64 protein-coding genes (2 of these 64 running past the window's edge) are annotated in these 115,343 nt (G+C 49.2%); 14 read left to right on the top strand and 50 right to left on the bottom strand.

Going from position 1 to position 115,343, the window contains the following annotated elements:
* Both CXL14_RS11895 and CXL14_RS11890 read left to right on the top strand, forming a co-directional pair.
* On the top strand, positions 1-432 hold the 3' end of the coding sequence (locus CXL14_RS11895) for an AI-2E family transporter (protein WP_014418301.1). 639 nt of this gene lie to the left of the window's left edge; only the last 432 of its 1,071 coding nucleotides appear in the window; the start codon falls outside the window, past its left edge; it ends in the stop codon at positions 430-432.
* Positions 433-518: 86 nt separating this feature from the next.
* A complete protein-coding gene (locus tag CXL14_RS11890; protein ID WP_007409388.1) occupies positions 519-686 on the top strand; it encodes a DUF4083 family protein in 168 nt (55 codons plus the stop codon).
* Position 687: 1 nt separating this feature from the next.
* Here CXL14_RS11890 and CXL14_RS11885 read toward each other — a convergent pair whose 3' ends face one another.
* The 5 genes from CXL14_RS11885 to CXL14_RS11865 all read right to left on the bottom strand — a co-directional run bounded on the left by CXL14_RS11885 (position 688) and on the right by CXL14_RS11865 (position 5,244).
* Positions 688-1,077 (bottom strand): VOC family protein, encoded by a 390-nt coding sequence (locus CXL14_RS11885; RefSeq protein WP_029973629.1) that lies wholly within the window; start codon positions 1,075-1,077, stop codon positions 688-690.
* 24 nt (positions 1,078-1,101) lie between these two features.
* The gene (gene coaA / locus CXL14_RS11880; protein ID WP_003153290.1) at positions 1,102-2,061 is read right to left on the bottom strand and encodes a type I pantothenate kinase; all 960 of its coding nucleotides are present in this window, start codon (positions 2,059-2,061) and stop codon (positions 1,102-1,104) included.
* 75 nt (positions 2,062-2,136) lie between these two features.
* Positions 2,137-3,486, bottom strand: coding sequence for a D-serine ammonia-lyase (gene dsdA / locus CXL14_RS11875; RefSeq protein ID WP_014418302.1), 1,350 nt, complete (start codon positions 3,484-3,486; stop codon positions 2,137-2,139).
* A gap of 16 nt (positions 3,487-3,502) precedes the next feature.
* Positions 3,503-4,279 (bottom strand): SDR family NAD(P)-dependent oxidoreductase, encoded by a 777-nt coding sequence (locus tag CXL14_RS11870; protein ID WP_014418303.1) that lies wholly within the window; start codon positions 4,277-4,279, stop codon positions 3,503-3,505.
* A 5-nt stretch (positions 4,280-4,284) separates the two neighbouring features.
* Entirely contained in the window at positions 4,285-5,244 is a 960-nt protein-coding gene (locus CXL14_RS11865) for an MBL fold metallo-hydrolase (RefSeq protein ID WP_021494271.1), read from the bottom strand.
* Positions 5,245-5,630: 386 nt separating this feature from the next.
* Between CXL14_RS11865 and proC the strand changes: the two genes are divergently transcribed.
* Positions 5,631-6,470, top strand: a complete 840-nt coding sequence (gene proC, locus CXL14_RS11860; protein ID WP_021494272.1) for a pyrroline-5-carboxylate reductase — start codon at positions 5,631-5,633, stop codon at positions 6,468-6,470.
* Between the two features lie 36 nt (positions 6,471-6,506).
* Here proC and CXL14_RS11855 read toward each other — a convergent pair whose 3' ends face one another.
* The 15 genes from CXL14_RS11855 to fabD all read right to left on the bottom strand — a co-directional run bounded on the left by CXL14_RS11855 (position 6,507) and on the right by fabD (position 76,033).
* Positions 6,507-7,253: a polyketide synthase gene (locus CXL14_RS11855; RefSeq protein ID WP_014305356.1), complete on the bottom strand. Its 747-nt coding sequence runs from the start codon at positions 7,251-7,253 to the stop codon at positions 6,507-6,509.
* A 59-nt stretch (positions 7,254-7,312) separates the two neighbouring features.
* On the bottom strand, positions 7,313-8,560 hold the full coding sequence (locus CXL14_RS11850; RefSeq protein WP_101287811.1) for a hydroxymethylglutaryl-CoA synthase family protein: 1,248 nt from the start codon (positions 8,558-8,560) through the stop codon (positions 7,313-7,315).
* 57 nt (positions 8,561-8,617) lie between these two features.
* Positions 8,618-9,772, bottom strand: a complete 1,155-nt coding sequence (locus tag CXL14_RS11845) for a cytochrome P450 (RefSeq protein ID WP_101287809.1) — start codon at positions 9,770-9,772, stop codon at positions 8,618-8,620.
* An 81-nt stretch (positions 9,773-9,853) separates the two neighbouring features.
* Positions 9,854-16,069 carry a beta-ketoacyl synthase N-terminal-like domain-containing protein gene (locus tag CXL14_RS11840; protein ID WP_101287807.1) on the bottom strand — a complete coding sequence of 2,072 codons (6,216 nt, stop codon included), beginning with the start codon at positions 16,067-16,069 and terminating at the stop codon, positions 9,854-9,856.
* Positions 16,066-22,218 (bottom strand): type I polyketide synthase, encoded by a 6,153-nt coding sequence (locus CXL14_RS11835; RefSeq protein WP_014418309.1) that lies wholly within the window; start codon positions 22,216-22,218, stop codon positions 16,066-16,068. Before CXL14_RS11835 ends, CXL14_RS11840 begins: the two co-directional genes overlap by 4 nt.
* 22 nt (positions 22,219-22,240) lie before the next feature.
* Complete coding sequence (locus CXL14_RS11830; protein WP_088056465.1) at positions 22,241-29,959, bottom strand: type I polyketide synthase; 7,719 nt, start codon at positions 29,957-29,959, stop codon at positions 22,241-22,243.
* A gap of 4 nt (positions 29,960-29,963) precedes the next feature.
* A complete protein-coding gene (locus CXL14_RS11825; protein ID WP_101287805.1) occupies positions 29,964-45,578 on the bottom strand; it encodes an SDR family NAD(P)-dependent oxidoreductase in 15,615 nt (5,204 codons plus the stop codon).
* Between the two features lie 51 nt (positions 45,579-45,629).
* On the bottom strand, positions 45,630-51,356 hold the full coding sequence (locus tag CXL14_RS11820) for a type I polyketide synthase (RefSeq protein ID WP_053284910.1): 5,727 nt from the start codon (positions 51,354-51,356) through the stop codon (positions 45,630-45,632).
* A 39-nt stretch (positions 51,357-51,395) separates the two neighbouring features.
* Entirely contained in the window at positions 51,396-57,692 is a 6,297-nt protein-coding gene (locus CXL14_RS11815) for a type I polyketide synthase (protein ID WP_053284911.1), read from the bottom strand.
* A gap of 18 nt (positions 57,693-57,710) precedes the next feature.
* Positions 57,711-70,304 carry a type I polyketide synthase gene (locus CXL14_RS11810; protein WP_101287803.1) on the bottom strand — a complete coding sequence of 4,198 codons (12,594 nt, stop codon included), beginning with the start codon at positions 70,302-70,304 and terminating at the stop codon, positions 57,711-57,713.
* Between the two features lie 39 nt (positions 70,305-70,343).
* Positions 70,344-71,081, bottom strand: a complete 738-nt coding sequence (locus CXL14_RS11805; RefSeq protein ID WP_014418315.1) for an SDR family oxidoreductase — start codon at positions 71,079-71,081, stop codon at positions 70,344-70,346.
* 14 nt (positions 71,082-71,095) lie between these two features.
* Positions 71,096-72,460: a long-chain fatty acid--CoA ligase gene (locus CXL14_RS11800; protein WP_021494281.1), complete on the bottom strand. Its 1,365-nt coding sequence runs from the start codon at positions 72,458-72,460 to the stop codon at positions 71,096-71,098.
* On the bottom strand, positions 72,457-72,729 hold the full coding sequence (locus tag CXL14_RS11795; protein WP_003153264.1) for an acyl carrier protein: 273 nt from the start codon (positions 72,727-72,729) through the stop codon (positions 72,457-72,459). Before CXL14_RS11795 ends, CXL14_RS11800 begins: the two co-directional genes overlap by 4 nt.
* Before the next feature lie 24 nt (positions 72,730-72,753).
* Positions 72,754-73,734 carry an LnmK family bifunctional acyltransferase/decarboxylase gene (locus tag CXL14_RS11790; RefSeq protein WP_014418317.1) on the bottom strand — a complete coding sequence of 327 codons (981 nt, stop codon included), beginning with the start codon at positions 73,732-73,734 and terminating at the stop codon, positions 72,754-72,756.
* Between the two features lie 40 nt (positions 73,735-73,774).
* Positions 73,775-76,033 (bottom strand): ACP S-malonyltransferase, encoded by a 2,259-nt coding sequence (gene fabD, locus CXL14_RS11785; RefSeq protein WP_101287801.1) that lies wholly within the window; start codon positions 76,031-76,033, stop codon positions 73,775-73,777.
* A gap of 734 nt (positions 76,034-76,767) precedes the next feature.
* On the opposite strand from fabD, the gene loaP reads away from it, so the two are divergent.
* Both loaP and CXL14_RS11775 read left to right on the top strand, forming a co-directional pair.
* Positions 76,768-77,298, top strand: a complete 531-nt coding sequence (gene loaP, locus CXL14_RS11780; protein ID WP_014418319.1) for an antiterminator LoaP — start codon at positions 76,768-76,770, stop codon at positions 77,296-77,298.
* A 35-nt stretch (positions 77,299-77,333) separates the two neighbouring features.
* Complete coding sequence (locus tag CXL14_RS11775) at positions 77,334-77,567, top strand: cupin domain-containing protein (protein ID WP_014721476.1); 234 nt, start codon at positions 77,334-77,336, stop codon at positions 77,565-77,567.
* 75 nt (positions 77,568-77,642) lie between these two features.
* On the opposite strand, the gene CXL14_RS11770 is transcribed toward CXL14_RS11775, so the two are convergent.
* Positions 77,643-78,521, bottom strand: coding sequence for a LysR family transcriptional regulator (locus tag CXL14_RS11770; protein ID WP_012117931.1), 879 nt, complete (start codon positions 78,519-78,521; stop codon positions 77,643-77,645).
* A 138-nt stretch (positions 78,522-78,659) separates the two neighbouring features.
* Between CXL14_RS11770 and CXL14_RS11765 the strand changes: the two genes are divergently transcribed.
* The 3 genes from CXL14_RS11765 (at position 78,660) to CXL14_RS11755 (ending at position 81,025) form a co-directional block, all read left to right on the top strand.
* Positions 78,660-78,983 (top strand): GlpM family protein, encoded by a 324-nt coding sequence (locus tag CXL14_RS11765; RefSeq protein ID WP_101287799.1) that lies wholly within the window; start codon positions 78,660-78,662, stop codon positions 78,981-78,983.
* 138 nt (positions 78,984-79,121) lie between these two features.
* Positions 79,122-80,138 (top strand): NADPH dehydrogenase NamA, encoded by a 1,017-nt coding sequence (gene namA / locus CXL14_RS11760; RefSeq protein ID WP_003153250.1) that lies wholly within the window; start codon positions 79,122-79,124, stop codon positions 80,136-80,138.
* A gap of 113 nt (positions 80,139-80,251) precedes the next feature.
* Positions 80,252-81,025, top strand: a complete 774-nt coding sequence (locus CXL14_RS11755) for an alpha/beta fold hydrolase (RefSeq protein WP_014418323.1) — start codon at positions 80,252-80,254, stop codon at positions 81,023-81,025.
* 49 nt (positions 81,026-81,074) lie between these two features.
* Here the strand turns inward: CXL14_RS11755 and rpmG are convergent, their stop codons facing one another.
* Both rpmG and rnz read right to left on the bottom strand, forming a co-directional pair.
* The gene (rpmG, locus tag CXL14_RS11750) at positions 81,075-81,224 is read right to left on the bottom strand and encodes a 50S ribosomal protein L33 (protein ID WP_003153246.1); all 150 of its coding nucleotides are present in this window, start codon (positions 81,222-81,224) and stop codon (positions 81,075-81,077) included.
* Between the two features lie 78 nt (positions 81,225-81,302).
* Positions 81,303-82,229, bottom strand: coding sequence for a ribonuclease Z (gene rnz / locus CXL14_RS11745; RefSeq protein ID WP_022552992.1), 927 nt, complete (start codon positions 82,227-82,229; stop codon positions 81,303-81,305).
* 208 nt (positions 82,230-82,437) lie between these two features.
* On the opposite strand from rnz, the gene zwf reads away from it, so the two are divergent.
* On the top strand, positions 82,438-83,907 hold the full coding sequence (zwf, locus tag CXL14_RS11740; RefSeq protein WP_012117935.1) for a glucose-6-phosphate dehydrogenase: 1,470 nt from the start codon (positions 82,438-82,440) through the stop codon (positions 83,905-83,907).
* Positions 83,908-83,997: 90 nt separating this feature from the next.
* Here the strand turns inward: zwf and gndA are convergent, their stop codons facing one another.
* Both gndA and CXL14_RS11730 read right to left on the bottom strand, forming a co-directional pair.
* Positions 83,998-85,407, bottom strand: a complete 1,410-nt coding sequence (gene gndA / locus CXL14_RS11735) for an NADP-dependent phosphogluconate dehydrogenase (protein WP_003153241.1) — start codon at positions 85,405-85,407, stop codon at positions 83,998-84,000.
* 108 nt (positions 85,408-85,515) lie between these two features.
* Complete coding sequence (locus CXL14_RS11730; RefSeq protein WP_032863572.1) at positions 85,516-86,760, bottom strand: DNA polymerase IV; 1,245 nt, start codon at positions 86,758-86,760, stop codon at positions 85,516-85,518.
* A gap of 75 nt (positions 86,761-86,835) precedes the next feature.
* Between CXL14_RS11730 and CXL14_RS11725 the strand changes: the two genes are divergently transcribed.
* Together CXL14_RS11725 and CXL14_RS11720 are read left to right on the top strand one after the other, a co-directional pair.
* Entirely contained in the window at positions 86,836-87,117 is a 282-nt protein-coding gene (locus CXL14_RS11725) for a hypothetical protein (protein WP_014418326.1), read from the top strand.
* A gap of 32 nt (positions 87,118-87,149) precedes the next feature.
* Positions 87,150-87,986 carry a membrane protein insertase YidC gene (locus CXL14_RS11720; protein WP_007408393.1) on the top strand — a complete coding sequence of 279 codons (837 nt, stop codon included), beginning with the start codon at positions 87,150-87,152 and terminating at the stop codon, positions 87,984-87,986.
* 114 nt (positions 87,987-88,100) lie between these two features.
* Here CXL14_RS11720 and CXL14_RS11715 read toward each other — a convergent pair whose 3' ends face one another.
* Genes CXL14_RS11715 through mce form a run of 3 tightly spaced genes read right to left on the bottom strand, consistent with a single transcriptional unit; the run spans position 88,101 to position 91,171 of the window.
* Positions 88,101-89,216, bottom strand: a complete 1,116-nt coding sequence (locus tag CXL14_RS11715) for a tripeptidase T (protein WP_003153237.1) — start codon at positions 89,214-89,216, stop codon at positions 88,101-88,103.
* A 16-nt stretch (positions 89,217-89,232) separates the two neighbouring features.
* Positions 89,233-90,756: an acyl-CoA carboxylase subunit beta gene (locus CXL14_RS11710; RefSeq protein ID WP_032863570.1), complete on the bottom strand. Its 1,524-nt coding sequence runs from the start codon at positions 90,754-90,756 to the stop codon at positions 89,233-89,235.
* Positions 90,743-91,171: a methylmalonyl-CoA epimerase gene (mce, locus tag CXL14_RS11705; protein ID WP_014418328.1), complete on the bottom strand. Its 429-nt coding sequence runs from the start codon at positions 91,169-91,171 to the stop codon at positions 90,743-90,745. Before mce ends, CXL14_RS11710 begins: the two co-directional genes overlap by 14 nt.
* A 93-nt stretch (positions 91,172-91,264) precedes the next feature.
* On the opposite strand from mce, the gene prli42 reads away from it, so the two are divergent.
* Positions 91,265-91,360, top strand: a complete 96-nt coding sequence (gene prli42 / locus CXL14_RS20080) for a stressosome-associated protein Prli42 (RefSeq protein ID WP_007408390.1) — start codon at positions 91,265-91,267, stop codon at positions 91,358-91,360.
* A 13-nt stretch (positions 91,361-91,373) separates the two neighbouring features.
* Here prli42 and CXL14_RS11700 read toward each other — a convergent pair whose 3' ends face one another.
* The 6 genes from CXL14_RS11700 to brxB all read right to left on the bottom strand — a co-directional run bounded on the left by CXL14_RS11700 (position 91,374) and on the right by brxB (position 95,890).
* A complete protein-coding gene (locus CXL14_RS11700) occupies positions 91,374-91,904 on the bottom strand; it encodes a L,D-transpeptidase (protein WP_014418329.1) in 531 nt (176 codons plus the stop codon).
* Positions 91,905-91,973: 69 nt separating this feature from the next.
* Positions 91,974-92,927 carry an aromatic acid exporter family protein gene (locus CXL14_RS11695; RefSeq protein ID WP_007408388.1) on the bottom strand — a complete coding sequence of 318 codons (954 nt, stop codon included), beginning with the start codon at positions 92,925-92,927 and terminating at the stop codon, positions 91,974-91,976.
* Positions 92,928-93,003: 76 nt separating this feature from the next.
* A complete protein-coding gene (locus tag CXL14_RS11690) occupies positions 93,004-93,726 on the bottom strand; it encodes an arginine ABC transporter ATP-binding protein ArtM (protein WP_014418330.1) in 723 nt (240 codons plus the stop codon).
* On the bottom strand, positions 93,719-94,378 hold the full coding sequence (locus CXL14_RS11685; protein WP_003153227.1) for an arginine ABC transporter permease ArtQ: 660 nt from the start codon (positions 94,376-94,378) through the stop codon (positions 93,719-93,721). Before CXL14_RS11685 ends, CXL14_RS11690 begins: the two co-directional genes overlap by 8 nt.
* A gap of 61 nt (positions 94,379-94,439) precedes the next feature.
* The gene (locus CXL14_RS11680; protein ID WP_014418331.1) at positions 94,440-95,207 is read right to left on the bottom strand and encodes an arginine ABC transporter substrate-binding protein ArtP; all 768 of its coding nucleotides are present in this window, start codon (positions 95,205-95,207) and stop codon (positions 94,440-94,442) included.
* Positions 95,208-95,452: 245 nt separating this feature from the next.
* Positions 95,453-95,890, bottom strand: a complete 438-nt coding sequence (gene brxB, locus CXL14_RS11675; RefSeq protein ID WP_015417784.1) for a bacilliredoxin BrxB — start codon at positions 95,888-95,890, stop codon at positions 95,453-95,455.
* A 178-nt stretch (positions 95,891-96,068) separates the two neighbouring features.
* Here brxB and CXL14_RS11670 point away from each other — a divergent pair, with 178 nt between their 5' ends.
* Positions 96,069-96,965: a YegS/Rv2252/BmrU family lipid kinase gene (locus CXL14_RS11670; protein ID WP_014418333.1), complete on the top strand. Its 897-nt coding sequence runs from the start codon at positions 96,069-96,071 to the stop codon at positions 96,963-96,965.
* 44 nt (positions 96,966-97,009) lie between these two features.
* Here the strand turns inward: CXL14_RS11670 and CXL14_RS11665 are convergent, their stop codons facing one another.
* From CXL14_RS11665 to CXL14_RS11630, 8 genes are all read right to left on the bottom strand, one after another.
* Positions 97,010-98,272 (bottom strand): dihydrolipoamide acetyltransferase family protein, encoded by a 1,263-nt coding sequence (locus CXL14_RS11665; RefSeq protein WP_014418334.1) that lies wholly within the window; start codon positions 98,270-98,272, stop codon positions 97,010-97,012.
* 21 nt (positions 98,273-98,293) lie between these two features.
* Positions 98,294-99,277: a 3-methyl-2-oxobutanoate dehydrogenase subunit beta gene (bfmBAB, locus tag CXL14_RS11660; RefSeq protein WP_014418335.1), complete on the bottom strand. Its 984-nt coding sequence runs from the start codon at positions 99,275-99,277 to the stop codon at positions 98,294-98,296.
* A 12-nt stretch (positions 99,278-99,289) separates the two neighbouring features.
* Positions 99,290-100,282: a thiamine pyrophosphate-dependent dehydrogenase E1 component subunit alpha gene (locus tag CXL14_RS11655; RefSeq protein WP_101287797.1), complete on the bottom strand. Its 993-nt coding sequence runs from the start codon at positions 100,280-100,282 to the stop codon at positions 99,290-99,292.
* 22 nt (positions 100,283-100,304) lie between these two features.
* On the bottom strand, positions 100,305-101,726 hold the full coding sequence (gene lpdA, locus CXL14_RS11650) for a dihydrolipoyl dehydrogenase (RefSeq protein ID WP_014418337.1): 1,422 nt from the start codon (positions 101,724-101,726) through the stop codon (positions 100,305-100,307).
* Complete coding sequence (gene buk, locus CXL14_RS11645; RefSeq protein WP_014721483.1) at positions 101,716-102,831, bottom strand: butyrate kinase; 1,116 nt, start codon at positions 102,829-102,831, stop codon at positions 101,716-101,718. The genes lpdA and buk overlap by 11 nt, the downstream gene beginning before the upstream one ends.
* Before the next feature lie 17 nt (positions 102,832-102,848).
* Positions 102,849-103,943 carry a branched-chain amino acid dehydrogenase gene (bcd, locus tag CXL14_RS11640; RefSeq protein ID WP_007612452.1) on the bottom strand — a complete coding sequence of 365 codons (1,095 nt, stop codon included), beginning with the start codon at positions 103,941-103,943 and terminating at the stop codon, positions 102,849-102,851.
* Between the two features lie 13 nt (positions 103,944-103,956).
* Complete coding sequence (gene yqiS, locus CXL14_RS11635; RefSeq protein ID WP_014418338.1) at positions 103,957-104,850, bottom strand: phosphate butyryltransferase; 894 nt, start codon at positions 104,848-104,850, stop codon at positions 103,957-103,959.
* A 122-nt stretch (positions 104,851-104,972) separates the two neighbouring features.
* A complete protein-coding gene (locus CXL14_RS11630) occupies positions 104,973-107,042 on the bottom strand; it encodes a sigma-54 interaction domain-containing protein (protein WP_014418339.1) in 2,070 nt (689 codons plus the stop codon).
* 153 nt (positions 107,043-107,195) lie between these two features.
* Here CXL14_RS11630 and CXL14_RS11625 point away from each other — a divergent pair, with 153 nt between their 5' ends.
* Complete coding sequence (locus CXL14_RS11625; protein ID WP_014418340.1) at positions 107,196-107,438, top strand: DUF2627 domain-containing protein; 243 nt, start codon at positions 107,196-107,198, stop codon at positions 107,436-107,438.
* A gap of 29 nt (positions 107,439-107,467) precedes the next feature.
* Here CXL14_RS11625 and prpB read toward each other — a convergent pair whose 3' ends face one another.
* The 8 genes from prpB to CXL14_RS11585 form a co-directional block, all read right to left on the bottom strand.
* Positions 107,468-108,373 carry a methylisocitrate lyase gene (gene prpB, locus CXL14_RS11620; RefSeq protein ID WP_014418341.1) on the bottom strand — a complete coding sequence of 302 codons (906 nt, stop codon included), beginning with the start codon at positions 108,371-108,373 and terminating at the stop codon, positions 107,468-107,470.
* 18 nt (positions 108,374-108,391) lie between these two features.
* Positions 108,392-109,819, bottom strand: a complete 1,428-nt coding sequence (locus CXL14_RS11615) for a bifunctional 2-methylcitrate dehydratase/aconitate hydratase (RefSeq protein ID WP_014418342.1) — start codon at positions 109,817-109,819, stop codon at positions 108,392-108,394.
* A gap of 25 nt (positions 109,820-109,844) precedes the next feature.
* A complete protein-coding gene (mmgD, locus tag CXL14_RS11610) occupies positions 109,845-110,942 on the bottom strand; it encodes a citrate synthase (RefSeq protein WP_007612474.1) in 1,098 nt (365 codons plus the stop codon).
* A 23-nt stretch (positions 110,943-110,965) separates the two neighbouring features.
* The gene (locus CXL14_RS11605; protein WP_014418343.1) at positions 110,966-112,099 is read right to left on the bottom strand and encodes an acyl-CoA dehydrogenase; all 1,134 of its coding nucleotides are present in this window, start codon (positions 112,097-112,099) and stop codon (positions 110,966-110,968) included.
* Positions 112,100-112,128: 29 nt separating this feature from the next.
* Positions 112,129-112,980 (bottom strand): 3-hydroxybutyryl-CoA dehydrogenase, encoded by an 852-nt coding sequence (locus CXL14_RS11600; RefSeq protein WP_014721486.1) that lies wholly within the window; start codon positions 112,978-112,980, stop codon positions 112,129-112,131.
* Between the two features lie 19 nt (positions 112,981-112,999).
* Positions 113,000-114,181, bottom strand: a complete 1,182-nt coding sequence (locus CXL14_RS11595) for an acetyl-CoA C-acetyltransferase (RefSeq protein WP_101287795.1) — start codon at positions 114,179-114,181, stop codon at positions 113,000-113,002.
* 141 nt (positions 114,182-114,322) lie between these two features.
* Positions 114,323-115,060: a glycerophosphodiester phosphodiesterase gene (locus CXL14_RS11590; RefSeq protein ID WP_015240188.1), complete on the bottom strand. Its 738-nt coding sequence runs from the start codon at positions 115,058-115,060 to the stop codon at positions 114,323-114,325.
* An 87-nt stretch (positions 115,061-115,147) separates the two neighbouring features.
* Positions 115,148-115,343, bottom strand: partial view of an N-acetylmuramoyl-L-alanine amidase family protein gene (locus CXL14_RS11585; protein WP_017418119.1) — the end only. 431 nt of this gene lie beyond the right edge of the window; only the last 196 of its 627 coding nucleotides appear in the window; the start codon falls outside the window, past its right edge; the stop codon is at positions 115,148-115,150.

Below are 115,343 nucleotides of genomic sequence, written 5' to 3'. Positions count from 1 at the left end.
TACATACAAGGACAGCTGCTCGTCAGTTTTTGTGTCGGCGTTCTCGTCACAATCGGCTATTTTATAATCGGGCTCGATTATCCGCTCGTTCTGGGCGCGTTCGCCATGGTGACAAACCTGATTCCGTTTATCGGGCCTTGGATCGGCACATTTCCCGGAGTCATTGTCGGATTGTTCGATTCACCGACCGAGGCGGTGCTGGTGATTACGGTCGTCGTCATTGTCCAGCAGCTTGAAAGCCAGCTGATTTCCCCGCAAATTATGGGACGGAAGCTGGACATTCACCCGCTGACCATTATTTTTCTTCTGCTTGCCGCCGGCAAATTCTCAGGAATTGCCGGGATGCTGCTGGCCATTCCGGGATATGCGGCCGCAAAAGTGGTCATAAGCCACATGCAGAAACTATTCATTCTCAGAAAAACACAAAGCTAGGACTGATTCATCCCCCATGTCTTCACATCGGTCAAAATGAAAAAACGGCGGGCTTCTTCAGCCCGCCGCACACGGAGGTAAAAAAGATGAACATCGGTGATGTCATTTTTCAATTGATTTCATTTATTGCAGCCGCGTTTTTCCTGTTTGCCGTGATATACGTATTCAGAAGCTTGAACAAGCGCCGCATACAATTGGACAGAATCGAAAAGAAACTCGACGCGCTGCGCGAAGAAAAAAACGAAAAGTTATAGTTCATTCAGAAGCAGGAGCAACGAGCTCCACTTTTATCCGATCCGGGTCCTCCGTGTATACGGCGTAATGCGTGCTTCCGCCTGCATATGGATGGCGGTCCCTGTAAAGCACGGGGCATCCTCTGGCAAGCAGCTTTTCTGTCATCTCGTCAACCTGCTCTCTTGATGCAGCATGAAAAGCCAGATGGTTCAGCCCGACCCGGCATCTGTGGTACTCCGGTGTTAAAAAACGCTCCTCTGTCTGTACAAGCACAACATAAAATCCTGCGTTTTTCCAGCTGATGCCGGAGTCCCAATTTTGAAATTCCCTATAACCGAGCTCACCTAAAAACCATCCCCAAAACCGGGCGGAGGCTTTCAAGTCAGATACATACAATTCAATATGATGCATCATAATATTCGCTTCCTCCTCACATCACACCCGCCTTACCAGCACCTCTTCAACTTTATGGCCGTCACCTTTTCTCAAAATCAAATCCGATCTGAATTTTGTCGGCAGGATATTTTCATACAGATTCGGACGGTTGACGCTCTCCCAAATGGAGGCGGCCATGGTATCCGCTTCTGCATCAGACAAATCCTTAAATTTATGAAAATAAGAAGCCGGATCCTGAAAAGCGGTTTCTCTTAAGAGGCGGAAACGCTCCAAATACCACGTGAAAATCCGGCTTTCTTCGGCATCCACATAGATCGAAAAATCAAAGAAATCCGATACAAAAATCCGCGGATCTTCCCTGTCGTCCTCTAATGTCGGCGACTGCAGGACATTGATTCCTTCGATAATAACGATATCCGCACCTTCGACAACCTCGACGGCGCCCTCTTCCCTGTCATACGTAAGATGGGAGTATACGGGCGCCTCCACTCTCTCTTTCCCTGACTTTATATCGTTCAGAAATTCAAGCAGCGCTTTCACGTCGTAGCTTTCCGGGAATCCCTTTCTGGACAGAAGGTTTTTCCTTTTTAATTCCGCCGTCGGATACAAGAAACCGTCAGTTGTCACCAGGCTCACCTTCGGCCTGTCCGGCAGACGGGAAAGAAGCTTTTGCAAAATTCTCGCCGTCGTGCTTTTGCCGACGGCGACGCTGCCCGCGATTCCGATGATAAACGGGATTTTGGCTGAATGCGGATGCTTCAGAAACACGTTGACATGCTGATTCCGTCTTGCGGCAGACGTGACATGAAGATGGAGCAGGCGCACAAGCGGAATGTAAATCGTTTCTACTTCTTCCACCGACAGGTAGTCATTCAGCCCCTCTACGGCCTTGGCTTCTTCCTCTGAAACGGCAATGGAAAGGTGGCCGCCGAATCCGGCCCACGACTCGCGGCTGTGCTGCGTATACAATGTATGTAAGTTCAATTCTTTACTTTTCACAATTCACACCAATCTCTCTGTATGGCTTTCCGATAAAAAAACAAACGCTTACAAAGATTGTAACGGAAAACCGCTTCACTGTCTGCCCATTTTTTTCACAAATGAGGAACCGATCCGGCTGTACTCTTCCATTTCCTCCTCCGGAACCATGCTTCCGCCGGTGCTCCACACAAGGTGCACGGCATTTTCCATCTCAAGCCCCCGTTCTTTTATATAACGGTTTCCGGCTTCGGTCTGAACGACCTTGACGGCTCCGGCCAGTCCGGCGAGTGCAGAGGGTTCAAGGCTCTTATTCTCGGCCGCCCTTAATTGAAAAAGCAGCGAAAAAAGCGTGCCGTCATCGGCGGTATAACAGCCGCTTAGTATAGGCTCCATCAGAGGGCCGGCCAGTCCGGACGGCCTTCCCACCGCGAGTCCGTCGGCGGCCGTTTGATTATCAAGACCGATATCCTGCACGCTGATTCCGTCATGCAAGCCGGAAAACAGTCCTAACAGCATACACGGTGAATGCGTCGGCTCACCGAAAAAAATATGGACATGCTCGCCATAGATCAGCTTTAGCGCAAGCGCGACGCCGCCCGGGCCTCCTCCGACCCCGCACGGCAAATAAACGAAAAGCGGTTCATCTGCATCAGGCTTTATGTTCAATTGATCGAGCTGCTTTTTCACACGGCTTCCCGCAACGGCATACCCCAAGAACAGATCCCGGGAATGCTCATCATCAATAAAATAACAATAAGAGTCCTGCTTCGCCTGCATGCGCCCCTCTTTGACAGCCAGACTGTAGTCTGCTTCATATTCCATGACGCGAACCCCCTTTTCCCGGAGCAGCTCCTTTTTCCACTGCTTTGCGTCACTGGACATATGAACGGTCACACAAAAGCCGAGCTTCGCGCCGATTATGCCGATACTCAGACCTAAATTGCCCGTAGAGCCGACGGCTATAGAGTATTTTGAGAAAAAAGCGGTAAACCGTTCTTCAGTCAATATGCTGTAATCGTCGTCTGCTGAGAGCATTCCCGCTTTTACCGCGAGATCTTCGGCATGCTTCAGCACTTCGTAAATCCCGCCGCGCGCTTTAATGGAACCGGAAATCGGAAGTTCGTCGTCGCATTTCAAAAGCAGACGCCCGGGGAAAGCCTGAGCGGCGCTGTGTTCCAGACGCTTTTTCATTTCATTGATTAAGACAAGCGGAGACTCAATGAGGCCTCCCTCCGCTTCCGTCTCCGGAAAAGCCGATGCGATATAAGGCGCAAACCGGCGCAGCCTTTCTTCCGCTTCGGCAATCTCCTGTTTCCATTCAGCACCATGCTTTACTGGATCATCGGTTTTATGCGGGTTGATCCAAAATACTTCACGCGCCTCCGCCATTTGCCTGACGAAAGGCTCTGCCATCAATGTCTTGTGTATATCCCGGTCGGACATTCCTTTTTCCCCCTTGTTACTTTTTCTTTAATGCGCGGCCGGCCAGTTTTTCTGTAAACGATGGAAAAAGCTGATACAGCTTCGTCCCGAGGCTCATCCATCGCGGAAGATTCATTTCCCGTTTATCCGTCAGAATCACGGATGTAATGCGCTCTGCCACATGGTCGGCATCAAGCATCCATCTGCCGACGCTTTTCACATAACCGCCCTCTTTATCTGCAATTGTAAAGAAGTCTGTTTTGATCGGACCGGGATTAACCGTTGTCACAGCTACACCCGTACCGGCCAGCTCAAGCCGCAGCGCATTGGAATACCCTAAAACGGCGTGTTTCGTAGCGGAATAAAGGCTTGATTTCGGCGTCGCCAATTTGCCGGCCTGTGAGGCGATATTGATAATATGGCCGCTTTTCGCATGAAGCATCACAGGAAGACAGGCCTTCGTACAGGCGATTAATCCGAAGACGTTGACTTCAAACATTGACTTCATATCATCCAAAGATGAATCAGCGGCCGTTTCAAAAATGCCGAAGCCGGCGTTGTTGATTAATACGTCAACATGACCGATCAAACGCCTTACGTTTTCAGCCTCTTCTGCATGCCGGACGTCAAACGGAATGACATCACACTGTCCGCCGCGCGCGGTAATCGTCTTTTTCACTTCCTGCAAGCGGTCCTCCCGCCTCGCGGATAAAAAAACATGAGCCCCTTCTGCCGCGCAGGAATATGCAAGCCGTTCTCCGAGTCCGCCGGATGCTCCGGTGATCCAAATCCGCTTATCCGTTAATCTGCCCATTTCCTTCACCCCTTCACAGCTTTAAACATCAGAGTGTTCCCCGACTGAAAGGATACAGCCTTCCCTTCGGCGGCCAGCACGTCAAGATGGCCGATCGTTTCTGACATCGTTAAAAACATTTCATTTTCATAAACAGCCGGAAACAGCCGCCGGCATACCTGGAAAGCCGTCAGCGTATCCTCTGACAACAGGCGCAGCACATATTCCGACCGGTTTCTCTGTTTTTCAAGCCGCCTGTCAAAAGCAGGCTTTACGTCTGTCAACAGATCGCCGTGTCCCGGATATAATAAGGACGGGTTTAAGTCATACAGCCGCTTCATTGAGTTCAAGTAGTCGAGCATCGGGGCCGCGCGCACGCCCCCCTTTTCCGGAGCTTCCAGAATCGGATTGGTGGAGCTGTTGGACAAAAGCAGATCGCCGCTGAACATTTCACCGCTTTTTTCATGGTAGAGCGCAATGTGAGAAGCGGCATGGCCCGGGATTTCGAGCACCGTCCAGCCGTTAAGCCCGTCAATTTTTCCGCCTTCTCCCACTGTTTTCGTTAACGGACGGTTTGCAGAAAATAAGTATGACAGCTTAACTGTTTTATGTATGTCTTCAGGCGTCAGGGGAACGTCCATTTCAGTCATAAGCGACAGGAAAAAGTCCTCCTGCCGGGCGATATACGACTGATCCTGAGTAATGTACCTGTCATTCAGCGGATGCCCTATTACTTCCGTATCCTCAGAAAAAAGGTGCAGCAGACCTGAATGATCTGCGTGATGATGAGTGAGCACCACCTGTTCTATATCCGCCGCAGAAACCCCGTGTTCCTTAAGCTGCAATGAGAGCGATTCAGCCGCTTCCTTTGTATTCGGGCCGCAATCAATAAGGGTTAAGGCTTCATCTTTTATTAAATAAACGATAACGTCGCCGACTGCAAACGGAGTCGGCACACGTATCGGAATGATCTTTCTCGCTGCCATGTTTACGCTCCTTCGTTCTTTTCATTCCTGAATAATCATATTTTAGCGTTTTCTTTTCACTGTGTCATTATCAGAAAAAAAGATTGACATCCCGCTCTTGCGCATAGCATAATGAACAACAAACTAGAAAACACGGAACGCGATGACGAGGAACTAGTATATAAACAACGGCAGCAGAGAGCAATGTCCCCGGCTGAAAGACATTGCGGCCCTCTTGTTTACAGAACCTGCCCTCAGAGCGGTTAGGAAAACCTAAACGTATCCCCTCGTTACGGGATTTGAGCTGAGCACGGCTGATTCGTGCTAATGTAAGGTGGTACCGCGAAACCTTTTCGTCCTTTTTGACGGGAAGGTTTTTTTGTGTTTTGAGAAGAAGGAGGATTTACATGAAGAAAATCGGTTTTATCGGGGCCGGATCAATGGCGGAAGCAATGGTGAACGGACTGCTGCAAAGCGGAATGACAGCCCCCGGACATATATATATGACAAACCGCTCAAATGACAGCCGGCTTGAAGAGCTCCAAAAAACGTACGGAGTGAAACCGTGCCGGGATAAAGAAGAGTTTTTCAGCAATACCGACATTATCGTTCTCGCCTTTAAACCGAAAGATGCGGCAGAAAGCATTGAGAACATTCGCGAATACGTGAAAGATCAGCTTGTGATTTCTGTCATCGCAGGGCTGACGATTCACACGATTCAGCAATATTTCGGCAGAAAGCTCACCATCATCCGGGCGATGCCGAATACATCCGCGGCCATTCAGCAATCGGCGACCGGTTTTTCCGCAAGCTCCGAGGCGAGTGAAGCTGAAATCCGGACGGCAAAAGAGCTTCTGGAAACAATCGGAGAAGCGACGCGCTTTGAAGAAAAACACCTTGATGCCGTCACAGCCATTGCCGGAAGCGGTCCCGCCTATGTGTATCGGTATGTCGAAGCAATGGAAAAGGCCGCCCTTCAAGCCGGCCTGCCGGAAGAAACGGCAAAAGAGCTGATTTTACAAACCATGGCCGGGGCGACGGAAATGCTCAGAACAAGCAGCAAACGGCCTGAACGCCTGCGCAAGGAAATCACAAGCCCGGGCGGCACGACTGAAGCAGGCCTTCGCGCATTAGACGAGCGCCGCTTTGAAGAAGCCATCATGCACTGCATCGCAGAAACCGCAGCCCGGAGCGCCGAAATTAAAGAACAATTCGCAGGCTCCGTTCTGCAAAAGACGGACCAGTGATAAAGCATGGGGCTTCCCATGCTTTTTTCATTCTGTTTAACTGCCGTATAAGCGGCTGATTCTCTCTTTTACTTCTGGAAGATGGAATGTGGCTTCGTGCATGTTCACCTCTTCCTCAACCGCTTTTGTCAGCTCTCTTTTGATCCGTGCGGTCACATTGGTTTTCAGCGCAACCAGTGAGGCTCTCGGTTTATCCGCCAGCAGCCGGGCTAATTCGCGGCCTCTTTGAAGGGCGTCTTTTTTCGGCAGCACTTCAAACGGAACTCCCCGTTTTTCCAGAGCGGCGCCGCTGAAGTTCGCAGCCGTAAACAGCATTTCTTCCCCGAGGACAATTCCCAGTTTTTCAGGCACAATATACGTCGCGCCCATTCCCGGTGTAAATCCGTACTTCATATAATTACAAGAATAAAAACTCTCCCTGCTTAAAATCACGAAATCCGAGCTCAGACCGATCGTAAAACCGGCTCCGATCGCATGCCCCTGCATGACGGAAATCACGGGAATCCTGCAATCCAATAAAAGACTGTGAAGCTTTAAATCTGTAAATTGGAGCTTTCCGCTCTGAATGGTCAAAAGCCCCTCCTGCGTTCCTCCCGTGCAGAAATAATTTCCGTAACCCGTCAGAAGGACGGTTTTATAGGACGGATGGGCATTGATGTCTTGGAATACCCGGTGCAGCTCTCTGACAAACTCTTCTGACAGCCCGTTTTTCCCGGCCGTATCCTGCATTGTGACCTGCACAATGCCCGGTTCTGTTTCCTGTACATCAATCATTGGATTCATGTTTATTCTCCGTTTCTTTAAAAATACTCAAGCCTTTCCGGCTCTGAGTGTTTCTGATACTAGGTCGTCCATTCATACTTTCTGTGAAACTCTTTTATTTCAGCCAGCACCAATCGCGTTTTTCCTTGATGCGCATTCGGGATGTCTGCTGCGGGCGCGGCATTTCTTGTGCCGAATTTTACGATGCCGCTGTCTTGGAGCAGCCGGTCGTAATCAGCCATCGATAAACGGACGCGTTCATCCAAATGCCGGCTGATCTGAAATTGATTCTGCCGCGTCCGGCTTTGCGGCATAACGACACCGCTGTAAAATTCAGAGCAGCAGCCCGAACCGTATGAAAAACAGCCGACGCGTTTCGGCGTTTCAAAAGAGCCGTTATCAATCGTGCTGGCAAGAGATAAAAATACGGTGGCCCCCATGATGTTGCCGACGCGCTGGCAGTATTGAATCCCAGGCAGCACGCGTTGCTGAAAATCCGCTTCAATGTCTTGCGGCTTAGCCTTTGCCAATTTTCTCATCATCGTCCGATGCGCTCCTTTTACCATTCCGCCAAACGGAGTATGAAAAGAAAGGTATTGAAATGTATTCTTATAATCCGCCTCGCTCACACGCTTTCGGTATTCCTGAAATGATTTTTCACAGCAGTCCAAATAAGACATGAGCGACAGATCAGCATCCCCCGCTTCACTATCCGGAATCGGGCGGCAGGTATCCATGACTTCATACCCGTAATACCCGCTTGCGCCTTGATCAAGCAAAAAGACATGAGGGGTGCTGCTGACTAAAAGCGCCACAGCTCCCGCCCCCGCACTCGGTTCGGCATAGGACCATTCCTCCGTCAACGCGTCACCGCCTTCAGCCACTAAAAAGCGGGAAATATCCGTTCCGATGATGAGCGCTTTCGCTCCCGGCGATGTTTGCGATAAGATGAAATTCACGCCCATTTGAAACCCGGCCGTTAAAGAATAGCAAGCCTGTTTCACCTCAAATAACCGGCAATTCCGCTTCAGCTGCAAATAATCATGGACGTATGTACTGATGGATTTGCCAAAATCAATCCCGGATTCCGTACAGGTGATGACCATTTCAATCTGATTCCGTTCCTCTTCTGACAGAGAGTCGATAATCGGTTTTGCGGCATTTACGGCGAACGTAATCGGATCTTCAAACGGAAGCGCCACCACTTTTTCTTTCATCAGCAGGTTCTCAAACCTTTTTTTATCCAAGTTCCGATGTTCCGCAAGCTCCATGACGTCTACATACGCGGTTCCGCCAAACACGTTCATTGCTTCGATTCCTACATTCATTTCTCCAAGCCCCCAGAGTAAAGAGGCTTCCTGCGGAAGCCTCTTTTATTTTTTCGTTCAAAACTCAACAAGCAGCCTGTCAACGCCGTGAAATACAGGGCTCGGAACCAGATTCGGCTCTTGATCCTCAGTAAAACGCCATGCGGGCATCTGTTCAAAAAAGTGGGAAAGCGCGATTTTCGCTTCAAGCCGGGCCAGCGGCGCTCCTAAACAATAATGGCTGCCCTGACCGAATGACAGATGCTGATTCGGCTTTCGTCCCAAGTCAATCTGATCGGCATTTTCAAACTTCTTTTCATCTCTGTTCGCCGATCCAATCCACGCATACACTTTTTCTCCGGCCGGAATCGTTTTTCCGCCAATCTCGCTCTCAACCGCAGTGTAGCGGGTTACCCGCTGAATGGAAGGTCTGAGGCGGATGACTTCCTCAATAAAGTCAGGAAGGAGCGCCTTATTTTCAAGCAGCCGGGGCAGAATGTGCGGGAACTCCTTGAGACTGAGAAATGAATTTCCGATCACATTTTCCGTCGTTACGTGCCCCGCGACGATCAACAAGCCGCAAAAACCGATTAATTGCTTGTCTGACAGCGGCTCTCCGTCTAAATCAGCTGAAATTAAATGGCTGATTAAATCATTTTGCGGCTGTTTTCTCCGCTGAAAAATAAACTGCATGAAGTATCCGATCATCTGCTTTTGCACTTCATTCATTTTCTTTTCATCTTTTACATTCTGGCTTTGGTCGACCCAGCTTTTAAAGATATCCCTGTCTTTCGGAGGGAATCCTAAAAGCTCTGCGATCACGATAATCGGAAGCGGAAATGCGTAATCTTCAATAATGTCCATCCTGCCTTTTGAACGGACGGCCTGAAGCAGGTCATCAGCGATAGCGGCTATACGCGGTGCAAGAGACTCAACCGATTTCGGCATGAACGGCTGATTGACCAATTTTCTGAAGACGGTGTGTTCAGGCGGGTCCATTTTCAAAAGGCTGTCTTTGTTAATATGCCGGATCATTTTTTCCTGCTTGTCCGCACTTAAGTATTTATGATCGGAAGAAAAATGACTGTAGTCAGAAATCACCCGCTTCACTTCATCATAGGTGAAGATTTCCCAGCAATCTTCCTTTTCATTGTAATGAACGGGAGAGGTTTCTCTCATCGTTTGGTACCACTTGTACGGCTGCTGCTGTCTGATTTTTGTTAAACTGGTCATTTTCATTCCTCCAAGATGTGATCAAGATTTGAAATGACCCGCCGAAGCTTACGAGTAAACCCGGCGGGCGGATATGTGAATTTACGGTCTTGTTTTGGCGGGCTGCTTCAGCATCTCACCATGCACGTTCAGTATCTTTTCCTGCAGCTGCAGGAAGCTGTGTTCTGTCATTCCGTCTGCCGAATATAAAACGCCGCAAAATTCAGAAATCGTTTCGGCTGCGCTGTCTTCAGCCAATAACGTCATATGGTTGGATACCGCCACATCCATGATGGCGATGTTTGTCATATGCTCTTCCCACTGGCTCCAATAGTTGACGAAATCAGCGGATAAAATATCAGCCCTGATCGTAAAATACGGATCAAGCTCACCCAAGAAAATACCGTTTTTATTTCGGAAATAATAGCATGTCACCCCGTTCGGATCTGGAAGCGGCAGGAGTTCGTAATCAGTGATTTCGTAAGCGTCCTGAACATTTATATTCTGCCTGATCAGATTTTTCACCAACGCGTCCGTCTTCGTTAACCCCCGCTGTTTGGCTTTTGCGATTAATTGCTCTAAAAATATGTCTTCATGAAGATCGGCATCTAGTTCATCACGATGAATCAAGGTTTCAGAAATGCGTTCCGGATATTGATAGATTGGTGCAAATAAAGCCATGTTCACCGTCTGCAGCATCATATTTTTATCAAATAATTCATCAGGAATGTTTATTTCCCGCGCACCCGCCGAGTCAAAGGAGTCGAGCATGACGATTGACTCAACGGTTTCTCCAGCCAGCTGCAATTGCCGGGTGACTTCATAAGCGAGCATGCCCCCTAATGAATAGCCGCCTACATCGTAAGGACCCCGGGGCTGCACGGTACGTATGAGCTTAACGTAATATTCGGCCATGTTTTTAATGCCGCGGATCGGTTCCCGGTCTGTCATCCATCCTCTTGCCTGAATTCCGTAAAAAGGACGCCCGGTCCGTTCGGCAACAGGCTGGTACAGCTCCACTGCCCCCAGCGCGGAATGAAACCAGAAAATCGGTCTTCCCTTTCCACCCGGGTTAAGACAGATCAGCTCGGGCGGTTCTTGATCATCTGTCTCTTCTGATATATCGTTTTGTTTCGTATGTTCCTCATGTACTTCCTCGGTGTCTTTTTGGACAGAACCGGTCAGATACCCGGCTAATGTTGCGATTGTCGGATATTCATAGACCAGATTTGCCGTAATAGACGCTTGATAGGCTTTATTAATGGACTGAACCCATTCCACACCGATAATAGAATCCAGCCCCATATCAATGAATGCCTCATGCTCATCAATATCTTCCGGCTTCAGAAACAGGATGTCTGCAAGGCTTTCTTTGAGCTCTTTGCGCAAAGTGCCGTCAGCGATGCCGGCAAGGGGAGTTTCTGCTTCCGGGATTTGCGGACGTACCGCTGTTTCCTCCGCTTCAGCATACTCGGGTTTCTTTATTTGCCCCGCTATATATTCCGCAAGCTCCTTAAGCGTCGGGTGTTCATACACCTTATTGGCAGTAATCTCAGTGTGGTGCGTTTTATTTACTGTTTGTATCCATTCAACCCCGATAATGGAGTCAAGCCCCATGTCGATGAAAGTCTCATCAGCATCAATATCTTCCGGTGACAAAAATAAAATATCTGCCAGGCTTATCCTCAATTCTTCAAGCAATGTTCTATTGTCTTCGAAAACGGCTTTTTCTGGCTGCCGGACAGAAAAAGTACCATCCAAAGGCTGTAACACGATCGGTTTTTGCAATGTCTCCGGTTCAAACGCTGTCATTTCAATCTCAGTTAAAGGACTCAGAGAAATCAGCCCTTCATGTTCAGGCTGCGGCGAAGACGGGAGAACGGTTTGCGTTTCAGACTTTTTCATGGCCTGGCCTGGTAAAGAACTGTTTACATCAGCCGCCCAATACCTTTCTTTTAAAAACGGGTAGGCAGGCAGCGGCGTTTTATAATATTGCCCTCCGTCAAAAAGCCGTGTAAAAGGAAGATCATACCCTCTGCAAAAAAGGTCAGCGATATGTGCCAGGCTTTCTCTGTACTGTGCTGGCGAAGCCGCTGAGCGGCACTGTTCAATGCATTCCATTCCGAATGTTTTCATTCCGGCTTCTTCTGCCGGCTTCTGGTCCTTCAAATTGGACACAAACACACCCGGAAGCTCTCTTTTTACAAGCCACTCCGATAATACCCGCTTCAGTTCGTCCGCACTGCTTACGATACAGGCAAACCGGTGATGTAAATGCTTTCTGCCGAGCAGGAGCGTATAACCTATATTTCCCAGATCGCTGTCTTTGTTCTTGCTGAGTGAATCCAGCAGGCGTTCTGCCTGAATTTCCAGCTGACGCTCCGTCCGCGCAGATAAAGGAATGAGGCAGGCCGGTTTTGTCGGTGACCGGCGCACGGTTTGCGGCGCCTCTTCAATCACAAGATGGGCATTTGTTCCGCTGAATCCGAATGAACTGATGGCGGCTCTGCGCGGTGCATCCGGGTTCCGTTCCCACGGTATCAGCTTGTCATTCACAAAAAACGGGCTGTCCGCAAATTGAATATGCTGATTGGCTTGGTGAAAATGCAGGGAAGCCGGAATCTGCCGATGCTTCAGCGACAGCAGGATTTTAAACAGTCCGGCCATCCCCGCGGCCGCAGCGGCATGCCCGAGATTGGTTTTCACAGAGCCGATGGCGCAATATCCTTTTTTATCCGTATAGCGGCGGAAAGCGCGCGTTAAGGCGCCGAATTCGATCGGGTCGCCCAGTGCAGTGCCCGTTCCGTGAGCTTCCACCATTTGAATGGTTTCCGGATCAATGTGAAAAGTGTCATAGACATGCCGTTCCAATCGTTCTTGAGATAGCGCGCTTGGAGCGGTGATTCCGTTTGTAGCGCCGTCCTGATTCATTGCAGAGCCTTTTATGACGCCGTACACATGATCTCCGTCACTAACGGCGTCGCTAAGACGTTTCAGCACCACCGCTCCCACGCCTTCACCCGGCACGAACCCGTCCGCGCTTTGATCAAACGTATGGCAGCGTCCGGTCGGTGACAGCATATTCGCCTTATTTGACGACTGATAAAAAGCGGGAGTGGATTGAATGAAAACCCCGCCCGCCACCGCCATTTCCGTTTCTTTCGTCCAAAGCCCCTGACATGCCAAATGAATGGCTGTCAGCGAACTGGAACATGCTGTATCAACAGTGATCGCCGGACCTTGTAAATTAAGGTGATAGGCGATCCTTGCCGGAGTGACGGAATTGTGATTGCCCCAAAACGCCTGCGCGGGCCCCTGCTGTTTAAAAATGGCCTGGTAATCTCCGCCGCAGGAGCCGGCATACACGCCGCATTCCCGGCCTCTTACCGAGTCTCCCGCATATCCCGCATCTTCAAGCGCTTTCCATGATTCTTCCAAAAACAGCCGCTGCTGCGGGTCCATATAGGTCGCTTCACGTCCAGATATATGAAAGAAAACGGGGTCAAAACATTCAATGTCCTCTATAAAACTGCCATACTGGCATTGGCTGTCAGAGACATCCCATCTGTCTGCTTTTTTAATCAGATCCCGTCCGGCAGCTAAGTGTTCCCAAAACTCATGGAGATTCTCCGATTCAGCAAACCGCCCGCTCATCCCGATAATCGCGATCGGTTCTTTTTCAGGTAACACAGCTGCTGATTTTACTGTATCGGCCGGATCCTTTTGTTCGGGGCGGTACGTCATTTGATACGGCTCAGAAACGCTGATGACGATTTTCCCGATATTTCCGCGGTCATCCAGACAGTGATACGCTTCTTTTATGTCTTCAAAGGAAAAGATTTTTGAGATGACAGGCTGAATGACTCCCTCTTCCGCCAGCCGCTGCAGTTCCAATTGATAGTCTTTGACCCGATCCGGATTTTGAAGGGACAGCTTCCGCAAATCCACGCTGTGAAACGATTGATTGTTATGAAGGACGGACAAGTCGACTGATTTAGCGGATTTCAGCGCAGTCATGGCAATTTCGATATATCTTCCGCCCGGCGCCAGGCAATTCATTCCTTTTTGCATGGCATCACCGGCCAGGGTATTAATGACAACATCCACCCCCCGGCTGCCGGTCATTCGCATGATTTCCGTTTCAAAATCTTCTTCTAAATAGCAAATGGTATTGTGGACCCCGAGCGAATGCAAATACTCAATTTTTTTCTGTGATCCGGCCGTGGCATATATTTCCGCGCCGATATGCCGGGCCATTTGCACCGCGATCAGCCCCGTTCCTCCCGTCGCGGTCTGAATTAATATTTTTTCGCCTTTTTTAAGTCCGGCTTTCCGGAAGGCGTCTATCATTGTCACCGCCACGGTGGGAAGAGCGCATGCTTCTTCAAAGGTCAGCCGGGCCGGTTTATGATAGACTTGATGTTCTTTACATGTGATGAGATTCGCCTGAGATCCAAATTCCTCTCCCATGCCGACAATCACTTCATCACCCGGAATGACGGATGTTACATGCCTCCCTGTCTTGATCACGACGCCGCTTGCTTCAAATCCCGGAGTGAACGGATAAGGCGGCATCGTCGGATACAGCCCTCTGACACAAAGCAAGTCTCCGAAGTTTAAAGAAAAGGCGCGGACGGCTATTTGAACTTCGTCATCTTTTGTCTCAGGCACTTCACTGCGGACAATCGTCAGATCTTCAATGCCGCCCGGACGGTCAATCACAACCCGGAACATTCCCGAGTCATCGGACTTTGCAAAAGAAGGCGGCATACGTTCTTGTTTCGGTTTCTGATAACCGGTTTCCTTTCTTTCCGTCTGCAGAGGTTTTTCAGCAGGCCGTTCTTCCTGAAGCGCCGGGCGGATTTTCGCTCTTTCGGTCTCCAGAGACGAGGCTATGATGGTTTCATATTCTGCCGAGATATAACCGGTCAGCAGTTTCACATGATAGTAATCAAATAAAATCGTTGTCTGCAGTGTAAGATTCAAACGCTTATTAATCTCGTTAATCACATTGACGGCCAAAATGGAATCAATGCCGTATTCAGAGAAATTCAGTTCTTCCTGAATATCCTCTTCTTTCATTTTTAATACATCGGCAATACTTGTTTTGATGACAGAGCGGACATGGGAAGCGACCGATTCCCCATCAGCCTTAACAGCTTGATGCTCCTCTGGCGCGCGGCTGCGGGAAACAGGCTGCGCGGGCTTTCGGAAAACTTCGGCCGGGGCGGCGTATGGCTTTCTGCCGTCTCTGATCCCTTGCATCCGGACGAGTCCGTCACTCTCAGCTGCGATAATCTGCTGACCTAAATCATGAGCCGTTTCAGCAGGGAAACAAACCGCTCTGTATCCTTCCGAATGCAGCACACACTCCCACGATTTTGGATATAAGCCGGGACTTCCTGGAATCCGAAGCTCAGCATCCTCATAGGACCACCACCCGTCAAGCAGCCCGAAGGTTAAATGGGTAAAAACAGAACGATCGCTGATTTCGTTTATCAGAATCATCCCGTTGTATTTCAGGAGCGCTTTCAGACGGCGAAGTGTCAAACCGATATTTTTTGTGGCGTGAAGCACATTGGCGGCGATGATAATATCGTAAACACCCGTTTTGATATTTTGTGATTCGCAAGGCTCCTCCGCATTAAACAAGGCTGTTGTCAAATACGGCACATCAGGTCCGTATTCCTGTTCGGCATGCATTAAAAAAGCTTTAGAAACGTCCGTATAACAATATTCCGCAATCTGTTTTGCGAATGGTTTCAGTTTTGTAAACAGCATGGCGCTCGTTCCGCCCGTCCCGGCCCCTACTTCTATCAGCCTGATGCGGGCATCGGGGTGTTCTGTAAGATAAGCTTTCAAGTAAGCGGCCGCGGAATCTGCTAACACTTCATTAAAATAATCCGCAACGGGATTATGCTTATAAACACCTTCAACGAGCCGCATTGATGAATCGGGAAATACGATATCCGTAGCCGGACGTTCCCCTTTTAAAATGGAAGGCATCGCTTTTATCGTCGCCTCAGCCAATTCAGCTTGCGCCTGCTCCCCATTGGGAAGCAGGCGTTTATGGGCATTCCACTCATTCCAGACTGTGCGGCCGTCCGGGCGCTGATCCCTGAGGAGAGTGATCGTGTATCCGTCATACGTGATATACCCGTTTTCTTTTAATAGATTCAGGCTTTCTTCCAGCCATCTGCCGTATGTGCCGATCACGCCGGCGCTCCGCATGGATGCTGAAGCTGTGGTGACAGGCTCGCTGAAAAACCCGATTGACTGTAATTGGTAAAAGAGCAGTTTGCAAAGAAGGCTGTTCATATGCGCAACTCCATTTCTCGTTTTAAAGTCTCAAGCCGTTCATTCCGATCCGGATTTTGCCGCTTGACGCTTTCCATAAATGAAGGCTTCGGGCCGGATACAACCGATATTGCATCTTGATCCGTCAGCGCGGCTAAGCCGTGCGGAGCAGCTTTAATGAATGCCGCTTGGCTGAACGGTTCTGATAGTAAGACTTCCAGAGCCTCCATTGCTTCATCGGGTTCAATAGAACCGATCCCTGACGCCTCCATCCGTTTTCTGTAAGACGGGTCTGATACAACGCCCAGACTGCCCCAATATCCCCAATTCATGACTTTCACTTCACAATCAAGCAAAGAAGCGATATGGCGGGCAAAGGCGTCTTGAAATGTACACCCTGCCGCATAGTTGCTTTGCCCGGCATTTTTTGTGAAAGAATTAACGGATGAGAAAAACAGCACAAAATCAAGCGGTTCTCCCTTAAAAGCTTCGATCATTCGGACGCTCGTATTCACCTTAGCTGAAAAAGCGTTTCTGAAAGAAGCTTCATCCATATTCGCCATACTTTTGTCGGCAAGCGTTATCGCGGAATGGATGACTCCCGTTATATTGCCGTATTGCTCTCTTACGGAACGGACGGCAGCCTTAAGCGCTGCGGCATCTTGAGCATCAGCCTGTATATAATGCGGCGCGGGGCCTGCTAGCGCCAGCCTGTCTATTTTGCTCTGAATCTCCTGATCCTTCGGCCGCCTGCCGATCCATATCATTCGTGCCTTGTAACGGGTGATCATGTATTTGCTCCATGCTTCTCCGATGCCGCCCGCTCCGCCGATGACAGCATAAACGCCGCCTTCTCTGTACGACATACGCGGAGCGGAACTTGTCAGCACCCGGACTGTTTTTTGCTTGTGCCAAGCTCCGTTACGGTACGCGGCAGCATTTCCGTCCGGATCTGGAGGAAGGCGCCAGATGTTTTTCATCTCAGACGAATCACTGCCTTCTTCTGTATCAATCAGCCTGATGTCCCAGTTCGGATATTCTTTTGCCAATGAACCGATCAAACCGTGTACACCTGCATGCTCAGGCTGCGGCAGATCACCCGGATACACGGACTGTGTCTGCCGGGTGACCGCCGTAAAGCTGATGTTTCGGTTTCCATACCCGAGTGACAGCAGCGCTTTGATGAAACGGAAACATTGAATCACCCCATTCTCCTGCTCATCAAGCATTTCCTGACTGACGGATGCGGGTGCGAAACGATCCGGCGCAATCCATAAGAAATGGCGGATATCCTGATACCCGGCTGTCAATTCACGTAATGTTTGCTCGCTTGAATGATCCGGCGTCTCCGCCAGATGGGCGCGGGGCCACATTTTTGCCGCAGCCTTTATGGTATGTCCCGGCTTTCCGATGATCAGCAATTGTTCCTGATCAACCGCTCGATTTTCTTCCAGAGAAAAGAAAGTTTTGTCCCAAACAGGGGCAAGCATCGCCGTCTGAACTTCCTGCCGCTTGCTTTCGGTTTGGTTTGTCTGCCGGACAGCCCGGCAGGAGAAGCCTGTCAATCTCATACAAACAGCGCCGTTTGCATCACATAAATCAATATCCAGCGTCAGCGCTCCGTTATCTGACCGATCGCTCTGTTTGCGGACAAGCGCCCACATCGTTTTCTGAGTCGGCTGAAATATTTCTGCCTGCCTCAGGGAAAACGGCAGCATCGGAGTGTCTCCGGCAGTATCTGAACCGGCACCCAGTGACGCCTGAAACGCGGCATCTAGAAGACTCGGGTGGATGACAAACTGATCGGCGGTACTGTCTGCCGTTTCCGGCAGCGACAGCCGGGCTGCAGCGCCCCTCTCTCCGATCATCAGCTGATCAATTCCTTGATGGCTCGGCCCGTATATCATACCCGCATGCCGGAAAGCCTGATAAACCTCATCAGACGTCATAACCGATTGGCTGCAGCCGGACAGCCAGCCCTCTAAGTGAACTGACGGAACCGCTGCTATCTCTCCTGATACCGCGGTGCCTTTACTGTATATAATCCGTTCTCCCCCGGGTTCTTCCGATAGGCTGTAAATCGTAAATTCAATGTCTTCATTTTCCTTAAGGATAAGGCTGATATGGACTTTTACATCCGTCCCCTTATGAACAACAGGCCTCATCCATATGAGATCTTTCAAATACAGTCCTTTACGTCCGTCCGGCACAGCATATGCGGCACGCTCAACGGCCGCCCTGGCCATTTCGATCACGGCGGCTCCCGGGAGCACTTTCTCCCCATTGACTGTGTGATCAGTGAAAAAGAATTCCCGTCCGGTAAAAACGGATGTGAATTTCAGCTCCCACAGATCGGATGTGTTTTCATGAAGCAGCGGATGGATCACCGTTTTGCCGTCATCCCTTTTTGAAACCGCCTCGGCTTCATCTTGAATCCAGCATCTGACCTTTGCAAACGGATAGGCGGGAAGGCTGATTCTCCGGGGTTTTTGTCCCGAATATAACAAGTTCCAGTCCACATCGACTCCCTGCACCCACATGTTCAGCAAATGACCGTACTTTCTCTTTTTCAGCCATTTGCCCATGGCTTCCTGCAAATCTTCATCAGATTCAAAAACAGCCACGGTCTTATGATTTCGCTTCGCCCGCCCCCTGTAAAGATGCGGTGCGTTTTCATTTTCCAAGTACGATCTGAGCTTGTCCTCCAGCTCCTTAAGGGAGTCCGCAATGAAAGCCAGCCGCTCATCCATCGCTTCCCGCCCCGCTTGTAAAGTATAAGCGACATCAAATAAGTCCGGCTTATCCGTATGCTTCTTTTGAAGAAAAGCAAGAAGGCGCTCCGCATATTCTGTCAGACGCTCCCCATTTTTCGCAGACAGCAGAATGACAGCCGGCTCTTGGCTGCTGATTGCTTGTTTTACAGGAGCCTCATATTCTTCAATAATGATATGCGCGTTAGAACCGCCCGCACCAAAGCTGCTGATCCCCGCCCTGAGCGGCTGTTCTGCTCCGTCTGCTGCAATCCGTTTCCAATCTGTTAATTCCCGGCAGACGGAAAACGGCCCTTCGTCAAATTGGATATTCGGATTTAAAACATCCGCATGCAAAGATGGGGCGATTTGTTTGTGCTTCATCTGCAGCAGCACTTTTGTGACAGCGGCGATGCCTGCTGCCGATTCCCCATGTCCGATATTTGATTTGACAGACCCGATGAGACATGTTTCAGGAACATCACCGAATGCATCGGTTAAAGCCCGGATTTCAATCGGATCGCCTAATTTCGTCCCTGTCCCGTGCGCTTCCACATAGCTGATCTGGCCCGGAGATACCCCCGCTTCCTGTAAAGCTTGAGAAATGACTTCGCTCTGCGCCTTGGGGTTCGGTACGGTGTAACCGCTCGCTCTCCCGCCGTGATTAATGGCAGCTCCTTTAATGACGCCGTAAATCCGATCTCCGTCTTGTACGGCGTCTTCTAAACGTTTAAGAAGCAGCACCCCGACACCTTCTGCCGGAATATAGCCGTCACCCCCGGCGCCGAAACTCCCGCAGTGTCCTTTAGATGAGATGAACTGCCCCTGGCTCAGCATGAAGTACTTGTTAGGATGAACGGTGAGATTCACTCCGCCGGCAAGCGCCGCGCGAATCCGATGATCCCGCAGATCCCGGCACGCCATGTACAATGAAGTCAGCGAACCCGAACACATCGTATCGATCGAAATGCTCGGCCCTTGAAAATCGCAAAAATAGGAGACACGGTTAGCAATGGATGAAATCCCGCCGGGGAGCCCGATATGCCGTCCTTTCACTCCCGCTTCAGCCGCGAATAGCGGGTATTCCTGATACATGACACCGGCATACACACCTACCTGACGGCCCAGTTCAGGCGATGTCCTCGTATATCCCGCATCCTCCATGGCCATCCACGCATGCATCAAAAACAGCCGTTCCTGAGGATCAAGGTGTTCCGCTTCACGGGGGGAAATCTTAAAGAACTCAGGATCAAAATCGGCGATCCCGTCAATGAATCCGCCCCATTTGCTGTAGATCGCTCCCGGCGCCGTCCGGTCCTCGGAAAAGTAATGTTCCCATTTCCAGCGGTCTTTCGGAATTTCGGTAATACAATCCTTTCCTTGTTTGAGATTATCCCAAAACGCATTGATATCATCGGCCTGCGGATACTTGCCGGAAATTCCGACAATGGCAATATCCAGCGGGTTTCCTTTCGTTTTCTGACGGCTTTGATTCCCGGACGGGGCAAAAGACGCATTTTCAAGCCGATTTGGCTGAAGCACTTCTTTCACAGACGCGTTTTTCAATTCCGCCAGCTGTTCCCCGGTATGACTGAGGACTGCGGCATCAAATGAGAGAAACCCGTCTTTTTTATGTTTGATTGTATTCACCACATAGACGGTATCAGACATGACAGGCCCGTAAAGCGTCAGCCTCTCAATCATGAGCGGAATGTGAATCCGCTTTTTCAGCTGCAATTCTTCTTCACCGAGCGACATATAACATGAATTCAATATAAGCGGGTCAAATGCAAAGTGATGCAGATCGCCTTTCTCTTTTTTCCCTGATAAGTCCAGCTGCAATAAAAAGGAGCTCTCACTCATTTTGTATCCCGCCGTTACCGTTTTCAGCATCGGGCCTATCGTGAAGTCGGCAACCGAATCGTACAGACGGGAAATAACATCCGGCGCCACCTTTTGTGCATGCGCCTTCATTTGTTCAACGTCATATGATTTTTTTACGGGTGCCTCTATACCTCTGCTTATTTCTCCTTCGGCACACGTCTTCCGGCTTTCTTTACCGGAGACAGTGCAGCTTGCGGTAAAGCGTTCGGCACTCTTTTCTGCCGCAAATGAAATGTCAACATGTGCGGCCTCTCCCGGCTCCAGTGTGACGGGCCCGCCCGTAAAACGGATATCTTTCAGCCCGGCGGGATACGTGCCGGAATGAGACGTTCCGGATGCTTCAAGCACCAGACACGGATACACTACACCCATCAGTGCCGGTTTGCCGAAAACCAGATGATCCTGAAGGAATGCTTCATGTTCATAGAAAGTAAATGTCTGACTGCCTGATTGCGTTTCAGAGACCGGTGCTGCATCCGCGACAAGGCCGGATGATTCATCTGTTCCTTTTGTTTTTATGTCTTCAAGCAGTTCGGATATGCTGCTGCATTCAAATAAAAGAGTCGGATTCAGCCGCAGATCAAACGCCTCTTCGATGTCTTTAATAATGGCCAGAAGCTGTGACGATTCAAGGCCTAATTCAAAAAACACGGTGTGCGCATCATTTCTTGTGACAGGACGGCCTACGTATGTTGAGAAAATGCGGTATAAGGTTTCCTCCATCTGCTGAACGCCTGGTATCAGCTGCCGGTCTGTCCGCACCTTTTTGGCTGTCAGGCCGAGCAGTGAAGCAATATGCGCACCGCTGAGGTTGTAAAAGTCAATATCCATTTTCACCATTTCAGAAGGCGTGCCGGACTTTTTCGAAATCACCGCGTAACAGCGCTCCGTAACGGTTTCAGCGGCAATAAACGAATCATAATAAATCGGTAAAAACAAACCGGTGCCTGCAGCTGTCTGCAATACGCCGGAGGCCATGGCGGCACCGTCCATCAGCGCGGGATGAAAGAGAGCGCCGGGGAGATTTTCCTGGCATGAATCAGACTGCCGAATATCAAGGAAACATTCCTCTTCATTTGCATAGATCTCTCCCTCCGGCTTCATCAGCCCGTCATGCGACAGTCCGCGGCTTCTCGCGTCTTCGTAAACCGTATGCAAGGAGACTGATGGAAGCGCAACTTGTTTTTTCTCTTCCGCGTCAAGGCGCTTATCTGATGAGAAGACTCCTTCATGCACCTCCGCTGATAAGAAAACCGTCCCGGAATCCGCCCCGCAAATCGAGGCTGTCCAGAACTCCTTTTCTTTACTGAATATGACACTCACATCAAGCCGCTCTGACCGTTTCACTGATAAAGGATGATAAATGGTCACCCGTTTCAGACAGATGGAACGGAATGAAAGATCAAGGCTTTGCTTTGCCAGCTGATACAGCATATCAATATAGGCCAGACCGGGCATGACAGATTCTCCGTGAACAAGATGGTTTTTCATAATGGGATGTTCTGCCGTCAGGCGCAGATTCACTGTTTTTTTCATGGTTAGTCCCCTTTTAAAAACGTCACGTTGTCACCTGCCAAAACGAGTCTGCAGGTGCAGTGCTTGTCTCTGCTTTTTTCTCATATTTCTTTAAAAGATCCGCAATGTCTGTTTTTTCATTATTTGTTTTTTCCGTTTCACTCTCCGTGCTGTTCCAGCCGCCCAAAAGCGGGTAGTGTTTTTTTCTGAATTCCGGCGGCTGAGGCGCCCGGTGATGTTCCCGCTGCCTTTCACCTCTGTATTCTTCAACGAGGATATGAGCATTTGTCCCGCCGTCAGGAAATGAACTCTGAGCTGCGACGCGGGGTTTCTTCTCTGAATGCCAATCAACGGGTTCACGATTAAAATGAATACGCGACGCTTCAAAGTCATAATGTTCAAATGGCTCACGCGCTGATAAGAAAGGCGGAATCCGCTTATGATAGACGCTCAGCACACATCGGATGAAGCCCGCAAGACCTGAAGACAGAAGCAAATGCCCTACATTCGGTTTCACCGATCCGATCCGGCAGGGCAGAAGCGTTTTCCGGTTCAGCTGATAGACATCTGAGAGCGCCTTGATTTCCACCGAATCAACGATTGGGGAACCGCCTCCGTTCACTTCTATATATCCAATGTCTTCGGGCGACTTTTCCGCCATGTCAAGCGCAGTTTGAATGGCGTCTCTCTGCGCTCTTATATTCGGTGAACCGGGACCGAGCGTCCGGCCGTCATTGTTTACCGAGACGGCTTTTATGACGCCGTAAATACGGTCTCCGTCCCGCACCGCATCGCTCAATCGCTTGATAAAAACCGCCCCCGCTCCTTCTCCGAGCACTTCTCCCGCTGATTCACGGTCGAATATATGAAACACGCCGTTCTCATTTAAAATATGGCGTGCTCCGAATAACCGGTGCGCGGACGGAGATAAGAGCAGACTCACCGAACCGACTAAGGCCGCGTCAATCCTTCCGGCCAAAAGGGCGTCTTTTGCAAAGGACAGCCCGATCAGCCCCGAGGAACATGCTGTATCCACGACAAGGCTCGGCCCTGTGACATTCAAAAATCGTGAAATGTTGGCCGCCAAATAGTTTTGTCCCGCCCCCAAAATCGGGTTAGGCGCCTGCAGGATATGTTCCATACCGGCTGAAGGCTGCGCCCTGCCGCCGATGTACACGCCGACTTTCCGGCCCGATAAATCCTTTTGGCCGTACCCGGCATCATAAACGGAATGAACCGCTTCTTCTAATATGATCCGCGCCTGCGGGTCCATAATTGCCGCGTCTTTTTCAGAGATGCCGAAAAAGCCCGCATCAAACATGTCGATATCATCAATCCACCCCGCATAATCCTTTGCATGTGCTGTTGCATGCCAGCGCGTTGCGGGGACAGGCCGGATGGCGGTGTTTCCTTTCATCAGCAGCTCCCAAAAAGCATCCGTTCCGCCCGCCCCCGGAAAACGGCAGGACATGCCGACGACGGCAATATCGTCTTCGGTATCCGCTTTCGGCTTCATGGATGTTCTCTCTTCAGCAGCGGCGGTTAAATCAAGCTGTACGTCCCTGTCTTGAACGAAACCATTTTCTTTTGTCACAAAATCGGCTTCATGATGCGCTGCGAAATAGTCAACCATTTCTGTAATCGTTTGATATTGAAGCATTAAGGACGGTGTTAACTTTATGCTGATCCGTTTTTGCAGTGATTGAACCAATTCCGCAAAGAGTATTGAGTCAATCCCGTATTCATCAAACGGCATATCATCTTTTATCTGCTCATCCGTCATTTTCAGTTCTTCACTAAAGACGGTGCGCACCCATTGACGAATCGTATCCTTCACCTTTTGGTCACCTGCAGTGCTTTTTTTCACGGGAGCTTCAGATTTCTTCACCCTTAGAAGATCACCAAAATCAGCCTCACTGTCTTCTGGAACACAAGGAATTCCGCAGCTTTGTCCGTTTAAAATGATGTAATCTAAAAACTTCAGTCCGTCTTCGGCAGACAGCCTGGAAAGTCCTGATTTTTGATAAGCAGGTGTTTCCGGCAGGCCTTCAGCCATGCCGGTTTCTTTCCAGACGGGCCATTGAACGGCTTTAACAAACACGTTTCCTTTACCTGCTTGATGATTTGCAAAAGAGTCCATGAATGAATTAGCCATCGCGTAGTCACTTTGCCCCGCAGCAAGCGAAGGGATCAGACCCGAAACGGATGAGAACAAAATAAAAAACGACAGCGGCTCATTCTGAACGGCTTCATAGAGACCGCGAAGCCCTGTTACTTTCGGCGCGCAAACGCTTTCGATTTCAGTTTCGGTTTTGTTATAAAAAGCGGGGTGTTCTCCCATTGCACCCGCGCAATGAAAAACGCCGGTAATCGGTCCCATCGTGCCGCGGATGCTGTCCGTCATGTTCCGGAGCCCCTTTTGATCCGTAAGAGAAACGCTGTAATAACGGATCTCCGCGCCCCGCTCGGCTAACCTCTGCATCCGCTCGGCTTTTTCCGGGAGAATGCCGTTCTTTTTCATGTCTGCCCACTCTGAGGAATCGGGAAGCGGCTCCCGCCCCATGATGACCAGTTTCCTGCATCCGCGTGAAACGGCATGCTCCGCCGCAATTGCGCCGATCCCGCGCGATCCGCCCGTTATTAACAGCACATCATCAGACGAATAGGAAAGCTCAGGCGCCGCCGAAACATTCATACCCTGCTTCAGAAACGGCACATAACGGCGATTCAGCCTGTAGCAGCATTCACTGCCGCTTTTGGCCCGCGGCTGTAAAAATTCAGTCTCAATCTGTCTGCTTAATTCTTCTGTATGCTCAATCGCATAATCGCTATCTATCGTAAAAGAATGAATGTTGGCATACTCAGCGCCCAGCATCCGGTACAGCCCCGCCGTTTTCGCCCCTTGCATCAGAGGTTTACTTTCCTTGAAAGGCTGGAGGCGGTGTGTCACTTGGCTGAACACAGCGCCGCTATGACGGAATGATTCAAGAGCCTGCTGTAAAAAGGCAAGCTTTCCGTGTTCTATCTCTTCCTTCCGTTCATATTCCGCATCATATGCGGTTATGTCGACGACCCCGAGTATCTGTTTGTTTTGAAGAGACTCCCGCACTCTGCCGTAAAGGTTTCGCCCCGATGCGGCGGCGTAATAATCGGCGCCGTCTTTTGCCTGATGGATGAAGCAGACCGTTTCAATATGGCCGTTTCCTTTAAAAAGAGCATCGGCCAATCGGCGCGTCTTATCCGTTGCAAGTATCATTACTGTTCCTGATAACGCTTCAGATTCCGCCGGATCTTGCTGCTTCCAGTCTTTTTGAAGAATGATCTTTTGGTTTTCCGCCAGTTCGTCTGTCTGTTTCCGGATATCCGCAGGCACAGGCACCCAATACCGCTCCTTCGCGAACGGATATACAGGAAGGCTGACCCGTTTCGGCTTCTCTCCTTCGTATAACAGGCTCCAGTCAACGGCGGCTCCTTTTGCCCACTCAGTGAGCAATCTGGAATATTGCTTGTTTTTCAACAGCTCGGCCATTCCACTTGATGAAATATCACCTTGAGCACGTCCGCGGAAACATCCTTCAATTTCTGTTTTCCGTTCAAGCACATCCTTCAGTTTCGCTTGCAGACCGCAAACGGAAGTAACGATAAATGCCAGCCGTTCAGGCATCGCTTCTCTGCCAGATTGAAGCGTGTAGGCCAGGTCTTTAAGGTTGACTTCTTTTTCCCGTAAAAAGCGGACATACCGTTTTACATATTCTAATAGGCGTTCTTCATTTTTTGCCGAAAGCAGAAACAGAACCGGCTCGTCTTCCCGTATATTTACCGATTTCTTTTCAGTCTGCGGCGGCAGATATTCTTCTATGACAAAATGGGCGTTGCTCCCGCTGGCGCCAAAAGAACTTAAACCCGCTCTTCTCGGCTGCTCAGAATGTGACGGCCGTTCCCATTCTTCCAGCCGGTCCGCCACATAAAACGGCGTGTCCGGAAACGGAATATGGGGATTCAGCGTGTCCGCGTGCAATGACGGAAAGATTTCTCCATGCTTCAGCTGCAAAAGCACCTTTGTTAATCCGGCGACCCCGGCGGCTCCTTCTAAATGGCCGATATTTGATTTGGCAGAGCCGATGGCGCAAAACCGCTTCTTGTTTGTCCATTTGCGGAAAGCGCGGCTCAGCCCTTCAATTTCAATCGGATCACCCAAAGACGTGCCTGTTCCGTGGGCTTCAATATAGCTCAATGTCTCCGGATCAACGCCGGCACTCTGAAAAGAATCTGTAATGACTTCTGCCTGTGATGCCGGATCAGGCACTGTCAAACCGGATGTTTTTCCGACATGGTTTAAAGCGGAGCCTTTTATGACGCCATATATCGGAAAGCCCATCTTTTCCGCTTCTTGAACGGTTGTCAGTAACACCGCGCCGACGCCTTCTCCCGGCACATAACCGTCACCGCCGGCGGCGAAGCTTTTGCAGACGCCTTCTGAAGACAGAAATCCGGCATTCGCCAAAAACGCATATTTATGCGGGTGTGTGACCGCATTCACACCGCCGGCAATGGCGAATTCGCACTCCCCCCTTTTAATGCTTTCACATGCCAAATGTATGGATGTGAGCGAAGAAGAGCACATCGTATCAACAGCCATTGACGGCCCTGTAAAGTTCAGGCAGTGAGACACGATATTCGGAACAGAGGCAGGCGTCACGCCCATAGACAGCGGTGTGCCCCGCTGTGTGATTTCAGCCCCGAACAGCTCATAATGGCTCCAAAACACACCTGCGAATACCCCGACGCGTTTTCTCTTTTGTGAAGATGGCCCGCGCGCCGTTCTGTCCTGATAAAAACCGGCATCTTCACAAGCTTCCCAAGCCGTCTCTAAAAACAGCCGCGCCTGCGGGTCCATCATTTCAGCCTGGCGCGGAGTCAGATTGAAAAACAGCGGGTCAAAGCTGTCTATGCGATCTAAAAATCCTCCGTAACGGTAGAACTGATCTGCTTCATATGAGAAAGAATAACCTTTCCATCTGTCTTTCGGCATTGTTGTAATGCAGTCTTTACCTGAGCGCAGATTTTGGTAAAATTCATCAATGCTTCCCGCCTGCGGGTATCTTCCCGCCAATCCGATTACGGCAATATCGTGCTCTTCTGTATGTCTCTCTTGTTTTCGGCTTCTTCTCTTGACAGCTGCGTTGGATAATGAAGATCCGTTCTTGTCTCCCTTTGGACCCAATCGGCTCATGCTTTCAGTTACAGCCGGCTCTTTCCCGTATAAAATAACGGATTGCAGCTTGCCGAGTCGCAGCATATATTCAAGTGCAGCCATCCCTTCCCCGGCCGGTAGCGGGCTGGTGCCTGTTGCATCATTCATGATCTCTTTCGTCAAGCTGTCAACCTGCATGCCGCCATCTTCCCAAAGCGGCCAGTTGATCGTCATAGAAGCCCCGTTCCGTTCGCCTTTTTCCGCTTTGCAATCGCGATATTTCATATATTCATCCATAAAAGCGTTCGCTGCGGCATAATCTGTCTGGCCCGCATTTCCGGCCAACGCCGAGAATGAGGAAAATACGGCGAAAAATTCAAGCGGTTCATGCCGTGAAGCTTCGTCCGCATGAATCAGGCCGCTGATTTTCGGCAGGAACACCTGCTTCAAGTCAGAACTGTCTTTTTGGATGATAAATTGATCTTTTAAAACACCGGCGCAATGAAAAATACCCGTCAGCCGGCCGAAGGTTTCTGTAATCTGAGCAAATGCCCGCTCTGTTTCGGCTTTGCTGCCGATGTCCGCTTGAACGTAAAGAACTTCTGCTCCCAATGCTTTCAGTCTGCTGATCTTCTCAGACTGTTGCGGCGAACGGCCGATGAGTGCGAGCTTCACCTTTTCTTTTTCTGCAAGGTGACGGGCAAGCAGAAATCCAAGACCGCCGAGGCCTCCTGTAATGACATATACGCCGTTTTGTTTCCAAGGAGACTGTGTCTGCCCGTCCAGTTTCTCAATACGTTCGAACAATCTGATCTGCCGCATATTGTCTTTATACCGAATGTCTGTGCAGCCTGCATAAGAGCAGTCTGCTTCTGTTCTAATGATTGCGGCCGTCTCACTTGGCAATCTCTCATTCTTGTCACAGAAGGTGATCACCTGAGTGCGAAGAGCCGGATTTTCCAGATGTGCCGTTTTCAGCATAGCCCCGAGAGCGGAAGACAATGCCGCTCCATTCTCAACGGCGCATACAAGCTGAATCAATGTATGTTCTTTCGGATGGTCTGTCAGTTCCCGTTTGAGCATACGAAATATACGCTCGGCATCTGCTCCAAACTGCTCATCTGCAGCCTCATGCTCCCTTTTCAGTTCTATCACTTCCGCTTCCGGGCAATGTATGCCGAGTTCACCGGTGAGACGGGGTTCTGCATCGGCAGCGATAATGAGATGACGGGTGTGTTTTTGCCCGTTCTGCACCGCCGTTTCCAGCGGATGATCTTTCCAGGCGGGTTCAAAAAACAGAACCTCATCAGCGATGTCAGCATCTGATGTATGCCGTTCTTCGGCCGAATCTTTCAGCACACAGCCCGCTTCATTGATAAGGTAATCCGCAAGGCGGCGGACAGATGAATATTCAAAAAGCAGTGTCGGATAAAACTGCTGCTGAAAAGTCTGCTCTAATATCTTTACAAGCTTCAGCAAATGCGCCGAGTCAAGCCCCATATCATAAAAGCCTTTCCGCACATCAATATCCTGTGCCGGACGATTGATCAGCCTGGCGATTTCCGACTTTATGTAAGTCACCATGTTTTGTTCCGGCGTTTGCTGTTCAGACACGTCTTCTGCGGCCACAGGACTTTCGGGCTCTCCACGGCCGCTTCTGTTCTGCTGAGGCGGCTTCTCTTTGTCTATCAGATGGGTAATCATATTCGCTTGTCTGACCCTTTTTACAGTCAGTTTCTCACATTCGGCCAATACATTCCCTGCCCTGTCGTAAATCGTGAAGTCGGCCGAATAAACATCAGGTTCGCTATCTGATACGCCGCTTTCAGTGCGGCTGTTTTTCATAGAATAAGTGTAAATCGTTTTCGGAAACGGCTGATACATGCAAAAACGATTGATCATAAAAGGAATATAAGGTGTGTCATTTTGCTTTTGGGCCGACAATGCAAAGGAAGAGCCGGCAAGGGTGGACGCATCTAAAAAAGCCGGATGCGCCTTAAATTTCTCCCGGAATCCTTCAGCCAAATCACTCAGAGTGAGCTCCATTAATTCTTCTTTATCCTGAAGCTGATAAACGGCCCCTTCATTTTTCATAAACTCGCCATGCTCAATATGGCTTCTTCTTGCAATTCCGTAAATGTCATGCATGTCCCATTTTCGGCTTGCGTTTTTCATGAACGCTTCAATATTCAGTTCTTTTGCCCGGGGCGTGTCTTCTTGCAAATAAAGCTGGCATTCCATATTCTCATCCCGGTTTCCGCCAAGCGGTGTGCCGTTTTTTGCTTTTTCGCTAGTGATCTCAACTTTCCAGCTGTCACGTGCCGGCGTAAAGGTGACATACAGGTGTTTATCAAACTCTTCAGATGTTACAACAGGCTGCTTAAAAATAATCTGTCTTAATTCTATAGGCCTTTCACCGAGATACCCGGCGGCGAGCCGATACAGCATATCTATTAAAGTCACGCCCGGGAGGACGCGGATTTGATGAACGCGATGATCCCGGACGATATAATTCGTATGGCTGATTTTCTGCAGGAACGTTTTGACTTGATCGGTGGCAACTGCCAATCTATCACACCTCGCTTATTTCAAACATTGCTTCTGTGCCCGCCTTATTTTCTTCCGCTTCGGACGACAACTGTGCTTTTTCAGGCCAATACCGCTGTTTCCGGTATACTGTCTGGCCGCCTTTCGGTTCCATGGCCGCTTTTCGCTCTTTCGGAATTCCTTCGTTGCTGACAATGATATGGGCGTTATTCCCGCCCAAACCGAACGCGCTGACCCCGGCCCTGAGTATCTCTTTTTTTCCGTTCCACCGCTTCAGCTCAAGCACAGGATAAAGCGGAGAATCATTAAATTGAAAGCGGGGGTTCGGTTTATGGCAATGCAAAGTCGGCGGCAGTTCTTCATTGGCAATCGCCAGCAAAACTTTGATGATTCCCGCCGCGCCCGCCGCACTCAGCAAGTGGCCGATATTGCTTTTGACGCTTCCTACACCGCAAAATTGTTTTTCATCGGAATAAGCAGACAAGACATTGGTTAATCCTTTTAATTCAATCGGGTCGCCGATCAATGTACCGGTTCCGTGCGTCTCTACGTATGTCATGGTGTCCGGCTCGATTTCCGCTGATTGAACCGCCTGCTCAATCAAGTCCTGCTGCGCCCGGGGATTCGGCGTCGTCACGCCCATTGTGCTGCCGTCATTATTTATCGCAGAGCCGTCAATAACGCCGTATATTTTATCTTCGTCTTCTATCGCTTTTTCGAGCGGCTTCAGCATCAGCACACCGCAGCCCTCTCCGATTCCTGTTCCGTCCGCATCGGCATCGAAAGATTTTGAACGGCCGTTTGGCGATAAGATTCTCGCCGCGCTCATTGTGAGAAAAGGTTTTTCATCAAGCAAAATGTCAACCCCGCCCGCAAAGGCCGCTTCCGCTTCTCCATTTTGAATAGCCTGCACGGCCAAATGAATTGCCGTAAGCGAACTGGAGCAAGCTGTATCTACGACCAGGTTGGGCCCTGTAAAGTTATAAATGTGCGCCATGTGTGCGGTAATAAAATTTTGCCCCGCGCCAATAATCGCGTCTTTTTGCAAATATTGAAATTTCTGATGAAACGCACCTGCCCTTGCACCGGCAAAAACGCCGATACGGCGGCCCCAGAGATCCTCTTTTTGATAACCGGCATCGGCTAAAGCTTCCGCGCTCACCTCGAGCCACTGCCTTTGCAGCGGGTCTATCATCGGTGCCAGCGTTTCTGAAATATTAAAATACTCCGGGTCAAATTGATCAATATCGTGAATAAAACCGCCCCATTTACTGATGCTTTTTCCTTCTTGATATTCACCCGGCTGATAGTGTTCCCCGGTGTCCCATCTGTCCGGCGGAACTTCAGTGACGGCATCCGTTCCGCTGCGGAGATTCTTCCAAAATTCTTTTATATCCCCCGCTTTCGGAAAATGGCAGGCCATGCCGATGATCGCAACCTTTCCCCGTTTCCCGGGCTTATCTGCCGTTTTTTTGCTCCGTTTCGGCATCTTCTGCAAAGGGACCTTCTCCGCGGAAACTGCTGTATCTGCCGAAAAAGCTTCCGGACAATGTGCAGCTAAATAATCCGCGAGCTGTTCAATGGTAGGATGCTCCAGAAGGACAGTCGGATCAATTGAAACGGATGGCAGTTTTTGATCGATCTTTGTCAGCACTTGCGCCAGAAAGATAGAATCCATTCCGTATTCCTGAAAAGGCACATCGATATCCATATGCGTTTCATCGATACTCAGCTCTTTTGCCAAAAGCGACCTCAGCCAAGATTGAATATCAGTCCGGTTATGTCCCCGTTTTTTGGTTTCAGGGGGTTTGGAAGCTGCTTTCATTCCTTTATGAGCGGCTGGCTTAGCGTTTTCCAGCGCTTTGATGTCCCAATCATGTTTCACTTGTGCCGGCAGCACGACAGCTCCGGGTTTTTCTCTTAAAATGTAATCAAGCATCTTGAGACCTTCTGCGTCAGAGTGCCGCAGCAATCCCGTTTGCTGATACATCCCGCTTTTTATATCCCTGCTCATGCCCGTCTCATCCCATGCCGGCCATTGTATGCTGATGATGCCGCTCTTATTGTTTTCTGCAAAATAGTCCATGTAAGAATTAGCCATCGCATAATCGCTCTGACCCGCCGCAAGAATCGGGACGGCTGCCGAGACAGATGAAAACAGGACGAAAAATGCCGGCGCATCATCCTTTACACTCTCATACAGACTGTGAAGACCGTCTGCTTTCGGGGCGAGCACCCGCGCGATACTGTCTTTGGATTTGCGGAGAAAAGCAGGGTTTTCACGGTCCGCAATTCCCGCGCAATGCAGAATACCTCCGACAGGTCCGAGCGTTGAGGTTACCTCTTTTATAAGCCGTCCGACGGCCTGCTTATCCGTCAGATCAACTGCTGAGACGCACACTTTTACGCCTTGTGATTCCAGCTGCCGGATAAGCTGTATTTTTTCCGAAACGACAGGGTCTGTTTGCTCAAGATCCCACTCGGTTTTCGGCGGCAGCTCCTTTCTGCCTGTCAAAAGCAGTTTCTTCACACCATACGCTGAAACGAAATGCTTGGCGCATAAAGCGCCGAGACCGCGCGTTCCTCCGGTTATCATCAGGACGGCGTCTTTTGGAAACACAGTCCGGTCTGTTTGCACGGCTTCAGGTTCAATCTGATCAGTCTGCCGAAGAACATAACTGAAGCGCATACCCTCCCTATAGCAAACAGCAGACTCCGTTAAGTCTGATTCAATTTCTTGTTTAATAAAAGCGGCTGTCTGCTCCAGCGGCTCTTCAGGATCAGTATCGGCGTGACAGGTGAGAATATGGCTGTATTCATGCCGCAGCATGCGATAAAGCCCCGCTTTTTCAATACCATGCATAGCGGCCGCCTTATTTTTGAAGGATTCAAGCCCTTTTGTAAGATAAAGCATTTTCATGTTTTCTTGTCCGCGGCCGTATTCAATCAGCTGCTGCAGCGATGCCACCCAGCTGATGTCCTGACGCTTTTGTCCGGAGCCGCAGCCGGTGAAGTCAATAAACCCGGAATAGACGGCCGCATTCGGACCCTGTAAGAAAGAGATGAGCTGATTTTCCTGCACAATGTCAGCATCATTCAGCTGTTTTTTCACCTCGGCGGCAAGGTCTTTTGTATCCTCGGAAACGATGAGCGCTATTTTGCTGAATGGCTCGGATGAAGACACTGCCTCGCAAGGCTCCCATGTTTTCTGCAATAATACTGTTTTTTGATTCGAAAGCGGCAGCTGCTCCCGTTTCGGCACCCAATAGCGGTCTGCTCTGAACGGATAGGAGGGCAGGCTGATGCGGCGCGGCTTACTGTCCGTATACAGCTGCTCCCAATCTGTGTCAAATCCGTTTGCCCAGAGCCGCAGCACTTTCTTGTATTTCTTTTTCTCAAGCCAGGCGCTGACGAGGTCAGCGGCGTCTTCATCGTCTGAGAACATGGAAATCGTGTTATTCTCGCGTTTTTTACGGCCGCTGATGATATCTTCGCTGTTTTTTCCCAACAGAAACGCGTTCAGTTTTTCAGTCAGTTCCTCTGCGGAGCCTGCAATGATTCCCAGCCTCGCTTCCATCGCATCCCGTCCGGTCTGCAGTGTGTATGCGGCATCTGCAAGATCGATATGGCGGAATGATCCGTTTTGGATAAAATCGCGAAGGAGACGCGCTCTTTCTTTCAGCCGCTCTTCATTTTTAGCCGACAAAACAAAAAGAGATGACGCTTTCTCACGGGTTTCCTGCTGTTCCGTCTCACTTCTGCCCATGTATTCTTCAATAACGATATGCGCATTGACGCCTCCGAAACCGAATGAGCTTACACCCGCCCGGCGGGGCAGGACCCGGCCGTTTTCATCACGCAGCGCTTCCCACTCCTTTGTTTCTGTCACAATGTAAAACGGGCTGTCCTTCAATTTGATATGGGGATTGATGTTCTCGCAATGCAGACTTTTGGCGAGCGTCCGATGTTTCAGCTGCATCAATACTTTGATAACGCCCGCAATGCCTGCCGCGAGCTCCAAATGTCCGATATTTGTCTTCACTGAGCCTATCCCGCAATATCCGCCCGGAGCCCCGTCTGTTTGGAAAGCTTTTTTCAATGCATTGATTTCAATCGGGTCTCCGAGTGCCGTTCCTGTTCCGTGCGCTTCTATATAAGTGATCGTTGACGGGTGAATACCGGCTTTTTGATAAGCGCTTTTCAGCACATCCGTCTGAGCCTGCGGGTTCGGCGCGGTAAGTGACGCTGAGCGTCCGCCGTGATTTTCCGCTGTTCCGCGGATGAGGCCGTAGATGTGATCCCTGTCATGCTCTGCCTCTGAAAGCTTTTTCAAGACAATCATGCCGGCACCTTCTCCTCTGACATAACCGTCAGCCTGATCAGAAAATGTTTTGCAGCGCCCGTCTTCACTGAGCATGCCTGCTTTTTGAAAACCGATATGCCCTTCAGGCGTGACGATCGTGTTGACGCCCCCTGCGACCGCCATATCACAATCTCCCGTTTCAATGGCTTTTACCGCGCGGTGAATGGCGACTAAAGAGCTTGAACAAGCGGTTTCTACCGGCTCGCTCGGCCCGTGGATATCAAGAAAATAACTCATCCGGTTCGGCCCGACGGACGGCACGATTCCGGTCATCGTATACCCCTCGAGAGGAAGACCCGCCTTATTGATTAAGGTTTGATATCCGCTTCCCAATGTGCCGGTGAAAATGCCGGTTTTTGTTCCGGCAATCCGTTTTGCTGAGTACCCCGCGTCTTCAATGGCTTTCCACACATACATCATTAATAGACGCTGCTGAGGATCCATCATTTCAGCTTCTTTCGGAGATATCCCGAAAAACAGCGGGTCAAACCCGGCGATTCCATCTATAAAACCGCCCCATTTAATTGACGTTTTATTTGCATCCGCTGCCGGATCGCCGTAATATTCGCGCCAATCCCAGCGATCTCGGGGAATTTCTGTGATGCAATGCTCCCCTTTTGATAAACGTGTCCAGAATTCATCTATGTCTTTCGCCTGCGGAAAAATACCGCTGATTCCGATAATGGCTATCGGTTCGGTTTTTTCTTCTGATTTTCCTTTTACGGACACGGGCGTTTCCCGCTTGACATGAACGGCCGCCGGAGCTTCAGCTTTTCTTATTCCGGCTTTTGGAGCGGTTTTTAAACTCTCTCTTTCTAAGCCGCTGAATGCTTCTTTCCATTCAGATATCAAATGGCCGCTCAGTTTGCGCAATGTCGGAAATTCAAAGAAGATAGTCGGGCTGAGCTCAAGCTGATAAGACCGATTTAATAGATTTGTAAATTCAGTGAAAATGATCGAATCAAATCCGTATTCCGTCAGTTCGCTGTCAGCCTCAATATCTTTCATGCTTACCTTTAAAAGATCTGATACATGCCGCTTTAGTTTCTCTTGAACCTGATCTTTCAGATCTCTTGCATCTGCCACTGCGGGAGCTTTTCCGGCGGCGCTTTGTTCTTCGCCCAGATCGAAAATATGGCTGCGAATCCGTTTTTCGTCGCCTTCTGCCACCATGACCTGGTGTTCTCCGGAGGCAAAAGCGGCGTAAAGCGCTTGGATGCCTGATGCCGATCGCATGGCTTTCATTCCGGTCTGTTCGTACATCAGCCGTTCGGTCTCTTTGTCCACACGCATACCGCCCTCTTCCCAAAGCGGCCAGTTGACGGACAGAGTCTGCCCGCTCCGCTCGTTGTCCCGCACGAGATGGTTCCGGCGGGCTGCATAAACATCCATAAATGCGTTGGCTGCCGCATAACCGGCCTGCCCCGGATTTCCGATGCCTCCCGCCAAGGAAGAAAACAGGATGAAAAAGTCCAGCCGCACATCTTTCGCTGCTTCATCAAGATTGATAAGCCCTTTCACTTTCGGCGCCATGACGGCCTTCCGTTCGTTTTCTGTCTGGTTCAGAATGTAATTGTCAGCGATCACGCCGGCGCCGTGAATAATCCCGTCGAGTGTTCCATGCTCCTCCTGTATGCCGCGGACGAGGGCGATGACCGCCGCCTTGTCTGTCACGTCAACCGGTTGATAAAATACGCGGGCACCCGACGCTTCCAAGCGCCGTAAGCGGGCGGAGCGGTCTTCATCAAGCGCTTCCGCCCTCCCCGTTAATACGAGGACGGCGTTTTTGACGCGGGAGGCTATTTCTTCAGCGAAAATCAGGCCGATGCCGCCCGCTCCCCCGGTGAGGAGGTAGACCCCTTCGTCTTTCCACGGAACGGTGCCGCTTTGAGGGGCCGGCAGATGACGCCAGTTTCTGACGAGACGTTTGCCGGCTTCATAACGGATTTCCGCTTGTTCAGGGTGCGCCCGATTTTCTTTCAGCTTGGCAAGAAGCGATGATGCTGACTCGTCCGGATCGGCTTGGATGACTTGGCCGTACAGCTTCGGATGTTCAAGGTGAGCTGTTTTCAGGAAAGCGGCCAGCCCTGCCAATACATTGTCTTCCCCCCTGTCGGGGACAAGAAGCTGGATCAGCGTTTTTTTCTTCTGTTTTTCTTTGATAAGACGCTTGACGATCGCTGACAGCTCCGCCGCGCAGGCGTCATAACGGTCTTCAATCGGACCTTCGCCGTCAGCCGCACATACGGCGCCGCTTATGTCCTCAGCGTTCATTCCGCCATACAGCGTCACGTATCTGAAAGACGCTTCTTGTCCGCCGCCTTCATCCGGCGGTGATTCCCGCCACTCCGGCTGAAGCAAGAGCGGTTTTTCCTCCGTTTCCTCTTCCAGAAAACGGGCGGTGAGCCCCGTCAATCGGACACATACCGCACCGTTTTCATTACACAGCTCAATATGATAGGCGCCGTCCTCTGAGGAAAGCACCGCCCACATCGTCTCACGGCACGCAGAAAACACCTGCATATCCCGGAGGGCAAACGGCAGGAACGGCCGTCCGGACGCAGAACCGTCTGAGAGCACGAGACCGATAGAAGCCTGAAGGGCGGCGTCCAGCATGCTTGGATGCAGGATGAACGGCTCCTTTTCTTCGCGGGCGGACGGCGGAAGAGTGAGCTTTGCGAGCACTTCTCCGCTTCCGGCATAGACGGCGTCAAGCGCCTGATGAGACGGTCCGTAGGTGATGCCGAGGCTGTCGAATGCTTCATAGCACTCAGCCTTTGTCAAGTGACGGCCGCCGCAGCGCGCCTGAACCGCTTCCACATCGAGAACAGGAGCACGCTCCGTCTCTTCGAGCACGGCCTTTCCCTGGAAAAAGACAAGCGGCTCTTCTCCTTCGGCATACGCTTCAAAAGCAATGTCTCCGTTTTCTTCCGGCTGAAGCTTCACATGAAGCGTCACTCCTTCAGAAAGCGCCGTCACCGGCCGGAGCCAAACGATCTGTTTGAGCCGGACACCCGTTTTCCCGCCCGGCAGGTCTTCAGCAGCCAGCGTAACGGCGGCCCGGGCCATTTCTAAAGCAGCCGCGCCCGGAAGCACCGGTTTTCCATTGACGATATGATCGGCAAAAAACGGTTCATGCCCTGAAAAAACAGAAGTAAAGCGCTGGGCGGTAAAGGTCGATGTATTCGCATGGAGCAGCGGGTGGAGCTTTTCACGTTCAGCTGAATTCCGGCTTTCAAGCTCTCTCTGAAGACGATCGGACGCCCAATACGTCTGTCTGGCAAACGGGTAGCCCGGCAAATTGCCGATTCGCGGCAAAGGTCCGCCATAAAGCAAGTCCCCTTCGATTTCATAACCTTGACAATAAAAATCTGCCAGCACGCATAACAGCTCCTGATACTTTCTATGGTCAGAATATGAGGCGCTGCACTTGCCGAGCACTTCTATTATGTGCTCCTGAATATGCTGACGGCCTGCAAAGTGCTGCGGTACTTTTCCCGAAAACACATAAGGATGATGTTCATTAAGCTTTGCCTGCTTCCATACATACACTGCGTCATCAGCATCTTGCACTACGATGGCGGCGCGATGGTTAAAGTGATGCCGTCCTTTTAACAACGTATAGCTGAGCTGGGCCAGATCATTTTCTTTCAGTCCGCCATTTTCCGCCCAAGTGATCATATCTTCGATTTTTTCCTGAAGGGCCTCCTCTGTTTTTGCAGACAAAGTAAGTAAATATGCAGGGGCATCACGATGAGGTGAAGCATTGCGCTTATAGCTTTCCATAACGATATGGGCATTTGTTCCGCTCATCCCGAATGCGCTGACTGCCCCCATTCGGTTTTTACCCGGCAGAGAAGGCCACGGTTTACCCGTTTTATTCACATAAAAAGGACTCTTCTCCCAGTTGATATAGCGGTTTTCCCCGCTGCAATGCAGACTGGCGGGAATCATTTCACGGGAAAACGCCTGTAAAAGACTGATCAAACTGACAATGCCTGACGCGGCAAACGTGTGGCCGATATTGGTTTTAATTGATGTGAGCGCGCAAAAAGCTTCTTCGTTTGTATAGGCAGAAAATGCGTCATAAAGCGCGTTAATTTCCACCGGATCACCGAGTTTTGTACCTGTACCGTGTGTGACGATATATTCGATATCTTCAGGGTTGATACGCCCCCGGTCATAAACGGAAGTAAGCAGCCGGGTCTGCGCGACGCCGCTCGGAGCGGTAATTCCGTTTGTTTTCCCATCATAATTGATGCCGCTCCCCCGAATCACCCCGTAAATCGGATCACCATCTTTTTCCGCCTCTCTCAGCGGCTTAAGAACAACCGCCGCGGCCGCTTCCCCCGGAACCATGCCGTCAGCCCTTTTATCAAACGCGAAGCATTTCCCGTTTTCCGACAGCATTCCGGCTTTATCTATCGTTTCAAAAAAGTCCGGGGTATTCATGATATTCACCCCGGCCGCAACAGCTGTTGTGCACTCTTTATTCTGCAGGCTTAATACCGCCTGATGGACAGAAACGAGCCCCGAAGAACATGCTGTATTTATCGCCATCACAGGACCGGATAAATTCAAGTGATAAGCCAGCCGCGCCGCCAAAATACCGTTATGATGAGACGTGACATTGCCTTTGTCCCGTGTTAAAAGGTGATAATCTCCTTCTTCCGCCCCCACAAACATACCGATCGTCTGCTGCCTGATGTGACTGGCGCCGTAGCCGGCGTCCTCAAGGGCCCTCCACGCTTCCTGAAGAAGCAGCCGCTGCTTCGGATCCATCGTTTCAGCTTCCCTCGGCGATATTTCAAAAAATAAAGGGTCGAATTCGTCCGCCCCCGGGACAGCGCCGAGTTTCCATTTTGAACTTGTGAAGCCTTTTTTTGCGACCGGTGCGACAACATCCTTTTCCTGAAACAGAATGTCCCACAGCTCGTCCGCCGTGCGCGCCTGAGGAAATCGGCCGCTTATGCCGATAATGGCAATGGAATCAGCTGCCTGACTGCCCTCGGTTCCGGCATTCAGCTTATTTCTTCCCCACTGCTTCTTTCGCTTTTCCGTTCCTGCCTTTTCAAAGACAGATTGATCTGCGGATTCAGGTTTCTTTTCTTCATAGACATGCTCCATGACGGACTTGTGTTCCGTCAGAAAATAGCAGACGACCTTCTCCAGTGTGGAATGTCCGAAAAACAGGGCCGGTGTCACTTCAATTCCGTAGTGAGCGGACAAAGAAGAGGCGAATTCCGCCAAACTGATAGAATCAAAGCCGAAATCAGCCAGATTGTCAGCGTCCGTCAGTCTGTTCTTGTCTATTTTCAAAAGCCCCGCCGCCAGTTCTTTCACATCCCAGCTTACGCATTCTTCCAGCGTGAAGCCTTTCATTTCACTCCGCCTTCCTGAAAACGGGACATTCCTGTTTACAGAACCCGAAATCGGCCGTTCGCCTTGATCTATCTGCAGGAAGCGTTTGGCCCTCGACGGAAAACCGGCCAGGACGAGATACTGGCTGGACGGCTGGACCAACAATGTTTCAAAAGCTTCGAGTCCTTCCTCTGTGTATAAATAACGCTGTCCGCTTGATTTTAAATACATATCGGTGCTTTCCGCCGTGCCGACATGCATCCCCCCTTCTTTCCAAAGCGGCCAATTGATTGCAAGTGACTTGCCGCTTCTGAGTCCGAGGCTCACAAGTTTATCCCGATGACGGACAAAAGCCATTTGGAAGCGGTTCCCCATCGCGTAGTCACAAGAACCGAAGTCTCCTAAAATCGCTGAAGAAGAAGAGAAACAACAGAAGAAGTCAAGCGGCTCCCGTGACAGAACCTGATCTAACACCGCGGTGCCGTCCGCTTTTGGCGATAAGACTTGCTGAAAGGTTTGCAGATCTTTCTCCAGAATGCTTTCAGTGCCTTGAAGACCTGCAGCGTGAATGACACCGTGAATCGGCCCGCATCCTTTCTCTTTCGCTTCTTGCAAACCTTTCTCCATCTGAGCCTGATCTGCGGCATCCGCCTGCACGTAAAACACCTTGGCGCCTGATTCTTCCAATCTCTTTATCTTGTTCAGCACCGGGCCGCCTGCCGCTGATCTCCCCGTCAAAATGAGCGTAACCGGTCCTTTTTCAGCAAAATATCCGGCAAATAACAAGCCTAATCCCCCGCATCCGCCGGTAATCAAGTACGTTTTCCCGCTTTTTATCACACGCTTCTCAACAGGGGCAATATCCGTCTGCTTCATTTCCATGACGTGACGAATTTCCCCACTGTACATGACACTGCGGAACGACTCGCTGTGAAGCTCTTCACATACGTTATGGATCAGTTTTTCAAACGGTCCTTTTTGTTCAAAATAAACCGCGGCCGTATCCGACTCCGGCAGGATCAGTTTCAGCGACCGTTCCAGCCCGATCCATGACTCGGCGTAACTGATATCGGTATCGGTCCCGCACTGAGCGGAAAGAAGGATTCGCCTCGGTTTAGAACGCAAAGAAGCAGCTGCGCGGATCACATGATACAGAATGAAATAGTCTTTCACGGCCTTTGCATCTTCAAGCGGCCATCCATATAAAACGGCATCCGCTTTGCCTGCAGCCGTTTCAATATGCCGAAACGTTTCTTGATATGCTTGTCCGTCAGTGATTTTAATTTGATAATGCGTGTTTGAAAGCTTTTGAGTTTCCTCACCCTGTGAAATAAAAAACACGCCGGCTCCCGGATAAAGGGATTGTAAAGACTGATAAGCATGCTTTCTGGCAGCTTCTCCCGTAAGAAAACAGATGACCGTTTTCAGCTCTTCATGAATGGATTTCTTCAGAGGCTGCTGCGTCCATATTTCTTCAAATATCATCATCTCGGATTGTTCCTCTTGCCCGTGACCCTGCTGAGACGGCTGTCTCATGCTCACCCCTTTGATTTCTGCGCAGACAGTGCCGGTTTCGTCACAAAATTGAATGTTACAGCCGGTTTGATTCTTTTTATTAATATACATCCACATGCCGGATGAGCACGGACGCATGACGCGCAGCTCTTCAACCGCTTCAGGCACGATATGGAATGACGGCTCCGTTTTTGCCAGGACATGAAAAGCTGCGTCCAGAAATTCCGGCGGCAGATGATATCCCGGATTACGACCGCTTTCATCTGTGAGAGCAAGCTTCGCCCAAACCGCATTTTCTCCCGCATAAAGCTTTTCAACGGTGCGGAACTCCTTACTGATCGTTACACCTGATGTGCCTGGTGTTTCATAATCAAATGACAGCGGGCGGCAGTCTTTTTGTAAGGAGGCAATATCAAGCACGCGGGATGGCTGTATGTTCCCTTGCCCGATGATTCCATAATGATGCAGCTTCTCTTCGCCACTGTATATTTCATAACGGATGCCTTCCTCGTCTTCGGACAGAAGGGAGAGATTGACGCCCGCACCGTGATGTCCGCTGGTAATCGGGTCAGTCCATGCCGCTGTTCGGATCCATATCTCTTTTTCTTCAGAGCTGTCTGCCGCATGATGATAAGCCGCAAGCGCCATTTCTAAATAAACGGCTGCCGACAGAACCCGCTCCCCTCTCACATCGTGGAAAACGTGTTCCCGGCCTGTAAAAGAAGTATGATAGCTTTGCTCCGCCAAGGTTGACGTATTTTCATGCAGGAGAGGATGCACATAATCAGTTGTTCCTGTTTTTTGTTCTGCCCGCTTCATCCAGTAGCTTTCTTTTGCAAATGGATAAGACGGCAGACTGATACGATGCGGCAGCGCGCCTTTATATAAAGATGCCCAATCGACGGGCGTCCCGTGAACCCAGGCATTCAAAAGACTGTCAAATTGATGTTTTTCCGTCCAATCACTGACTGTGCCTTCCGTCTCCGTGACAGCACTATCACTCCGGCCCGTAAACACCCCGCTTACGGAACCAGCATGATTCAGAAAAGCAGTCAGCTTCTGTTCCAATTCAGAAACAGAGTCCGCTCTCATCGCCAGCCGTTCTTCCATCGGGACCCTGCCGACTTGAAGGGTAAATGCCGCGTCAAGCAGGTTCGCATCTGTAATTGTTCCGTTTCCGGCGGCATCCGACAGCAACAGAGCCCGCTCGCGCAAGCGGTCTTTATCTTTTGCCGATAAAACAAAAAGCGCCGGACGGCCGGTGTCTGTCGAAGTCATTTCAGCCGGTTCATACTCTTCTATCAGCAGGTGGGCATTTGCTCCGCCCGCTCCGAAAGAAGATGTACCCGCGATTCTCGGATATTCCCGTGTTACTCCTTCAGATTCTATGACCGGCCGTCTCCATTCCGCCGTTTCCTGCTGCACGATAAAAGGAGAAGTTTCAAAATCAATTTCCGGGTTCAGCTGCTTTGAATGCAGCGACGGCACCAGATATCCGTGTTTCATCTGAAGAAGAATTTTGGTGACCGCAGCAATGCCCGCCGCACTTTCCAGGTGTCCGATATTGGATTTAACAGAACCGATGGAACAAAATTGCTTTGCATCCGTATAGCGTCGGAAAGCCTTGGTTAACCCTGCGATTTCAATCGGATCTCCCAAGGAAGTGCCGGTGCCGTGGGCTTCCAGATAGCTGATCGCTCTCGGATCAATCCCTGCCCGCTCCATCGCCTCTGCGATCACTTCTCCTTGTGCATTCGGATTCGGAACGGTGAACCCGTTCGTTTTGCCGCCGGCGTTCAGAGCGCTTCCTTTAATGACACCGTATATATGATCATGATCTTCAACAGCCTTTTTCAACGGCTTTAACACGATACAGCCGACGCCCTCTCCGTCAACAAACCCGTCAGCCTTATCACCGAACGCTTTGCACGCGTTTGACGGTGACAGCATTCTCATAGAAGAAAGTCCGATATAATGAACCGGATCTGTAATCAGGTTTATGCCGCCGGCAATCGCGCATTCAGATGCACCTGTTCTGATGCTTTCTGCGGCGAGATGAATGGCGGTTAAGGATGAGGAGCATGCGGTATCGACCGCGATGCTCGGACCGTGAAAATCAAACACATAGGATACGCGGTTCGGGATAAAGTGGTAGTGGGCCCCTGTCGGATAGTTGCCGTTCATGACACCCGCAAAGACACCAACCTTTTTACCGGCGCATAGTGAATCAGGGGTATATCCGGCATCCTCAAGGGCCGCATAAGCGGTTTCCAGAAACAGTCTCTCCTGCGGGTCCATGCGCTCCGCTTCTTTCGGGGAGATTTTAAAAAACAGCGGATCAAATTTATCAATATCTGTTAAAAAGCCGCCCCACTTTGTATACATCCGGCCTTCCTTACCTTTTGTCTCATCATAGTAGTCCCGCCAATCCCAACGGTCTTTCGGAATTTCGGTGATTCCGTGTTCACCGGTCTTTAACCGTTCCCAGAACTCATTAACATTTTCAGCTCCGGGATACCGTCCGGCAAGACCGACAATGGCCACTTCAAGGTGTTTTGACGGCGGTTCGGAAGCGGGCGGCGCTTTTTCAGAAAAAGATGCCGCTTGGCGCTTCGCCAATCCGGCGCTTTTTTTGCGGCTTTGCTTTTTCTGTAATGTGTGCGGCGCCTTTTCGGCTTCTTTATTTGTCTTGAAAATCCCAGCCATATCATCCTGTCTTGAGCTGACGAGATATTCCGCTAATCCGCCGATTGTCGGATACTCGAAGAACAAAGTGCTGCTGATATCAGGTATGTCTTCCCGCACGCGGTTGGTCAGCTGTACAATTAAGATGGAATCGATTCCGTATTCTTCAAGGGGCGTATGGGCTTGAACGTCCTCAATCGGCATCTTTAAGATGGCGCTGACGATCTGTTTCAGATACTCTGTGCTTTTTTCAAGCAAAGAGCCGGATGATACCGCTTCAATATGACGGACTTCTTCAGAAAATCGCGCATGCAGTTCGCGCTCCTTCGTTTCAGCCAAGAATGCGGCAAGCTCTTCTATCGTCCGGTATTCAAAAAACAGCGTGCTGCTGATATCAGGGACGAGATCCCGCAGCTCATTCGTCAGCTGAACGATCAGAATAGAGTCAATGCCGTATTCATCCAGAGGAGCCAGCGGATTTATCTCTTCTGCCGGCATTTTTAATACGTTTGCCGCAGCCTTTATCAGAAAAGCCGCTGTCTTTTCCGAAAGCCCCTCTCCCGCTTGTTTGATGGGGAGCTGACGATCAGAGGATGTTTGCGGTACGTTTGATTGGCGCTTTTGCGCGGTGTAAGCTTCCCTGCTCTGCCTGATGACTCCGTTGCTTTTCGCCGTGATAATCTGCTGGGTGTGCAGACGTTCGTTTTCAGCCGGAAATTGAATGGAATGAAAACCTTCAGCCATTAAAACGGATTTCCATGTTTCCGGATAAAGGCCGGGGCACCCCGGAATCCGCAGCGCCTCGTCTTCGTACAGCCACCAGCCCTCTAATAAGCCGAATGTAACATGTGTAAACGGCGTATGCCCGCCCAGTTCATTAACAAGCAGCAAACCCTCCTTTTTCAATACGGCTTTTGCCGTCCGTAATGTTTTCCGGATATTTTTGGTGGCATGCAGCACGTTTGCGGCAATAGCGATATCGTAGGTTCTCAGATGGAATCCCTGGCCCGCCGCAGGCTGCTCCACATTAAACAGCTGATACGTCAAATACGGATTGTCCGCGCCGTATTCCTTTTCGGCATGCATTAAAAAAGCTTTTGACAAGTCGGTATAACAGTATTCCTGAATATGGTTTTGATAGGGGCGGAGCTTTTTAAACAGTGTGCTGCTCGTTCCGCCGGTGCCCGCTCCGATCTCCAGCAGACGGATGTTTGCCTCAGGATTGTTTTTAATTACATTTTCCACGTAAATACACGCTTCATTTGCCAGCACATCGTTGTAATAATCAGCGAGAATATTATGCTTATAGATTCCTTCAACAAGCTCCATTGAGGAATCGGGAAACATCACGTCAGTGGCTTTTATTTTGCCTGTTAAAATGTCAGGCAAAGCTTGAATGACGGTATCCGCCAGCAGTGCCTGCGCTTTCATATCCGGATCTTTCAGCCATTCGTTTTTCTTCTTATGCCACTCTTCCCAAACCGCGGCCGTTTCACCGCTTTTAAAATCGCTGTCTAAAAGACGGATACTTTCTTCCAGCCAGCGCTCATATAAAGGCAGACAGGAAGCCGCCGGCGCTTCGCCGGTCAGACCCATTGAACGCAGCGTCACCCGCAATACTTGCAGCAAAAGCCGATTCAATTCTTTCATTTGATTGCTTATTTCTGTTCTTAAGGATAACTGTGTACGGTCTTTTTGTTTGTCTCCCTTACCCAAAACCTTATCCTCCTAAGAAAATTAAATTTGCTCCGTCATTTTGACAGGCAATCAGATAGTCACAAATTCATGAGGGTTCATTCCCTCGATCGGAATCGGCTTGGTCAGCTTCATCAGCCCCATGCGGGAGATCGGCTGCGTCAGCAGAGTTTCCAGCGCCTGCATCCCTTCCGCCCGGCTGATCAGCCCGAGACCGATTGCACTCAGTCTGTCAAACTCTTCAGAAATGTGATTGTCAGCCCGCTCCCAATAACCCCAGTTCATCACTTTGACCGGGCATGACAGCCGTCCGGAAAGCTCATGGGCAAATGCGTCTTTAAATGCGCACCCCGCCGCATAATGACTTTGATTCGGATTCTTAATATATGAAATAACCGAAGAGAAAAAGAGAATAAAGTCCAAAGACTCTTTCGCAAATACTTCGGCAATGTTGACGGAAATATCCACTTTCGCCGCAAGACCGGCGTGAAACTGTGATTCTTCCATATCTTTTACGCTTTCATTCGCAAATACCATCGCTGAATGAACGACGCCGCTGATGGTGCCGTATGTGTTTTTAATCTGTTCATAGGCGCGCTGAAGCGATGGAAGATCAGAAGCATCTGCGGCTATATATTCGGGAGCCGGGCCTGATGGCCGGTACCGGTCTATTTTTTGGCGTATCCGGCTGTCCAGCGGCCGCCTCCCGATCCAGACGACTCGGGCTTTATACGTCGTCACTATATAATCTGTCCAAACCTCGCCGATGCCTCCCGCACCGCCGATGATGACATATACGCCTCCATAGCGGTAAGGAACACTTTCAGACGGCCCGCTTTGGACCGGAAGCAATTGAGGCCTGTACCATTCCTGATGTCTGCGCACCCATGCTTTACCCGTACGGTCGCGGGGCAGGCTGAATATGTCTTCTGCGGGGAAAACCCCCCCGTCTTCAAGATCGACCAGACGGATGTGCCAGCTCGGATGTTCTTTTGCGAGAGACCCGACGAAACCGTGCACACTGGAATGAGCGGGACGCACCTCATCATATTGGGTGATAGGCTGTGCTTGGTGCGTAATCACCGTCATCCCGAGCTGCTCTTTTCCATACCCGAGACCGATAAGAGCTTTGGCCGCTCTGAAAATTTGCAGCACCCCGCTTTTTTGATCATGGCTGTCAGAATCAGCCGGCTGAGGGGCAAACCAGATCATATGCTGAATCTCACCGAGACGGCGGAGCCGATCAGATATCACTTCAACGGAAGCACTTTGGCCGATATCAAATCGCACAGCTTTAGGAAACAATCGTAAAACCGCGTCCGCCTGCCCATCTGTACCGCCTATGATGACAGCTTTTGCTTCAGAAATGGGGAAGCCGGTTTGGTTGTCTATCGGTTCCGCGTCCCATACCTGCATCAGTTTGACGGCTCCGGTAAGGTTACCCGGCAGATCGTATTGCTTATTATCGGTTACGGCCGGCGCACTTTCGGCCATCCGGGCAGAAAATCCTTTTATCCTTACACACACATTGCCGCGTTCATCACATATATCAATGTCCATTCTTCGCACGGCCGGTGTTTCATGCGTCACAAACACGGCCGCCCACATGTTTGGACTGCACGGATGAAAAACGGTCAGTTCATGTAATTCAAAAGGCATTAACGGCTGCTCCGGATAACCCGCTTGATCTTCATTCATAACGCCGATGGCCGCCTGAAAAGCGGAATCAATCAGACTCGGATGGAGCACAAACTGTTCGGCTTCATCAGAAACGGAAGCAGGGAGCACCAATTTAGCCAAGGCTTCTTTTTCCCCGCAATAAATGTGATCAATTCCTTGATGTGAAGGTCCGTATACAATTTCCGCCTTTGCAAACGCCGCATAGCAGTCTTCTTTTGACAGCACTTTTTTGCGGCAGCGCGCTTTCAGCTGTTCAATATGCAAAACCGGCGCCTCAGACAGCGGCTCAATCACAGCGCTGCCTTCACAATAAATGTCTGAATCGTTTTCATTGCTGTACACTTGAAATGAAACATTGCCGTTATCCTCCAAGGAAAGCCCTGTCGTCATACGCAGCGGCTCTTTTTTGTGAACGGCCTGGCGTATCCAGCTGATATACCGCAGCGAAATGCCGGTTTTAGCCGTGTATTCAGCGGCTAACGGCGCGGCAGCCAGTTCAGCCGCGGCTCTCGCCATTTCAAGATAAGCCGCCCCGGGGAGAACACGCTTGTTTCGGACGATATGATCAGCTAAGAAGAATTCATCTCCGTTCAGTATCGTACTGAATTTTTGTTCTAACAAATCTGATGTATTGCGGTGAAGCAGCGGGTGAAGCCTGCTTTCTGTATTTACGGAAGTGACGGTATGATCGGGCTCCGGTATCCAATATCGTTCCTTTGCAAACGGATACGTCGGCAGACTCATCCTGCGCGGTTTCTCCTCCTGATACAGCCGCGTCCAATCTATCTCAAATCCTTTTGACCACAGCTCCGCAAGTTTTTTGTAAGTGCCGCTGTCCATCCATTTTCGGATCAGCTCCTCCGTATCCTGATCATCGTTCAGGAAACCCCTGATTTCCGTTCCGCTATCAGACCGCCCTTGAAAGCAGCCGTCAATCTGCCGTTTTCGTTCTGTAAATTCGGTTAATTTCCTGATCAGGTCCGCTTGATCGTTCACTAAAAAAACAAGCCGTTCTTCCATTGCCAGCCGTCCCGTTTGCAGCGTATACGCCAGTGACCGCAGGGAAAAAGATTCATCAGGCTGCTTATCTAAACCGGACTGGCCGAAAAGACCGGAAAGAATATCCTTATGTTTCTCATCGTTTGTAAGACATTCTGCTAAAGTCCGGACGGAAGTATGCTGTATGAGATCAGTCATGTCTATTGCCAGCCCGTATTGATCCGTCATCAGCTCAGAAAACTGTGTCAGCTGCATGACATCCAAGCCGAATTCCTTCCAATCCTGTTCACCATCTACCGAGCCGGCCTCTACATGCAGAACATCCGCCAGAACACTGCGCAACGCATTTTCCAGCTGATTTTGCATTGTAACTCTTTTGTCATGAAGCGGCCCGCTTCCTTCAAGCGCTTTATCTTTGAGAAACATCAGCAGCCGGGCAGCGTATTCCTTCAGCCGCTCCGGATTTTTCGCTGATAGAGGCACGATATACGGTCTCTCTTGATTCTCCGTAATGCCGGGGTTTTTGGGCCTGTACTCTTCTAAAATGAGATGAACGTTTGAACCCGTCGCCCCGAATGAACTGATGCCTGCGCGTCTCGGACAGGAATGTTCACGGCCGTTCTCTGTATACACCGGCTTTTTCCATGACTCGGTTTTTTGCTGCACGTAAAATGGCGAGTCCTCTAAACGGAGATACGGATTAATCGTCTCTGAGTGCAAAGAAGGGACAAGCGTTTTGTGAAACAGCTGCAAAACCGTTTTATGAAGCCCGCTGATCCCGGCGGCTGATTCCGCATGTCCGATATTCGATTTAACGGAACCGATCGCACAAAATTGCCGATCCTCCGTAAACGTGCGGTAAGCTTTAACAAGACCTTGTATTTCAATCGGATCTCCTAAAGAAGTTCCGGTTCCGTGCGCTTCCACATAAGAAATCGTCCGGGGATCGATCCCAGTCTTTTCAAGGCATTCAGCTATCATATCCCCCTGCGCCACGGGGCTCGGCACGGTAATCCCGCTGACGGTTCCCACGTGATTGACGGCGCTGCCTTTTATCACCGCATAAATATGATCCTTATCTTCTTCGGCTTTGTGGAGCGGCTTCAGCAGCACGGCCCCGATGCCGTCAGCTGAGACATAGCCTGTGCCGCCTTCACCGAACGTGCGGCACAGCCCGTCACTCGAATGCATATCCATTAAGCCGTATGTGATATATTTTGTCGGGTGCAATGATAAATTGACGCCTCCGGCAAGAGCTGCTTCACATTCACCGCGTCTCAGACTTTCCGCCGCCATATGGACGGCCGTCAAAGATGACGAACACACCGTGTCAACCGCCATGCTCGGCCCGTGAAAATTGCAAAAATATGAAACACGGTTTGCGATCGGCGCATAGTTCAAGGGATAAGGAAAGACCAGCCCTTTCGCCGCAGCTTCAGCGCCGGCGAGAGAATAATCCATATGCATCACCCCGGCAAACACACCGACGTTCATTCTCTTATTCGGCCCTTTCGGCTGAACGATTGTTTCCGGGGTGTAGCCCGCATCCTCAATCGTTTCCCAGCATGTTTCCAAAAACAATCGTTCTTGCGGATCTTTAGCTTCTGCCTCCCGCGGAGAAATCCGGAAAAATTTCGCATCAAAACAATCCGGATCGTCTATAAAACCGCCCCATTTGGAAATCGGCTTGCCGGACGGCGATCGCAAATGCTCATATGTCCTCGTATCCCAGCGGGAACGAGGCACTTCCGTTACGCTGTTTTCTCCATTTTTTAAATTTGTCCAAAATTCACGAAGATTTTTGGCGCCGGGGTACCGTCCCGCCATCCCGACGATCGCAATATCTCCATTCTGCGTTCCGGCTGATGCCGACTTTTTCACGCGGATTTGGGTCGTCCTCTTTTTTTCCCGGGGCAAAGGCTCAGCACTTGAATGTCCGCTTTGAGCATGGCCGAAACCGGCTCCGTAATGTTCGCACAAATATCCCGCCAATTCCGCGATTGTCGTGTATTCAAATAACAGCGTCGGCAGTAGCTGCGTTCCGATTTTTTGTTCAATTTCCTTCACCATGTCCAACAGCCCCGGAGAATCCAGCCCCATTTCATAGTAGCCGATATCCGGGTCAATCTCTTTCACAGGTTTGTTCAATCGGGCGGCAAGCAATTCTTTTAAATAAAGGATGCACTGTTCAGTAAGGCCGGCGGAAGCCTCCGCACGGCGGGGCTCAGAAGGCGCCGGTTCCGCTTGCGGAGCCGGGACGGCATTCCGCCCGTCAGGTTCTTTCTTTTGCCGTTTCTGATTGATCAGTTCCGGGTCCCTCACCAGTTTATTGGCGAAGTTTTTCAGTTCGCCGACTTTTCTGCCTTCCTCATTGAAAAACTCCATTGTCACGTAAACGAGATCTTTCTTACGGGTGACGGATTCTTTTTTTATCTTGGTGATACATGTTGTCTGCAGCAATTCGGCGCAATAAAACGATTCATAAAACAGCGGCAGAAATAATTGCCCCTCCTTCCTCGTCAAAGGAGCGAGGTATACATTGGAGCCGATGCTGCTCGCATCTATCAATGCGGGATGAAACATCGCCTCTTCTGCATGTTCCAGCTGATCCTTTTGCACCGACAGATCAATATAAATCTCTTTTTCAGTTTGGTAGACGCTTCCGCAGCCTTTCATCATTCCTGAATGAACCAGTTCTTGATCCCTGCATTCCGCGTAAATGTCCTCAAGCGGTATTTCTGCCGCCGTTTGTTTTACGGCATCCATCCGGACGCTCTCTTGGAAGCCGGCGGGCTTGACGGAATGCATTTGCGCCGCGGCATATACCTTTGTCTCTGCTGCTTCGTCACCTTGTTTTTGCCCTTTCACCTCCACCTTCCACTGCTCTTCGCCGTTCTCTGTACAGTCAACGGAAAGCAGGATTGATTCTCCCTGTTCAGGAGCTAAAGGGTGAAAAATCGATAAGTGCCTGAGTTCAAGGCCGGCATGAAAAAAACCGTTTTCTCTGAAAGTCTGATAGATCAGGTCAATATAAGCCAGACCCGGCAGCAGTTCCTTTCCATAGGCTTTATGATGTTTCAGAACGGGATGCTGATTGTTAATAAGAAGCTGCTCTTGCATATGAACTTCCTCCATATCGACGTTCAATTTTCAGCGCAATCAGTAAGTCTTCATTTGTTTCCAAAACGTATTCGGGCGGGACTTATGTGCGTTTTCATGCAGGCTTTCGGCTTTGTCCGGACGAATGGGCCGGCGTTTTAATTCCTGTCTCGGCAAAGGCTTTCTGACCGGGGTATACGCCTCTTGCTCCCAGGCTTCCACTATGACATGGGCATTCGTCCCTCCGTCAGCGAAGCTGCTGACGGCGGCAATCCGCGGTGAATCCGTCCATTCACGCAGCGCGTGCGAAAAATAAAACGGCGAGGCGGACAGATCGTAATGCGTCATCGGCTCTTTGCCGGAAAGGAAAGGCACACGTTTTCGGCGCGAGAGCATAAGCACTGTTTTAATGAAACCGGCAATCCCTTCAGCACATAACGGGTGTCCGATATTCGGCTTCATCGACCCCAATTCGCAAGGCGCGCTGTTTTGCATACGGTATACCGCTTCAATCGCCCTCAGCTCCAAAAGATCCGTTACTTCAGAGCCAGAACCGTTTGCTTCAATGTAGCTGATATCCTCCGCTTTTCTGCCGCTTTTGGCAAGCGCCTTGGCCATCACTTCTTTCTGCGCCTGTATATTCGGTGTGGCAGGCCCCGCGGTTCTGCCGTCATTGTTTACGGAAATGCCTTTAATGACCGCATGAATCCGGTCCCCGTCTTTTACAGCCTGGGCCGCTGTTTTTAAATACACCATTCCGACGCCTTCTCCCAATACGATGCCGCCGGTGCGGCGGTCAAAAATATGAAACGCAGGCTCTTCACTTAACAAATTGCGGAGTTCGAACATCCGGTGGGTTTGACCGGATTCCAGCAGACTGACTCCCCCGACCACCGCTGAGTCGATTTCACCGCAAGAAAGCGCCTGTATCGCCATATTCATACCGACAAGCGCTGAAGAACAGGCCGTATCCAAAACAAGACTCGGCCCCTTCAAATCAAAGAACTGAGAAAGATTGGCCGCTAAGTAATTCGGGCCGGCGGCGACTATCGGATTTTTTGCATGCTTCAGACGGTTTTCGTCAGGCATACTGCCCCCGCGTCCTCCTAAATAGACACCGGCTGACCTGCCTTTCATTTCTTGTAACGAGTAACCGCTGTCTCTGAACAGATGAAGCGCCTCTTCTAATAAAAGAAAGGACTGGATATCCATTGCCTTGATGTCTTCTTCGGGAATAAGGAAAAACTCCGGGTCAAAATGCGTTACATTTTTTAAAAGGCCCGCATAATCCGCCTTCTCCGTTTTCCAGCGCTCTTTCGGCACCCTTTGAATGGCTGACGTTCCTTCAGACAGCAGCTTCCAATAAGCTTCAATTGATTCAGCTCCCGGAAAACGGCAGGACATTCCGACAACAGCGATATCTTGCGCCGCTGCACCGCCAGAAGGCTGAATGACAGCGGCTGCCGTTTGTTTGGGAACGTCCGGGATTACAGGCTGAACCGGTTTTGAAACGGCAGCTTTGATTTCCGGATATGCTGTTTCAAGCCATCCGGCCAGCGCAGCAACCGTAGGGTATTCATACAGCACCGCCGGGTCAAGGTCAGCTTTGATCCTCTTTCCGATCGCTCTGGACACTTGGGCAAGCATGATGGAATCGGCTCCGTAATCTTGAAACGGTGTATCAGATTCAAATCTTGACGGCTCCAGTCTTAATTCCCGGCAGCAAATGCCCGTCAGCCACTCCTCAACGCTTTCTGTATCGGCCTGTTCCTGCTTCTTTGTTTCGGTAAGGCCGGATGAAAGCAGCAGACGGCCAGGCTCCCATTTTTCCGGGTGAATGACGGCCGGCATAATAACAGACCCGCAATCGCCTGCCATAATGGCATCAAACAGGCTCAGCCCTTCTCTGTCAGTGATGCTCTTTAAACCGCTTTTCAGATAGGCCCGGCTTTTTGATTCGCCCATACCCGTTTCTTTCCAGCTCGGCCATTGGATGCTCAGCACCGGAAAACCTTTTGCGGCCGCAAAATAATCCATATAGGCGTTAGCCATGGCATAATCGCTTTGTCCCGCTCCTAATTCCGGCATCACGCCGGACACTGAAGAAAACAGCGCAAAAAACCGGAGAGGCTCCTTGTGCAGCGCTTGATACAAAAGGTCCAGTCCGTCTGTTTTAGGCTCAAGCACGGTCATCATCTGTTCTCTTGTTTTGCGGATAAAGGCCGGATGATCGAGATCTACGGCTCCCGCCGCGTGTATCACGCCTCCTATCGGCCCCATCTTCTCTTTCACCCGGCTGACGGCCTGCTCATATTCAGGGCCGGAAGATACAGACAGCACTTCCGTTCGGACACCTTTTTGTTCGAGCTCTCTGATTCTTCTCACTTTATCGGAAAACGGGGAATTCCGTTTGACATGATCATCCCACTCCGCTTTCGGAGGCATTGTTTCTTTTCCGGTAAGCACGAGTTTCGTGACTCCGTATCGTTCGGCAAAATGCCGGGCGAATAAATATCCGAGTCCCCGGGTTCCTCCGGTGATCCAGAGCACATGGTCTTTCGGAAATGAAAATTCTTTTTCTGCTAAGCTGTTTGTTTCCTTTAACCGCGCGTGATAGCGCACACCGTTTCGGTAACACACTTCGATGTCTTCAGAATCGCGAAAAAACTCCTCTGCGATCTGGTTTGCCAGCTCAGGATCTTCGGCAGTCTGTTCTGCATCCATATGCCGCGAGCGAATATCCTTATACTCACTTTGGAGCATCCGGTACAATCCGGCCTTTTTTGCACCTGAGAGATTTATCGTTTCATTTGCAAAAGGTTCAAGCCCCTTTGTCACACAAAGCAGCTGAAGCTTTCGGCCGCGGTTTCTGTTGTCAATGAGAGACTGCAGACGATGAATCCAGCCGTCATCATGATTGATTTCCGTCCCGCATCCGGTCACATCAATCAGACCGCCAAACCGGGCCGCGTCCCCGGATATTTCCGGTGATGCAGCGTCAATGATTTCAGACTCGGGGAAATAACGGGACAGCTCAACGGCCAAATTTCCTGTCTGGTGATCGGCGGCTATTCCGATGACGCCCCGCACTTCCTTAACCGGAACACTGCTGCTTTCTGCCCAGCTTTTCTGTAAAAAGCGGGTTTCACGAAATGTTTCAGAATGTGTTTCAGCACCGCGAACATTGTCAGGCGCTGCATCGTCCGGCCAATACCGATCCTTTATAAATGGATAACCGGGAAGGCTGATGCGGTGCGGCAGGCTGCCGTTATAAAGCTCTGACCAATCAATCTTCAGCCCTTTTACCCAAAGTTCCAGAAGCTTCGCGAATTTTTTTCGTTTCATCCATTTACGGACGGCTTCCTGCATATCTTCATCCTTAAAAACGGCTAGAATGTCTTTATACTGTTTGCTTTTCCCCCTGAAGCAGCCGTCTGTCCCGCCGTCAATAAAACGCTGCAGTTTTTCCGCTAACTGCTCTGTCGACGTCACGATAAACGCCGCACGTTCTTCCATCGCTTCTCTTCCGGTTTGAAGGGTGTAAGCCGCATCCCGGAGGCTGCGGTCTGTGACGTCATTTTTTCTGATCGCTTGAAGAAGCTGCTGCGCCCGCTGCTTCAGGCTGGCCTCCTGTTTGGCGGATAATAAAATGACTGCGGGATCTTCATCTGTGAATGGCTCAGAAATCTCCCTATCAGGTTCAATATATTCTTCTATCAATATGTGGGCATTTGCCCCGCCCGCGCCAAAAGAAGAGATGCCCGCGATTCTCGGAATCTCCTTTTGCGCTCCGTTTTCCTCAATGACCGGCCGCTTCCAGTCTGCCAATTCACGCTGCACCACAAACGGCGTCCGGTCAAATGCAATATTCGGATTCAATTTTCGGCAATGTAATGAGGGGGCAAGCTTTCGTTTTTGAAACTGGAGCAGCAGTTTCGTTACACCGGCAATGCCTGCCGCGGCTTCCAAATGCCCGATATTGGATTTAACTGAGCTGATGGCGCAAAAGCCTTTATCTGACGTTTTCGTTTGAAATGCGCGGGTCAAACCGTCAATTTCGATCGGATCTCCGAGTTCAGTGCCCGTGCCGTGGGCTTCGATACAGCTGATCATCCGCGGATGTATTCCTGATTTTTCAAGCGCGCCGGAAATCACGTCAGCCTGGGCGCTCGGACTCGGCACTGTATACCCGTTTGTTCTGCCGCCGTGATTGATATGAGTGCCGCGAATCACCCCGTAAATACGGTCCTTATCAGCTATCGCTTTTGACAGCGGCTTTAACAGCACGGCTCCGACGCCTTCCCCGGGAACAAATCCGTCCCCGCCTTCACCGAAACTTTTGCACGTTCCGTCTTTTGAAAGCATTCGATAGGCGCTGAGCTCCGCATAAGCCGAAGGATGCGTATACACATTCACACCGCCGGCAATCGCCATGTCGCATTCGCCGCGAAGGATGTTTTCACACGCTTCATGAATTGCAGTCAGAGAAGACGAGCACATCGTGTCGACCGGCATGCTCGGCCCTTTCAGATTAAGAAAATAGGAAACTCTGTTGGCCGCTGAACTGAACGACGTTTTCGGCTGCAGGGCGCCGCCGTTTTTCCAGTACATTCCGTACCCGTTTTTCGTAATGCCCGCAAAAACGCCGACCCGGCCGTTATACAGATTCTCAAGCTGTTCCTTCGTATAACCGGCATCCTCCATCACCTGCCAGCACATTTCAATAAAGAGACGCTCCTGCGGGTCCATATTCAAAGCATCACGGGGTGAAATTTGAAAAAACAGCGGATCAAAGAAAGCGGCATCTTTCAGAAACCCGCCCCGCTTACTGTAACTTTTCCCTTCTTTCACGGCCGCTTCGGGAACAGGGTTGTAGTACTTGTCCTTTTCCCAGCGCTCTTCGGGAATTTCCGTCACACAGTCTTTTCCGGCTGCTAAGTTATCCCAGTACGCTTCAAGTGTTTCAGCTTGCGGATAACGTCCGCTGACTCCGATAATCGCAATTCCTTCTTTTGTCTGGTTCTCATTGGAAAAAGAAGGCCGTTTCTTTCGCTTGATAAACGACGGAAGCACCGGAAAATCTTCATTTGCCAAAACCTGTTCTGATACGCCTGAACGGTGCTCATCATCATTTGTCCATTTTCGGCATTCTTTTGGATAATCCGTGACAAAGTGAGCTGCCAGGGAGCCCAGTGTCTTATATTCGTAAAAAACCGTTTTGGAAAGGTCACCGAAAAGCAGAGACAATTCGCGATTCAATTTCGTCACAGTGACTGAGTCGATTCCGTAGGTTTCCAGCGGCTCTTCAGTATCTATGTTGGAAACAGCAATTTTTGTAGTCAGGGCAAAAAGCGTTTTGAGCTGAAGAAGCGTTTGTTCATACAAATGTTCACTGCGGTGTTCGGCACTGATTTTTCCGGAAGCGCCCGTCTTGATGACAGGCTGCAGCTTCAACCCCGACAGGGAAGCCCATATTTTTCCTTCTCCGTCACATAAATCAATATAAAAGCTCCCCGCCTTCTCTTGTATCTCGGCCCATACCTTGTCAGGACAAGATTCATAAAACAAAAGCTCGTCCAATGAAACCGGGGCGAGCGTTTTATATTCTTTGCCGCCAAGCAGCGCGCATGCCTTTGTCACACTTTGCATCACACAGGGAGGGAGGCCGAATCGGGCGGATTCTTTTTGGTTTGTCAATGGGATTGATATATCTGCCAGCATCCGTCCTGCTGAGGCGTAAATACGCTCAATTCCTTTCATGTGCTCACTGTATTGAACGGTATCGTTCTGAGTGATGGCTACAATTTGCTGCTGATCCATCAGGGAACCGCTGTTTTCCTTCAAGCGGCTGATATCCAGCATGCCGGGCGCAGTATCAACTGGCTGAATCGTCCCTTGGCTGTACACATCATGATGACTGTAATCGGCAGAAAATGGATTATAAATCTCAAACCTTTTGGCTTCACCCTCTGCGGGTATCAGCCTGATTTCGATATGGAACGGCTCAGCCTCAGTCAGAATGGGCTTTGACCACACGATATGCGTCAGCCGGACAGCCTCAGTCTCCTTTACTGTCAAAACAGCCGCAGCTCTCGCCATTTCCAAAAGAAGTTCTCCGGGCATAAGCTTTTTACGCTGTAAAGAAACATCAGCGAGAAAAAATTCCCGGCCGCTGAAAGCTGCCGAGAATCCCTGTCCCGTTTCATCGGAAATATGCTGCTGAGCAAGCGGATGAAGGGATGCCGCTTGGCGAAGTCCCATCCGCATATCATAATCGCGCAAAATGCCGATCGCATCCTGTTTTGTCATTTTTTTATTTTTGACGTCAGAAAAAACCCGGTGCAGAAACTCTTTCATATGGTTTCCTCCATTACGCTAATCCCTGTAAAAACCGATCGTTCTTTTTACAGCGGCTTCTATGCTTATTTCGTTTCTCTCCAATTCATCAAGCAGGTGTTCATAAGTCTCAAGCGGGGACGTATCAGTCTCATAAGTCTCCCGGTGCCTTATATGCTGCGCTCTGTGCGGTATCCAGCAATGTGTTTTCGCAAAAGGATAGACGGGCAGGCTGACTTTTTTTGGCCTTTCGTCCGGATATAATTTATTCCAGTCGACATGTAAACCTTGCACCCATAATTTTGCAAGCATTGCATACTTTCCTGCTTCCATCCATTGATCTACGGTCCCGCTCATTTCTGCGTTGTCCGTCATCTCTGTAAACAGCTGTTTCATCGCTTTGTTCCGGCCTGTAAAGAAATTCTGCCCCGTCTCCTTGCCGCTGAGGAAATCATTCAGCGCGTTCGTAAGCTCTTCTTTTGTTTCAGCAATGACGGCAAGGCGCTCTTCCATTTCATCCCGGCCAAGCTGAAGCGTATAAGCGATACCCGCAAGATCTCCGTCAGCTGAATGTGACTTTTCCAAATATCTGCGCAGCTGTTCCGCACGTTCCTTCAGCTGTTCCGCCGTCTTTGCCGAGAGAATGAATAAGGACGGCTGAAGTTCACCGGCCGTCCATTGTTTCTCTTCAACAGGAGAAACATATTCTTCGAGCACGACATGAGCATTGACACCGCCAAATCCGAACGAGCTGACACCCGCTCTCCGCGGCAGTTCATTTCCGCTATCATCAGTCGCCGCTTTCCACGGCTGAGTGTCGCGGACGAAATAAAACGGGCTGCCGTCGAGGCTGATATATGGATTAACGGTTTCACAATGCAGACTTTTAACGAGCGTTTTGTGCTGCATCTGCAAAATAATTTTTAAAAGCCCGGCCATGCCGGCGGCAAGCTCTGTGTGGCCGATATTCGTTTTGACGGAACCGAGGCCGCAATGAGGCTGATCGGGCGCCGTTACTCTGGCTTTCTGATAAAGCGCTGCAAAAGCCGCTTTGAGTCCGTTGATTTCTATCGGATCTCCGAGCGCCGTTCCCGTGCCGTGGGCTTCAATATAACTCACTGTACGGGGGTCGATGTTCGCTTGCTGATACGCTTTTATCATGACTTCTGTCTGTGCTTTCGGATTCGGCGATGTAAGGGAAGCCGCCCGTCCGCCATGATTTTCCGCCGTTCCGCGAATAACGGCATAAATACGGTCGCCGTCACGTTCCGCAGCGGATAATGTTTTCAAAACAATCATGCCGGCACCTTCAGCTCTGACATACCCGTCCGCTTGATCGGAAAATGTTTTGCAGCGCCCGTCTTCACTGAGCATTCCCGCTTTATTAAAGCTGATATGCATATCCGGCGACACAATGGCATTGACGCCTCCTGCAATCGCGATGCCGCAGTCTCCGGCCTGAATTGCCCTGACCGCACGGTGAACAGCGACCAATGAGCTTGAACAGGCGGTTTCAATCGGTTCGCTCGGCCCATGTATATTCAGAAAATAGCTCATGCGGTTCGGACCGATTGACGGAACCGTTCCGGCGGCGGAAGAACCCTCAATCTCTATATGGAACTTTGAAGCTTCCTGGGCGTAACCGCTGTTTGTCGTGCCTGCAAAAATGCCTGTATTTGTACCTGAGAGGCTTTTGGCAGAGCAGCCGGCATCTTCAATCGCTTTCCATACATGCATCATTAAAAGTCTTTGCTGAGGATCCATCATTTCGGCTTCATGCGGAGAAATACCGAAAAATAAAGGATCAAATTGAGCGGTTTCATCAATGAAGCCGCCCCACTTTACATTGCTCGCATTTTTATCTTTCTGCGGATCTCCGTAATACTGTCTCCAGTCCCAGCGCTCCGGCGGTATTTCAGAAATGCAGTCCTTTTCTCCGGCTAAATTCTCCCAAAACATTTCCGGATTTTCAGCCATTGGAAATGCACAGCTGATTCCGATTATCGCCACGGGCTCAGGTGCAGCTGCGGTTTTTGTTTTAGGAAGGCGGGACGGAATCGAGAATGGCTCCGTCTTCATTTTTTTACGCACAACCGGTTTCTCCGTTTCTGTTTCTGCCTGTGAGCCGAATGTATCCGGATGTTCCGTCAGCAAGTATTGGGCAAAACTAAAGACTGTCGGGTATTCAAAAAACACGGCCGGTGTCAGTTCAAGCCCATACGTTTTATTTAGTTCATTTGCAAACTGCGTGAATGAAACCGAATCAAAGCCATAATCTCTCATCTCTGATTCAGCATCTATCTCGTCTTCTTTCACCTTCAGAATGCCTGATATCATATGTTTGAGTTCTGCTTGTACTTTATTCGGCAGATGGACGTGCGTCTTCCTTGACACATGAATGCTACGGGACGGTTCCGGCGCTTCAGGCATCAGGTTTTTTCGAATCCGTTTTTCGTTGCCTTCTGCCACCATGACCTGGTGTTCTCCGGAGGCAAAAGCGGCGTAAAGCGCTTGGATGCCTGAGGCCGATCGCATGGCTTTCATTCCGGTCTGTTCATACATCAGAAGCTCTGTCTCTTTGTCCACGCGCATACCGCCTTCTTCCCAAAGCGGCCAGTTGACGGACAGGGTCTGCCCGCTCCGCTTGTTGTCCCGCACGAGACGGTTTCGGCGGGCTGCATAAACATCCATAAATGCGTTGGCTGACGCATAACTGGCCTGCCCCGGATTTCCCACTCCTCCCGCCAAGGAAGAAAACAGGATGAAAAAGTCCAGCCGCACATCTTTCGCTGCTTCATCAAGATTGATAAGCCCTTTCACCTTCGGCGCCATGACGGTCTTCCGTTCGTTTTCTGTCTGGTTCAGAATGTAATTGTCAGCGATCACGCCTGCGCCGTGAATGATCCCGTCGAGTGTTCCGTGCTCCTCCTGTATGCCGCGGACGAGGGCGGTGACCGCCGCCCTGTCTGTCACATCTACTGGTTGATACAGTACGCGGGCACCCGACGCTTCCAAGCGCCGTAAGCGGGCGGAGCGGTCTTCATCAAGCGCTTCCGTCCTCCCCGTTAAAACGAGGACGGCGTTTTTGACGCGGGAGGCTATTTCTTCAGCGAAAATCAGTCCGATGCCGCCCGCTCCCCCGGTGAGGAGGTAGACCCCTTCGTCTTTCCACGGAACGGTACCGCTTTGAGGGGCCGGCAGATGACGCCAGTTTCTGACGAGACGTTTGCCGTTTTCATAACGGATTTCCGCTTGTTCAGGATGGGCCCGGTTTTCTTTCAGCTTGGCAAGAAGCGATGATGCTGACTCGTCCGGATCGGCTTGGATGACTTGGCCGTACAGCTTCGGATGTTCAAGGTGAGCCGTTTTCAGAAAAGCGGCCAGCCCCGCCAATACATTGTCTTCCCCCCTGTCGGGGACAAGAAGCTGGATCAGCGTTTTTCCCTTCTGTTTTTCTCTGATAAGACGCGTGACGATCGCTGACAGCTCCGCCGCGCAGGCGTCATAACGGTCTTCAATCGGTCCTTCGCCGTCAGCCGCACATACGGCGCCGCTTATGTCCTCAGCATTCATTCCGCCATACAGCGTCACGTATCTGAAAGACGCTTCTTGTCCGCCTCCCTCACCCGGCGGTGATTCCTGCCACTTTGGCTGAAGCAAGAGCGGTTTTTCCTCCGTGTCCTCTTCCAGAAAACGGGCGGTGAGTCCCGTCAATCGGACACATACCGCGCCGTTTTCGTCACACAGCTCAATATGATAGGCGCCTTCCGCTGAGGAAAGCACCGCCCACATCGTCTCCCGGCACGCAGAAAACACCTGCATATCCTGCAGGGCAAACGGCAGAAACGGCCGTCCGGACGCGGAACCGTCTGAGAGCACAAGACCGATAGAAGCCTGAAGGGCGGCGTCCAGCATGCTTGGATGCAGGATGAACGGCTCCTTTTCTTCGCGGGCGGACGGCGGAAGAGTGAGCTTCGCGAGCACTTCTCCGTTTCCGGCATAGACGGCGTCAAGCGCCTGATGCGACGGTCCGTAGGTGATGCCGAGGCTGTCGAACGCTTCATAACACTCAGCCTTTGACATGCGCCGGCCGCCGCAGCGCGCCTGAACCGCTTCCACATCGAGAACAGGAGCACGCTCCGTCTCTTCGAACACGGCCTTTCCCTGGAAAAAGACAAGCGGCTCTTCCCCTTCGGCATACGCTTCAAAAGCGATGTCTCCGTTTTCTTCCGGCTGAAGCTTTACATGAAGCGTCACTCCTTCAGAAAGCGCCGTCACCGGCCGGAGCCAAACAATCTGTTTGAGCCGGACACCCGTTTTCCCGCCGGGCAAGTCTTCAGCGGCAAGTGTAACGGCGGCCCGGGCCATTTCTAAAGCAGCTGCGCCCGGAAGCACCGGTTTTCCATTGACGATATGATCGGCAAAAAACGGTTCATGCCCTGAAAAAACAGAAGTAAAACGCTGGGCGGTAAAGGTCGATGTATTCGCGTGGAGCAGCGGGTGAAGTCTGGCTGCTTTCTCACTTTCCGCTGAGCCTGTTTTGTCAAGTGACACATCAGCTTTTGTCACCCAATATCGGTCTTTGGCAAAAGGGTAGGCCGGGAGACTGATACGGCCCGGGTTGCGCTGATAAAGAGCTGACCAATCGACGTCAAGTCCTTTAACCCAAAGGTCAAGCAGCTTTCCGTATTTCCCTTTTTTCAGCCAGGCATTTATGGTAAGCGCCATATCTTCATCAGAAGTGAGCGAAGCCGCCAATGAATGATGTTTGGCTGTCCTGCCCCGCCAGATATGAGCATGGTCGATATTATGATCGTTTGAGAAACTCATAAGCTTCATTTTCAGTTCTTCTATCGACTCGGCCGTAAATGCAAGCCGCTCAGCCATCGGTTCTCTTCCCGCCTGAAGCGTGTAAGCGATCTTGGCCAAATCCCCGTCAGAATGTTTTTTTCTTATGAGATCATCCAGAAGCTGGCGGGCGCGCTCTGTCAATTGCTGCTCATTTCGCGCTGATAAAATAATAACAGCCGGTTTTTGCGGAGAAACAGCTGCGGTTTCCATTGGTTTCAGGCTGTCAGACGGCACATATTCCTGAATGATGACATGCGCGTTTGAACCTCCTGCTCCAAACGAGGAAATGCCGGCAATTCTCGGATATTCCTTCATTTCACCCGTGATATTCAAGACAGGTCGTTTCCATTCCGTTTCTTTTTGCTGTACGAAAAACGGAGTGTGCTCAAACTCAATATTCGGATTCAATTCCGCCGCATGCAATGAAGGGGCAATCCTCTTATGTTTCAATTGCAAAAGCAGTTTGGTGATCCCCGCAATCCCGGCAGCGCTTTCTAAATGTCCGATATTTGATTTAATGGAACCGATGGAACAAAACTGCCGGTCTTCTGTTGTCAGGCGAAAAGCTTTCGTTAACCCGTCGATTTCAATCGGATCACCGAGCGCAGTGCCCGTTCCGTGGGCTTCCAAGTAACTGACCGTTCTCGGGTGAATGTCTGTCCGTTTCAACGTCTCTGCGATCAGATCAAACTGCGCTTTCGGATTCGGCACCATATAAGCGTTTGTCCTGCCTGCTGCGTTCAGCATGCTTCCTTTGATAACGCCGTAAATATGATCGCCGTCTTTCTCCGCTTGAGCAAGCGGCTTTAACACAATCGCCCCTACTCCTTCACCGTCAACAAAACCGTCCGCACTGTCTCCGAAAGATTTGCATTTATCACCGGGAGACAGCATTGAAAAAGCGGACAGCCGCTCATAGTGGGCCGGATCAACGATAAGATTGACTCCGCCGGCAATCGCTGTTTCACTCATTCCGCTCCGCAGGCTTTCTGCGGCGAGATGGACAGCTGTTAAAGAAGAAGAGCATGCTGTATCCACAGCCATACTCGGCCCTTGGAAGTTGAACAAAAACGATACTCTGTTTGCGATAGACCAGTCGCTGGGGACTGTCGGGTAATTGCTGTTCATCACACCGACAAAGACTCCGATTTTCCGGCTGTCACAAAGCGCGGCCGGGGTGTACCCCGCATCTTCAATGCTTGAATAAGCAGTCTGCAGAAACAATCTTTCCTGCGGATCCATCCTTTCAGCTTCCGCGGGAGATATACGGAAAAACAGCGGATCAAATGTATCAATGTCATCGAGAAAACCGCCCCATTTTGAATAAATGGACCCCCATTTTCCGCGTTCCTCGTTATAAAACGTTTTCCAGTCCCAGCGATCTTTCGGCACTTCAGTAATAGAATGCCTGCCGGCTTTTACATTTTCCCACAGCTCATCAACGTGATCGGCGCCCGGATACCGGCCTGACAGACCGATGACAGCGATATCCTGGACATAGGGATCTCCGTTTGTCCTGCTGCCTTCCTCGTTTTGAGGAATCTTGTTTTGTTTTACATTCAGATTATCTGTGTGATCAGACAGCTGCTCCTCACGCACACCCATCGCTTTCATAAATGCTCCCCGCTGAGAAAGAAGCAGGTAATCCGCGATTTCTTCTATCGTCTGATATTCAAAAAAGAGGGTGCTGGTCATTTGGTCAAACACGTTACGAAAGGCATTTGTGAGCCGGACGACCAGAATAGAATCCAAACCGTATGCGGTTAAGGAAACCGACGGATCCATTCTCCCGCTCGGAATCTTCAGCGTTTTTCCTATTAATTCCGTCAGATATGTGATACCCCGTTCTCTTACGTTTGGAATCGGCGCGACGCTTTCTGCGGGAGCCTGCACCCGTCCGGCGTTTTCGGGATGAGCCCGTCCATTCCCGAATTGCCGCTCGAGCGCTTCTTTACGGGAAGACAGAAAGTAATCAGCAAGCTCATCAATGGTTTGATATTCAAAAAACAAAGTGCTGCTGACAGAACCGAAGACGTCTTTTAACGCGTTGGTCAGTCTGACGACCAGTATGGAATCCAATCCGTATGCGGTTAAAGGTTCATGGGATAAAAGACGATGCGCCGGCACTTTAAGCGCTTCACCGATTACCTTCTTCATCAGTTCAACGCTTTTTTCTCTCAGGCTGAAATGCAAGGTATCATCCGAAAGACCATCTGCGTCATACGGACGGCACTCCGGCTTTTCTTCTGACGCCTGCAGGAGGGCAAGCCTGACCGTTCCGTCACTTTCAGCCGCTATAATCTGCTGGCCTAAGTCGTGTGCGGCTTCAGCCGGAAACAGAGGATGGACGAATCCTTCAAGCGAAAGCGCTTCCGCCCAGCCGGCCGGCTCAACCCCCGGACAGCCCGGAATCCGTAAATCATGATCCTCATACAGCCACCAGCCTTCAAGAAGGCCGAACGTCACATGGTTGAATATGGTGCGGCTGTTGATCTCATTTAAAAACAGCTGGCCGTTTTTTTGCAGCATTGCTTTCGCATGGCGCAGCGCAGAGCGGATATTTTTTGTCGCATGAAGCACATTGGTCGCGATCACTGCGTCATACGTGCCGATGTCCGGCGCTTCTGTTGATACCGGCTGCTCAGCGTTGAATATTTTATAAGTGACATAAGGATATTCCGGACCGAATATGTCTTCTGCATGTAAAAGAAATGCTTTAGAAATATCCGTGAAACAATATTCGGCAATATGCGCTTCATACGGTTTCAATTTTCTCATGACCGCGGCGCTCGTCCCGCCCGTTCCGGCTCCGATTTCTAAAATGCGGATTTTCGCCTGCGGGTCTTTTTCCAGACGTTCCCGCAGAACTGCAATCAATGTGTCAGCAAGCTTGTCATTGAAAAAATCAGAAATGATATTATTGCGGTAAATGCCTTCCACAAGACGGAAGGAGGAGTCAGGGAACATCACTTCCGTTGCCGGAAGCTTACCGGTTAAAATGTCTGGAAGCACACGCAATGTCTCTTCTGCCAATCTGACATGCGCCCTCATGTCTTTCTGGCGCAGCCAAGTCTCTTTTTTCCGCTCCCATTCCTCCCACACCTGCCCTAAATCCGTTTTTTCCGGAGCAAGCGCTAATTCAGTCAGGAGGACAAAGCTCTCTTTCAGCCATCTGCTGTATTGTTCCGTTATGCCGGCAGCCGATTGAAATAACGGCAAAGCCTGATCAAGCCCGGCTCCCATCTCATAAAGGGTTGATACAAGCATTTTTTCAATAAGGGATTCCATATCTCTCATGCAGCTCATGACACTTGATGCTTTTAACCGCTCAGCTTCGTCATTCTGCATGATGTTAACCGCTAATTGTCCGAGTGCGGAAGGAATCTTTTCCGGATAAACCGTTACTTGTTCTTTCAGATCGTCCTTCATAAAAAGCGGATCTGTCGTTTTAATCAGCGCCAGCTGGTCATAAGGTCCGGAAAGCAGGGTTTCCAGCGTTTTCATCGCTTCGGGCGCCTCAATAGAAGCGATTCCGTCCCGCTCCATCCGTTTCCGGTATTGTTCTGAAGCGACAACGCCGACACTTCCCCAAAAGCCCCAATTGACAACTTTTACAGCATACGGCGCTTTCTGTGAGATCCGCTTAGCAAAAGCGTCCTTAAACGTGCACCCGGCGGCATAATTGCTCTGTCCCGGCGCTTTCTGAAACGACATCATCGAAGAGAAAAACAGCAAGAAATCCAGGGGTTCCCCTTCAGCTACCCGGGCAATCTGCAAGCTCACATCAGTTTTTGCAGAAAGTGAAGCGCGGAACTGATCCTCTTCCATATTGGCAAAACTTCGGTCTGATAACACGATGGCGGAATGAATGATTCCGCGGACCTTTCCATTTTCCTTCACAATGGTGTCATACGCCCGTTTGAGAGAGTCATAATCCGCAGCATCCGCGCTGAAATATTGCGGTGCGGGACCTAAAGCCGCAAGTCTTTTCAGCTTTCTTTCAATCTGTGTATCTTTTTTCCGTCTCCCGATCCAGACAATTTTCGCCTGATAGGTCTGAATCATATATTCAGTCCATACTTCTCCTATTCCGCCTGCTCCGCCGATAATCACATAAACCCCGCCGTGCCGGTATAATGAAGGCTCATCTGCATGAGGCCGGCAGACGGCCAATTGCTGCCGGTGCCACTGACCTGCGCGAAAGACCCACGGATTTCCCTCGGGGTCCGCCGGTAAAGAGAAGACATCAGGAAGATGCCGGTCTCCCCTTTGAGATTCCAAATCAAGAAGCCGGATGCTCCAATTGGTGTATTCTTTTGCGAGCGACCCCGCTAATCCGTGTATGCTTGCATGACTCGGATTGACCTCATCATGTTCATGAATCGGCTGTGATTGAAACGTGCAGATTGTCAATGATAGTTGTTCCGTGTCAAAATTCAGAAGCAGAAGCGCTTTTACCAGCCGGAAAAGCTGCATGACCCCGTGCTCCTGTCCCTCGGCCGTATCCGCATCATAAACGGATGGAATGGGATGATCCGGCGCCGCCCATATCATGTGTTGAAAAGAGCCTTGCGCTTTCAGTGTTTCAGCCATTTGTTCCGCGCTGTCCAAAGAAGTGATGTCCGGAAAACGGACATCGGAATACATCTCTTTCAAAGCCTGCTGAACATCCGGCCCGGCCCCGATGACGATTATTTTTTCTTCACGCATGAAAGACATGCCGGTTTCCGGAATGGTGACGGTGTTCCAAACCGGTGTCATAAGCAATTCCGTTTCACGGCTTTTCTTCGGCGTGACGCCGGCTTTTTGGTTAAACCCGGCGCTTTCCTGCACCTCTTTTATGATAAAATCTTTCACTGCCGCCAGCAGCACGCCGCGGTCATCACAAATATGCAGATCAAATTGGTGAACGGAGGCCGCTTTTACCTCCGCATGCACAAATACGGTTTTCGCTAACGGTTCAAGCAGCTGTATTTCTCCGAAGGAAAACGGTACGATAAGCGCAGGCTCTTTTTGAAATTGCAGCACATGCGCCATTGCAGTTTGAACAGCGCCATCCATTAAGGACGGATGCAGGATGTACTGTTTAAAATCGGCTTCCAAGTGTGACGGGAGCGTTAATTTGGCCAGTGCTTTGCTTTCTGTATAAGAGAATTCGCGGATGACCTGAAAACTGTCCTTTTGCACGATTCCCGCCTCAGAGAACGAGTGATAGATGTCTTTCGGCTCCGTTCTCTGCGCAAATGGCGCCGGGAGCTGAAAAGCCGGGGCCTCAAAAGACGCTCCTTTTTCTTTACAAATCACTTCTCCTTGCGAAAAGAGGGTGCCATCCGCTCCTTTTTCTTTAATGACATAGCTTATACGCTCTTTTTCTGCTTCAAACTCTATCATGACGGATCTTAGGTCTGTCCCTGTCACAATCGGCTCCATGTACCACACACTCTGAAGAGAGACGACCGGGCGTTCTCCCCACAATTCCGCGCCGTATGCCGCCATTTCCAGATGACAGACTCCGGGAAGCACATATTTTTCGTTCACTAAATGATCTTTAAAGAAATATTCATCCTTGGAAAATATCTTTTGAAACATCCCTTTCCGGGCGGATGAAATATTCTCATCAAGCAGAGGATGCAGCGCTTCACGCCTTTTGGTATTTTGGGGCTTTTTTATATACCGCTTTTTTTGATCGGTCAGCCAGGACGTTTCCTTTAAAAACGGGTACGTAGGAAGCGGAACTTTCTGATACGGCGTTTCCGGCTTTTTGCAACCTTGAAGACCTTTCACCCACAGCGCGGCAAATTTCTCAGGATCTGAAACGGATTGGCCTGAAACGTCCGGCCGCCCGGGTGACGCTTTTCCGAAGTAAATATGCCTTTCGTCTCTGTGACCGCTTACAAATCCGTCCAATCGCTGTTTCAGCTCAGAAAGGGATGATGCAATGACAGCAAGCCGGAAGGAGAAAGGCTCTCTGCCTGACAATAGGGTGGCAGCGATATTTTCCAGACTGTATCCGCCGGCAGAAGGCAGGTTTTCCAATCGGGCAAGAAAGGAGCTTAATTTCCCGGCATATTCTTTCAGCTGCTGTTCGGAATGTGCGCTTAATACGACAGCATGCGGTTTTTGCTCAGTATTCTTGTCCGCTTGCCGTTTTGGCTGATAAGCACCTACGATCAGATGGGCATTAGAGCCTCCTGCGCCGAATGAACTGATTGCGGCGATTCTCGGTTTATCTCCTTCAGCCGGCCACGGCCGGTTGTTTCGGACGACATAAAATGGCGAATCAGAAAAAGAAATCTTGCGGTTCAGTTCCGCGGAGTGCAGACTGGCGGGAAGCGTTTCATGTTTCATGCTTAAAAGCACCTTGATTAAACCGGCGATCCCTGCAGCCGCTTCCAAATGTCCGATATTGGATTTCACCGAGCCGATTCCGCAGTCATTTTTCTCATCGGTCTGTTTATCAAATGCCATAGACAGGCCGCGTATCTCAATCGGATCGCCGAGCGCCGTGCCGGTTCCGTGAGCTTCAATGTAGCTGATATCCGCCGGACTTACCGCGGCTCTGTTTAGAGCGGATAAAATCAAGTCCCGGTGCGCTTCCGGATTCGGCACCGTATACCCGGTCGTTTTGCCGCCGTGATTAGTGGCGGACCCCTTAATGACACCGTAGATGTGGTCTTTGTCCGCAATCGCTTTTTTCAATGGTTTTAACAAAACGGCTCCCGCGCCTTCGCCGGGCACGTAACCGTCTCCGCCTTCACCGAAACTGCGGCATTTTCCTTCAGAAGACAGAAAATGCGATTGGCTTAAAAACATGTATTTTTGCGGATGTAAGCTGAGGTTGACGCCTCCGGCCAGCGCCATTTCACAGTCGCCCGACATAATGGCCTGACAAGCCTGATGGACGGCGACAAGCGATGAAGAACACGCCGTATCAACAGCGATGCTCGGGCCATGGAGATCAAGGAAATAAGAAACCCGGTTCGGAATGCCCCAATATAAGGAGCCGGGGCCTTTGTACTGATCTTTAAGGAAACCTTCTTCGTGTGCAATTAATGAATATTCATTCCAGGTCACTCCGGCGAATACACCGATTTGATCCGTCGGCCTCGCCGCCGGGTTCCCGTAACCGGCATCCTCCATCGCTTCCCAGCAGCACGTGACATACAATTTTTGCTGAGGGTCCATTAAATCAGCTTCCCACGGGGAAACAGAAAAAAACAGCGGGTCAAATTGATCCGGATGATCAATAAAACCTCCCCATTTACTGTATGACGCGTATTCTGCCGTTTTCTCTTCCGAGTAATAAGAGCTGTCCCATCTATCCTCTGGGATTTCGGAGACACAATCTTTATTTTCTATTAAATTGGTCCAAAAATCATGCTGGTTTTCCGCTTTCGGAAACATCCCGCTCATTCCGATAACCGCAATATCAGAGCTCCCGTCCGTTCCCGGTTCAGGCACCTTTTCAGCCGCCTGTACAGGAAGCAATTCTTCTTCCTGCCGGCTTCCCGTATCAGGCTCCGTTTCTTTGAATTCAAGAACGCTTTCGGGATTTCGTTTCTGCGCACTTAAAAATTCACTCAATTTCTCAATGTTCGGATATTCAAACAGCAGCGTTTCAGAAAGGCCGGTAAATTCTTTATGCAATATGGTCATGATTTCTTCACTGATGAGAGACGTCACGCCAAGAGTAAAAAAAGCGGTTTTATCTTCCGCTTCGGTCACCTCGGCACCCAGCTTTTGCGCTATTACCGTTCTTAAAAATTCGTTAATACATTTCATGAGGATACCATCCCTTGTACAAAAGAATTTTTCTGTGCTTTAACAAGTTAATCCGCCGTCTATCGCAATTGTCTGTCCGGTCATAAAGGACGATTCAGGAGAAAGCAGGAAACGAACGAGTCCGGTCATATCGTCTGTTTCGCCTAAACGTCCCATCGGCGTCCTTCTGATAATCTGCGATTTTTGTTTTTCCGGCATATTTTTCGTCATATCGGTGTCCACAAAACCGGGCGCAAGTGAATTGACACGGATTCCTTTAGACCCGAGCTCCCTGGCCAGGCTTCGCGTCAAGCCGTCAAGAGCCGCTTTGGATGCGCTGTAGACTGAAGTGCCTTTAAATCCTCTTGAACCGATAATGGAGCTTATGTTAACGATTGATCCGGAATTTTGTTTCAGCATGACCCGGGAAACGTTTCGGGTCAGCTTGATGACTGAGCCGATATTCAGATTGAGGATGCGGTCAATGTCTTCATCATTGGTCAGGGGCAGAAGCTGATCAAGGTTCAAACCGGCGTTATTGACCAAGCCGTCTATTCTGGAAAACTTGCGGTATACTTGAAGAACAAACTGTTTCATGGCGGCGGCATCCGCCGCATCCGCCGCTTCCCAATAAAAGCGGCCGCGGTACTTTTCACTCTCTCTCAATGTGTTAATAAAATCAGATTCACTGCGGCTGAAAGCGGCTACTTTGTAATCCTCATCCAAAAGCGTCTGTACAATCGCTTTTCCCAGCCCCCGGCTTCCTCCGCTGACGACCGCTACTTTTCCGTTATTCATATTTGCCTCCTGTTTTACACGTTTCTTATTTTTTTAAATCGATCATTAGACAGTTTCCGATCTGTAACAGAGATGATCTGCGGTATCTGATATGGCTGCAGCTTCTGTCTGCAATGAGCTACGGCCCGCTTTCTGAAAGATTTGATATCTTCCTCTTTTTCAAGCACGGCCTCTGCCGCGACAATCTCGCCCGTAATCGGATTTTTTCTGCCCGTTATGAGAACATCCCGGACATTCGGTATCTCCAGAAAGACGCTTTCCACCTCTGCCGGAAACACTTTCTCTCCGCCCACATTAATGATTTCACTCTTTCTTCCGAGAATTCTTATATATTCGCCGTCTGTTTCCACCTGGTCACCGGTGTCGTACCAGCCGTCTTCATCGAAAGGTGACGGTGCGTTTAAATAGCCGAGCATCGCCGACTCAGAACGGACCCAAAGCGTGCCTCCGGTAATTTTGGTCTCTGTTCCGGCACCGCCCACTTTCATCCAAGTGGATTGGCTGTCTTTTGATTTCGTTGAGAATATACCCAGTTCAGTTAATCCGTATGTTTGTTTCAGCCGTACATCCGGAAACAGCCGGTGGATGCCGCGCAGCGTTGATTGGGGCATCGGCTCTGTGCCGTAAGTGATCAGCCGGAGTGAAGAGAGGTTATATCCGGCATCCGCCTTGGACATCAGCAGCATGTTTAAAAAGGTCGGGGTGGCGGGGAGCACTTGGACAGCATGTTTGTCGACCGCCTGATAAACGGACTCCGGCGTTCTGCTGTCTGATGTGACGATCGTCCCCCCGTTAAACAGAATCGCAAACAGCGTATTAATGCCGCCTATATGATCCAATTTCAGAAAAATAAGTGTACGCAGCGGTTTTCTCTTCGCCGTTTTATATTTTTCAAGCAGCCGGCCGGCGCTTAACACGGATGCTTTGCTTTTGCCGGAGGTTCCCGATGTGAAAATAATAATGCCTGACTCCCCTCTCTCGCGCAGATCATCAAGCAGAGGGTGAGCGGCGCTTTCAGAACCTTCACGAAGCGTCCAGCTGTCATTTTCATTTATTTCAATGATTTGATTCACTTTCGCGTCTTCAAACATATCGAGATGCTTTTCCCTTGACTCATTACTGAGAGGGACAACGATATTTCGGTTTAACAAAAGCGCCATCAGCAAAAAAATGGCGTTCGGGGAATAATCCCCGATAAGCGCCACACATTCTCCTTCACGTATTCCGTTTTGTTCAAGCTCTTTCTGAAAAAAGCTGATTCGTGTCAGCAAATCATCATACGTAAAAGTCTGCCCTTTAAAAATGAGAAACTCACTGTCTTGCGTTTCCCTAAGCTTATCAGTCACCCAGCTGATATCTCCCCCGCTTTCTGTTTTCATGATTGAGCACTGTCCATATATTTTTGATAAATATCACAAATGCTGCCGACGGTTGTAATGCTGGAAATCGTTTCTCCTTGGGAAAAAGGATCTACTCCGGTTTCCATCTCCATCTGTGCGACTAATTGAGCGATATCCAGTGATGAGAAGCCCAGATCCTCTATGACTCTCACATCATCTCCCGCTTCGACGGCCCGATATGACTGCTGTTCTTGAATGTCCTGAATGATTTGAGCGATGATCTGCTTCATTTCCTTGGTTTGTTCCATTTGCTTTCAGCTCCATTCTTCATTTTATAAACTTCTGATGACCCGTTTATAATCCGGAATATGATCTTGTGAAGAGGTCGGCACCGCCAGCAGCTTATCCACCTTGGAAATGGCCAGCAATGTATGATTTCTTTTCATATAGACTTCAATCTGATAGCTGATTTTCGCCACTGAGATCATACCGAGGGACTCACCGTGAAAGTCGGGATCGCATTCTTCAATGTGTCCCGTCATATAAATATCAAGCTCTTCATCTGCAAAACAATTTCCGTAATAATACGTCTCTCTTTCAAGCAAAAATAAATGCCGCGCGATTGAAACCGGAAAACCCGGCTTCGACCGGCGCGTCATCCATTCAAATTCCGCCGCATCCATTATCTTGCTGAATTTCGCAAACACCATGGCATGCCCCGGCGCAGCATCCTGATCAACAGGAACCCGATATGAAACGGGGTCTGCCGTTTTGAGATTGCCCGGCTTCATACCGAAGGCGTCCGTTCTGATTTTCTTTGACCGCATCAGCGCGTAAGGCGGCTTGGCTAGCTTAGAAAGTTCCGCAATGCATTCAGCCTTAGGCGCTGAGACTTTTCGGGTCGAACCTTCTGTTTGTGTGACGTCGACGACAATTAAACTATTGGCTTTCATAGAAGGAAACCGTCCCCGGTCCCACTCGCTTTTATCAGAGCTGACCGCTCCTTTCGGCCCGAACAAATAATCAGATTCTAATATGGTTTCTCCAAACCGGGAGATATCGACTCCGACGGAAACCTCGTCCCATAATCGGTACTGATCAAGAGGCTTATCTGAAGGAACTTTGAGATGTGTCATAAAATAAGCCGGATACAAAATCAGCCCTTGGTGATCGGCCATCTGATCAGGCCGGAATCCCGTTCCGTCCGTTAAATGGTGACTGTGTGCGTTGCCGAATAACAGCAGCAGCGCGTACTCATTCAAATTCCCTAACCCGACATGGCTCATCGTTAATTCATGATTTTCAATCAGCATGGTCTGTCCTCCGCAGAAAAAATGTAATGGCTGGTCATACTCAGCCTGTAATCGATACCAGCCTTTGCGCAAGAAGGCCGGCTGTTTCTTCCATGAGCTGTTTGCCGATCAGATCGACATGCCTGTTTCTCCAATTTTCAAGCGGGGTTCCTTTCACCCATTGATTAAACGCGCCGAGCGCAGGGCCGCAATGAATTTGGTAATCTATTTTACTTTCGCTTTTTCCTTCCAGAGCGAGCCTTGTCGTATGAGAAAAATACCATTTAAATACCATCGCCATTTTGTGTTTCGGATTCTGTTCGGCTTTGGCGATCTGCTCAGGAGATTTATCACGTTTCAACTGCTCATACACCTCTTCAAAACTGCGCTGGAAATACTTTTCTTCAATTAATGTTTTCGTTTTTTCATCTATTTCATCTAAAGAATTGTATTGTCTGTACAAGTCAAAGAGTTTATTGGCTCTTGCCGGGAAAAACAGGCCTTTTTTCAGCACCTGCACCCTTGCTCCCGCTTCAAACATATCTCCCGCGGGAGCGTATGACGTATCCTGCACGTTCGCTTCCTGAAGCAGATCTTTCACTGAATCACTTGTCCCGGCTTCGACCGTGCATTGATTAATAGAACCGGTTCCGATAAATTCGGCGCCGAGCAGAAACGCCGCAGCAGCCGCTTCCGGAGTGCCGATGCCCCCGGCTGCGCCGATTCTTACTTTTTTCGCATAACCGTGCTTCTCCATCATGCGGTCTCTGAGTCTGATCATGGCAGGCATTAATGTATACGGAATCCCTTGGTCGGTATGCCCTCCTGAATCCGCTTCAACGCAAATGTCATCAGCCATCGGAATTTCTTTGGCAAGCGCCGCTTCCCCGGCTGTCAGCCGATTATCAGACACAAGTCTTTCCAGCACATGAGCCGGAGCCGGACTTAGAAAGGCCTCAGCGACTTCAGGCCGGGATACTTTCGCGATGATTCTGTTTTGAACTGACACCGACCCGTCATGATTCCTGCTTAATCCCTTTGCCCTGTATATAACGAGAGCGGGGGTTATGCCCATAAATGCCGATGCTTCAATAAGATGAATGCCGTTTTTCAAATATAAATCTATCATTCTGACTTCCTTGTCAGGTGACATCATATGATGAAGAAGATTCATTCCGAATGTTTCCCCTTGCCGCAGTGCAGACCGGATGGTTCCGATGGCCTGTCCGATCCGTTCGATACTCAATCCGCCCGTTCCGAAAAAGCCCAGCATTCCCGCTTTTGCCGCTTTAATGACCATCTGTTCCGAAGCAATTCCCCTGTACATGGAGCCCGTCATGTAAGCATATTGGATGTTATACTCTTTTTTAAAATCTTCGTTCCCTAATCTCATTCCCGCCGTTTTTTGCGAATCAGCTGCCGATGCTTTAACATCAGCAGTATCAGACTCTTCTTTCGGCATAGATAATGGGACGGCATCTTTTTTAATCTGACGCGTCAGTTTTGTCAGCACTTCCCCGGGCCCGACTTCTGCAATTTCATTATTTTCAAGTCCCATCAGACGGCGTATCGTGTCCGTCCACTTTACCTGATTGGTCATTTGCAGAGTCAGATTTGTTTTGATTTCATCATTCTTATAAGGTGCGGCATGAAGATTTGAGATCACCGGAAAACGAAGAGGCAAAAACGCCGTTTCTTCTAAATAATCTGCAAACTCTTTTTCAGCATCTTTCATATAGCGGGAATGGAAGGCGCCGCTCACATTTAAAGGAAGGTACATTCTCACGCCGGCTTTTTCAAAGACGGGGCCCGCTTTTTCAATGTCTTGTTTCGTTCCGGCGATCACAATTTGCGAAGGTGAATTGTGGTTAGCGATATCAATGCCGGTCAGATGATAATCGGATAGAACCTCTTTTACTTGTTCAGCCGTAAACCCCAAAACCGCCGCCATGCCTCCGGGAGCTGCCTTGCTCATGAGCTCCCCTCTTTTTTTAACAAGCTGCAAACCGGTCTCAAAATCAAAGCAGCCGGCCGCAAATAACGCATTATATTCTCCTAAACTGTGCCCTGCGGCGTAATCAGGCTCTCTGCCGGACTCTTTCATTTTCTTTAAATAACTGAGTGCACTCACCGTATATAACGCCGGCTGGGTAAATTGCGTTTTCCCCAGCTGGTGATTCGGATCCTCCAGACACAATTCTTCTATAGAGTAGCCTAATATGTCATCAGCCTGACGTGTCAGATCTTGAAATTCATCAAACAGTCCGGCTCCCATTCCTTTAAATTGAGAACCCTGCCCCGGGAACACAAACGTAAGCATCTTATCCTCATCCTTTCCGCATCGCCAATTTTGTACATCACATGTGGTTCTCCATACAAAAACGTCTCTTATTTTCATATATTGACTGGTGTAAACACCGGCATAAAAATAAAAACACAAACGCGTTTGCGATTCAGCACAGGTTTAAAAATCGCAAACGCATTGTGTTTTCCTTTTCTAACATAATTTATATTAAAACATATTGCTTGTTTACTGAATGTTTCTCATGACAAGCTGCAGTGCCAATATGCCCGAAAACAGCGATAACGGCACACTTCTCCCTTATCATGTATATGTAGATATATACACTACAATCATTTTTATAATCCCTATTTCCTCTTCAACGTGCCGAAACAGCGATTGAAATTTAATAGGTGCTTTACATCAATTTAATAAATTTAACAAATAGTTGCTATTTAAAGAGAATAATATCAATTTATAGATAATAATGTCAAGGCTTTATTTCGTTATTTTCTGACATTTATTCCACAGTTTTATATTCGGTGGACAGTCGGCATAATTGTTTCGGGATAAATGTCAGATAATTCCCTGAACCCTTTTCATGTCAAAGAAAATTCATCGCTTCTCTATCAATTGGGTCTATACTTATTTTTCATTTTCATATATTATGTAAAAAAAAGACGAATTAGAAAAATTTTTAATCACTTTAAATACTATCCATTAAATACTTTCTTTGTATAATAATTTCTTATTATTCTAAGGAGGATCCAGTCATGAAATGGTACGCACTTTTTGTAGAGTCGGGAAAAGAAGAAATAGTTCAAAAATTTCTGCGTCTGCAGTTTGATGAGCAGGCTCTCTACTCAATCATACCCAAGAAAAAAGTCACAGAACGAAAAGCCGGAATCAAATACGAGGCACTCAAAAAGATGTTTCCGGGATATGTGCTGTTTAAAACGAAGATGACAGAGCGGACATTTCATAAAATCAAAGAACTCCCCATTTCATGCAGAATCGTGAATAACGGCGCATATTATTCCAAAGAGCGTAAAACCTATTTCACGACAATTACAGATGAAGAAATCCTCCCTATTATCAGGCTGATCGGAGAAGGAGACACTGTAGATTATTCAAAAGTCTATATTGAAAATTCAAAAGTAACCGTTGCCTCAGGGCCTCTTAAAGGAATGGAAGGCATTATTAAAAAGATCGATAAAAGAAAAAGACGCGCCAAAATCTGCCTGTCTTTTATGGGACTGGACAAAATGGTCAACGTCGGAATTGAAGTGCTCTCCAAACCCTAGCATGTCAAAAAAAGCATCAACAGCATGTGCCGTTGATGCCCTTTTTATATAAACAAGCGAAAGCCCGCCATCAAAATAATCTCGCTCACCACCGTCACGGTCAGACTTTTTGTTTTCAAGGCATAGTTGACCTGAAGCCGGGCTGCGCCCATGAGGCAAAATCACATTTAGGGGAAGAATACATTTTAATCAAAAGCGGTGAATTGACGGTTGAGCTTTATGACGAAAAGCATGTGCTGACTTCGGGCGATGCCGCACAGTTATTTTAATTCCTCGGATGAACCGGTGACATATTTTATACAGGTCTATTATGCTGAACCGGCTTAAACGCATATCAGGCTTCTTCAGACAGAAGCCTGATGGACCGCAACCCATTCTTGTATACATTGAATCAGTTTCTGGACAGAAGGTGTCTGCGTCTCCTTTGCATGAGCTGTCAAAATGCCGAGCTGCCTGGAGACATACCGGTCGAACCGTTTGATGAGCACATCACAATCATTCACCAAAAGCTGCGGCAAGATGCTGATCCCCAGATTGTTCCGCACCATTGCAATAATCGCTTCATCCCCTCTGATTTGATAGGCGACCCGCGGCGTGATCTTTTCTTCCTTCAGCACTTTCAGCACATCAAAATGTGTCTCCGGATAAGGCACGATACATTTGACGGACTCCATGACATGTAACGGAACCGTTTCACATTGCGCCAATTCATGCTGCGGGCTCATCACCGCTACAATCGGGTCCTCTGCCAACGGGTAAAAATGCCACTTCTCGCTGTGGGATGTCCCGATCGCCGCATCAATCCGGTCATCTTTCAGCCATTCTTCCAGTTCAGTAGAATTTCCTTCAAACAAATGCACCTTAATGGAAGGATACAGCTCATTAAATTCCCTCAAAATTTTCGGCAGCCATTTTACCGCCACGCTCGTAACAGTGCCGAGCCGGACTTCCCCTCTTTCTAACCCATTAATATTATCAACGGTTTCAGACAGTTTTTCATAGTTTTTTTGAATTTCCTTCATAATATGTAACACTTTCAAGCCATTTGCGGTCGGCCTCACTCCATGCCGCTGTCTGATCAAAAGCGGAAAACCGTACTCTTCCTCTAATTTACTGATCATTTGGCTGATGTTCGGCTGTGTGTAATTCAATATGGCAGCGGCTTGGGTCAGGCTGCCGCTTTCAACCGTTTTAATAAAGGCTAAATGCTTCTTTAAATCCAACCGGCTTCATCTCCCAGATATCATTCTTTATTATCCAATGCATTAGTTATATTTAGTTTACTTATACATCAATCAAAAATAAAATGGCAATGTCTCCATCATTATACTTGATAACAAACAGAAGGTGAGCGTTTCAGCATGAGTTTTCTCATTCAATTTTTTATCGGCGGCACTGTTATGGTGGCCGCCGCGTATTTAAGCAAATCGAAATACTTATTTTTATCCGGCGTTATTACATTGCTGCCAATCATGACGCTACTGAATATTCACTTGCAGCTGAAAAATATGAGCCCCTACGATTTCAGAGCCGCTCAAAAAAACGGAATATTCGGTGCCTTCGGCGCGGTGATCTTCATCAGCAGTATTTTCATCCTGACAAACTGGTTCAAAGGAGGCCACGCAGTCATCGGTGCGTTTCTCATCTATATTTGCTATATGATCGGCTGTAAATGCCTGTTATGAAGATACGGCACCGATGTGTATAAAAAAATGCCCTTCCAGAACAATAATAACAATGCACTCAGTCGTGAGCAGTTTATATGACTGAATGATCATGAATTGTTATAATCAATGTCTAAAACATTCCGGGAGGCGAAATAAATGGCCAGAAAATTATTCACACCATGGACCGTTAAAGATGTAACGATCAAAAACCGTATTGTTATGGCACCGATGTGCATGTATTCCTCACATGAGAAGGACGGAAAACTGCAGCCTTTTCATATGGCGCACTATATATCGCGTGCAATCGGCCAGGTCGGCCTGATTATCGTGGAAGCGACAGCCGTTAATCCGCAGGGGCGCATTTCCGATCAGGATTTAGGCATTTGGAGCGATGATCATATCGAAGGTTTTGCCAAACTGACGGAACAAGTGAAAGCGCAAGGATCTAAAATCGGCATTCAGCTTGCGCACGCCGGACGTAAAGCTGAGCTTGAGGGAGACATTTACGCTCCGTCAGCCATTCCGTTCGATGAGCAGTCCAAAACACCGGCTGAAATGACGACAGAACAAATTAAAGAAACCATTCAGGAATTCAAACAGGCAGCGGCGCGCGCGAAAGAAGCCGGCTTTGACATTATTGAACTTCATGCGGCACACGGCTACTTAATGCACGAATTTTTGTCCCCTCTGTCCAATCACCGTACAGACGAATACGGAGGCTCACATGAAAATCGCTACCGCTTCTTAGGCGAGACCATTGAAGCCGTCAAGGAAGTCTGGGACGGCCCGTTATTTGTCCGTATTTCTGCATCGGATTATACAGACAAAGGGCTGGACATTGCGGATCATATCGGTTTTGCGAAGTGGATGAAAGAACAGGGAGTCGACCTCATTGATTGCAGCTCAGGCGCACTCGTTCAAGCTGATATTAACGTCTTCCCAGGCTACCAAGTGAGCTTTGCGGAGAAAATCCGTGAACAGGCCGAAATCGCAACAGGCGCCGTCGGTTTGATAACGACGGGAACAATGGCGGAAGAAATTCTGCAAAACAACCGCGCTGACCTTATTTTTGTCGCGAGAGAACTTCTGCGCGATCCGCACTTTGCAAGGAGTGCAGCGAAGCAGCTGAATACTGAAATACCGTCACCGGTTCAATACGACAGAGCATGGTGATGAAGTGACAGCCGGAGTTTTTCGATCTGGCTGTCTCTTTTTTTATTTTTTGAGAAACGATTGCCGAAGCTTCTCCGTCTTCCCTATAGAACCAATTAGAGGGGATGACTCCAATGAAAGCAGCATGGATGGAAAGGACATATCTGATTGACGGGTGTCCGTTTTATACGAAACACCGTAAAGGCGCCGGCGAAGTGACGATCGTCTTTGAAGCCGGCTACGGCACTTCTTCTGAAACATGGACATCATTACTCGCTGACATAGATGAAGAATTTGGGGTTTTCACATATGACAGAGCCGGAATCGGCAAAAGCGGACAAAGCCGAAACAAGAGAACGGCGGACCACATGGTACAGGAATTAAACGCTCTTCTTCTGAAGGCCGGCGTCAAGCCTCCTTATCTTGTCGTCTCGCATTCATACGGCGCGATTATCAGCAGACTTTGGGCGAGCCGGAACCGCCGGGATATTCTCGGGATGGTGATGCTTGATCCGGTTTCTGAGGATCAGGAGACGAAAGTGCTTCCGCTTCTTCCCGAAGAAATGAAAGCCGCCTATTTGAAACAGTTCATATTGGAAGGATCACACGCGGAATTTTTGACGAGCCTTCGTCAGATCAAGCATCAGCAGATTCATTTCGGCGATATGCCGCTGTTGATTTTATCATCGGGAGAGCGGGATGAGCACTTAAAGCACGCTCATGAACAATGGGTGAAACTGCACAGAAGCATGCTTGATGTCTCTTATCAAAGCGGATGGATTCAGGCCAAAAACAGTTCTCATGCCATTCACCACGATGAACCGCACATCGTCCACCTTGCCATTTATGATGTTTGGTGCGCGGTGCGCCAGCAAATGAATGCTCCTGCCTATCAGGCGGTAAACTGATTAAACAAAAGCCATTGTGCAGCGGCACAATGGCTTTTGTTATCGTGATCTATTTTGTCTCACGATGCAACGTATACTTTTTCAACCGGGGTGAATACTTTTTCATTTCTAACCGGTCCGGATTCGTCCGTTTGTTCTTCGTCGTAATATAATTTCTGTCCCCTGTCTCTGTACAGGCCAATGTAACATTCACACGCATCATTTTCACCCCTTATACAAATCGTAATTATTTCGTTTTATTATATCTCATCAGAAAAAAATGTCAAGCGTCCATTTTTTAAGACCGCTCCACAGTGACCTCCATGAAGTCAAATGCGATCTTACTGTTTTCAAATACCGCTTTCGCCTCATGTTCGAGACGCTCTATCGGCGATTCACCCTGATACCTTGCGCTGATATGAGTTAAAATCAGCTGTTTGGCGCCTGCTTTTTTTGCCGTTTGCGCAGCCTGTTCTGTCGTTGCGTGATAATAATTATGTGCGAGCTTTGCATCTTCCTTGGCAAACGTCGCTTCATGAACAAGCACATCCGCATTGCGCGCCAGCTCCGTTACCCGCTCTGATGCCCTCGTATCCCCGGAAAAAGCGACGATTCTCCCTTTTTTCGGCGGTTCCAAAAAATCCCGCCCGTTGATGATTCTGCCATCGTCAAGTGTGACCGTTTCGCCTTTTTTGATTTTCTGATAGACGGGTCCGGGCGGGATATTCATTTCTTTCAATCTGCCGGCCTGCAATGCGCCGGGAATATCCTTTTCCTGAACCCGGTAGCCGAACGCTTCCACGCCGTGAATGACGGATACTGCGGTAACAATGAATTGCTCATCTTCAAAAACCGTCCCCTCTTCGATTTCATGTACGGTAAGAGGATACGTCAAATGAGTCGCCGTCACGTGCAGGCTTGTTTCGATAAAGGCTTTAATGCCTTTTGGCCCGTAAATCGTCAGCTCTTCTTCACCGCCCTGAAATGAACGGCTCCCCAACAGACCCGGAAGACCGTAAACATGGTCGCCGTGAAGGTGGGTGATGAAAATCTTCTCAATTTTCCTCGGTTTGATTGTTGTATGTAATATCTGATGCTGAGTGGCTTCTCCGCAATCAAACAGCCATACGGAACGCCTTTCTTCAAGAAGCTTCAGCGCGACGGACGTTACGTTTCTCGTCTTTGCCGGCATGCCGGCCCCCGTCCCTAAAAATAATAATTCCACAATGCTTCCTCCTAGATCTTTGTACTACTAAGGATACAGGATCAGGCTGAAAATGTGAATTCACCCGGGCCTTCTCCGGCCTGATTAATTTTTTTCCGCAAACCGCAAAAAACAGGCTGAAATGTTTGCTTTCAACGAATTTTAGATTTAAAATGAAGGAAATATGCGGGGTTTTAAACCATGCTTCAGATAAAGTGAGGTACTCTAAGTGAAAACAAACGACAAACCAAAAGCAGTAATTGTAATATTTGGTGCCACAGGGGATTTGGCAAAACGAAAACTTTACCCATCCATTCACCGTTTATATAAAAATGGTCAAATTGGTGAAGAGTTTGCAGTTGTAGGTGTTGGAAGAAGACCTTGGTCAAACGAGGACCTCCGGGAAACCGTTAAAACGTCTGTTTCTTCTGCCGGGCAAAAAGACATAGACGATTTCACATCTCATTTTTATTACCATCCGTTTGATGTAACGAATCCGGGTTCCTATCAGGAGCTGAATGTCCTGCTTGATCAGCTTGAACATACATATGAAATCCCGAACAACAGAATGTTTTACTTGGCGATGGCTCCTGAGTTTTTCGGCACTATCGCAAAATCACTTAAAAACGAAGGTGTCACAGCGACAAATGGCTGGTCCCGTCTCGTCATTGAAAAACCGTTCGGCCATGACCTGCCGAGTGCGAAAGAGCTTAACAAAGAAATACGCGAAGCTTTCACGGAAGATCAAATTTACCGGATCGACCATTACTTAGGCAAACAAATGGTTCAAAATATCGAAGTCATCCGGTTTGCGAATGCGCTGTTTGAGCCGCTGTGGAATAACCGCTACATCTCAAACATCCAGATTACGTCAAGTGAGGATCTCGGCGTTGAGGATCGTGCGAGATATTACGAGAAATCAGGCGCACTCCGTGATATGGTTCAAAACCATATTTTACAAATGGTCGCTCTCTTGGCGATGGAACCGCCGATTAAACTGAACACGGAAGAAATCCGCAGCGAAAAAGTGAAGGTGCTGAGAGCTCTCCGCCCTGTCGCTCCAAACGAAGTGAGTGACTTCTTCGTCCGCGGACAATACCAAGCGGGAACGATTGACGGAAATGCTGTACCGAGCTATACAGATGAACAAAATGTAGCACCGGATTCCAATACGGAAACATTCGTGTCCGGAAAGCTGTTAATCGATAACTTCCGCTGGGCCGGCGTTCCGTTTTATATCCGCACAGGGAAACGGATGAAAGAAAAATCAACGAAAATCGTCGTTCAATTTAAAGACATTCCGATGAACCTTTATTACGGCAATGAAACGAATGTAAATCCGAACCTGCTTGTCATCCATATTCAGCCGGATGAAGGCATCACACTATATCTGAACGCTAAAAAATTAGGCGGAGCCGCTCATGCTCAGCCGATTAAGCTGGATTACTGCAGCAACTGCAGTGATGAAATGAACACACCGGAAGCCTATGAAAAATTAATCCATGACTGTCTGCTCGGTGATGCGACAAACTTTGCCCATTGGGACGAAGTGGCGCTTTCCTGGAATTTCGTCGATGCGATTTCCGAAACGTGGGCAGCCGACAAAACCCTTTCTCCGAATTATGAAGCCGGGTCAATGGGACCGAAAGCTTCGGACGATCTTCTTGAAAAAGACGGTCTCCACTGGTGGAATATATAAGAAAACATTAAAAACCGCGGCGCCGTTCATGGACGGCCCGCGGTTTTTAATATCAGAAAAGCCCCCGCAATAACTGCGGGGGCTTCTTCATTACTTCATCCATTCAGTATGAAAAATGCCTTCTTTATCTGTGCGTTCATACGTATGCGCGCCGAAGTAATCACGCTGCGCTTGAATCAAGTTTGCAGGAAGCACTGCCGTACGGTAGCTGTCGTAATACGCAAGTGCGCTTGAGAACGAAGGTACCGGCACGCCTTGGGCTACGGCAAGTGAAATCACTTGGCGAAGGGCGCCTTGGTAGCTTTCTGCAATGTTTTTGAAGTAGCTGTCTAACAGCAGGTTGTCAAGCTCCGGTTCACGGTCATATGCGTCTTTGATCTTTTGCAGGAACGCCGCGCGGATGATACAGCCGCCGCGGAAGATCATTGCAATTTCACCGTATTTCAGATCCCAGTTATATTCTTCAGACGCGGCTTTCATTTGGGCGAAGCCTTGTGCGTAAGAACAGATTTTACTCATGAAGAGCGCTTTTCTGACCGCTTCAATCAGCTCTTCTTTATTTTCAGTGACCGGCTTAACGTCCGGTCCGGACAGAAGGCCGCTTGCTTTCACACGCTCTTCTTTCATTGCGGAAATGAAACGCGCAAAAACAGATTCAGTGATAATCGGAAGCGGAACGCCTAAGTCAAGAGCACTTTGGCTTGTCCATTTACCCGTTCCTTTTTGGCCTGCTTTATCAAGGATGACGTCAACAAGCGGTTTGCCCGTTTCTTCATCTTTTTTAGTGAAAATGTCAGCCGTGATTTCGATCAGATAGCTGTCAAGCTCTCCTTTGTTCCACTCAGCGAATACTTCGTGAAGCTCTTCGGCAGACAATCCGAGCACCTGTTTCAGAATGAAATATGACTCAGAGATCAGTTGCATGTCACCGTATTCGATACCGTTGTGCACCATTTTTACATAGTGCCCCGCTCCGTCCGGGCCGATGTATGTCGTACAAGCTTCTCCGTCCACTTTAGCAGAAATGGCTTCTAGAATCGGTTTCACGAGTTCGTGCGCTTCCTTTTGGCCGCCCGGCATAATAGAAGGCCCTTTCAGCGCTCCCTCTTCACCGCCTGATACACCCGTTCCGATAAAGTGAATACCGCTTTCGGCAAGCTCTTTGTTCCGGCGCTGTGTATCTTTATAGTATGTATTTCCGCCGTCAATTAAAATATCGTCTTTTTCCAGATGAGGAAGAAGAGATTGAATCGTCGCATCCGTTGCAGTTCCCGCTTTAACCATTAATAAAATTTTACGGGGTGTTTCAAGAGACTGGACAAACTCCTCAATGCTGTATGTACCGACAACATTTTTGCCTTTTGCCTCTTCTAAAAACTCTTCCGTTTTGCTGCTTGATCTGTTGTATACAGACACAGAAAATCCCCGGCTTTCGATGTTAAGAGCCAGATTTTTACCCATTACCGCAAGACCGATAACTCCGATTTGTTGTTTTGACATATTCTAACGTCCCTTCTTCAAACGTTTAACCATTTTAAAATTTAAATTAAAATAAAATGATATTTATACTAAAGAAATTATCATACATAACCCCTTTTTTCAAGTTATTCACCTTTTCTTTTCATCCTGAAAAAAGTCTCTGTTAAAGCTCGTTCCCCTTGTTTTGCTTTCTTCTTTTTTTATAACGGCGCCTTTTCTGATCAGGTTTTGGCCGTATTTTTCATTCAGCTCGTTCATCATCTGAAAAATCGGCTCATCCTTTGCGTCCTCCTTGAATGAAAACAGATCAAGCTGTTTATACGCCTGCTGTTTTTCAACCAGTTCCGTCCCGGTGATGCCGAGAAGCCTTACCGGATTTTGGTTCCAGTGCTTGTCAAACAGTTCCATCGCAGCTTCCATGATGTCTTTTTTCTGATCAGCCGGATTGCTGAGGGTCATGCTTCTTGTGACCGTTTTCCAATCCGCATACCGAATCATGATGAACAGCCGGCAGGCCATGACCTCCTTACGCTGGAGCCGTTCGCTCACAGACAGCGCGAGCCGGTCAAACACGCCCGTTAATTCATCCCAGTCAGCCGAATCATGCGACAGGGTGGATGAGTTGCCGACACTTTTAAATTCATATATCCGCTCGGGATTGACTTCTGCAGGATGGATGCCGTTCGCTTTATCCTTCAGCCTCGGGCCGTTTATGCCGAGAAGCGTTTTCAGCGCATGTTCATCTCCTTTTGCCAAATCACCGATCGTTTTGATGCCGAGCGTTTTTATTTTTTCCGCAGTTTTCGTTCCTATACCGTGCATCTCTTCAATCGGAAGAGGCCATAAGACGTCCGGCAGCTCTCTTTTTCTTAAAATGGTGATGCCGAGCGGTTTTTTCATGTCAGACGCCATTTTGGCGAGAAATTTATTCGGGGCGATGCCGATGCTTGACGGAAGCAAAAGCTCTTTTTGCAGTCTCGCCTGAATGTCTTCGGCTGTCTCATACGCCCTGTGTCTGTGCGGTGTGTCCGTAATATCCATGTATCCTTCATCAATAGAAACAGGCTCGACTAAATCCGTATACTCCCTCAGAATGCTGAACATTTCTTTTGACGAACTCCGGTAGCGGTCAAAATTCGGAGGCACGACGATGAGTTCCGGACAGAGGCGTTTTGCCCGCCACACCGGCATGGTGGTCTTTACGCCCCGCGCTCTCGCTTCGTAGCTGCAGGTGATGATGATTCCTTTCCGTTCCTTCACGTTTCCGGCAACGGCGATAGGTTTTCCTCTTAAAGACGGATCATACGCCATTTCTACGGAGGCATAAAAACTATTCATATCGATATGAAATATAATTCTCCCTTTTCCGGCCACTCCCGGCGCCTCCTTTCCTTTCATAGACAACCTTATATATATGTAGTAAAATAAGAGCTGAATGGATGTGATAAAATGATTCTTGAGTCAATGAATGACTTTTTATTTTTAGTCGATTTTTTCACAATTATTCTTCCCGCTCTGACCGCGATCGGCATCGCTTTTCTTTTGCGTGAGCGCCGCGCAGGCGAGCATTGGAGAACGAAACGAATAGATGAACATCAAGCAGTCGTTCAGCTGAACCGAACAGACTTTCTTATTATTATATATCATCGCATTACAACTTGGATACGTAAAGTCATCCGCATGAATTCACCGGCGAATGATGATGAAGATGTCAGCTCCCTCCTTTTATAACGGCAAGTGAAGATAAAAAGGAGGAGACATAATTGTCTAAAACATATCAAAAATGGATCGCATTCGGATTATTTTTTATCGTACTGTGCACAGGCCGCTCGGCTTTTGCGGCGACATCTCAGACTCAGACGGGAGGCCTCGGGAATATCGGTTTTTTCCACGATTACCTGATCGAGCCGTTTTCGGCACTTTTAAAAGGTGTGGCGGGCCTGTTCCACGGTGAGTACGGACTGTCGATTATTCTGGTGACGATTATCGTCCGGATCGTTGTATTGCCTTTGTTTGTGAACCAATTTAAGAAACAGCGGGTGTTCCAGGAAAAAATGGCTGTGATCAAACCGCAGGTCGACAGCATTCAGGCTAAAATGAAACAAACGAAAGATGCGGAAAAACAAAAAGAACTGCAAATGGAAATGATGAAGCTTTACCGTGAGCACAATCTGAATCCGATGGCAATGGGATGTCTTCCGATGCTGGTGCAATTCCCGATTTTGATCGGTTTTTATTACGCCATCCGCTCAACGCCGGAAATTGCTTCACACTCATTTCTGTGGTTCAGCTTAGGGCATTCTGATATTCTTGTATCACTGTGCGCGGGAGCCATGTATTTCTTACAGGCTTATATTTCCCAAAAATTAAACGAGAAATATTCACCGGCTGCTCAAAATCCGGCCGCGATGCAGTCAGCCAAAATCATGGTCTTTATTTTCCCTGTCATGATGACCGTTTTTTCACTTAACGTACCGGCTGCGCTGCCGCTTTACTGGTTTACAAGCGGACTGTTTTTAACAGTGCAGAATGTACTTTTACAGCAGACGCATCATAAAAAGAAACAAGCTGCCGCTCAGGCGGAGCCCGCCAAATCATAATACTGAAACCCTGCCGGAACCTATCCGGCAGGGTTTTTTTCTTGTATCTGCAAGGCTTTAAGCCAATTATTATGAAGAATGAAAAAAGCACCCAATCAACTGGGTGCTTCGTTTTTAGTTGGCCGCTGTTTCGATAATGGCAACGACCATTTCCGCCGTTTTGACGAGCTCTTCAATCGGCATTTTTTCATTTTTCGTATGGATTTGTTCATAGCCTACTGACAGGTTGACTGTCGGAATGCCGTGGCCGGCAATGACGTTTGCGTCACTTCCGCCGCCGCTTGTCTGAAGTTCGCTCGGCCGGCCGATTTTTGCCGCCGCTTTTTTCGCGACTTCCACAACCTGATCGCCGTCCTGATATTTGAAACCCGGATACATGACCGCGATGTCCACTTCCGCGCGGCCTCCCATCTCAGCTGCAGCAGATTCGAAAGCTTCTTTCATTTTCTGCACTTGCGCTTCCATTTTTTCAGGCACTAATGAACGCGCTTCAGCCAGAATATCAACCTGGTCGCAGACGATATTGGTTTGCGTGCCGCCTTCGAAACGTCCGATATTAGCCGTTGTTTCTTTATCAATACGGCCGAGCGGCATTTTAGAGATCGCTTTTGACGCGATTGTAATCGCGGAGATGCCTTTTTCCGGTTCTACTCCCGCATGAGCCGTTTTCCCGAAAATGGTTGCTCTCACTTTCGCTTGTGTCGGCGCGGCTACAATAATGTTGCCGACTTTTCCGTCTGAATCAAGCGCAAAACCGTATTTCGCGGTAATGTCTGAACGATCCATTGCTTTTGCCCCGACTAATCCCGATTCTTCTCCGGCCGTGATAATGAATTCAATGGTGCCGTGCTCGATGTTTTGTTCTTTCAGCACTTTAATGGCTTCAAACATTGCGGCAAGTCCCGTCTTATCATCAGCGCCTAGAATCGTCGTGCCGTCGGATTTTACATAGCCGTCTTCCACAATCGGCTTAACGCCTTTGCCCGGGACAACCGTGTCCATGTGCGATGTGAAATAAATCGTATCCGCATCTTTTGTGCCCTTTAACGTACAGATTAAGTTGCCGGCGCCATGCCCCGTCACTTCTTTTGTATCATCTTCTTTTACGCTCAATCCTAAATCAGTGAATTTTTGTTTGAGCACCTTGCTGATTTCCGCTTCATGTTTTGTCTCTGAATCAATTTGAACGAGTTCAAGAAATTCTTCAAGCAGACGTTTTTCGTTTACCATTTTCAGTTCCCTCCGTTTAAAGCGGTATATTACCGTGCTTTTTTTTCGGTCTTTCCTCTTCCTTATGCGCAAGCATGTCAAATGCCTGAATCAATTTTTTCCTCGAGTCTTCCGGCCGGATGATATCATCCACCATTCCGCAGGCCGCCGCTTTATACGGACCGGCGTTTTCCTTTTCGTAAATGGCTTTTTTTTCGCGCTTCGTTTTCTCCGGGTCGTCAGAAGCCTGTATGTCTCTGCTGTATAAAATCGACGCCGCGCCTTCCGCTCCCATCACGGCGATTTCCGCATTGGGCCAGGCGAATACAAGATCTGCCCCGAGCCCTTTCGAATTCATGGCGACATAGGCGCCTCCGTAAGCTTTTCTGATGATGAGCGTCACTTTCGGCACCGTCGCTTCGGCAAAAGCATACAGCAATTTTGCTCCGTGACGGATGATTCCCGCATGTTCCTGCTGAAGGCCCGGGAGAAATCCCGGAACATCAGCGATTGTCAATAACGGAATATGAAACGCGTCGCAAAAACGGATGAATCTCGACGCTTTGTCAGCGGCATCAATCGTGAGGCTCCCCGCCAAGTGTTTCGGCTGGTTTGCGACAACACCGACTGTACGCCGTCCGAGTTTCAGAAAACCGACAACAATGTTTTTGGCAAAATACGGCTGAATGTCAAAAAACGTTCCGTCATCCGCCAGCTCTTTTATTACCTGTAACACATCGTAAGGTTTCGAACTGTCCGCGGGAACGAGGGTATTTAATAACGGTCTGGCGTCTTCCTTTTTAACGGGCAATGCCGTCTGTCCGCCGTGCGGGAGATAAGAAAGCAGGGTTTTCACAGCGGAAAGAGCCTCTTTTTCCGTTCGTGCGGAATAGTGGGCATTTCCGCTTATCACATTATGTATTCCCGCACCGCCTAAACTTTCCGCGTCAATCTGTTCACCCGTAACCTGTTCAATGACTTTCGGGCCTGTAATAAACATGTGCGACGTATGTTCCGCCATAATCACAAAATCCGTCAATGCGGGTGAATAAACAGCACCGCCGGCACACGGCCCGAGGATGACAGAAATTTGCGGAATCACTCCCGAGTAAAGGACGTTGCGCCTAAAGATATGACCGTATCCATTTAATGATACCACACCCTCTTGAATTCTCGCACCACCTGAGTCGTTCAGCCCGATGATCGGGGTTTTGTTTTTCGCCGCCAGATCCATCACCGCCGCGATTTTTTCCGCATGTGTCTCGCCGAGCGTCCCGCCGAGTACGGTAAAGTCATGGGCAAACAAATACACGGGCCGTCCGTCAATTGTGCCGTATCCGGTAACGACTCCGTCTCCCGGAGCATTCCGGCACCCGGGCATGCGGCTCTTGGCAAACGTCTGCAGCTCTGAAAAACTGTCTTCGTCCAATAAATAGTCAATTCTTTCTCTTGCCGTCAGCTTGCCTTTTTTGTGCTGTTTTTCATTTTTTTCCGCTCCGCCGCCGTTTGTTAAAAAGGAACGTCTTTCGTTTAAGTGTCTGATATGATCACTCATGCTCATCTTGAGTTTCTCCTTTTTCAATTGTTTCACAAAGCTCAATCAGGACCCCGTTCGCCTCTTTTGGAGAGAGAAATGCGATCTTCTTCCCGCCCGCTCCGTTTTGCAGTTCATGATGAAGCAAGGTCATGCGGCATGATTCAAGCTCCTTGATCGTTTCCTTCATATCGGCGCAGCGGAATGCCAAATGATGCAGCCCTTCGCCTCTTTTCTGTAAAAAAGAGCTGACGGGGGACGCGTCCGACAGCGGCTCAATCAGCTCAAGCTTTGTGCCTCCCGCTTCTAAAAAAGCAACTCTCACATTTTGGCCGTTTACCAGCTCGTCTCCCATATACGTAAGCCCGAGCATCCGTTCGTAAAATCCTCTCGCGGCTTCAATAGAGCTGACGGCAATGCCGACATGATCAAGTTTTTTCATAGCGCGGCCACCTGCTTTCCCCCATAGGATATGGCTTGTTCATACAAGCAAAACACGTTAAAATGGTAGACAGTAATCTTAAGGAGTGAAACAATGTCTCAAAAATTTATGAAAAGCGCCGTCATCGTCATTTTGGGCGTATTTATACTTTCAACCCTCCTCTCAGGCATTATGATGTATTTGCGGTAAAAAAGCAGGCGCCTCATTGCAAGGGGGTTTCCTGCTTTTTTATGAGGGCTTTCCGCTCTATTGCAATGTCCTCGAATGAGCGGTTTTCTTTTGTAATCAATACTTTCGTTCCGGGAGGGATAATCCGGAAAATACGGATGACATCCCGGTTTTTCATACGGATGCAGCCGTTTGATACAAACCCCCCGATCAGCTCTTCTCTGTTTGTTCCGTGAATGCCGTATATCCTGCCGTCGGTGCCTTTCGCGTCAAAACCGATCCAGCGGACGCCGAGCGGGTTTTCCGGCGCGCCTCCCTTTACATTTTTCTTCCGGTAATACGGATTGACGGCTTTGACCGTTACCGTAAATTCTCCTTCAGGCGTCAAATCATCCGTTTTTCCCGTCGCCACCTGATAAATGCCTTCTATTCGGTTATCCTTCACAACAGCAAGCGCATTTGTGGCTTTATTGACGATAATATAAGGGTCACCCGGCAAAGGGTTTGCGCCAAGCGGCCAAAGCGGAGACAGCAGCAGGGCGGCTGACAATAAAAAAAATCGCATGGGCTCCCCTCCTTTTTTCATTAGAATGACCAATGAAAGGAGGACTCATGCGATTGATCCATATGTTTTTTACAGCTTGATGCCTTTGAAATAACTTTTAATCACGAGATATTGTTCCATCTCACCGAGGAGGTGGAACAAAGCCGCCCGCGCTTCAAACTCCTCGCGCGTTGCCGGGAGCGGCATTTCTTCAAATTCCGTTCTCATTTCTGCAAGTCTTTTTAAAAATTTATGAGCGGTATTGCCGGGATGAATGGCTTCCCTTAATTCATGGATGAAATGGGCGATTATTTTGCCCTGCTCCACCGTTATTGAAATAGAGGTAATCTTCGGCAGCAGCCGTTCAATGATTTCAAATTGTTTCTGTCTCATCTTAAAATAATGATAGTAAAGATTTTCATGGCGCAAAATATGATTCTGCACGTCCCGATAGGCGAGGTTTTTCGCCTCTTGAATCATCTGATGCGTCTCCGGTATTTCCTTCCCCGACCAATCTTGCTCACCAGTTAACAAATACCGTTCGATTTCGGCGAAGATGACGGAAAAGTTGTCCTCGATTTTTTTCCGGTACGCCGCGAGTTTTCTGTCGAGGCTCGGCATATACAGATTCATTAACAGCGCGACGCCGATACCTACGGTGATCAGCTGGAACTCATTCCAGATAAACGCCATCGTAATGCCGCCGGACATATATAAATGAAGAATGATTACTGAGCTGGTGACGATCCCTTCATTTATTTTTAAAACGACTGTAGTCGGAATGAACAGCACCAGCAATATTCCGATCGCAAACGGATAATAGCCGATCAGCCCGAAAAAGACATATGAGAAGACGATTGCCAATAAACAGGCGGCAAATCGGGCCCACGAGGCCTGAAGCGACCGCTTTTGCGTAATCTGGATGCACAATATGGTGATGATTCCTGCGGATGCGAAGTTTTGCAGATGCAACAGCTGGGCTAAATAAATGGCCAGCGCCGTTCCAAGTGCGGTCTTTAGTGTGCGGTAACCGATTTTAAACATTGCTTGCTCCATTCTGTTTGTTTCTTTCTCAAAAAAAAGAAGAAGAGCATTCTTCTTCTTTTCTTCCAGTTATATTTTATAATATTTTTTCTAAAAAGTCCTGTGCTCTTTTTGACTTCGGAGAAAGAAAAAATTCTTCCGGCTGCCCGTCTTCCACGATCGTCCCTTCATCCATAAATAATACGCGGTCTGCGACTTCTTTGGCAAATCCCATTTCGTGCGTTACGATCACCATTGTCATGCCCGTCTGCGCGAGCTCTTTCATCACCTCAAGAACTTCTTTGACCATTTCCGGGTCAAGAGCCGAGGTCGGTTCATCAAACAGCATGATGTCAGGATTCATGGCAAGCGCCCGCGCGATGGCGACCCGCTGCTTCTGTCCGCCTGACAAACGGTTCGGATAGTCGTTCCGTTTGTCAAGCAGTCCGACTTTTTCAAGGAGAGCGCACGCCTTTTCCTCTGCCTCCTTTTTAGACTCTTTCTTTACGCTGACCGGTGCGTATGTGATATTTTCAAGCATCGTTTTATGGGGAAACAAATGAAAATGCTGAAATACCATGCCGATATTTTCTCGCACTTTCAGTTTATTCGTTTTAGCTGCGGTGATTTCGTTTTCTTTAATGGCAATCGTTCCGCCGCTCGGGGTTTCCAGCAGATTTAAGCAGCGCAGAAACGTTGATTTGCCGGAACCGGAAGGGCCGATGACAGCGACGACTTCCCCTTCTTCGATCTGTGTTGAAATGTTTTTCAGTACTTCATGTTTCCCGAATGATTTTGACAGGTTGTCGACCTTAATCATTGGCTTTCAGCTTCCTTTCTACGCCTTTTCCGATGAATGCTAAGATCAAAACGAGCACGTAATAGATTAAGCCCGCCACAATAAGAGGTTCTAAATAGTTGTATGTTGCGGCGCCGGACTGGTAGGCCCGTCTCATAATGTCGCCAAGACCGATAACTGTGACGATCGCCGATTCTTTCGTTAAGGTGATTAATTCGTTAATAATAGCCGGAGAAATGTTTTTAAACGCCTGCGGCAGCAGCAGATCTTTCATCATTTTTCCGTACGGCACGCCGAGAGCGACGGCAGCCTCTTTTTGTCCTTTGTCAATTGCATTGATTCCCGCTCTGATAATTTCAGAGACGTAAGCGGCCGAATTGAGCGATAATGCGGTGACCGCCGCCCAAAATTGATCGATCTGAAAGCCGAGGAGCTGCGGCATACCGAAATAGATGATCATCAGCTGCAGCACGAGCGGCGTGCCGCGGAATATCGAAGTATAAAAATCCGCAATCCATTTCAGCGGACTGATCGTGCTGATTTTAAATAAGCTGAGCACGATTCCTAATACAAGACCGATGACCGCTGAAACGAGCACAATTTTTAATGTGACCGCAAGGCCTTCCAATATAAAAGGAATTTGGGGGATTGTCGCTGAGAAATCCAAATTCATACGTGTGATCTCCTTTGTCTTTATTCAAGATAAAAAGCTCAACGAAAAGTTGAGCTTTCTTTTATTTCTCGTTGGTGAACCATTTTTTCTTCAGTTTTTCGATTTCTCCGTTTTTCTCCATTTCTTTCAGCGCTTTGTTAAACTTCGCTGTCAGATCACTGTCTTTGCGGAACGCAATCGCGGAGCCCGATTCGTCTGATTTCGCATCTGCTGACGCAAAGCCCTGCAGATCTTGATTTGAATTGAAATAGCCTTGTGCTACGATGTCTTCGATAATCGCGGCATCAAAACGCCCGGATTTGATCTCTTCGGTTAAATCTGAGATCCGGTTGCGGTCTTCGAGCTGAAAACCGTATTTCGAAGCGAGCTTCTTGCCTTTTTCCTCTTGAATGGAGCCGAGCTGCACACCGACGGTTTTGCCTTTCAGATCATTCAGGGATTTAATGCTGCTTCCCTTTTTCGTAACAATCATATTGTTAGCAGTATAATAAATATCAGAAAAATCAACTTGCTTTTTCCGTTCCGGCGTAGGTGTCATTCCAGATAAAATCATATCTACCTGCTTGGACTTCAAGGCTGTAATCAGGCTGTTGAAGTCCATGTCCTGCACCTCAACGTCATAGCCGGTCTTTTTGCCCAAAGCTTTTGCCAGATCAACGTCAAACCCGGTGATCTGATCGCCGTCTTTATATTCAAATGGTTTATAGTCAGCCGATGTACCCATAATCAGCTTGTTCTTTCCGCCCTCTGATCCTGAATTGCCTGATCCGCAGGCGGACAGCGCAAAGGTGATACATGCGGCAGCTAATACCAACAGCCATTTCTTCATGATTCATTTCCCCCATATCTACTGATCTCTTAAAATTGAATATTTATTCGTTAACTTGTATTTTAAACACTTTTTAAGTGTGATGCAATACTATTTTTGAAAAATATATTTTCCTTTCTGTGTTTATTATAGTCATTGTTTTTCAGATTAGTGACAGCTGAACACCGATGTATAAATATTTATATTTATACAGATTCCATATAAAAAAACCCCGCAAGCGCTCGGCTCCGGGGTTTTTCTTTCACTTATACTTCTTCACAATATTCTTCAAATGCTTCCTGCAGTTTTGTGACGACGGCCATCGGCTCATGTCCTTCAATTTCATGGCGTTCCACCATTTTCATGATTTTCCCGTCTTTTAAAATGGCAAATGACGGAGAGGACGGCGGATAGCCTTCAAAGTATTCTCTCGCTTTGGCTGTCGCTTCTTTATCCTGTCCGGCAAATACCGTCACAAGCTGATCCGGGCGTTTATCGTAATGTACGGAATGGTACGCGGCAGGCCGTGCAATACCGCCTGCGCATCCGCACACAGAGTTGACCATAACGAGTGTCGTTCCTTTTTTCGAAAGCGCATCGTCCACTTCCTCAGCGGTTTTCAGCTCTGTATACCCGGCAGCCGTGATTTCCTGGCGGGCTTGACGCACGACATCATTCATAAATAAATTAAAATCCATATTCAACTGGGACCTCTCCTTTTTGATCATCTCTTCTTATGATAGCAAGGAACCTCCCTATCGGCAAATGACACCGCTCATAACCAATTGTTTTTTGTCCCTTTTATGTTCCCGATGTAAGTTTATGACCCTTTAAAAACGGGAAACTTGTTAAGGAGATTGTCTGAAATAAAGGAGCAGTCGTATGAGCCAACGGAAAGCAGTATTAATTTATAACGGAAACGCCGGTCAAAAACAGATTGATAAAACGCTCGGCACGGTCGTCCCCATTTTGGCCCAGTCAGCTGACGAACTTTTGATTAAACCGACCAAACATCAGGATGATGCCCGTCAGTATTGTGAAAATCTCGACAGTTCAGTTGACCATTTATATATTTTAGGCGGGGACGGCACTGTGCATCAATGCATCAACAGCATCAGCAAGCTTGATCACAGACCCGCTGTCGGCATTTTGCCGGGAGGAACGTGCAACGATTTCTCCCGGGCGCTCGGCATCCCGCAAAACCTTCAAAAGGCCGCTGAAGCGCTCGCGGCCGGACATAAACGGATGATTGACGTCTGTAAAACGGATGACGGCTATTTTCTGAACTTCTGGGGCATCGGACTGATTACCGAAGCATCAAGCCATATTAATGAAACTGAAAAAGCATGGCTTGGTAAAATCAGCTACTTCACGAGCGCCTTGCGGACGATGACAAGCGCGAACCCGTTTCCTGTCAAATTGACGATTGACGGCGAGGTGAAAGAAGACGAAGCCGTAATGGTGCTTGTCATGAACGGGCATTATATCGGGACAAACAGAGTTCCCCTGCCTGATGCCAGCCTCCGGGACGGCTTAGCCGATGTGTTAATCTGCCGTAACACAAGCCTTGCCGCGTTGCGGGAGCTGATGACGATGGAGCAGGGTTCATTTGATGATTTCAAAGGGGAGCTGTCCTATATTCAGGCCTCCAGGATTGAAATCGAAACCGGACGTGAGATGGACGCGGATACAGATGGCGAGGTATACGGAACAACACCTTGTACGATCGAAGTGAAAAAACATCATCTCACTATGCTTGTTCCCGAGGATTCACAATGAAAATAAAAAAACTCCTTTTGCCGCCCGGGCAAAAGGAGTTTTTTTTAATAGACTGACGTATGTTCATCAATGTTTTCTAAGATCTCTTTGACGCGTCCGAGGAATCGGCCGCACACGAGCCCGTCGAGCACTCTGTGATCTAAAGACAGGCAAAGATTAACCATATCACGAACGGCGATCATCCCGTTATTCATGACAACCGGGCGTTTGACGATAGATTCTACCTGAAGAATCGCCGCCTGCGGATGGTTGATAATGCCCATAGATTGAACTGAGCCGAAAGATCCCGTGTTATTGACGGTAAATGTGCCGCCCTGCATATCTTCCGCGGTAAGTTTTCCGTTTCTCACTTTTTTCGCAAGGTCCGTTATTTCTCTGGCTATGCCTTTAATCGTTTTTTCATCAGCATGCTTAATAACCGGAACAAACAGCGAATCTTCCGTGGCAACGGCAATGGAGATGTTGATGTCTTTCTTTTGGACGATTTTGTCTCCCGCCCACATACTGTTCATCTGCGGGAACTCTTTGAGAGCCTGCGCCGCCGCTTTTACAAAGAAAGCGAAAAACGTTAAATTGAAGCCTTCTTTTTGTTTAAATGAGTCTTTAATGCTGTTTCTGTACGCCGTCATGTTCGTGACGTCGACTTCCATCATCGTCCAGGCATGCGGAATTTCTGTTTTGCTTTTATGCATATTGGCGGCGATGGCTTTTCTGACGCCTGTAACCGGAATTTCAATATCACCGGCTGACAGAGCGGGTGCCGGTGCTTGTTTTTGCTGTTGTTTCGGCGCTTGTTGCGTTGTTTGAACAGCAGCCGGCGCCGGTGTTTCCGATTTCTGCTTCATTCCCGAATCAATGATCTTTTGAATGTCTTTTCGCGTAATTCTTCCGCCTGCACCCGTTCCTTCAACTTCTTCAAGCTGAATGCCGTGTTCTCCCGCTAATCTGAGCACGGCCGGCGAATAACGCGCTTTATTTGACTGATCTTTACCTTGGCGGTTTGCACCGGTGTCTGAAGGGGTATTCTGCTCTTCTTCCCGCTTCGGCGCCTCTTCGGTTTCCGTTTCTTCTGTATCAATTTTGCAGATGATCTCGCCGACTGCAAGAGTCTGGCCTTCTTCTCCTACAAGTTCTGTAATCGTACCGGTAAAAGAAGACGGCACCTCCGCGTTCACTTTATCTGTCATGACCTCCGCGATGGGGTCATATTTATTCACTTGATCACCGGGGGATACCAGCCACTTGCTGATCGTCCCTTCCGTCACGCTCTCTCCGAGCTGAGGCATAGCCATTTGTTCAATCGCCATGTCAAAAACCTCCTTACGTCTTTAAAACTCCGCTAATTCTCTCATCGCGGCTTCTGCTTTGTCAGGATTCATCATGAAGTATTTTTCCATTGTCGGCGCATAAGGCATTGCCGGAACGTCAGGACCTGCAAGCCGCTTGATCGGCGCGTCTAAATCAAATAAGCAGTTTTCTGAAATAATGGCGGCGACCTCGCTCATAATACCGCCTTCTTTCGTATCTTCCGTGATCAGCAATACTTTTCCCGTTTTAGACGCGGCTTCAATGATGGCTTCTTTATCTAACGGATAAACCGTACGCAAGTCTAATACGTGCGTGGAAATTCCGTCTTTTTCAAGACGCTCGGCAGCCTGCAGAGCAAAATGGACGCATAATCCGTACGTAATGACAGTAATGTCGCTGCCTTCGCGTTTTACATCCGCCTTTCCGATCGGAAGGACGTAATCATCCGCAGGGACTTCGCCTTTAATCAGGCGGTACGCCCTCTTATGTTCGAAAAACAGCACCGGATCTTCGTCACGGACTGCAGCTTTCAACAGCCCTTTTGCGTCATAAGGAGTTGAAGGCATGACAATTTTAAGGCCCGGCTGGTTGGCAAAAATGGCCTCCACAGATTGGGAATGATACAACGCGCCGTGCACGCCGCCGCCGTAAGGCGCTCTGATGACCATCGGACAGCTCCAATCATTGTTTGAGCGGTAGCGTATTTTTGCCGCTTCTGAAATGATTTGGTTGACCGCAGGCAGAATGAAATCGGCAAACTGCATCTCGGCAATCGGGCGCATGCCGTACATCGCGGCGCCGATCCCTACACCGGCAATCGCTGATTCAGCAAGCGGCGTATCCATCACCCGCTCTTCTCCGAACTGTTCATAGAGACCCGCCGTTGCTTTAAACACGCCGCCTTTTCTCCCGACGTCTTCCCCGAGAACAAAAACGCGCGGATCTCTTTCCATTTCTTCTTTCATTGCTGCATTAATACTGTCAATATAAGACATTACAGACATAAGTATTCCTCCCTACTTCGCATAAACGTGATCAAGCGTTGATTCAGGAGATGCGTATGGCGCTTTCTCCGCTTCGTCTGTCGCTTCGTTTACGATAGCCATGATGTCATCCAGCATGGTCTTTTCTTCTTCTTCACCTAGAAGCCCGGCTTCTTGCAAGTATGCTTTGTATAAAAGAAGCGGATCTTGTTTCTTCGCTTCTTCTACTTCTTCGCGTTCTCTGTAGCTGCTGTCGTCGTCATCACTGGAATGCGGCGTCAAACGGTAGGAAACCGTTTCTATTAATGTAGGGCCTTCGCCTTTAGATGCCCGTTCGCGCGCTTCTTTTACGGCCCGGTAAACTTCCAGCAGGTCGTTTCCGTCAACAGTGACTCCCGGCATGCCGTAGCCTGCCGCCCGGTCGGATATTTTCTCGCACGCCACCTGTTTGTCATACGGGACAGAAATGGCATACTTATTGTTTTCACACATGAAAATGACCGGCAGTTTATACACGGCGGCAAAGTTTGCCCCTTCGTGAAAATCCCCCTGGTTGGAAGATCCTTCTCCAAAGGTAACGAAAGAGACGATATCCTTTTTATCCATGCGTCCCGCAAGCGCGATTCCGACTGCATGAGGAACCTGCGTTGTAACAGGGGATGAGCCCGTTACGATTCTGTTTTCCTTTTGCCCGAAGTGGCCCGGCATCTGCCTTCCGCCTGAGTTCGGGTCAGCCGCTTTCGCAAAACCGGACATCATCAAATCCTTTGCAGTCATACCGAATGCAAGCACAACCCCTATATCTCTGTAGTACGGAAGCACATAGTCGGTATCACGGTTTAAGGCACAGGCCGCGCCTACTTGTGCCGCTTCCTGTCCTTGACATGAAACAACGAACGGAATTTTGCCCGAGCGGTTTAAGAGCCACATTCTTTCGTCGATTTTTCTGGCTAACAGCATGGTTCTATACATTTCAACGGCTTCTTCGTCAGAGAGCCCTAATGCTTGATGGCGGTTTGTAGTCATTCAAACCCCTCCTTCTTTCCTTTTAAAAATGAATCGCGTTTCCGTCTGCGGCTAACGCAGCTTCTCCAATCGCTTCTGACAGCGACGGATGCGGATGTATGGACTGGCCGATTTCCCAAGGCGTCGCATCGAGCACCTTGGCAAGCCCCGCTTCAGAGATCATATCGGTGACGTGCGGGCCGATCATATGAACACCGAGAATATCATCTGTATTCCGATCGGCGACGATTTTGACAAAGCCGTCGCTTTCTCCGTATACAAGCGCCTTTCCGATCGCCATGAACGGAAACTTCCCGATTTTCAGTTCATGCCCTTTTCGAAGAGCTTCCTCTTCTGTCAGACCGACGCTCGCCGCTTCCGGATTTGAATAAATGCATTTCGGCACAAGAGCGGCATCAAGCGGAGCCGGATTAAGACCCGCCATATGCTCAACGGCAATGATGCCTTCACGGGAGGCCACATGCGCAAGCTGCAGCCCGCCGACAACATCACCAATCGCATAAATGTGCGATTCCTTCGTCTGCCCGGCTTCGTTCACGATGATAGAACCGTTTTCCGCTTCAATGTCCGTGTTTTCAAGGCCGATCCCTTCAATGTTCGGCTGGCGGCCGATGGAAACAAGCATTTGTTCCGCGTGATACGTTTCTTTTTTTCCATTCTTTTCAGCGGCAATTGAAACGCCGTCCGCTTTTTCCAATGTATCCGGAAGCACTTTCGCACCCGTCACGATTTTAATTCCTTTTTTCGTTAACAGTTTTTCCATCTCGCTTGAAATATCACGGTCTTCAGTCGGCAAAATGCGGTCCGCATATTCAATCACAGTGATATTGACGCCGAAATCGTTCAGCATGGATGCCCATTCAATTCCGATGACACCGCCGCCGACGATCATCATGGATTGGGGCAGACGTTCAAGCTCTAACGCTTCATCTGATGTCAGAATATATGTACCGTCTGCTTCTAAACCCGGCAGCATTTTCGGCCTTGAACCGGTTGCGATAATCAATTGTTTCGGTATCAGCATGTCGTTTTCTTCACCATTTGCGTATTCGACGGAAACTGTACCGGGAAGAGGTGAGAAGATGGAAGGGCCGAGCATACGTCCGTACCCGTTGAATACATCAATCTTCCCCTTTTTCATCAAGTGGGCGACACCGCCGGCCAGCCGGTCAACGATTCCCTGCTTTCGTTTTTGCACGCTGTCAAAGCGGAGGGAGACACCTTCCGTTTCAATGCCGAATGCTGCCGCTTCCTTTGCGGTTCGGTACACTTCCGCGCTTCTTAACAGCGCTTTACTCGGAATACATCCTTTATGCAGGCATGTTCCGCCGAGCTTTTCTTTTTCTACAACGGCCGTTTTTAAGCCGAGCTGGGCCGCTCTGATGGCGGCTACATAACCGCCCGTGCCGCCGCCCAGAATGACCACATCATACTCAGTCGCCATTTGTTTTCACTCCTTCGCCGATCTGATATTGCTTTGACTGCTCCTCACCGGCTAAAACCCGAAGCGCGCCTTGCGCGAGAGATTGCAGTTCATTTTCTCCCGGGTACACCAGTACATCCGAAATCCAATCTATGTACGATCTGATAGCGGATACGAAACTTTTCCCGTACGCCAATCCGCCCGTCAGGACGATAATGTCTACTTTTCCTTTTAAAACGGCGCTTGCCGCCCCGATTTCTTTTGCTACTTGATAAGCCATGGCGTCATAAATGAGACGCGCGTTTTCATCTCCGGCCTGAATGCGTTTTTCCACTTTGACCGCGTCCGTTGTCCCCAGGTAGCCGGAGAGTCCGCCCGTGCCGACAAGTTTTTTCATCATATCGGCTTTTGAATACTTGCCGGAAAAACACATCTCCACCAAATCACCCGCCGGAACGGTTCCCGCGCGCTCCGGGCTGAAGGGTCCTTCTCCGTGAAGCCCGTTGTTGACATCCGTCACCCGTCCGCAATCATGGACACCGACTGTGGTGCCGCCGCCCATATGAGTGACGATCATCTTCATCTGTTCATACCGTTTGCCGAGGGACGCCGCCGCCTGACGGGCAACAGCTTTTTGGTTCAAAGCATGGAAAATGCTTTTCCGCTTGATTTCAGGCATTCCTGATACTTTAGCGAGCGGAGTCATCTCATCCACCACGACCGGATCGACGATATACGCGGGGATATTTAATCCGTCAGCTATTTCCCTGGCAATAATTCCGCCCAGATTAGAAGCATGCTGGCCGTTGTAGCCGTTTTTCAAATCAGTGATCATGGCGTCATTCACTTCATATGTGCCGCCCTCAATCGGTCTGAGCAGGCCGCCTCTGGCACAAACGGCATCGAACTTTGAAATGTTGATGCCCTGTTCGTGTAAAGACTCAAGAATGCTTATTTTTCGAAATTCGTATTGGTCGATAATGCTGTTAAATGTTTTCAGCTCTTCTTCGGGATGCCGCAGCGTCTTTTCAAAGATACAGCGTTCATTGTGAAAGACACCGATTTTCGTTGATGTTGAGCCTGGATTCAGAATGAGAATGCGTTTTTCCTTTTCGAACATTTTCATACCTCCAGATCAAATTCCTATCGTCTGCTTAATATACTTTGGCCGTTTTGCAGAAACTGGCTTCTTGAACGGCGCATGCGCTCAATTCGTTCCTCAGCCAAACGGTCAGCCGCTAAGTATGTCGGAATGCCGTCACGCGCGGAAATATCGAGCACCCGCTCAATGTTTGCATAGATGCCCTCAACCTTTTTCAAAGCCCGCTCAGCATTGTAGCCGTAAAGCTCATCGGCTACATTGATGACGCCGCCTGCATTGATGACATAATCCGGAGCGTACACGATTCCCATTTCATGAATGGTATCGCCGTGACGTGTTTCTTTCAGCTGGTTATTGGCCGCTCCCGCAATAACTTTCGCCTTCAGCTGTTTAATCGTGTCATCGTTAATGACGGCGCCGAGAGCACATGGGGCATAAATATCGCACGCCTGTGAGTAAATGTCGTCGGGATCAACTGCGCGGGCGCCGAAGTCCTCAACGGCACGTTTAACAGATTCTTTATTGATATCCGTTACGATTAAAGAAGCGCCTTCTTCGTGAAGGTGGCGGCATAGATTGTAAGCCACATTTCCCACGCCTTGCACGGCAATTGTTTTACCTTCCAGTGAATCAGTGCCAAACGCCGCTTTCGCTGCGGCTTTCATCCCTTTGTAGACGCCGTACGCCGTAACCGGGGACGGATTTCCTGATGAACCGAATGCCGGAGAAATTCCGGTTACATAGTCTGTTTCATCATGAATGATGTCCATATCTTCAACGGTTGTGCCGACGTCTTCCGCCGTAATATACCTTCCGTTTAAGCCTTGGATGTAGCGCCCGAACGCGCGGAACATTTCTTCATTTTTATCTTTGCGCGGGTCTCCGATAATAACGGTTTTCCCGCCGCCTAAGTTTAAACCGGCAGCCGCATTTTTATAAGTCATGCCTTTTGCGAGTCTTAATGCATCTTCAATCGCCGCTTCTTCACTGTCATATGTCCACATTCTTGTTCCGCCAAGTGCAGGGCCGAGCGTCGTATCATGAATCGCGATGATCGCTTTTAATCCGGATTGTTCATCTTGGCAGAATACCAATTGTTCGTAATCATAAGTCTCCATATATTTAAAAATTTCCATAGGTTCGTTCCTCCTACTGTTCTTGTGATGCGCAAATCGCAAGCGCAATTGAATACAGTTTATTTTCTGCGGTATCCGCTCTGCTCGTTAATGCGATCGGCGCTTTTGCACCGGCGATGACGGCAGCAACATTTGCTTTCGCAAAATAAATCATTGACTTATAAAGCATATTTCCGGCCTCGATTGAAGGAACCAAGAGAATATCCGCCTGGCCCGCTACGCTTCCGGAAATCCCTTTTTGCAGCGCAGCCGCTTGGGATACGGCATTATCCAAAGCAAGCGGTCCGTCCGCAATGCAGCCGGTAATCTGTCCTCTGTTGCACATCTGGACGATCGCAGCCGCGTTCAGCGTCGCCTCCATTTTCGGATTAACCGTTTCAATAGCGGCAAGGACTGCGGCTTTCGGCATAGGGTTCCCTACTGAATGTGCGACATGAACCGCATTTTGCAGAATATGCCCGAGCTCTTCAAGAGACGGGGCAATGTTCAGCGCTGAATCAGTCACATACATCAGCCGGTCATAGTCCGGCACCTCAAAAACGGCTACATGTGATAACACCCTTTTTGAACGAAGCCCTTCATGGCGGTTTAAAACCGATTTCAGAAGAGTTGAGCTCGGGAGATTCCCTTTCATTAAAATGTCCGCCTCTTGTTCACGCACTGCGCGCACTGCTTTTGCCGCAGATTCTTCGGGTGAATCGGCGTGGATGATTTCAGCATTGAACTTCGGCTCATTTGCCAGAAGCTCTTTCAGCTTTCCGCTGTCACCCGTCAGTAAAAATCGTGCCGACAAGTGTTCTGCCGCCATTTTGACGGCCTGGATCACTTCTTTATCTGCTGCGTGGGCCACTGCAATGGTTTTTGCGTTTTTTGCCGCGGCTTTTTCAACTAGGTCTCTCAGCTTCATTTTGTACCACCTTCCTTGTGCGAATCCGCTTTTAACAATGCAAGTTCCGTGCCAAATATGCGGGAGGGTTTATTCCGGCTTTTTTCAAGAAAACATGCAGCTGTTTGCGCTTTCTCTGCAATTTATTGCATGCCGTCATTTGCAAGGCCGTACTTGTCCATTTTGTAGTACAGATTCCGAATGCTGACACCAAGCGCTTTTGCCGTTTTGGTTCGGTTGAATTTATGCTTTTCAAGTGTTTTTTGAATGACGTGCGCTTCAAATTTTTCAACAGCCTGAGACAGCTTTTCCCCTTCCACATCCGGAAAATCACTTTGGGTGCCGTTTTTTTCATTCAGCTCTGATTCAAAAACAGGCAGATGCTGCTGTTCGATCCGTTCCATGTGCGGCTCTAAAAATATCATTGCCCGTCCGAGAACATTTTCAAGCTCCCGGACGTTTCCCGGCCAGCTGTAGGCTGATAAAGCTCGCAGCGCGTTCGGCGCGAGCCCCTTTACATTGCGGCCGTAATCCTGATTGATTTTTTCAATGAGCCGAATGCTCAGCGCTTCAATATCTTCTTTGCGCTGCCGAAGCGGCGGGATTGAGATCGGATAGCGGTTAATCCGGTAATACAGGTCTTCACGGAACGCGCCTTCGGCCATGGCCTTTTCGATGTTGACGTTTGTCGCTGCGATAATTCTGACATTGACAGAAATCGCTTTAGCGCCGCCGACTCTGATAATTTCTTTTTCCTGCAGAACTCTGAGCAGCTTTGCCTGGGTGCTTTGGGTCAGCTCTCCGATTTCATCTAAGAAAATGCTGCCGTTATTCGCTTCCTCAAAAAGTCCTTTTTTGCCCCCGCGCCTCGCGCCCGTAAACGCGCCTTCCTCATAGCCGAAAAGCTCGGATTCTAGCAGGGATTCAGACAGGGCCGCACAATTGACCCGGATGAATTTATTGTATTTTCGGTCGCTTTCATTATGGATGGCGTGGGCGAAAAGTTCTTTTCCTGTGCCGGATTCTCCCCGCAGCAGAATCGTCGCCGGCGTTTTCGCCCCGAGCTTCGCCTGTTCAAGGGCGACCAGCATTTGTTCACTCGTGCCGATAATGTCGTCAAACGTGTATTTCGCTTCAAGCGTGCGGATGATCTGGCGCGCCCGATTCAGCTCAGCAGTCAGCGTTTTAATTTCTGACACATCGTGAATGACGCCGACGCTGCCTTTTAAAATACCGTCCACAATAACGGGGGCAACATTTACGATAACATCCTTTTTATTGGGGCCGACCTTCATCCTCACACCCCGCACGGGCCGCCTTGTCCCCAATACTTTCAGGTGCATGCTTTCCCCTTCTGAGATATCGGTGGAAGCGGGTTTTCCGATGACTTCGCTTTCTGACAGCCCGGTCATTTTTGTATACGCTTTGTTGATTAACATTCCGATGCCGTTTTCATCAACGACGGAAATGGCCTCGTCTGAGGATTGAATAATCGCTTCAAGCATGGTGCGGATTTGTTTTAAGTTCGTAACCTCTTCCGCCAGTTCAACTGCGTCGGTGATGTCTTTAAACACGCATAACGCGCCGAGAAGTTTTCCGCCTTCATCAATGATCGGCAGTCTTGTCGTGACAATCTGCAAGTGCTTTCCGAGAAGCTGCTTCTGGTTATATTCCGGCTCTCTCGTTTCCAGAATCCGCGGCAGCTTTGTGTTCGGCACTACGTCTTTAATTTGGCGGCCGATGACATCCTCCCGTTTTTGGCCGACCATTTTTTCTGCCATCTGATTAAATAAAATGATCGTTTCGTTGACGTCTATAAAAATCATGCCGTCGTGCGTTGAATTAAAAATCCGGTCATGCTTATACGTCTGCGACTTGAGCATTTGGATAAGCTGCTGTTTTTCCTCCATCAGCTGAAACACCATGTACGCCAATTTTCCCGGCATGACGATGGTTTGTTCTTTTTTCTCATGGAGCAGCTCATCCATGACCGCTTTATCGCCTGTTGTATGGATGATAATATCTATATCTTCGGTTATGTAAGGTTTCCAATCTGATGAGGTTGCAATTCCATATTTCCGGGCTACTTGCAGCCCTTGCGCCTCCGGATCTTGATCAACCACCGCAATAATCCGGATCAGCTTTGTTTTCATCAAAATCTGTAGGAGCGCCGTGCCTCCTTTACCAGCACCTATAATCAGCACCTTCTGCATCCCGATACCCCTTTATATGAAAAAATTTGCACACCTGTATTTTCCGTTGCAATAATTTGCACAACCCCTATGTTACCACGTTTTGATCTCTTGACAAAATATTTTTTCGATTGGACAATAAAGGAAAACATATCGTAAAGGGGTTTTCTGAATATGAGCCGGCTTGTTGCGCTTTTGATTCTGGTCCTCCCCGGCGCTGTCGCGGCGCTCGGCATTAAGCTGATGAGAGATGCATTATTCGGGCATGTGTTTTCCCCGTTTCCGTCCCTTTTTCTTCAGGGGGCGGCCGGTTTGGCGTTTTTTTTGTTCGGCCTTTATGTTCTGGCCGGGTTTATTTTGTACAGAGATCGGAAACGCAATCAAGTCAGCCCGCGGTTCAGGAAAAAAAAGCTGTAAAAAAAGCCCTTGCAAAAAAAAGGGCTTTTTCAGTCGTCCGGCAGTATCGTTTTGGCAATGGATTGATCCAGTTCTTCATAGTCATCGTAAGCGATCGTTTCATATAATTCTTTTCTCGTCTGCATATCTGAAAGCCCCTCTTTTTGCGAGCCTTCTTCTTTCAGAAGGCGGAAAATACGCTCAAAAGCCTTGGCCGCCGTTCTGAGTGACGTGACCGGGTAAATGACCATCTGACAGCCCATATCGGAAAATTCATCAGCACTGTAATACGGCGTTTTTCCGAATTCAGTCATGTTAGCGAGAATCGGCACACTGATTTGTTTGGAAAACGCTCTGAATTCACTTTCGGATTGGAGCGCTTCCGGAAAAACAGCGTCAGCACCCGCTTTTATATAAGCGGACGCCCTTGTTAATGCCCCCTCCAGCCCTTCCTGCTGTCTGGCGTCTGTTCTCGCAACAACAAGAAGGGTCGGCGCGGCCTGCTTGATCGCTTGGATTTTTTGCGCCATTTCTTCAATCGGCACGAGCTGCTTCCCATTCAGATGTCCGCATTTTTTCGGCAGGCGCTGATCCTCCATCTGGACGGCGGCCGCGCGCGCTTCATACATTTCTTTCGCCGTCCGGGCGGCATTCAGCACTCCTCCGAAACCCGTGTCAATATCGACAAGGACGGGCAGATCAGACGAGCGGACCAGATCTTTAACCCGTTCAGCCATTTCCGCCGACGTGATGATCCCTAAATCGGGCAGCCCTCTGCTCGCCGTGTAAGCCGCGCCTGATAAATAAAGAGCCGAAAACCCCGTTTTCTTGGCGATAAGAGCGGCCATCGCATCGTGAGCGCCGGGGATCTGCAATAGATCCGGCGCTGCCATCAGCGTACGGAACCGCTCTGCAAGCTCCTCTTGAGACGACTGCTTGCTGACGATCCACGTCATGTTTGTCACCCTCCTATTTTATACGAGAAATAAGTCCATAAATTCACTAACGCTGAGCTTCTGCATTCGGCCGCTATGTTCGCAGGCCTCTTCGATTTTTCGCTGCTGCTTCAATGAAAAATGAGTACTGATGTTTGCTGAAAACTTGGCAAGAATCTTCGGAACGGCTTCTTTTCTGCGGAACCGGTGTCCGAGCGGGTATTCACATTCAATCCGTCCCGTAGCCGTGCCGTCTGTAAAATGCACCTGTACGGCATTTGATATGGATCGCTTATTCGGGTCTAAGTAATCTTTTGAGTACGCTTTGTGTTCCGTCACCTCCATTTTGCTCCGCAATGTATCAATTCGCGGGTCAGACGCCGTTTCCTCTTCATAATGATCCGCCGTGATATCTCCGAAAAGCAGCCCGATTGCCGTAATATACTGGAGGCAGTGATCCCGGTCAGCCGGATTGTGAAGCGGCCCTTTTTTATCGATAATCCGGATTGCCGACTCATGGGTCATAATCGTGATCCTATCAATGTCTTCAATGCGGTCTTTCACCTCCGGATGAAGCCGGACCGCGCATTCCGCCGCTGTCTGGGCGTGAAATTCAGCCGGGTAGGATACTTTAAATAAAACATTCTCCATCACATAGGACCCAAGCGGGCGGGCAAGCTTCATTTCCTGCCGGTTAAACAGTACGTCTTGAAATCCCCACCCAGATGCGGTCAGAGCCGTCGGGTACCCCATTTCACCTTTTTGCGCCATAAGGGCCAAATATACGCCTCTGCTCGTCGCGTCGCCGGCCGCCCATGATTTGCGTGATCCGGTGTTCGGCGCATGACGATACGTTCTGAGGCTTGAATTATCAATCCAAGCGTGAGATACGGCGTTATTGATTTCCTCTCTTGAGCCGCCCAGCATTTGTGCGCAAACAGCCGCAGTCGCCACTTTCACAAACAGCACATGGTCAAGCCCCACTCTGTTTAAGCTGTTTTCCAAAGCGAGAATTCCTTGAATTTCGTGCGCTTTGATCATTGCGCAAAGCACATCGCGCACGGTAAGCGGTTCTTTCCCTTCTGAAATCCGCACTCTGGATATATAATCCGCACAAGCCAATATGCCTCCGAGATTGTCAGACGGATGACCCCATTCCGCAGCAAGCCACGTATCATTATAATCGAGCCACCTGTTGATACAGCCGATATTAAAAGCAGCCGTGACCGGGTCTAAAACAAAAGGCGTGCCCGGGACTCTGCTGCCGTTGGGCACGAAGGTTCCCGGGACAATCGGGCCGAGCAGCTTTGTACATTCGGGATAGCTGAGCGCCAAAATTCCGCAGCCTATCGTATCAAGAAGCACATGTCCTGCCGTAGTGAATGCTTCTGAACTGTCAATCTCCTGATGGAGCAAGTAGTCAGAAATCTCTTCGATTACAGCGTCCATTCGGCGGGGTTCTGTCATGTTTTCATCTTCCTTTCTCATCTGTTTACAGACGCGCTCCGGTGTAGCGGACACGCGGGCGGAAAAGCCGGTTTCGGCTGTGCTGTTCAATAACGTGGGCGCACAGTCCGACCGTCCGTGCGCTGAAGAATATAGGCGTGTACAGCGGGATCGGGATGCCGAGCATGTAATAGACCGGCGCTGCGTAGTAATCTAAATTCGGATAAAGGCCTTTTTTCTCCCTCATGACGGTTTCGCCGGCTTCACACATATTATAAAGACGGAAATCACCTGAAAGATCAGACAGCTTTTTTAACGCTTCTTTCATCATGAGCGCCCTCGGGTCCATTTTTTTCATGTAGACACGGTGGCCGAAGCCCATGATTTTTTCTTTGTTTGCGAGTTTTTGAGTTAATAATTGTGTAAACCCGTCTGTATCCTTCGCTTCTTCAAGCATGTACATAACCGCTTCGTTCGCGCCGCCGTGAAGGTTTCCTTTAAGCGAGGCGACGGCTCCGGTCAGCGCGCCGTAAATATCCGATTGCGTCGAAGCAATGACACGGGCCGTAAACGTTGAGTTCGGCAATTCATGCTCACTGTATAAAAGAAGCGACCGGTCGAAGATTTCTTCTTCCAAAGATGACGGTGTTTTTCCGGTAATCATATATAAAAAGTTTGCGCTGTATGATAAGGTTCCGACCGGCGCCAAAGGCTCCAGCCCGTTGATGACTCGATAGCTGTTGACCGTCAGATTCGGCATTTTGCCTATCAGTCCGCGTACGCGGTGCTGATTTACGGAAGATGAACGGTCATCGATGTCCTTGTCAAAGCCTCCAAGGGCGGACAAACCCGTCCTCAGTCCGTCCATCGGGTGAGTATGTTCGGGCAGCAGACGGCATATGTGCAAGATTTCCTCGGGAAGATGTCCGCCGCGCCGAACGTCTTCTTCAAGCGCCGCCTTCTCTTTCGCATCAGGAAGTCTGTCTTCCAATAAGAGATGAACAATGTCCATATAGCCGGCCGTTTTAGAAAGCTCAATCAGATCGTGGCCTTTGATTAAAATACTGCCCTGCTGTGTATCCAGGAAAGAAATCCCCGTTTCCACCGCAATGACGCCATCTAAACCGGGAGAATAAGATTCCATGGTTTCGCTCCTTTGCGCACTTTTTATTGAAGAAGATACTTAGAAATAATCAGCCTTTGAATCTCATTGGTTCCTTCATAGATTTGCGTGACTTTCGCATCCCGAAATAAACGCTCCGCGGGATATTCTTTCATATAGCCGTAGCCGCCGTGAATCTGCACAGCCTCCACCGCCGCTTTCATCGCCGCATCGGACGCGAATTGCTTCGCCATAGATGCTTCTTTTCCGCACGGAAGCCCTCGCTGATACAGATCAGCAGCATGATAGACCAATAATTTGGCAGCTTCCGCATTCGTCGCCATGTCAGATAATTTAAATGAAACGGCCTGATTCGAAGCGATGGGTCTGCCGAACTGGCTGCGGGTTTTGGCGTACTCCACCGAGCAGCCGAGCGCCGCTTCGATAATCCCGAGCGCCTGAGCCGCTATGCCGATCCGTCCGACGTCAAGGTTTTTCATGGCGATTGAAAAGCCTTCGCCCTCTTCGCCGAGCCGGTTTTCAATCGGAATTTCCGCTTGGTCAAACTGCAATTCGACAGTATTGGAACCTAACAATCCGAGCTTTTTTTCTTTTTTTCCGACAGAAAAACCGGGTGTGTTTTTTTCAACGATAAACGCGGAAATCCCCTTTCTCCCCTTACCCGGATCGGTTATGGCGAATGTCAGATACAGATCTGCCGCTCCGCCGTTTGTAATAAAGATTTTTGAACCGTTCAGAATATATGAACCGCCTTTTCGCACGGCCGTTGTTTTCAGGCTTCCCGCATCAGATCCGGATTGAGGCTCAGTAAGCGCAAACGCCCCAATATATTCGCCCGCTGCCAGCTTCGGAATATACGTTTGTTTTTGGGCTTCTGTCCCGAAATGCAAAATCGGGATTGTCCCTACCGATGTGTGGACGGATAAAATGACGCCGACGGCCGCGCTGACTTTTGATATTTCATGAATCGCTAAAATGTAAGATGTTGTATCAGCACCCGCCCCGCCGTAAGCTTCCGGGACGGGAATGCCCATCAATCCCGCTTCGCCCATTTTTTTAATCAGCCGCTCCGGAAATTCATCTGTTGATTCCATGAGCTCAACCACCGGCGCGATTTCCTTGCGGGCAAAATCACGCACCATTTTTCTCATCATGATGTGCTCTTCTGTAAAATGCATGGCTGCCGTCTCCCCTCATGATCTTTACGTCATCTGCCGTACTCATAAAAACCGCGCCCGCTTTTTTTGCCGAGCCAGCCGGCGCTGACATATTTTCTGAGCAGAGGGCATGGGCGGTATTTCGGATCTCCGAGCCCCGCATAGAGAACCTCCATAATGGAAAGGCACGTATCCAGACCGATGAAGTCAGCTAATGTTAAAGGACCCATCGGATGCCGCATGCCGAGCTTCATCACCTCATCAATCGCTTCCTTTGAAGCTGCTCCTTCGTAAAGGCAATAAACGGCTTCGTTAATCATCGGCATTAATATGCGATTAGATATAAAGCCCGGGAAGTCATTGACTTCGACAGGGGTTTTATTCATCCGGACGGCAAGCTTCTTTACTGTTTCCGCTGTTTCTTCCGATGTGGCGAGTCCTCTGATGACTTCGACAAGCTCCATGACAGGAACCGGATTCATAAAATGCATGCCGATTACTTTTTCAGGCCTTTTTGTGGCCGCGGCAAGCTCCGTAATGGGAAGAGAAGACGTATTGCTTGCCAATACGGCATGAGAGGGACAGATTTTATCAAGTGTGTCAAACAATTCCGCTTTTGCTTTTTTGTTTTCGGCAATGGCTTCAATTACAAAATCAGCATCTCCCGCTTCTGTGAGTTCTGCCGGAGAAATACGGCTGAAAACGGCATCTGTCTCCTGCTGTGACTTCCGTCCTTTTGCCTGCTCTTTCTCCAGGTTTGCCTTTATGCGGTGAAGACCCTTTTTTACCGTTTCCGGCTCCCAATCGTATAACTTGACGGCAAACCCAGCTTCTGCAGCCGTCTGAGCGATGCCTGCTCCCATCTGACCGGCACCTGCGACCATGATTGTTTTCATCTTCATCCGGCGCTCCCTCCTTTGATCAGTACACCTCCAGCAGGACGGCATCTCCTTGAGCTGCTCCGCTGCATATAGCCGCTATGCCTAAACCTCCTCCGCGACGCTTTAATTCGTATATTAAACTCATGATGATTCTCGCTCCGCTTGCTCCGATCGGGTGGCCGAACGCGATTGCCCCTCCGTTTACATTCACTTTCTCCCGGCTGAACCCGGCTATTTTTTCACTCACGAGCACGACGGACGCAAATGCTTCATTTACTTCAAACAAATCAATATCGTCAACGGACAGTCCGGTTTTTGTCAAGAGCCGGCTGATGGCCTCTCCCGGCGCGCTTGCCAGCTCGGACGCTTCCAGTCCGACTGACGCAAAGCCAAGTATCGCTGCGAGCGGCCTGACATGCTGCTTTGCGGCTTTTTCCTCTGACATCAGCACAAATGCTCCGGCCCCGTCATTTACACCGGGAGCGTTTCCGGCTGTAACCGTTCCGTCGGCTGTAAAAATTGGCTTGAGCGCTGCGAGCTGCTCAAGGCTTGTATCAGGGCGCAGCCCCTCATCCGCTTCAACAGTATGCTGTTTGCCCTTTTTGCCGGTACAGGTGACGGGGACAATTTCTTCACGCAATTTGCCCGCCTCAGCCGCCTCAGCCGCGCGTTTCTGGCTCAAAAGAGCGTAATGATCCTGTTCATCCCGGGAAATGCCGTACTTTTTGGCCGCAGTGCTTCCGTGGACAGCCATATGCACCTGGTCGAACGCACAGGTCAGCCCGTCATGAACCATTAAATCCTGAAACACCCCGTCCCCCATCCTCACACCCCAGCGGCCGGCCGGAATGGCGTACGGAATGTTGCTCATGCTTTCCATTCCGCCTGCAATCAGCACGTCCGCATCTTTCGCCCGGATCATTTGATCACAGATGGTAACGGCCCTGAGCCCTGATGCACAGACCTTATTAATGGTTTCAGCCGGAACGGACCATGGAAGCCCGGCATATCTTGCAGCCTGTCGTGCCGGAATCTGCCCGGCACCCGCCTGGACGACCATTCCCATCACCGCTCCTTCCGCTTCGCTTTCACTGATAGCGGCGCGCTTGATTGCTTCTTTTATGACAATGCCGCCAAGCTCGGCTGCCTTTACTTCTTTTAATGCGCCGCCGAATTTTCCGAACGGCGTTCTTGCCGCACTGACGATAACCGTTTTTCCCACAATTTTGCCTCACTTTCAATAAGATAAAAGATAACGCTTACACAAAACGCCCTGTTACAATATATGAACCGGCTGACCGAGTTATGATTGCACCGCCTTTTTCCCGCCCATAAAAAAAAGAAGACTGTCTGAACAGTCTTCTCAGCTGCGGCATTCTTCTTTTATAGAAACAGCCAGCTTTGGATAATCGGTAAAAATCGCGTCTGCTCCCGCTTTCATCAGCTGCTTCATATCCTCAGGACGATTGACGGTGAACGGACGGAGCGCTGCTTGGTGTTTTGCAAGATGTTTGATCACTTCAGCGCTCACCGCCGGCGTACCGAGCTTCGGATGATAACCCGAAGCGGGAATGGCGGCAAGATACCGTTCAGGCCGGTACAGCACATCCATCGTCAGCACCGCCCGTTCAATTTCAGGCGCCAAGGCGTGGCAAACCGCGAGACTCTCATGATTAAATGAAGAAAAAATAACGCGCTTTTCCAGTCCGTAATATCTGACTTTTTTAATCACTTCTTCTTCCATTCCTTCGTAACGGAATACACTGTTTTTCAGCTCAATGTTTATCAGAAAATCAGCACGTTCCGCAAAACGCAGCACATCTGACAAAAGCGGAATTCTGACACCTTTAAAAGCATCTTTCCATTTTCCGGCGGCATCGGCGGTTCTGATTTTGTCATACGCCGTATCTTTCACAAATCCTTTCAGAGACGTCGTGCGGTCGAGGGTTTCATCGTGAATGACCACGATCCGGCCGTCTTTTGTCATCTGTACATCAAGTTCAATTCCGTCAGCCCCGTCCTCAATCGCTTTTTTGAACGCGGGCATCGTATTTTCCGGGCAGTCGCCCGACGCCCCCCGGTGGGCAAAAATATTCGTCATATGTGTCACCTCAGGTGTTTGTCATCGGTTTTCTCTATTATAATCGTTATGCACATAAGGAGGGCGCTATTTACACATATTTTATAATTACCGGCCGCTGTAATAAGTTTCGATTCCGTTTACAACGGCGTCCGCGGCATGCTCTTGTCCGTTATCGCTTTTCAGCTTGTCCGCATCTTGAGGATTTGTGATAAAACCTAATTCAGCCAGCACACTCGGCATCTTTGAATATGTAATGACATAAAAAGGAGCTTCTTTTACGCCTCTGTCCTTCATCCCTAAA

Source organism: Bacillus sp. SJ-10, from assembly GCF_002843505.1.
Classification (GTDB): domain Bacteria; phylum Bacillota; class Bacilli; order Bacillales; family Bacillaceae; genus Bacillus; species Bacillus velezensis.
The sequence above is the reverse complement of the archived record's forward strand: the minus strand, read 5'-3'. Positions and strand labels throughout refer to the sequence as shown.

Excerpts from the sequence above, each read along its gene's own strand:
- CXL14_RS11890 (WP_007409388.1), top strand. The coding sequence starts at position 519 with ATGAACATCGGTGATGTCATTTTTCAATTGATTTCATTTATTGCAGCC.
- CXL14_RS11885 (WP_029973629.1), bottom strand. The coding sequence starts at position 1,077 with ATGCATCATATTGAATTGTATGTATCTGACTTGAAAGCCTCCGCCCGG.
- dsdA (WP_014418302.1), bottom strand. The coding sequence starts at position 3,486 with ATGTCCGACCGGGATATACACAAGACATTGATGGCAGAGCCTTTCGTC.
- CXL14_RS11870 (WP_014418303.1), bottom strand. The coding sequence starts at position 4,279 with ATGGGCAGATTAACGGATAAGCGGATTTGGATCACCGGAGCATCCGGC.
- CXL14_RS11865 (WP_021494271.1), bottom strand. The coding sequence starts at position 5,244 with ATGGCAGCGAGAAAGATCATTCCGATACGTGTGCCGACTCCGTTTGCA.
- proC (WP_021494272.1), top strand. The coding sequence starts at position 5,631 with ATGAAGAAAATCGGTTTTATCGGGGCCGGATCAATGGCGGAAGCAATG.
- CXL14_RS11855 (WP_014305356.1), bottom strand. The coding sequence starts at position 7,253 with ATGAATCCAATGATTGATGTACAGGAAACAGAACCGGGCATTGTGCAG.
- CXL14_RS11850 (WP_101287811.1), bottom strand. The coding sequence starts at position 8,560 with ATGAATGTAGGAATCGAAGCAATGAACGTGTTTGGCGGAACCGCGTAT.
- CXL14_RS11845 (WP_101287809.1), bottom strand. The coding sequence starts at position 9,772 with ATGACCAGTTTAACAAAAATCAGACAGCAGCAGCCGTACAAGTGGTAC.
- CXL14_RS11840 (WP_101287807.1), bottom strand. The coding sequence starts at position 16,069 with ATGAACAGCCTTCTTTGCAAACTGCTCTTTTACCAATTACAGTCAATC.
- CXL14_RS11835 (WP_014418309.1), bottom strand. The coding sequence starts at position 22,218 with ATGAAAAAAACAGTGAATCTGCGCCTGACGGCAGAACATCCCATTATG.
- CXL14_RS11820 (WP_053284910.1), bottom strand. The coding sequence starts at position 51,356 with ATGCAAGAGCAGCTTCTTATTAACAATCAGCATCCCGTTCTGAAACAT.
- CXL14_RS11815 (WP_053284911.1), bottom strand. The coding sequence starts at position 57,692 with ATGAAAGAGTTTCTGCACCGGGTTTTTTCTGACGTCAAAAATAAAAAA.
- CXL14_RS11810 (WP_101287803.1), bottom strand. The coding sequence starts at position 70,304 with ATGAAATGTATTAACGAATTTTTAAGAACGGTAATAGCGCAAAAGCTG.
- CXL14_RS11805 (WP_014418315.1), bottom strand. The coding sequence starts at position 71,081 with ATGAATAACGGAAAAGTAGCGGTCGTCAGCGGAGGAAGCCGGGGGCTG.
- CXL14_RS11800 (WP_021494281.1), bottom strand. The coding sequence starts at position 72,460 with ATGAAAACAGAAAGCGGGGGAGATATCAGCTGGGTGACTGATAAGCTT.
- CXL14_RS11795 (WP_003153264.1), bottom strand. The coding sequence starts at position 72,729 with ATGGAACAAACCAAGGAAATGAAGCAGATCATCGCTCAAATCATTCAG.
- CXL14_RS11790 (WP_014418317.1), bottom strand. The coding sequence starts at position 73,734 with ATGCTGATTGAAAATCATGAATTAACGATGAGCCATGTCGGGTTAGGG.
- fabD (WP_101287801.1), bottom strand. The coding sequence starts at position 76,033 with ATGCTTACGTTTGTGTTCCCGGGGCAGGGTTCTCAATTTAAAGGAATG.
- loaP (WP_014418319.1), top strand. The coding sequence starts at position 76,768 with ATGAAATGGTACGCACTTTTTGTAGAGTCGGGAAAAGAAGAAATAGTT.
- CXL14_RS11775 (WP_014721476.1), top strand. The coding sequence starts at position 77,334 with ATGCCCTTTTTATATAAACAAGCGAAAGCCCGCCATCAAAATAATCTC.
- CXL14_RS11765 (WP_101287799.1), top strand. The coding sequence starts at position 78,660 with ATGAGTTTTCTCATTCAATTTTTTATCGGCGGCACTGTTATGGTGGCC.
- namA (WP_003153250.1), top strand. The coding sequence starts at position 79,122 with ATGGCCAGAAAATTATTCACACCATGGACCGTTAAAGATGTAACGATC.
- CXL14_RS11755 (WP_014418323.1), top strand. The coding sequence starts at position 80,252 with ATGAAAGCAGCATGGATGGAAAGGACATATCTGATTGACGGGTGTCCG.
- rpmG (WP_003153246.1), bottom strand. The coding sequence starts at position 81,224 with ATGCGTGTGAATGTTACATTGGCCTGTACAGAGACAGGGGACAGAAAT.
- gndA (WP_003153241.1), bottom strand. The coding sequence starts at position 85,407 with ATGTCAAAACAACAAATCGGAGTTATCGGTCTTGCGGTAATGGGTAAA.
- CXL14_RS11725 (WP_014418326.1), top strand. The coding sequence starts at position 86,836 with ATGATTCTTGAGTCAATGAATGACTTTTTATTTTTAGTCGATTTTTTC.
- CXL14_RS11715 (WP_003153237.1), bottom strand. The coding sequence starts at position 89,216 with ATGGTAAACGAAAAACGTCTGCTTGAAGAATTTCTTGAACTCGTTCAA.
- CXL14_RS11710 (WP_032863570.1), bottom strand. The coding sequence starts at position 90,756 with ATGAGCATGAGTGATCATATCAGACACTTAAACGAAAGACGTTCCTTT.
- mce (WP_014418328.1), bottom strand. The coding sequence starts at position 91,171 with ATGAAAAAACTTGATCATGTCGGCATTGCCGTCAGCTCTATTGAAGCC.
- prli42 (WP_007408390.1), top strand. The coding sequence starts at position 91,265 with ATGTCTCAAAAATTTATGAAAAGCGCCGTCATCGTCATTTTGGGCGTA.
- CXL14_RS11700 (WP_014418329.1), bottom strand. The coding sequence starts at position 91,904 with ATGCGATTTTTTTTATTGTCAGCCGCCCTGCTGCTGTCTCCGCTTTGG.
- CXL14_RS11695 (WP_007408388.1), bottom strand. The coding sequence starts at position 92,927 with ATGTTTAAAATCGGTTACCGCACACTAAAGACCGCACTTGGAACGGCG.
- CXL14_RS11690 (WP_014418330.1), bottom strand. The coding sequence starts at position 93,726 with ATGATTAAGGTCGACAACCTGTCAAAATCATTCGGGAAACATGAAGTA.
- CXL14_RS11685 (WP_003153227.1), bottom strand. The coding sequence starts at position 94,378 with ATGAATTTGGATTTCTCAGCGACAATCCCCCAAATTCCTTTTATATTG.
- CXL14_RS11680 (WP_014418331.1), bottom strand. The coding sequence starts at position 95,207 with ATGAAGAAATGGCTGTTGGTATTAGCTGCCGCATGTATCACCTTTGCG.
- CXL14_RS11670 (WP_014418333.1), top strand. The coding sequence starts at position 96,069 with ATGAGCCAACGGAAAGCAGTATTAATTTATAACGGAAACGCCGGTCAA.
- CXL14_RS11665 (WP_014418334.1), bottom strand. The coding sequence starts at position 98,272 with ATGGCGATTGAACAAATGGCTATGCCTCAGCTCGGAGAGAGCGTGACG.
- bfmBAB (WP_014418335.1), bottom strand. The coding sequence starts at position 99,277 with ATGTCTGTAATGTCTTATATTGACAGTATTAATGCAGCAATGAAAGAA.
- CXL14_RS11655 (WP_101287797.1), bottom strand. The coding sequence starts at position 100,282 with ATGACTACAAACCGCCATCAAGCATTAGGGCTCTCTGACGAAGAAGCC.
- lpdA (WP_014418337.1), bottom strand. The coding sequence starts at position 101,726 with ATGGCGACTGAGTATGATGTGGTCATTCTGGGCGGCGGCACGGGCGGT.
- buk (WP_014721483.1), bottom strand. The coding sequence starts at position 102,831 with ATGAAAATGTTCGAAAAGGAAAAACGCATTCTCATTCTGAATCCAGGC.
- bcd (WP_007612452.1), bottom strand. The coding sequence starts at position 103,943 with ATGGAAATTTTTAAATATATGGAGACTTATGATTACGAACAATTGGTA.
- yqiS (WP_014418338.1), bottom strand. The coding sequence starts at position 104,850 with ATGAAGCTGAGAGACCTAGTTGAAAAAGCCGCGGCAAAAAACGCAAAA.
- CXL14_RS11630 (WP_014418339.1), bottom strand. The coding sequence starts at position 107,042 with ATGCAGAAGGTGCTGATTATAGGTGCTGGTAAAGGAGGCACGGCGCTC.
- CXL14_RS11625 (WP_014418340.1), top strand. The coding sequence starts at position 107,196 with ATGAGCCGGCTTGTTGCGCTTTTGATTCTGGTCCTCCCCGGCGCTGTC.
- prpB (WP_014418341.1), bottom strand. The coding sequence starts at position 108,373 with ATGACGTGGATCGTCAGCAAGCAGTCGTCTCAAGAGGAGCTTGCAGAG.
- CXL14_RS11615 (WP_014418342.1), bottom strand. The coding sequence starts at position 109,819 with ATGACAGAACCCCGCCGAATGGACGCTGTAATCGAAGAGATTTCTGAC.
- mmgD (WP_007612474.1), bottom strand. The coding sequence starts at position 110,942 with ATGGAATCTTATTCTCCCGGTTTAGATGGCGTCATTGCGGTGGAAACG.
- CXL14_RS11605 (WP_014418343.1), bottom strand. The coding sequence starts at position 112,099 with ATGCATTTTACAGAAGAGCACATCATGATGAGAAAAATGGTGCGTGAT.
- CXL14_RS11600 (WP_014721486.1), bottom strand. The coding sequence starts at position 112,980 with ATGAAGATGAAAACAATCATGGTCGCAGGTGCCGGTCAGATGGGAGCA.
- CXL14_RS11590 (WP_015240188.1), bottom strand. The coding sequence starts at position 115,060 with ATGACGAATATTTTTGCCCACCGGGGGGCGTCGGGCGACTGCCCGGAA.